The sequence below is a fragment of the Mesorhizobium robiniae genome, assembly GCF_040545535.1.
Taxonomy (GTDB): domain Bacteria; phylum Pseudomonadota; class Alphaproteobacteria; order Rhizobiales; family Rhizobiaceae; genus Mesorhizobium; species Mesorhizobium robiniae.
In genome coordinates this window covers 563,768-673,586 of record NZ_JBEPMC010000003.1, presented here as the reverse complement: position 1 = coordinate 673,586, position 109,819 = coordinate 563,768, and the positions used below count along the sequence as shown (strand labels likewise).

Here is a 109,819-nt window from a genome sequence, read left to right as displayed (position 1 = left end):
CTTGCCGTTCCGGTCATGACGACAGGTGCGGCATACGATCTGGCGCAGGCAGTTGGATGGAAGCACAGTCTCCATGCCAAGCCGCGTGAGGCGCCAAAGTTCTATATCGCGATCGGCGCCTTCACGCTGATCGCTGTTGGCCTGAATTTCCTGGGTTTCAACCCAATGAAGGCGCTCGTCTGGTCCGGCATCGTGCAGGGCTTTTCTACGCCGCCACTGCTTCTGCTTATCATGCTAATGACGAATAACCCGCGGATCATGGGAGACAAGGTCAACAGCCGCACGACCAACGCTCTGGGATGGGCTACTACGATTGCAATCTTTTCCGCCTCTGTGGGGCTGGTCGCGACCTGGTTTATTTAGGTCGCGGTGACGCCGTTGGAAAGTTGCCCGTCAGCGCGGGTCACTGCCGGTCTCGACCAGACGATGCCGGAAGCGACACATTTCGCCTTAAAGTGATTTGATGCGATCGAAGCGCTCGCTCATGCTCGGCGAGTTTGTTTGCCGAGGCAGCCGATGGATGAGATCAGGCGGATTGCTGTGGGGTGCATAGGGCGTGCCGTAATGTTCGGATCGCTTGCCATCGGCTGTGTCATGATCGGCTTCTCCTTCAACCCGGTGTCCGCCTTCCGCTCCGGCGCATTCCTCACGCTGACTATGGTTTTGGCACTGATGTGGAAAGCCACGACTGCCGGTACCAAGAACCCCAAACACACTGAAGTCTGGCTTTACCTCGATGAGAAGTCGCGCCCGGCCGATGGCCCGGCGCGACGGGTGTTCGGCACCATCATGAGCGACGTCTATAAGCTCTACGCCCGGATCGCGCTCGGCGTCGCCGTTGGGTTTTTCCTCGTCTCGGTCGTGCTGATGTTGTTCGGTCTGGAAGCTTACAGGCCGCCCAGCAAATAGCAGGCCGCTCGGCCTAGCTTGTTCAGCGGAGCGCCTTCTGGCCGCCGGCGGCGGTGATGACGCCGACTACGATCAGTCCGGTCAGCAGCAGACGGACGCCGGCGCTGGCGTCCCTGTTTTTTCTATTGTCAGACAAATGCAGATGGCTCGCTGGCCGCCAACGCAATCCGCGCAGCATTGGCGATCAACTTGCGGTGCAACGATTGAAAAGCCATCGGCTCATGGCTAGGGAAGGGACGGAGGCCAAATTCGGATGGCAGTGACGCCGACAGTTGCGCCGGGTGCGCCCGGCATTCCGGCGCGCTGGACATCAAGCGCCAAGAGCGGCGTCGGCACCGCGCTTTCGGCGGCCTGCCCTATCTGGTTCACGATCAGCCACGGTATCCTCAACGAGATCTATTATCCCAGCCTCGACAGCGCCTGCACGCGCGACATGGGGTTGGTCGTCACGGGGCCGGGCGCCTACTTCTCGGAAGAGAAGCGCGATGCCGACCACAGCATCAATCCGTTCGAAGACGGTGTGCCCGCCTACAGGCTTGTCAACACCGCCGCCGATGGCACCTACCGGATCGAAAAGCGGATCATTACGGATCCGGAACGTCCTGTTCTGCTGCAGGAAATCAGCTTCACCCTGTTGAGAGGCACGGTGGCCGACTACCGCGTCTACGCGCTGCTGGCGCCGCATCTGGTCAACGCCGGCATGGGCAACACCGCCTGGGTCGGCGACTACGAGGGCAAGCCTGTCCTGTTTGCATCGGGACGCGGCGTCTGCATGGCGCTCGCCTCGTCGCTGCCTTGGGGAGCCTGCTCGGCTGGCTATGTCGGTGTCTCCGACGGCTGGCAGCAACTCCATTATTACGGCCGGCTCGATCCGGCCTATCAAAGGGCAGAGAAGGGCAATGTAGCGCTGACCGGGGAGATTGGCTTTTCGGCCGAGAACCCAAAAGTCTTGCTGGCGCTGGGCTTTGGGGCAACGCCGCAAAAGGCGGCGGAGGTTGCTTCCGCCAGCTTGAAGCAAGGCTTCGACGCCGCTGCCGGGGTCTATGTCGAAAAATGGCGCAAATGGCAGAAAGGGTTGCTGCCGCTCGACCGGCATGCAGCGTCCGGGATCAGCACGTATCGCGTCAGCACGGCTGTTTTGGCAGCGCACCGGTCGTCCGCGAAATCCGGTGCAGCCGTCGCCAGCCTGTCGATCCCATGGGGCTTCAGCATGGGCGACGACGATCTTGGCGGCTATCATCTTGTCTGGCCGCGCGACCTGGTCGAAACCGCGGGCGGCTTCCTGGCCGCTGGCGATCCGGCGCAGGCGCTTGAGATTCTCGCCTATCTCCGCTCGATCCAGCAGTCGGACGGTCATTGGCCGCAGAACGCATGGCTCGACGGCGCTGCCTATTGGCCCGGTATCCAGATGGACGAATGCGCGTTCCCGCTGCTGCTGGCGGACGCACTGCGACGCGCCGGGCACCTGCCGCGCGCCAAACTGCTCGCCTTCTTGCCGATGATCGAGCGCGCCGCCTCCTATGTCGTGCGCAATGGTCCCGTCACCGGCGAAGACCGCTGGGAGGAGGACGCCGGCTACAGCCCGTTCACGCTTGCCGTCGAGATCGCCGCACTGCTTGCGGCGGCCGACATGTTCGACGTTTGCGGCAACGCAGAGCCGGCAAATTATCTGCGAGACACCGCCGATAGCTGGAATGACCAGATCGAGCGCTGGACCTATGTCACCGGAACTCCACTGTGCGAAGAGGTTGGCGTCGCGGGCTACTACGTCCGCATCGCGCCGCCCGACACCGCCGGTGCGGCGTCGCCGAAGCACGGCTATGTCCCGATCAAGAACCGACCGCCGGGCGATGCGGACCGGCCAGCCGAGGCGATCATCAGCCCGGATGCGCTGGCGCTCGTCCGCTTCGGCCTCAGGGCTGCCGACGATCCGCGCATCGTCGACACGGTCAAGGTCATCGACGCGCGGCTGCGCTGCGACCTGCCACAAGGGCCTGTCTGGTATCGTTATACCGGCGACGGCTATGGCGAACACGCCGACGGCGCCCCCTTCGATGGAACCGGCCAGGGTCGGCCGTGGCCGCTGCTGGTCGGCGAGCGCGCGCATTACGAACTTGCAGCGGGACGCAAGGACAGAGCGGCAAGCCTGCTCCTGACGTTCGAAGGCTCGGCCGGGCCCGGCGGCCTGCTGCCGGAGCAGGTGTGGGATAGTCCCGACATGCCGGAACGCGAACTGCGGCACGGTGGACCGTCGGGCAGCGCCATGCCGCTGGTCTGGGCGCATTCGGAGCATATCAAGCTGCTGCGTTCGCTCAGCGACGGCGCCGTCTTCGACCTACCACCGCAAGGCGTGAAGCGCTACATCGAGGACAGGACCGTGTCGCCGCGTCGGATATGGCGCTTCAACAACAAGATCCGCACCATGCCCGCAGGCAAGATGCTGCGCGTCGAACTGCTGACGCGAGCGATGATCCACTGGAGCAGCGACAATTGGGCGACCGCCTATGATGCCGAGACGACTGGGAATGCCTTCGGCATCCATTTCACGGACCTACCCGTTGCCGATACCCCGCCGGGCAATACGATCGTCTTTACTTTTTTCTGGTCCGATGCCGGCCGTTGGGAGAATGTCGACTTTTCCATTGGTATCGACAAGCTGGACTAGGGCATGATCCCGAACCGAAGGTCCGCGTTAGCGAAAAGTGGAAACCGGCTTTTTGAAAGATCATGCTCCAACGAAAGAGCAAGTAGGTCTTCTATCCCTCAAGAATCAGGACGAGACACATGCAGATCGGAATGATGGGACTGGGCAGGATGGGCGCCAACATGGTGCGGCGCCTGCTGCGCGATGGCCACGAATGCATCGTCTACGACATCAACCCGGCCAGCGTCGCAGCCCTTGTGACGGCTGGCGCGACCGGGACCGCGTCGCTGGAGGAGTTCGTCGGCAAGCTGACCAAGCCACGCAGCGCCTGGCTGATGCTGCCGGCGGCGATCACCAGCCGGATCGTCGACCAGGTGGCCGACCTGATGGAGCCGGGCGACATCATCATCGACGGCGGCAATTCCTACTATCATGAGGCTGTCGACCATTCGGCGCGCCTGGCCCTGAAGGGCCTGAGCTATGTCGATGTCGGCACCAGCGGCGGCGTCTGGGGCCTCGAGCGCGGTTATTGCCTGATGATCGGCGGCCCCGACAGCGCGGTCCAGCATCTCGATCCGGTCTTCGCGACGCTGGCGCCCGGCGCCGATGCCGGAGCACCTGCCCCCGCAAGGGATGCCGGAACCGCCCCCTTCGGCTATCTCCATTGCGGACCAAGCGGCGCCGGCCATTTCGTCAAGATGGTCCACAACGGCATCGAATACGGCGTCATGGCCGCTTATGCCGAGGGCATGAATATTCTGAAGTCGGCGAATGCGGGCAAGCGGCAGCGAACGGCCGATGCTGAAACCAGTCCATTGGAAAACCCCCAATATTACCAGTTCGACATCGATATCGCCGAGGTGGCCGAGGTCTGGCGGCATGGCAGCGTCATCGGCTCCTGGCTGCTCGATTTGACGGCGGGCGTGTTGAAGGCCGATTCGGGGCTGACGCAGTTCGGCGGACGGGTTTCCGATTCCGGCGAGGGCCGCTGGACCCTGAAGGCGGCGATCGACACCGGCGTTCCGGCGCCGGTGCTGTCCTCGGCGCTGTTCGACCGGTTCTCCTCGCAAGGCGAATCCGAATTTGCCGACAAGCTCCTGTCCGCCATGCGCTACGCTTTCGGCGGCCATGTCGAAAAGCCGAAGGCCGGCTCGTGACGGGAAAGACACATCCATGAGCCAGGAACGGTCCGACACGCTGGTGCTTTTCGGGGCGACCGGCGATCTCGCCCACAAGAAGATCTTCCCCGCACTTTATGCCATGGTCGCCAAGGGAACGCTCACCGAGCCGGTGATCGGCGTTGCTTTCGACGCCTGGGACGTGAAGCAGTTGCAGGCGCGCGCCCGCGACGGCATCGTCAAGGCGACCGGCAAGGTCGACGAAAAGATCTTCGCGAAACTTGCCTCCCTGCTCCGCTATGTCAGCGGCGACTACCGTAGCGCCGCGACATTCGAGAAGCTGAAAAGCGAGCTGGGAACCGCGCAGCATCCCCTTCACTATCTGGCGGTGCCGCCGACTATGTTCGAGACGGTCATTCAAGGCCTTGAGCAGTCGGGTGCGGCCCAGGGTGCACGCCTGATGGTGGAAAAGCCTTTTGGCCACGATTTGCAATCGGCGCGCTGGCTGAACCGGGTCCTGCATCTGGTGTTCGACGAACAGTCGATCTTCCGCATCGACCATTATCTCGGCAAGGAGGCGATCCAGAACCTGCTCTATTTTCGCTTCGCCAATTCTTTCCTCGAGCCGATCTGGAACCGCAATTTCGTCGAGAGCGTGCAGATCACCATGGCCGAGGATTTCGGCGTCGAAGGCCGCGGCCGCTTCTATGACGAGGTCGGCTGCATCCGCGACGTCATCGAGAACCACTTGCTCAACATCCTGCTGCTGCTTGCGATGGAGCCGCCCGTCGGCCGCTCCGCCGACGATCTGATCGATGAAAAGGTGCAGGTGCTGAGAGCCATCCGCACGCTGACCAAGGATGATGTCGTGCGCGGCCAGTTCAAAGGCTATCTGAGCGAACCGGGTGTCGCGCCGAATTCGCCGGTCGAGACCTTCGCGGCGGTGCGTTTCTTCGTCGACACATGGCGCTGGCAGGACGTGCCCTTCTTCATCCGCGCCGGCAAATCGATGCCGGTGCACGCCACCGAGGTCATTGTCCGGCTGAAGCGGCCGCCGCTCAACGTCTTCGACCCGATCAAGCCCGACGACGCCAACCACGTGCGCTTCCGCATCGATCCGCAGGTGGCGATCTCGATCGGCGCTCAGCGCAAGGCCGCGGGTGACGACATGATCGGCGAGCAGGTCGAACTGACCGCGCTCGACGACAGCAAGGACGACATGCCGCCCTATGAGCGGCTGATCGGCGACGCCATGAATGGCAACGGCCAGTTATTCACCCGCCAGGACGCCAGCGAACTCGCCTGGCGGATCGTCGGCCCGGTGCTTGGCGACACTAGGCCGCCCCCGCTTTATGAGCCGGGGACATGGGGTCCTGCCGATGCGATGGCCGGGTTTGGACCACCGAACGGCTGGATCAATCCGGCGAAATGATCTCGCGAGGCGACACAATGGCCAAGGCGGCGAAGAAGCCGGCACCGGAGAGCGAAAGGATCGTGCTTGCGATCGACATTGGCGGCTCCCATGTCAAGATCCTCACCAGCGACGGCGGCGAGGAGCGCAGAGCCGATTCCGGACCCGGCCTGACGCCGCAGCAGATGATCGCGGCCGTGCAGGCGCTCGCCGATGGCTTGCCCTACGACGTCGTCTCGATGGGTTATCCCGGCCCGGTGCATCACAACAGGCCGCTGACCGACCCCGCCAATCTCGGCAAGGGCTGGGTCGGATACGACTTTGCAACGCAGTTCGGCAAGCCGGTGAAGGTGGTCAATGACGCTCTGATGCAGGCCGTCGGCAGCTACGAAGGCGGGCGCATGCTGTTCCTGGGCCTGGGAACGGGCCTGGGTGCTGCGATGATCGTCGACAACGTCGCCCAGCCGATGGAGCTGGCGCATCTTCCTTACAAGAAAGGCCGCAGTTTCGAGGACTATGTCGGCGAACGCGGCCTGGAGAAGCGCGGCAAGAAGAAATGGCGCAAACACGTGTTCGACGTCATCGAGCGGCTTCGCGCCGCCATGCAGCCTGACTATGTGGTCATCGGCGGCGGCAATGTCGACAAACTCGACGAGTTGCCTGCCGGTTGCAGGCGCGGCGACAACACACGCGCCTTCGAAGGTGGCTTTCGACTGTGGCGCGACAAATCCCTGATTGTCTGATATTATGGCGGTTTGGGGTCAGACCTGTTGATCCGACCCCGCTGTTAGTATTGTTGTTCAAAATAATGTGCGACGTGGCTCGGCGTCATTGCGTTACGCAGATTTGCCGACTAGGAACTCTATGACCCCCACGGACGGAGAAAATAGTTTGACCGACGACAGCAACAAAGCCCGCAAGGACATCGACCTTCTCGAGCTGACCGCTCACATCGTGTCCGCCTACGTCGAGAAGAACCGCTTGCCCGCTTCCGGCCTCGGCGATCTCATCGCGAGCGTCAGCGCGTCGATAGGTGGCCTCGGGCAGCCCGCCGTTCCGGTCGCAGCGCCGCTGATCCCCGCGGTCAACCCGAAGAAATCCGTGACGCCGGACTACATCGTCTGCCTCGAAGACGGCAAGAAGTTCAAATCCCTGAAGCGTCATATCGGCGTGCATTTCGGACTGACGCCGGACGCCTATCGCGCCAAATGGGGCTTGCCGGCCGACTATCCGATGGTTGCCCCCAACTATGCGGCCTCGCGCTCGCAACTGGCGAAGGCAATCGGCCTGGGCCGCAAGGCCGCCCCGCCGGCACCCGTCAAGAAGGCCAGGAAGCCCAAGGCCACGGTCTGACACCTCGTTCGAAGTCCGACGAACGGAAGCCTCGAAGATTGGCGGGACAGAGCCTGTCCTGCCGGGACGCGAAGGAACGCGAACCTGCGCGCCCAATAACCTCTCCACCGAGCGTGTTTGCCATATGCAACGAGCATGGCAGCCCGAAAAATCCTTGATCCAGAGCCGATTTTTGCGCGCGCCCCGCATCGAACTGCGCTAAAAGCGCCGTGGTCGGACCAGCGCCCATCGTGGAAGAGCCCCGCCGGCCGATACACAATCTCGCCGGGGCCATTCACAAAGTGATAGCCGAACATCCATCACCCGACCAACGCTATGCCGCCTTCCGGCACAAGCCCTACCTAAGCTATTGGGCAGCGCGTTTCCTCTCCACATTCGCCACCCAGATCGTCTCTGTCGCCGTCGGCTGGCAGGTGTATGACCTGACCCGCGATCCGTTCGATCTCGGCCTTGTCGGCATTGTCCAGTTCCTGCCTTCGCTGCTGCTGGTGCTGGTCACCGGGGTGGTTGCAGACCGTTTCGGACGCCGTTTGATCATGGCGCTGACGGTCCTGCTGGAGGCGATCTGCGCGCTGGCGCTGTTGCTGCTGACGCTGCGCGGCCTTAGCGGACCGGCGTTGATCTTCGGCGTGCTCGCCATGTTCGGCATCGCGCGCGCCTTCTTCGGACCGGCCGCAGCGTCGCTGTTCGCCAATCTCGTGCCACCAGAGGATTTTGGCAATGCAATCGCCTGGAATTCGTCGGCCTGGCAGACGGCAACCATCATCGGACCGGTCGCCGGCGGCCTGCTCTACGGGCTTTCGGCGGAAGCAGCGTACGGCACCGCTGCCGTTTTGATGCTTGTCGCCGCGGTGCTGATCTTCACCATCCCGAAGCCTGCTCAGCGCAGTGAGACCGACAAGCCGACGATGCAGACCCTGTTCGCCGGCTTCGGCTATATCTGGAACGAGAAAATCGTGCTCGGCGCCATTTCGCTCGACCTGTTCGCCGTGCTCTTGTCCGGCGCCACGGCACTGCTGCCGGTCTATGCGCGCGACATCCTCGAACTCGGCCCATGGGGCCTGGGACTGTTGCGCTCGGCGCCGGGCATCGGCGCTATCTGCGTTGCCATCTGGCTGGCCGGACATCCAATCCGCAACCACGCTGGCCTGGTCATGCTCGGCTTCGTCGCGCTGTTCGGCACCTTTACCGTGGTGTTCGGCCTCTCCACCATCACCTGGCTGTCGATCGCAGCGCTCGCCTTGCTCGGCGCCACCGATATGTTCAGCGTCTACATCAGAGAGACGCTGATCCAGCTGTGGACGCCGGACCAGGTGCGCGGCCGCGTCAACGCCGTCAATCAGGTTTTCGTCGGCGCCTCCAATGAGCTCGGCGAATTCCGCGCCGGCACCATGGCGGCATTGATCGGCACTGTGCCCGCGGTGGTGATTGGCGGCGTCGGCGCAGTCGTTGTTGCCGGGCTGTGGGCGGTGCTGTTCCCGCAGCTGCGCAAGGTGCGCCACCTCAACGGACGAAACTGATCCAGGATGCACTGATCCGGGTCGTCCACGCGAGTTCAGCGAGGTGCTGGGAGGGCCGCCAGCCAAGCGACGAGAACCAACGGACAGCGCACCCGCGGTCGCGTAACGCGGCGGGCCTCCGCTAGCTTAAAATTTGTTCGGCGACAGCTTCTTCGATACCAGCTGCCGCTTGGGCGGCAAGACCGCGGGCCGCTGCCTGTGAATCGTAAAATTCCTCGAGTGCATAGACCCTGCCCCACCGCAGGGTGAACACGTGGAGACCACGGTTGACGTACGTCGCGTCGCCGTTGAGCAGCGTTGCGCTGCCGTCCCACTGGGCAAACACGGTGGTATGCCACGGCCAGCCCTTCACCCAGATGTGGTTGACCGTGAGATGGAGAGTGGGCAGGACACGGCCGAGGCGCTCAAACCAGCGGCGCAGAGCTTCTTTGTCGTGGCGCTCACCACCAAGCGCGTGGGCGCCTGAAACCCGGTGATGGACATGCGGCACGATTGCTTTCACCGCCGCGTCCCAACGGTGGTTGTTGACGTCGTCGAAGCTTTGTCGGATCGATTTCTCGACGAAATAGCTGTATAGCATTGACCTCTCCTCCAAGCTTAATGGGTGGCGTGATCGGGGCACCGTGTGGCGAGCAGCGCGACGCGAGAGCCCACGATCAGCAGCACGCCGGCTGCGGTCTGCACCTCGGGTCAGCGCGTTGCCGCGTCGGCTCGCAGATGCATGTCAGTCTCGGTCGAGACCATCACCTCCTCGCCCGACCTTGAGAACGCGTAAAGCGAGTCCTGGTGGCCCGGCAAGGAAAAGGCCACGGAGTCGCCGTCGGCGAGGCCCATGACGACGCGCAGCGGATCGCCTCCAATCTTCGGTGCGAAGGTGGCGGTGACCTCCAGGAGGCCGCGGTCGACCGGGACGTAGTAGACCACCATGTCGAGGTTTCCCTCGTGCAGGCTGCCGCCTTCGATCGGGCGTCCGAGGGTTGCTTCCTCGGCGAAAGCCGGGGTCGCAAGAAACATCGCTGCCAGGAGCGATGCGTTCAGGGTTTTGCGGATCATCTCATATCTCCTTCTTTTAGATTGCGTTCACCCTCTATATAGGGTATAGATTACGAATGCAATCTAAAAAAGGAGATGACGATGCGCGTAAGTCGCAGCCAGGCCGCGGAAAACCGCGAAACCGTGATCAATGTGGCAAGCCGCCTTTTTCGGGAGCGCGGCTTTGACGGTATCGGCCTCAAGGATCTTATGAAGGGTGCCGGACTGACCCAGGGCGCCTTCTACAAGCAGTTCGCATCGAAGGAAGACCTGGAGGCGCAGGCGTCCAGGCGGGCGATGGAGAGCGCCACCCACCGTTGGTCGGCCGCGACTGCGGCAAAGCCTGAGGATCCGCTTGGCGCAGTGGTCGCGTTCTACCTCAGCATGGACCATCGCGGAGAAAAGATGGACGGCTGCCCCGTCGTGGCACTCGGCTCGGATGCCGCCAGACAGGGTGCCGACGTGAAGGCGTCATTCGAGGCCGGGATCAGGGAATATCTCGAGATGCTCGGCAGTTGGGTTGGCGAGGCCGACGGCGAAGAGGCTGGCGGCAAGCCCATGGCCATTCTCTCGACAATGGTCGGCGCGGTGCTGCTCTCGCGCGTCGTCAACGACGCCGATCTCGCGCAGGCTTTTCTGGATGCAGCGACCGATCAGGTCCGCGAAGCAGTCGCCACTCGAACGGCGTGAGCAACGCTGGCGGCCCACCCAAATCGATAGGAGACCAGATGCGACGCATCGTTGTTACAGGCATGGGAGCGGTCACGCCCCTTGCTGCCAATGTCGAAGCGTCCTGGTCGCGCCTCCTGGCCGGTCGTTCGGGCATCCGTAGGCTTTCGGACGATGTCGTGGGAGATCTGCCGGCGAAGATCGGCGGCGTGGTTCCCTCCTTGGAAGAAGATCCGGACGCTGGTTTCGATCCCGATGCCATCCTGGCTGCGAAAGATCGGCGCAAGGTGGATCGGTTCATTCTCTTTGCTCTGGCGGCGGCAGAAGAGGCGCTTGCGCAGGCGAAATGGAAGCCTGCCTTGGAGACGGATCGCCTGCGCACGGCAACGATCATCGCTTCAGGGGTCGGCGGGTTCCCAGCCATAACCGAGGCGGTGCGCACGGTCGACCTACGTGGCGCCCGCCGTCTCTCGCCTTTTACGGTGCCATCCTTCCTGGTGAACCTCGCGGCGGGCCACATCTCGATCCGTCATGGCTTCAAAGGCCCATTGGGCGCGCCGGTGACGGCGTGCGCGGCCGGCATCCAGGCGATCGGCGATGCCGCTCGTCTCATCCGCGCAAACGAGGCCGACATCGCCGTGTGCGGTGGAACGGAAGCATGCATGAATATTGTCAGTCTCGGTGGGTTTGCTGCCGCACGCTCTCTTTCCACCGGCTTCAACTGGGCGCCGGCTCAGGCTTCACGGCCTTTCGACATGTCGCGGGACGGCTTCGTCATGGGCGAAGGGGCCGGCATCCTGATTATCGAGGAACTGAGCCACGCGCTTGCGCGCCGCGCGAAACCATTCGCCGAGCTCGTCGGCTACGGCACGACGTCGGATGCTCATCACGTCACCTCCGGTCCCGAGGACGGCAACGGCGCGCGCCGAGCCATGGAGATCGCGATTGCCCAAGCCGGCATTTCGCCGCGCGAGGTATCTCATCTCAACGCGCATGCGACCTCAACGCCGGTCGGCGACCTCGGCGAAATCGAAGCGATAAAGAGCGTGTTCGGACACGATTTGGCGATCGCTGTCAGCGCAACCAAATCGGCGACCGGACACCTGCTCGGAGCCGCCGGTGGGCTTGGAGCCATCTTCGCAATCTTGGCGCTGAGGGATCAAGTGGCGCCACCAACCCTTAATTTGAGCGCTCCGGATCCAGCCGGGGACGGGATCGACTTCGTCGCAAACCAAGCCCGCCCGATGGGAATGGACTACGCGATCTCCAACGGCTTCGGCTTCGGAGGCGTCAATGCCAGCGTGCTATTCCGGCGCTGGACGGACCAGCTGGCCGGCGCGAGCGCCAGAGGCAGTCATGACTGACGCCCTTTGCTCCGACCTTTCATGCTTCTCCCAATGCAAAGAAGGAAATGATTTCCCATGAACAAGACCACTCCTGGCGTCGCTCTCGTCACAGGGGCATCCTCCGGCATCGGGCGCGCAACCGCCAACACCCTACGGAACGCGGGCTTTCACGTATTCGGAACCAGCCGTCACACGGTCGCCGAACGATCCGACGGCGTTACCATGCTGACTTGCGACGTGACCGACGACGCGTCCGTTGCGAAAATGGTCGATGATGTTCTGGCCAAGGCCGGACGCATCGACCTGCTTGTCAACAACGCCGGCATGGGTCTGTTTGGCGGCGCGGAGGAGTCCTCGACCGCCCAAGCCCAGGCGCTGTTCGACGTGAACGTCTTCGGCGTTTTCCGCGTGACCAACGCGGTGTTGCCGGCAATGCGACGCCAAGGGAAGGGCAGAATCGTTAATTTGAGTTCGGTACAGGGGTTCATCCCCGCCCCTTATTTCGCGCTTTATTCGTCGACCAAACATGCCATCGAGGGTTATTCCGAATCGCTCGATCACGAATTGCGCCCGTTCGGCATTCGCGTTTCGTTGGTGGAGCCCGCCTATACCCGTACGTCATTCGAGGACAATCTCGCCGCCCCCGATCAGTTGCTTGATGTCTATGACTCCGCGCGCGCTGGCATGACTATAACCGTGCGGAAATCGATGGAAAAAGGCGATGCGCCCGAAGTGGTAGCCGAGACCGTTTTGGCCGCTGCGACCGATCCCACTCCGAAGAGGCGTTATGCGGCCGGAAAAATGGCACGCCAGGTCAGTTTTCTGCGCCGTTTCGTCCCCACATCCGCATTCGACAAGAGCCTGCGAAAGCAACTCGGGCTGCCGGTCTGACGTCGACATCAACGACTCCTGCTTCGGACGGAGCCGGCAGGAATTGTCAGCGCGAAGCCGCCATCTGCGGCCGCCTGCCGCGGCGGTCGGTGCCCTACGCGGTCATGCTGCCTCCGCGCCTCGCAGGGGTGCCTTGAAGAGATTGCCGCCGATGGCGCGCGCGGCGGCTAATTGAGAGGCCGGATCCTGCGTCTCCGAGCCGAGCAGGAGCTCGGATGTCACGACGGATGCGCCACAGTAATCGAAGATGCCATGATCGATCTGCGTCTTCATGGCTCCGAAATAGCCGTGCCGCGCATAGGTTCGCAAATTGGCGCCTCCGATGGCAACCAGATGAACCCGGAGGTGGCGAAGCCTCTTCACCAGTTTGGCGTCCGGGCCTTCATCGTAAGCCCAGCCATTTGCGAATACCCGATCGATCCATCCCTTGAGAAGCCCCGGCATCGACCACCAATAGACGGGATAGACCAGCACAAGCGCATCGGCGCGATCGATCCTCGCTTGCTCGGCGGCAACGTCGGCCGAGGGCGGCGTCTCCCTGCGATGGACGGCGAGATCAGTCGCGGTGAACCTCGGATCGAAGCCTTCCGCCCCAAGGTCGGCAATTTCGAAGGAATTGCCGGGATCGGACAGGGACACACCCTCGGCGACATGCCTGGCGACGCTATGGCTGAGCGACCTGGGATCGGGATGCGCGATAACGATGAGCGCGTGCATGTCGAAAACTCCTGCTGGTTGGTTGCGGCCGAACGGCCAAGTTTATATACTCTTAGTAAGTTACTTTTGGTACATAAGCATGTCAAGCGACGAAACAAGTGAACAGGCTTCCCATTCGCGACCGCGTCGCCGGCTGGCGCGGGAGGACCGGCATCGCCAGCTTCTGGATGTCGCATGGCGGCTGATCCGCGAAGAAGGAACGGAAGCCTTGACGCTCGGACGGCTGGCCGAGCAGTCGGCTGTTACAAAACCCGTGGTTTACGACCATTTCGGCACGCGGTCCGGGTTGCTGGCGGCGCTCTACCGGGAATTCGACGCGCGTCAGAATTCGCTCATGGACGCCGCGCTGCAGGCGAGCGAACCGACCTTGGCGGGCCGAGCCGCGGTCATCGCGTCTTCCTATGTCGACTGCGTGCTTCTCCAAGGCCGCGAGATACCCGGCGTCATCGCGGCGCTTGCCGGTTCGCCTGAGCTTGAAAGGATCAAGCGCGACTACGAGGCGGCGTTCATCGAGAAGTGCCGGATTGCGCTTGCCCCGTTCACCGGAACTGGTGCTGTCGCTTCAGCGGGCCTTTGGGCGATGCTCGGTGCAGCCGAGGCCCTGTCCTATGCTGCCGCGACCGGAGAAATCACGGCCGCGCAAGCGCGGGACGAACTCTTCGAAACAATCGTCGCAATGGTCGCCAGAAGCGCACGCCCGGCATACGCTAGGCCGTAGACACATAACCCTTTGATCCAGTAGCGAAGTGCAAAATCCCTCAGATCAACCAGCGACGCATCACAAGGCTACCTTCCAGAGCCCCTGAATGCTCACCTGGCAAGCAGTTTTATGAGTTTACGGCTTGGGGCGACACCTTGTAGATTGGACACATGGCACTCAAACGGATGGATAACGTAGGAATCGTCGCCGATGACCTCGAAGCGACGATTGATTTCTTTCGCGAGCTCGGCCTTGAGCTCGAAGGGCGAGGCACGGTCGAAGGAGAATGGGCCGGACGTGTCACTGGACTGGGCGATCAGCGCGTCGAGATTGCCATGATGCGCATGCCGGACGGCCTCGGTCGGCTCGAGCTGTCCCGCTTCCTCACGCCGCCTGCCGTCGCGGATCACCGCAACGCCCCGGTTAATTCCCTGGGCTACCTGCGCGTCATGTTCGCCGTGGACGACATCGACGAGACGCTTGAAAGGCTCCGCAATCGCGGCGCGCAGCTCGTAGGCGAAGTAGTCCAGTATAAAAATGTGTATCGGCTCTGCTACATCCGCGGGCCCGAAGGGCTTCTCATCGGACTCGCCCAGGAGCTCAGTTGAGCACAATACGACGACAATGACGAAGGGCGACCAATGTCAGCGTGCGCGTCTCACAAAGGGTCCGTTGTTGGACTGGATTAGGACAGCGCGGGCTTGCCGAAGATCGTCTGCAGGAATTCGCCGAGCCAGCGCTTCAGATGCATGTCCCAGATCAGCCGGCCACCTAGATGATCGCGGCCGGGCTGTGCGCCGGGCAACTCGAAGCGGTGCGCGCCGCGAACGACCCAGCGCTGCATCATCGCCCGGGTCAATTCGCCATGGAACTGAATGCCCCAGGCATTGTCGCCGTAACGAAAGGCCTGATTGGGATAAGTCTCGGCCGTAGCCAGCAGCGTCGCGCCACTCGGCAGCGAAAAGCCTTCGCGGTGAAACTGGTAGACCATCTCAGGCCAGTGCATCAGCTTCCGGCCCGCCTCTGTCGCCTGCAGCGGATACCAGCCGATCTCGACCAGCCCCTCGCCATGACCCTCGACCTTGCCGCCAAGATGATTGACCAGCATCTGCGCGCCGAGGCAGATGCCGAGCAACGGCCGGTTCTCCCTGAGCGGCACTTTCAGCCAGTCGGTCTCGCGGCGAACGAAGTCGTCCTCGTCATTGGCGCTCATCGGTCCGCCGAACACCACGGTCCCGGCATGACCGTCCAGTGTTTCCGGCAAGGCGTCGCCGAGCGGCGGGCAGCGGAGATCGAGGTCGAAGCCTTCTTCGATTAGCATGTGGCCGATGCGCCCGGGGCTTGAACTCTCCTGATGCAGCACGATCAGGATTTTTGGTCTCGGCCTCGGCGTGGATGGCATAGGGATCCCGTCTATTCGTCGCTCGACGTTCCAGTGGCGCCAGGCGCTTCGGCGGCCGCCTTGCGGCGTGCCTCGACGCGGTCACGGCGTTCGACACCGATCAGCTCGGCGACCCGCCAAACGATATTGTCCTCGAGTTCGTGCAATTCGCCATCGGCATAGACGATTTCCCACATCAGGCCGATGAAGGCTTTTCGCGCGTCTGGATCCAGCTGGCGCTTCAACACGCTGGTGAAGGCATAGAGGTCTACCGCCTCATTGTCGGCCCGCTCGCCGGCGGCCGCCAGCGCGTCGAGCTCATCGCCGCTGATCGAATAGCTTTCCGCCAGCACCGCCTTGAAGCGCTCCCATTCGGCATCCTGACGCACGCCGTCGGCATTCATCACGTGGTAGAGAAGGGCGGATGCGGCAACACGCGGATCATCGGCGTTGTTGCGGGCGCTGCCACCTGCCGGCAGGTCCTTCAGAAAGGACAGAACGCGTTCGAACATCTGATTCTTACTTTCCATCGGCCAAAACTATCAAGCTCAGCCAAATCAAAACAACCGAAACTTGCGTGGTGATTTTTGGTCTTCGTCGTCCGGATCGACGCCGGGATCATCGGGCAGCCGAGCCAGTTCCTCCGCCGGTTCGACAGATTCGGCATCCGGCGGCACCGCGGCAAAGGCCGCGGCGGTGACCGGCGCTACCTGGTCTTCGTCGCGTTCCGATGCCGCGGCGGCCGGTTTCTCGGCCGAAACAGCGGGGGTGAGCTCGATCACGTTTTCCTTTGCCGGCTTGATTGGCGCCGCGATGGTCGGCACCGCGGCATCCGGCGCATCCTCATGGCTGTCGATGAGCTGGCCGAGCCGCTCCATCGGCGCCCGCCATTCGAAGGCGTCGAGCTTGCCGGTGATCGGCGACACCGGCGCCCAGCGGTCGGAGACGACGCCGTCGGCGACCCAGGCCGGATCGCGCGGTGCACGCACTGCCTTGGACAAAAGCTGCCGCACCTTGCCCTGATCGCCGGTCTCGGCCTCCTCGATGTCGGCCAGAAGCAGATAGGCGCCTTCGCGGCGATCCATGCGAATGGCTGCCTCGGCCTCCTGGCGGGCGGTCTTGTAATCTTGCGCATCGAGCGCCGCGCGCGCCACCGTCAGCGACGATTCGGCGTGGTTCTTCTTCATCTCCTGCAGCTTTTTCGCCCGGTTCAGGCGGTCGAGGACGGCATCGGCAGGCCGGGCGTGGGTGTAAAGCTCGGCGATTTCCGGATGCGGCTCGGCTTTCCACGCCGCTTCGAGGATCTTCGCGCCCTTGCGCACATCGTTCTGCCTGAAGAGCAGTTTTGCTGCGACGACTGCCGCCGGCGCGAAGTCCGGCCGCAGCCGATTGGCCTCGATGGCAGCGGTTTTGGCGGCATTGGGATCGCTGTCGATCAGCGCCTGCGCCTTGGCGGTGAGCAGCACGGCACGGCGCCGGTTGGCGGCATCGCGCTCGATCTGGCGCGTCGATTTCTGCGCCTCGACCAGTTTCAGCGCGCCGTCCCAGTCGCCGCGTCCGGTCAGGTCTTCCAGCGTCGATTCGGCGGCCCAGGCCAGTTGCGGCGCCACCGCCGCGGCGCGGCCGGCATAATGCCGCGCCGCGTTGCGATCGCCGAGGCGCTCGGCCTCGAGATAAAGCCCGCGCAGGCCGAGCAGCCGCATTTCGGGATCGTCGAGCATGATCTCGAACTTTTCGCGGGCGCCTTCATGGTCGCCTTCGAGCAGCGAGGCTTGCGCCTCCAGCAGCTGGATCAGCGGCTCCTGGTCGGAACGGATCAGCTTTGCCGCTTCCTTTGTCTTCTTGCGGGCGAGCGCTCCATCACCGGCGCCGGCGGCGATCATGCCGGTCGACAGCGCCTGATAGCCACGGTCGCGGCGGCGAACGCGGAAATAACGCGAGATGGTATAGGGGCTGTTCCACAGCGACTTGATCAGCCACCAAACGATCATCACCGCGGCAACGACGGCAACGACCGCCACTGCCGCCACCATCAGGCTGACCTGGTACTGGTAGCCGCTGAAGGTGACGACCATCTCGCCCGGCCGGTCGGCCAGCCAGGCGAAACCGAGCCCAAGCGCGAAAACAACGGCAAGGAAAAGCAGAATGCGGATCATCAGGTTTTCCTCACGCCTTCATCGCACGTGATATCAGCGCGTCGACCTGCGTCTCGACCTCGATCCGCGCCTTCAGTTTGCCGGCAAAGTCGGCGCCGGCGGCCTTCACCGCTTCGGGCAGCGTATCGTATTCGCTGAGCGCCTTGGCGTAGTCGCCCTGGCTGACCGCCACCTCCATACGCGCGACGGTTTCCGGTGCTCCAGCGCCTTCGACGGCTCCTATCGGCCTGACCTTGACCAGTGATTCGGCGCTCGACAGCAGGTTTTGCAGGAAGCCGGCATTCTGGTCGACGGGCTCGGAGGCAGTAATCATAGCATTGGCCGCGGCGGGTACTTCGGCGGCTATCTGGGCACGGGTCGGAACGCCCTTTTCGGCGTAGGGACGCAAGGTCCCGATCTCCGGCGCGTTCGGCGAAATCGCCGCAAGAGTTTCGAGTTCGGCGGCGAACGGCGCACCACGGTCGAGCGCTGCCTTCAGCGCCGAAGCGGCAATGGCGAGCGCGACCTTCGGCTGCCCCGCCTGTGCCTCGACCTTGCCGGAAAGCTGCGACACCGCCTGTTCCAGCGCTGCAAGCCGGCCATCCTGCGCCGTTGCCGTCTCACCGGCGGATTTTACCGCCGCGTCGAGCCCGGTCAGCTTCTCATTGAGCGGACCGAGATCGATCGGCGCGCTGTTGCCGGCCTGGCCAAGGGCCGCAACCGCCGTCTCGATCTGCTTGACCCTGTCGCCAAGGGCAGCAAGCCCGGCAGTGTCACCGGCCCCGCCCCGCTCGACCGCCGATTTCAGCGCCGCGACATCCGTCTTGACCTGATCCAGCGCCGACGACAGACCGTCTACCTTGGCCGACGCATCATTGTTGCCGGCTGTGTCCTTGAGCCCGGCGATCTCGCTCTTCAGCGAAGCGATTTCGCCATTGATGCCGTCGAGCGATACGCCGCCGGCGCCTGGCGCGCCGAGCAGGCCGGCAAACTGCAGGCCTCCGGCGGCAGCGAGCGCGATGACGCCGCCGATAATGCCGGCAGCGATGCCGTTGATGCCGCCACGCTTCGGCTGCGCTGCCAGGTCTTCATTCCTCGGCTCCTTCGGCGCTTCCGCGGTCCCGCTGGCCCTCGTCTCACTGGTTTTGGCAGATGCGTCGTCGAAGCTGTAGTCGAAGGCCCGTTTCGCTGATGCGTCGGAGCCGGCCGGATAGGTCGGTTTGGGTCCTTCAGGACCTTTGACGCCGCCCTCTGCCGGCTCTTCCGGACCGGCCGGCGGGGCCGCATCGGCATGTTCCCACGGCTCGATGTCGGTCTGGTCGGCATGCATGGGTTCTTCGGGCGCGCCCGGCTGCGACGCGTTCGCCGCCTCCTCCGCCTTTGCCTCGTCGGTCCGCCCGTTCGCGGCATTCTCGTCGGCAACGCGCGAGACGGCCCCGGGTTCGAGCTCGATGGTCACAGGTTCGCGACGGCTTTTCGAATGCCGCATCTTCGGCGTCTTGACCATGCTTGGGCTCCGCAAAATTCGCTTCGGGATGGTTCAGAAAGGGTCTAGCACATCACCAAGCGGTGAAAAGGGGCGGCGTGATGGCACGGGTCAACGCCACATCTGCAAAAGCTGCAGCAGCGCCTCCTCGCTGGGCTCTGGCGCAACGCGAAGCTTTTCTGAGGCGACGGTCTCCAAGGCTGCGGCGATACGTCCGGACAGGGCGAAAAACCACGTCTCTTCAAAAAGCCCACGCAGCGCCGGCCGCCCGGTCAGGGCCTGCATTGCTGCCGCCGCCCTGGCCGAATAAAGAAGCACGGCTTCAACCGGCTGGCCGGACAAGCGCGCAAGGATAGCAGCGTCCGAATGGTCCAGGGTGACTGTGTCGTAGGTCTCGATGGCGCGGATCTGGACACCAGCGGCTTTCAGCCGCGCCTCGAACGCCGGGAACCGCACGCGTCCGCACAGATAGACGACCGTCCTTGCCGCGAGGTCGCCGGCGAGCGTGTCGGCCAACCCCTCCGCGTCACCCGGGCCTTCGCTGACGGACAGGAATCCCGCAGCGCGGGCCGCTTCCGCTGTCCTTTTGCCGACGGCATAGCAAGGCAAGGCGGCGAGCCCCGCGATGATTTCCTTCGGCGCATGGCGCACGGCATTGGCGCTGGTGACCGCAACCGCGGCGGCATTGGTTGTGACCCCGTCCACATCGACGGGCAGAGCCACCGTTTCGGTCAATGGCAGCAGGATCGGCTGAAAATCCTCGTCCTCAAGCCGCCGCATTGTGCGCGAGGCGCCCGGTTCCGGCCTCGTCACCAGGACGCGAACCATGTCAGGCCCAGCCGTCGAAGAATTTTTCGCCGGCCTTGGCCCGCACGGTCCTGGCGGCTTCGTCGCCGATGCGAGCGGCGTCCTGCGCCGGGCCTTGCGCCTTGACCTCGTGGGATTGCGTGCCGTCCGGAGAGATGATCAGCCCGGCGAAGGAGACCGTTCCGCCCGATATCGTCGCATGGCCGGCGATCGGCGTGCGGCACGACCCGTCGAGCGCCGCCAGAAAGGCGCGTTCGCAGGCCAGCGCCTGTCCGGTCGGCACATCATGGATTGCCGTCAGCATCTTTTCCACATTGAGGTCGCCGATGCGGCTTTCGATGCAGATCGCGCCTTGCCCCGGCGCCGGAGGAAAGGTGTCGAGCGGCATCAGATCGGTGATGACATCTTCGAGCCCGAGCCGCTTCAGCCCGGCAAAGGCGAGGATGGTGCCGTCGGCGACGCCCTCGTCGAGCTTGCGCAGCCGCGTCTGCACATTGCCGCGGAACATCACCACGTCGAGGTCCGGCCGCATGCGCCGGATCAATGCCTGGCGCCGCAGCGACGACGAGCCGACCTTCGCGCCTTGCGGCAGTCCGGCGATTGTCTTCGCCGCTTTGCCGATGAAAGCGTCGCGCGCATCCTCGCGCGGCAGAAAGGCGGACAGCTCCAGCCCGTCGGGCAAGACCGTCGGCATGTCCTTCGACGAATGCACGGCGATGTCGATACGGCGCGCCAGCAGCGCTTCCTCGATTTCCTTGGTGAACAGCCCCTTGCCGCCGGCTTCCGACAGCGGCCGGTCCTGGATGCGGTCGCCGCTGGTCGAGATGACGACCACCTCGAATGCCTCGACCGGCAAGCTGTGCGCGGCCATCAGCCGCGCCTGCGTTTCGTGCGCTTGGGCCAACGCCAGCGGGCTGCCGCGTGTTCCGATTTTCAAGGTTGTTTGCATGGCGCGCGGTCCGTGATAACCCGGCCAGAACATTTCCAGCGAGGGCTTTGCCGGGCCTTCTCCTAACGGGGAAAGGCCAGCTATACAATCTTCTAGGGACAGCGACGAATTGATCCGCGTTCTGGGCATTGAGACGAGTTGCGACGAGACCGCCGCCAGCGTGGTGACGCTGGATGGCGGCGCGCCCAAAATCCTGTCCGATATCGTGCTCAGCCAGATCGAGGAGCATGCCGCCTTCGGCGGCGTCGTGCCGGAAATCGCCGCGCGCGCCCATGTCGAGGCGCTGGACGGCATCATCGAAGCAGCGCTGGCCGATTCGGGCGTCGATCTCGCCGACATCGACGCGATCGCCGCGACCGCCGGGCCCGGCCTCGTCGGTGGGCTGATCGTCGGCCTGATGACGGCGAAAGCCATTGCCGCAGCAGCAAACAAGCCGCTGATCGCCATCAATCACCTCGAAGGCCATGCGCTGACCGCGCGGCTGACCGACGGGCTCGACTTTCCCTACCTTTTGCTGCTGGTGTCCGGTGGCCACACGCAGATCGTCGCCGTGCGTGGCGTTGGCGACTACCAGCGCTGGGCGACGACCATCGACGATGCGCTCGGCGAAGCTTTCGACAAAACCGCCAAAATGCTCGGACTGCCCTATCCCGGCGGGCCGAATGTCGAGAAGGCGGCGGCATCAGGCGACGCCGCACGCTTCGCCTTCCCGCGGCCGATGAAGGGCTCGGCGCAGCCCGACTTTTCCTTTTCGGGGCTGAAGACCGCCGTGCGCCAGGCAGCAACGGCCATCGCCCCGTTGAGCGACCTGGACGTCGCCGACATCTGCGCCTCGTTCCAGGCGGCGGTTGCGGATGCGCTGGATGATCGCGTTTCGAGAGCGCTGGCCCGTTTTCGCGAAACTTTTCCTGATAAGCAAAATCCTGCGCTGGTTGTTGCCGGCGGCGTCGCTGCCAACCGGACGATCAAGACGACACTGGAAGCCTTGTGCGAGAAAGCCGGCTTTGCTTTCGTCGCGCCGCCGCTCAAACTTTGCACCGACAATGCGGCGATGATCGCCTGGGCCGGCATCGAGCGGCTGCGCGCCGGCACATCAGGTGAGAACGCTGCCGATTTCGTGCCGCGCTCGCGCTGGCCACTGGACAGCATCTCTGCCCCGATGGTCGGCTCGGGCCGACGTGGGGCCAAGGCATGACTAGCGGCGGGCACAAGGCGCCAAGCGGCTGGCGCATTGCCGTGCTCGGCGGGGGTGCCTGGGGCACGGCACTGGCGCTGGCCATGTTGCGAGCCGGTCATTTCGTCCGCCTCTATGCGCGCGACCCGGAGACCGTCGCCGCGATCGACCGTGGCGAGAATTCGCGCTATCTGCCTGGTATCGCGCTCCAGGCCGGCATCGTGGCGACGAGCGACATCGAGGCCGCGCTCGACGGCGCCGACTGCGTGCTGGCGGCGGCGCCGGCGCAATCGCTGCGCGCCATGCTGGGGACCGCGAAGACCCATATGCCAAAAGACGTCCCGCTGGTCCTCTGCGCCAAGGGCATCGAGCGCGACACCGGCGCTTTGCTGTCGGCAATCGCCAGGGAGATCCTGCCCAACAATCCGGTCGCCGCCCTGTCCGGTCCGAGCTTCGCCACCGATGTCGCCAGAGGCCTGCCAACCGCCGTAGTCGTCGCCGCGCACGACGCGGATCTGGCCGCCGACCTTGCCGCCCGCTTTTCGGCCGAGAATTTGCGCTGCTATTCGAGCGACGACCTGATCGGCATCGAGATCGGCGGGGCGCTGAAGAACGTCTTCGCCATCGCTGCCGGTGCCGTCACCGGCGCCGGGCTCGGCGCCAGCGCCCAGGCCGCCATGGTGACGCGCGGCTTCGTCGAATTGCGCCGCATTGGCGCTGCCTTCGGCGCGAAACCGGAAACGCTGATGGGGCTTTCCGGTCTCGGCGACCTCTTGCTCACCTGCTCGTCCACGCAGTCGCGCAACTTCGCCTACGGGATGGCCTTGGGCCAAAGCAAGCCGCTTGCCGGCCTGCCGCTGGCCGAAGGCGTGCCGACGGCGGCGATCGCCGCCCGTATCGCCATCGAGCGCGGCATCGACACGCCGATCATCACCGCTGTATCAGCCATACTGGACGGCACGATCACCATCCATCAGGCTGTGTCGGCGCTGATGACACGACCGCTGAAGACCGAAACTGACGTGTAATCTCGAACAATCCGGAGATGGAAAGATGCTGTTTGCGTTGATGTGCAAGGACAAGCCTGGAAACCTACAGGTGCGGCTCGATACGCGGCCCGAGCATATTGCCTTTTTGGAAGGATTGAACGGCGAGAACAAGCTGGCCTTCGCCGGTCCGTTTCTCGATGCCGACGGCAAGCCGAACGGCAGCCTCGTCGTGGTCGAGGCGCCCGATCTGGCCGCGGCACAAGCCCTGTCGGCGGCAGACCCCTACGCCAAGGCCGGGCTGTTCGAAAGCGTCGAAATCAGGCAATGGAACTGGACCTTCAACAAACCTGCGAGCGCATGATCCCGAAAAGCGGAATCGATTTTCGGAAAGGATCATGCGCAAAATCAAAGTGCTACAGCGTCCTTTGCGCGTCTGAAAGACGTGCGGCGCTGTAGCTGATTTCCAGCCGTCAGGAGGAGCAAAACGATGAACTACTGGCTGTTCAAATCGGAACCCTCGGTCTTCTCCTTCGAAGCGCTGAAGGCAAAGGGCGAGGCCGGCACGCAATGGGACGGCGTGCGCAACTATGCGGCACGCAACAACATGAAGGCGATGCAGATCGGCGATCTCGGCTTCTTCTACCATTCCAACGACGGGCTCGACGTTGTCGGCATCGCCGAGGTCTGCGGGCTGGCCCATCAGGACAGCACCACTGACGATCCGCGCTGGGAATGCGTCGATATCCGCGCCGTCAAAGATGTGCCGAAGCCGGTGACGCTGGAACAGGTCAAGGCCAATCCCAAGCTTGCCGAGATGGCATTGGTCCGGCTCGGACGGCTTTCCGTGCAGCCGGTGACGCCGGCCGAATGGAAAGAGGTCTGCCGCATGGGCGGCCTGACGCCGGCTCCGTGACAGCGCTGACGCCAAACAGCGCGAAAAACTTCATCCTCGACAACACGGCGCTGATGGCGCCGCCGCATGTGCCGGAGATCCTGCTGCATCTGGCCGACGAAGCGCATGATCTGTGGGAGCGGACCGAGGACGAACTGGCCGAAATCGGCCTGCCGCCGCCCTTCTGGGCCTTCGCCTGGGCTGGCGGCCAGGGCCTTGCCCGCTACATCCTCGACAATCCGTCCGCTGTGCGCGGCAAGCGTGTGCTCGACTTCGCCTCCGGCTCCGGCCTTGTCGCCGTTGCCGCTGCAAAGGCCGGCGCGGCAGAGGTGATCGCCGCCGACATCGACCCGTTCTGCGCGACCGCGATCCGCCTCAATGCCGAGGCCAATGGCGTCGGGATAGAATTCTTCGGCAGCGACAGCATCGGAACCGATGCGGGCTGGGATGTGGTTCTGGCCGGCGACGTCTTCTACGACCAATCCTTCGCCGACAGGCTGATGCCATGGTTCGCGACGCTCAAGACGCGCGGCGCCGACATCCTCCTTGGCGATCCCGGCCGCTCCTATCTGCCGAAGACGGGGCTGGAACCGCTTGCCGTCTATGAGGTGGCGGTGACCCGGGCGCTGGAGGATTCCCTGGTCAAGCGCACGACCGTCTGGCGCTTTGCTTGACGGCACCGCCGAACGGGCGTTCCTTCACGCGTCGATTTTGAGACTATGCACGGCGTTGTCGCAAAACCGCTGGGACCCTCGGGTCATGCCCGAGGGCAGGCTTTGGGGGACATGCTTCCGGGAGGGGGAAATCATGGATTTTTCAGCAGTAAACTGGCTGGCGGTTATCGTCGCCGCCGTGGTGGCGTGGTTGTTCGGCGCCGCCTGGTACATGGGTTTGAGCAAGCCCTGGCTCAAAGCCGCCAAGCTTGATCCGGCGACCATGAGTAAATCGCCGCTGCCCTTCGTTATCAGCTTCGTCGCGGAAATTGTCATGGCGCTCGTCATGTCACTGATCATCGGAGCGATGACCGGCGGCCAACCGAACCTTGTCGCCGGGCTGGTCTTCGGCTTCGTGCTGTGGCTTGGTTTCGTTGCCACGACGCTCTCCGTCAACCATCGCTACGAAGGCTTCGGCTGGGATTTGACCCTCATCGACGCCGGCCACTGGTTGGTCGTGCTGCTGCTCATCGGCGCGGTGATCGGCTGGTTCGGCGTGCCGGAAGTCGCTGGTTGAGCGTTGCCGCTCAGAAAATGGGGCGACACTGGACCATGATCCCGAAAAGTGGATACCGGTTTTCGGAAAAGATCGTGATCAAACAATAAGTTAGAGCCCCATCCCGATTCTATCGGGATGGAACAGGCTCTAAAGCTCGTCCCAACTTTGGCGTGTCGGATCTGGCTGCGGCTTGTGGACTTCGTTTAGGAGCCAATCCCTGAACGCTACGATCCTGGCGTCATCAGCAGAGCCCCGCGGATAGACCAGGTGATAGGCGAAGTCGGGCGCAACCTTGATGCCCAGCGCGAATGGCCGCACCAGCCGGCCTTCGGAAAGATCGTTCGCCACCATGGCGAATTCGGCGAGCGCCACTGCATTGCCGTCGAGCGCGGCCTGCACCGCATCCGATGAGCTGCCGAAGACAATGGTCCGGCTGTCATCGAAATCGTCGACACCCGCGGCCGCCATCCACATGCGCCAGTTCGGCCAGGTCACACCCTGGCGCGACCACGCGATATGGGCGAGCGTGTGATGGAAGAGATCGCGCGGCTCCTTCAGCGGCGGTCCCGCCCTGAGCAGCGCCGGACTGCACACGGGAATGATCATGTTGTCGAACAGGCGATGGCTGCAAAGCCCCTGATATTTCCCGGTGCCGAAGCGGATACCGACATCGACGTCGTCAAGATCGAAGTCGCGCACTTCATAGGAGATGTCGAAGCGCAGGTCGATCTCAGGCTGATGCTTGCGAAAATCGTCGACGCGCCGCATCAGCCATTTTGTCGCGAACTGCGCGTCGAGCGTAATCTTCAGCAAAGCCGTGCCGCGCGTCATCTTGTGCGCTCGCGAAACCGCCCGGCCAAGCAGGTCGAGCGCATCGGCCGAGGCCTCGAACAGCACCGTACCCGCCTCGGTCAGCCTTATGGTGCGGCTCGTACGCGTGAACAGCACGAGGCCTAGCTGATCCTCGATTTCCTTGATCTGGTGGCTGACCGCCGCCGGCGTCAAGCCGAGCTCATCGGCGGCGCGGGTGAAATTGAGGTGCCGGGCCGCCGCCTCCAGCGTCCTCAGCGCACGGGTTCCAGGCAGCAGGCGCGCCATCACAGTGGAATGATTTTTGGCATAATCATGCCCTTGATCCACAAATTAAACTTGATGATCTGAAAAAAACTACTCGTTTCCCTGTTAGATTTCAATCCGGCATGATGTGACCATCGAGAAACTATCAAACCGGATTTGATGTCCGGATGGAACGGATCACGTCATGTCACACATTGCTTTGAAGTCTCCTTCTGCCAGACCAATCTGGCTGCGCGCGGCAATTGAGTGGTTCCACCACGCGAGAATCGCGATCAACCTCCCGCATGAGCCCAGCCTCCCGCGTGAAAATGTCGAGGACCTCTCGGACCGCCAACTGCGCGACATCGGCGCGGAGCGGAAGAATGTCGCCCGCGCCATGGACCAGGAACTAGGCCGGCTAGGCCTGCTCGACATCGGCTGGCAGAAGCCGAGGCACTAGAAAGGCAGTAGGCCGTAGGGAATAGGCAGTGGGAAAGAGAGAATACTGCTTTTCCCTACTGCCTACTGCCTACTGCCTTTCCCCTACCTCACCACCTTCACCACCGTGCGGTCCGACAGCAGCGGCAGCAATCGCGCCATGGTGCGCGCCGTCACCGCGACGCAGCCTTGCGTCGGCGTGAAGCCGGGACGCGCCAGATGAAAGAAGATGGCGCTGCCGCGCCCGCGGCGACGCGGCGCAATGTTCCAGTCGAGCACCAGGCAGGCATCATACAGCCGGTCGTCGCGCAGCATCCGCTCGTGGCTGGCGCCGTAGGGAATCTTGACCGGGCGGTTGTAGTTGCGGTCATCAGGCACCTCGCACCAGCCGAGATCGGGACCGATCGGCGCCATCGCCAGCCGGGTTTTGCGGCCCCCGGAAAAATGGTCGTTACGGAAATATCCCAACAGGATCCGCATCGAACCAAGCGGCGTGGCGCCGTCGCCCTCGCGCTTGCCGGCCGATATGCCGCCGCGTCCCAGCGCACATGAAAACACCAGTTTGCCAGCTTGCAGAAACCCCTGGCTGGGGTGGCCGGGTCTGGCGCGCACGGTGAGAACACGAAGCCCTTTTGGCAAAAATGCGCTCGCCTCATTGCACACGCGTTTTTTCTTGTATGATCGTGTCACGGAACAAATCATTGTGATCGGCTGTTGTGCCGGTCAGCTTCCGCATAAACAGGCAGCGGTCAACTGAATTTTCTTTTCAAAACAACGGATTGATCCATGACTTCACGCACCATTCTGATCGTCGATGACGATGACGACCTGCGCGGCACGCTCGTCGAGCAATTATCCCTTTACGAGGAATTCGACGTCCTGCAGGAATCGAACGCCGCCAAAGGCGTTGCCACGGCCCGCGGCGGACTCATCGATCTGCTCATCATGGATGTCGGCCTGCCCGACATGGATGGCCGGGAGGCGGTGAAGATATTGCGCAAGGGCGGCTACAAGTCGCCCATCATCATGCTGACTGGACACGATACCGATTCCGACACGATTCTCGGTCTCGAAGCCGGTGCCAACGACTATGTTACCAAGCCGTTCCGCTTCGCGGTTCTTTTGGCCCGCATCCGTGCGCAGCTTCGCCAGCATGAGCAGAGTGAAGACGCCACCTTCTCGGTCGGCCCCTACACTTTCAAGCCTAGCCAGAAGCTTCTGATCGATCAGCGCGGCGCCAAGGTGCGGCTGACCGAGAAGGAAGCCTCGATCATCAAATATCTCTATCGCGCCGACCAGAAGGTGGTGACGCGCGACGTGCTGCTCGAGGAAGTCTGGGGCTACAATTCCGGCGTCACCACGCACACGCTGGAAACCCATGTCTATCGGCTGCGCCAGAAGATCGAGCGTGATCCTTCCAATGCAGAAATTCTTGTGACAGAAAGCGGCGGCTACAAGCTGGTTCCTTAAACATTTCATCATCTATTGAGCGGTCGGGAGAGGGGCGCTTTTCGGGTACGGTCCTGAGGCTGGAGGCGGTTCTGGATCGAACGCGCTGACGCATCGCCCCAAAAATCGGAATCGATTTTTGGAAAGCACGATGCGCAGATTCAAATGTCAGAGCGTCCTTTGCGCGTCCGGGAGGGCGCGGCGCTCTGCTCTAAGGGAGGGACTGGACTGATCGTTCGGGGACATAGCTAGATGGCGTTGGATGACGACATTCGCATCCTGTCCGCCGTGAGGCTCTTCGAGGACTTCACGGAGGAACAGTTGCGTCTGCTCGCCTTTGGCGCAGAAACGACCAAGCTGCAGGCCGACCACAAGCTTTACCGCGAGGACGACGAGGCCGATTGCGCCTATATCGTGGTCAGCGGACGTATCGTGCTGTATCGCGAGCACAATGGCCAGCGCGTCCCGATAGGCACGGCCAGCCCCGGTACCATGTTGAGCGAACTAGCGCTGATCGCCGACACCAACCGGCTGACCAGCGCATCCGCCGAGATCGATTCGGAAGTGCTGCGGCTCAGTCGCAAGATGTTCCGCCGCATCCTGGAGGAGTACCCCGACATCGCAGTCCATCTGCACCAGCGCATCTCCGAGGATTTTCAGGCAATGATCCGTCGTATCGAGGCGTTGGCGTCGCGTTTCGAGAGCTGAGCGGGCAAAGGTGGTACGGGAACTTCTAAAACGCAGGCGGGACAGAGGGGACGCGCTACACGCGGCAGTCCGCGCTACTCTAAATCGAAGCGCGCGATCACCGGCACATGGTCCGAGGGCCGTTCCCAGCCGCGCGCCAGCCGCAGGATCTCGTAGCCGGCAAAGCTCGGCACCAGGTTCGGCGACGACCAGACGTGGTCGAGCCGCCGGCCGCGATCGGATGCTTCCCAATCCTGAGCGCGATAGCTCCACCACGTGTAGAGCTTCTGCTCGTAAGGCACGTTGAGCCGCATCAGGTCGACCCAGTTGCCGGCGAGCCGCATCGCTTCGAAACTTTCGGTCTCGACTGGTGTGTGGCTGACCACCTTCAAGAGCTGCTTGTGCGACCAGACATCGTGCTCCAATGGCGCGATGTTGAGGTCGCCGACCAGGATCGAGCCGGACACGTCGTCGTGCTCGGCGCGGATGGCGTTCATTTCGGCGACGAAATCCAGCTTGTGCCTGAACTTGCGGTTGATCTCCGGGTCGGGCTCGTCGCCGCCGGCTGGCACGTAGAAATTATGCAGCAGGATCGTCTTGCCACCGGCCCGCACGGTGACCGACAGATGCCGGCTGTCCTCGATCTCGCAGAAACGGCGCTTTTCGACGATCTCGATCGGCCGGCGCGCCACCGTCGCCACGCCGTGATAGCCCTTCTGGCCATGGAAGGCGATGTGCTCGTAGCCGAGCTTGCGGAAAGCCTTCTCGGGAAACAATTCGTCGGGAACTTTGGTTTCCTGCAGACAGAGCACGTCCGGTGCCTGTTCGACAAGCAGGCGTTCGACGATCGGCATGCGCAGGCGAACGGAATTGATGTTCCAGGTGGCGACGGAAAAGGGCATGCGAGAGGTCCGGACAGCACGGGACCGCAGGAACCGGGATAGTTCCGACGGGCTGTGCCTTTTTGGTGAGGCAGTTCCGGAAACTACTGCCAGCCATAGGCCGCAAAAACAAGCCGGGCGCAATCTTTGACGCTGGCGCCGCCCCTCATTGCCCTGCCGGGCATTTCTCCCCGTGAACGGGGAGAAAGAAGCTGGCTGCAGCCGCAGCGATTTCCTTTCAACCCTAGTGGATGGCGAAACCGTCGATGACAGCGTCCTTCTCCCCGTTTACGGGGAGAAGATGGCGGTAGCCAGATGAGGGGCAGCGCCGACGTCCGGAAGGCTTCCCACGACGGAGCGCGGGAAACCGCCGTTCACCTGAATATCACCATACCCTACCGCGACTTGGTGTTGAGTTCCCGGTTGGCCGTATAGTCGATGGCAAAAGTGTCGGGAGCGAAGTTCACGCCTTCCCTGACATTGAAGATCATCACCGTCGTGTCCTTGCCCTGCGCGTCGGTGATCGTCCACTGGCGCAATTCATAGGATTTCGGATCGAACATCATGGTGATCTTCGAACTGCCGAACACCGATTTGTCGGCGAGCTGGATGGTGGTGACGTCGTTTTCTTCCTTGACGCTTTTGACACGGCCGCCGGAGAGGTCGATCTTGTCGTCGAGCAGCAGCTTGAGCGGCGTCTTCGACAACGGGTAGAGATCGGACGTTTTCAGCCGCTTGTTGAGGATGACAACCGACCTGCCGTCGGAAATCACCCTGAAATTCGACGTCCCGTCATAGTTGAAGCGGATCTTGCCCGGCCGTTCCAGAAAGAACTTGCCGCCGGTCTGCTCACCCTTGGGTCCGAACTGCACGAACTCGCCGGTCATCGATTTGACCGAGGAAAAATGGTCGGCGATCTTCTGCGCGGTGGCTGGCACCGCCGCTTGCGCCGACGCCAGCAACTGGACTCCGGGTACGACATTGATGGCTGCAGCACCTGCCAGGACCAGGCCGAGACCAAGCAACTGGCGGCGGGTCGGGGCAAAATCGTTGTTCGTGGCGAAAGAAGAGTTTTTCATGCCGGTCACTCTCGTCTGGTTTATCTGTTGTCGCAGTGTTTGGCCCCCCAGTTGGGCTTAAGTTTGGCGGGCCGATAGCGCTTGGTCGTTGCAACGCGCCAAAAGGTTCAAAGTTGCCGTCGTCAGCGTTGCAGCCCGCACAATCCCAGCGGTTCTTGCCGCTCGGATCAGAACTTGTCGTCTTCCGTCGGCACCAGGATCTCGCGTTTTCCGGCATGGTTGGCTGGACCGACAATGCCTTCCTTTTCCATCTTCTCGATGATCGAGGCGGCGCGGTTGTAGCCGATGCCGAGCCGGCGCTGGATGTAGCTGGTCGAGGCCTTGCCGTCGCGCAGCACCACGGCAACTGCCTGATCGTAGGGATCGTCGGATTCCTCGAAATTCCCGCCGCCACCGCCGCCGGAGCTACCCTTGCCCGACGGCTCGTCGTCGTCCTCGCCTTCATCCTCGGTGATGGCGTCGAGATATTCCGGCACGCCCTGCAGCTTCAGATGCGCGACGATCTTCTCGACCTCGTCATCGGAAACGAAGGGACCGTGGACGCGCTGGATACGGCCGCCGCCGGCCATGTAGAGCATGTCGCCCATACCAAGCAGCTGTTCGGCGCCCTGCTCGCCCAGGATGGTACGGCTGTCGATCTTCGACGTCACCTGGAAGGAGATGCGGGTCGGGAAGTTGGCCTTGATCGTGCCGGTGATAACGTCGACCGACGGCCGCTGCGTCGCCATGATGACGTGGATGCCGGCGGCGCGCGCCATCTGCGCCAGGCGCTGCACCGCGCCTTCGATATCCTTGCCGGCGACCATCATCAGGTCGGCCATCTCGTCGATGATGACGACGATGTAGGGCATTGGTTCGAGATCGAGGTTTTCAGTCTCGTAGATCGCTTCGCCGGTCTGGCGGTCGAAACCGGTCTGCACGGTGCGCGAGATCTTCTCGCCTTTCTTCTCCGCTTGGCTGACGCGCGCGTTGAACCCGTCGATGTTGCGGACGCCGACCTTCGACATCTTGCGGTAGCGATCCTCCATCTCGCGCACGGTCCATTTCAGCGCCACCACTGCCTTCTTCGGGTCGGTGACGACAGGCGTCAGCAGATGCGGGATGCCGTCATAGACCGAGAGCTCCAGCATTTTCGGGTCGATCATGATCAGCCGGCAGTCCTGCGGCGTCAGCCGGTAGAGCAGCGACAGGATCATGGTGTTGATGGCGACCGACTTGCCCGAGCCGGTGGTGCCGGCGACCAGGACGTGCGGCATCTTGGCGATGTCGACGATGACCGCCTCGCCATTGATGGTCTTGCCCAGCGCCAGCGCCAGCTTGGCCTTGGTGGTCTCGAAATCGCGGCTGGCCATGATCTCCCTGAGATAGACGGTTTCGCGCTTGGCGTTCGGCAGCTCGATGCCGATGGCGTTGCGGCCGGGCACCACCGCGACGCGGCAGGCAATCGCGCTCATCGAGCGGGCGATGTCGTCCGACAGGCCGATGACCCGCGACGATTTGATGCCGGGCGCCGGCTCCAGCTCATAGAGCGTGACGACCGGACCGGGCCGGACATGAATAATCTCGCCCTTGACGCCGAAATCCTCCAGCACACCTTCGAGCAGGCGGGCATTCTGCTCCAGCGCGTCCTTGGACAAGCTAGCGTCGCGCACGACGTTCTTCGGTTCGGACAGGAAATGCAGCGACGGCATTTCGAATGTTTCGGAGCCGATCAGCGACGTCTGCGCTTCGCGCTGGACGCGAGCCCCCGGAACGGGCCGGGGCGCCGGCGCCTCGACACGGGTGGCCGCATCGGAGCGGAAATTCTGCACCTTCGCATTGGACGGCGCGCCGCGGCGCTGGCCTGCGGGCTCCGGCGCAAAGTCCATGTCATCGTCATCGTCGAAGACATCGGCATCGTCGGGATCGAGCGAGGCACTGCGGTCGTTGACCAGCGCGGCGAAGAATTCCGGCTCGACGCGGGCGCGGCCATCCGGGCTCATCCGCGCTTCGGCAAACTCGGCCGATTCGACCCTCTCGGCAGCGCGGCGCCAGGCGCTGGCGCGCGGTTCCATCTCCGGTTCGAAATCGTCGCGTTCCCGGCGGCGCGCGGCGCGGCGGCGCAGATAGGCGCGCAACGACAGCCACCAATGGGTGATCGCGCCAAGCGCCAGAATGCCCTCGTCGCCCTCGTCCTCGTCATTGTCGAAAAGCAGGTCGTCCTGATCCCTCGGATCAGGTGCGGCAGGTTGCTCGAGAACGGCGAAACCGTTCTTGCGTGCAATCAGCGCCGAGCCATAGGCAAACAGCCACAGCGCCGGCGCCGCCAGAAGCACGGCGAGCACGCCGGCGATGAGACCGGTCGGATAGCCGCCGAGGAAGAAACCGGGAACGTTGAGCACCATGTCGCCGAACACGCCGCCGAGACCGGTCGGCAGCGGCCAGGTCTTGGGCGGCACCACGCAGCCGGCGATGGCCGCGGCAAGCACGGCGTAGCCGAACCAGGCGAACCCGCGCTTCGGCAGCCTGTCGACGCCGCGCGCCGAAAACAGCAGAAATCCCCAGACCACCGCCGGCACCAGCGCCGCGACGGCCGCGAGGCCGAAGAACTGCATGGCTAGATCAGAGAAGACAGCGCCTACATAGCCCATGGCGTTGGTGACGATATTGTCGGTGGCGTGGGAGAAGCTTGGGTCGGCGACGTTCCAGGTGGCAAGGCTGGCGACACCGAAGGCAACCAGCGCAAACAGGCCGGCGCCGACCAGCCGGCCGACCTGCCGCCGCGCGAATGCCCGGATGCCCTGCCCCGTATCGGCCAGCGCGAGCGGTGCTGAAGCCCCTGAACGCATGCTCTTCCCCGTCTGTCATTGCCCGGCCGGGCGCGTGCGCGCAACTCGGCGGATTCGGGCACCAGACTATCGGCGGGAAGGTTAAGGTCGCATTAACTATAAGCGGTTGGAGGAAGTATCTTGCGGCAGGTATCCGCCACGGTCATTTCCACACAAAAAAAGGCCCGGAGCGATCCGGGCCTCAATGCGTGAGCCTTTTCTCGGGCGTCACGACGGGATGGGAGGATGCAGGGGCGGCCAAGCCGCCCCGACAAAGCTTACGGGTGATAGGCCGCTTCGCCATGCGAGGTGAGGTCGAGCCCTTCACGCTCTGCATCGGCTGTCGGACGCAGGCCTACGATCATATCGACGATCTTGTAGAGGATGGCGCTGCCGATACCCGACCACAGGACGGTCACCAGGACACCCTTGAACTGCGACCACAGCTGCGCGGCCGTGCCGGCGTAGCCGGCAGCGAAATCGGCTGTCGAATAGTCGACGATGCCAGCGCCGCCGAGAGCGGGATTGACCAGGATGCCGGTGCCGAGCGCGCCGATGATGCCGCCGATGCAATGGATGCCAAAGACATCGAGGCTGTCGTCGTAACCGAACTTGTTCTTCACCACCGAGACGAAGAAGTAGCAGACGCAGGTGGCGACGATGCCGAGCACGATAGCGCCCATCGGTCCGGCAAAACCGGCGGCGGGCGTCACGGCGACAAGGCCGGTAACAGCGCCCGAAACCGCACCGAGCATGGACGCTTTGCCGCGCAGCAGCGTTTCAAGCACGATCCAGGTCACGGCCGCCGCCGCTGTGGCGACGAAGGTGTTGACCATCGCCAGTACCGCATAGGCGTTGGCTTCGAGGTTCGAACCAGCGTTGAAGCCGAACCAGCCGACCCACAGCAGCGAAGCGCCGACCATGGTCAGCGTCATCGAGTGCGGCGCCATGATGTCCTTGTTGTAGCCGATGCGCTTGCCGACCATCAGCGCGCCGACGAGGCCCGCGATGCCCGCATTAATGTGAACGACGGTGCCGCCAGCGAAGTCGATGGCACCGAAGCTGAAGATGAGCCCTGACGGATCGCTATAAGCGCTCGGGCCACCCCAGAACCAGACCATATGCGCGATCGGGAAGTAGACGAATGTGACCCAGAGGATGGTGAAAAGGATCACGGCGGAGAACTTGATGCGTTCGGCGAAAGCGCCGACGATCAGGGCAGGCGTGATGCAGGCGAAACTCATCTGAAAGATGACGAACACCAGTTCGGGGATGGCGACGCCCTTGGTGAAGGTCTCTGACACAGTCGTCACGTCGACGCCGGCGAGAAACATCTTGGAAAGGCCGCCGATGAACGCATTGCCGGGGGTGAAGGCAAGGCTGTAGCCGTAGAAAACCCAGACGATCATGACCACGCTGGTGATGGTGAAGACCTGCATCAGCACCGACAGCATATTCTTGGCACGAACCAGGCCGCCGTAGAAAAGGGCAAGGCCGGGAATGGTCATCAACAGCACCAGTATGGTGGAGATCATCATCCACGTCGTGTCGCCCTTATCGACGGTAAAGGCCGGCGCCGCTGGCGCTGCCGCTTCGGCGGCCGGTGCCGCTTCCTGCGCGAACGCAGCAATCGTGCCCAAGGCTCCGAGCGTGAACGCGCCCAGCAGCGCGGTGCGCGCCACGGACTTCAAAGTAGAAGGAATATTCATTGAACTCTCCATTTGGAATACGTGTCCGCAGCTCAAAGCGCGTCGGTGTCTGTTTCGCCGGTGCGGATGCGCACCGCCTGGTCGATGCCGAAAACGAAGATCTTGCCGTCGCCGATCTGACCGGTCTTGGCCGCCGCAGTGATGGCTTCAACGGCCTTGTCGACCATGTCCAGGCCGACCGCGACTTCGATCTTGATCTTCGGCAGGAAGCTGACCGCGTATTCCGCCCCGCGATAGATTTCCGTATGCCCCTTCTGACGCCCGTAGCCTTTGACTTCGGTGACGGTCAGGCCCTGGATGCCGACTGCGGTGAGCGCTTCGCGCACCTCGTCGAGCTTGAACGGCTTGATGATTGCCATCACGATTTTCATAAGGTTTCACCCTTTGCTGTTGCGGGTCCCCCCGCGTTTGTACGACTTCGCCGATCCCCAAGAGAGCCGGAGAGTGCCCGCTAGGATTCAAGCTCCGTGCCAGTTGCCGAAGCAGGGTGTTAACCTGTTGTTAAATAAGGAATTGAGGAAGGTTTGTCGGCTGACTGTTCATAGTCGCGGCAGTGCCTCTGATCAAAAAATAGGCAATTTTTAAAAAATGCCTATTCGGCAGGCGGTCGCTTCAGCCGGATCAGCCCTTCCTGGGCGACAGAGGCGATCAACGTCCCGTCGCGGGCAAACAGCGACCCGCGGGTGAACCCCCGTGACCCTTGCGTCGACGGGCTGTCCTGCGTGTAGAGCATCCAGTCGTCGAGCGGATGGCTGCGGTGGAACCACATGGCGTGATCGAGGCTCGCCGCCTGGATATCGCTATCGAAAATGGCGCGACCGTGCGCAAAGGTCGAGGTATCGAGCAGCGTCATATCGGAAAGGTAGGCAAGCACCGCCGCCTGCGTGGCGCGATCGGCCGGAACCGGGCCGGTTGTGCGGATCCAGATGTTCTGCTTCGGCTCCAGCTTTTCCCGGCTGGTGTAGTGCTCCAGCATCACCGGTTTCATCTCGATCGGCCGGTCACGCTCCCAGTAGCGCCTGATGCCGTCGGGCACGGCCTCGCCGAACTTGCCGATCAACTCGCGCTGCGACAGCAATGTGTCGGGCGCCGGCACGTCCTGCGGCATCGGCACCTGATGCTCGAGCCCGACTTCGTCCTGCTGGAACGAGGCTTCCAGCGAAAAGATCGCATGGCCGTGCTGGACCGCCACGACACGGCGCGTGGTGAAGGAGCCGCCGTCACGGATGCGGTCGACCTGATAGATGATCGGCACCTTGGTGTCGCCGGGCCGCATGAAATAGCCATGCAGCGAATGTACGTGGCGTTCGGGTTCCACCGTTCGCTGGGCGGCGACCAGCGCCTGGGCGATGGTCTGGCCGCCGAAGATACGTTGCCAGTCGAGTTTGGGACTGCGACCACGGTACAGGTTGTGTTCCAGCTGCTCGAGGTCGAGAATGCTGAGAAGCTCGTCCATGGCCGCCGTCATGTTTTCGCGCCCTGTCGTTTTGATTTCGAACTTCGCCTAGCCGCAGAAGTGTTATGGCGGTTTCCGACAGGAATGACGGGCAGTCAAGGCCGGAAGGGAATTTGGCCGGAAAGGAATTTGCCATGGTTGACCGCAAGGCGGATGCAAAAAACCGAACCGCACTCGACATTCTGGTCGCCGGCGCCGGCTATGTCGGCCTTGCCGCCGCCGTATCGCTGAAACAGGCGCGGCCGAGCCTGGCAGTTGCTGTCGTCGACGCCGCGCCCGCCGGCGTCTGGCAAAGGGACGCCCGGGCCTCGGCCATCGCCGCTGCCGCTTGCCGCATGCTCGACCAGCTCGGTGTCTGGGCCGAAATCGCGCCCGAGGCGCAGGCGATCACCGAAATGGTCGTCACCGATTCGCGCACTTCCGATCCGGTGCGCCCGGTGTTTCTCACCTTCGATGGCGAAGTCGCGCCCGGCGAAGCCTTTGCGCATATGGTCGCCAACAGGGATTTGAACGGTGCCTTGCGCCGGCGCGCCGAAAAACTCGGCATCGACATCATCGAAGGCGTCGCCGTCAATGCCTTCGACGTGAACGGCGCCGGCATCACCGTGCATCTTGCCGACGGCGCGACGCTGAAGGCGCGGCTGCTGGTCGCCGCCGACGGCGTCAATTCGAAGCTGCGCGATATGGCCGGTATCAAGACGGTGAAATGGGAGTATGGCCAGTCCGGCATCGTCTGCACCGTCGCGCATGAACGGCCGCACCATGGCCGCGCCGAAGAGCATTTTCTGCCGGCCGGCCCCTTCGCCACGCTGCCGCTCAAGCCGGACAAGGACGGTACCAACCGCTCGTCGATCGTCTGGGTCGAGCGCTCTGAAGATGCCGAAAAACTGGTCGACGGCGACGACCTCGTTTTCGAGCATGAGCTGGAACAGCGCTTTGGCCTGAAACTCGGAGAGATCCGCGCCGCCGACAGGCCACGTGCCTGGCCGCTCGGCCTGACGCTCGCCCGCGCCTTCGTCGCGCCGCGTATCGCGCTCGCCGGCGACGCCGCCCACGGCATCCATCCGATCGCCGGCCAGGGCCTCAATCTCGGCTTCAAGGATGTGGCGGCATTGGCCGAAGTGGTGGTCGAGGCCGACCGGCTCGGCCAGGATATCGGCGCGCTCGACGTGCTCGAACGCTACCAGCAGTGGCGGCGCTTCGACACGCTGCAGATGGGCATCACCACCGATGTCCTGAACCGGCTGTTTTCCAATGACATCGGCCCGTTGCGCGCTGTTCGCGACGTCGGCCTCGGCCTGGTCGAACGCATGCCGCGGCTGAAGGACTTCTTCATCCGCCAGGCGTCCGGACTGTCCGGCGACACACCAAAGCTCTTGAAAGGAGAGGCGATATAACCGGCCTAACGACGGGCCAGGGTGTGTTGAGATTCAGGTCAGGCCGAGTCGAGAATGGCGGGTTCCGAGAACCGGAGCGGAGCGTACTTTTGGGTACGTGAGTACCGGAAGCGCAGGAAACCGCCATTCGCAGGCCGGCATCACCTGAATATCAGCACACCCTAGTTGACCTCGAAGCCCAGCTTCTGCCGCAGCCGCAGTATCCGCTGGTCGGAAATCTGCAGGGGTGGCTCACCAGCCTGCGCTGCGCGGTTCACCATCTGCAGCAAATCGTTTCGCTCGGTCACATCCAGGCGCTCGCGCAGAAACGGCGCCAGCTTGTCGATGACGATCGTGGCATCATCGATCTGTGACGCCGCCCATTTGGCATAGACCACAGCCTCGTCGGTCTTCTTCTCGTCAGCAATCTCCGAAATCACCGATCGAATGGCAGCTTCGCGCTGCGGCAGGACAGGCCCGTTCTCGGAGACGATGGCGGTAATCAGCGTCGCGGCGGCCACCACCGGATCGTCGATCGCCGTCAGCGGCGACAGGGCTGCCTGGTTGCGCAGCCTCTTGCGGCGAATGTTCCCTTGCACACGCCCGACGACGTCCGCGACCTCGCGCGCGGCATCGTTCATAGCCTTCATCCGGTACCACCAGAATGCCGCCGCTCCCAACAGCCCAATTGCAGCAATCAGTATATGCATGCCTGAGATCCCCAACCGCAGCGACGATAGGAGAAGTATTGCCGCGCTTCAACGCGTCCGCCGAAGAATTTGATCCCGCCGGACGCAAAACAGAATAGTCTTCAGGACTCCGGCACCTGATAGATCGCCCTGACCTCGATCGTGCCGATTTCGGCCAGCGGAATGCCGCCGGCAATCTCCAGCGCCTCGTCGATATCCCCGGCCTCGATCATGACGAAGCCGAGCAGTTGTTCCTTGGTCTCGGCGAAAGGGCCGTCGGTGACCAGACGCTTGCCCTTGCGCCGCCGCACCGTCTTCGAGGTCTTCACCGATTGCAGCGCCTGCGCGATGATCAGCTTGCCTTGCTGGTCCAATGACCTGTCATAGGCCAGCGAATCGGCGTCGAGCTTTGCCGATCCCTCCGGGGTGAGCGCGTAGAGGTCTCTTTCCTCGCCGTAGACCAGCAGGACATATTTCATTTCCATCTCCCTTGTGGTGAGGAACCATAGAATGCGGCCACCGCGGCGTCAGCGGCGCCTTTGCGTGCCGCCATGTGATCGAGAACGCTTGCCGCGACCCCAATGATGGCAACCGCCGCCAGAAGCCGGCCAAAACCGGAAGGCGGCGGATGCAGCCCGTAGTCTTCCCGTCGCTCGGGCTTGCGGCCCGAGCTCTTCCACAGGGCAAAAAACAAGCCATCCATGTGAACCTCCATTCGGCCGCGAGATCCGTGACCGCCCGCAGGACGGTCGAGGCCGATGGAAGTCGACATTTTTGCACGCACATTTTTTGAGAAAAATTCGGCCCCGCCGCCGCCAATTTTGCGCGACTGCGCAAAGAGCGCGGTGGCCTTCGCGCCAACCCGCGCTATAGTCGTGAGGAGCCCCGGCGCCGGGCCGGCGCAATCCGGACAATCAAGGAGAATTTCATGGACCGCACCGCAAACGCCTTCTGGCAAGGCAATCTGAAAGAGGGCAAGGGCACGCTCGACACCCAGAGCGGGACGCTCAAGAGCACGCCCTATTCGTTCAAGGCGCGCTTCGAGGATGAGAGCGGCAAGTCCGGCACCAATCCGGAGGAGCTGATCGCCGCGGCGCATGCCGGCTGCTATGCTATGCAGCTTTCGCATTTCCTGGCCGAGAACGGCACGCCCGCCACCGAACTCGATGCCAAGGCCGTGGTGACGCTAGTTCCGGGAACCGGCATCACCGGCAGCGCGATCACGCTGGTCGGCAAGGTGCCGGGCATCGATGCTGAAAAATTCAAGGAATTGGCCGAGAAGGCCAAGGCGGAATGCCCGGTTTCGAAGGCTCTCGGCGCCATCAAGGTATCGCTCGACGCTAAGCTCGGCTGAGCGGCGGCTCGCTACTGCCTTTCGCCGGCCAGCACGTCGATTCGTGCGCGCAGCGTCGCGATCTCTTCCTCGAGAGCTTGCACGCGCGCTTCGAGGTCCGAGGCCGGCGAAGGTGATTGCTGGGACGCTGCTGCCATCACCTGCATCTTCACTGGCCCGCTGAGCAGATGCACATAGCGGTCCTCGCGCTGACCGGGTCCACGATCGATCTGCTGAACGAGCGGCGGCTTGCGGCCGATCATCAGGTCGAGATTGCTGCGAAGCTCGTCGATGGAGGGTAGCCGCGCCATGCGCTCAGCTCGCGCCAGCAATTCATGGGCAGTCTGAGGACCACGCAGCAACAGCAGGCCGATGAGCGCGATCTGCGCCGAAGTCAGCGAAAAGCGCTGCGCGACGACATGTTCGTAGCGCTCGACGCGCGAGGCAAAGTCCTGCCTGACCAGACCTTTCTGTTCGAGTTGACCCAGCGCCCGCCTGACCTCGACCAGCTCGACAGACATCACCGGCTCGCGCGCCGTCTTCTGGTTGGCGGCGGCAAGTGCCGCATTGAGCGTCAGCGGGTAGATATCGGGCGTCAATTCCTTCTTTTCGATCAAGCAGCCGAGCACGCGCGCTTCGACGGGAGAAAGGATGAGCAGCTCAGAATCAGTCATAGGTCGGCTATCCTTGTGCGGCCGGCGGGACAGCGCTAAAGACGAGATTATCCCGGTGGCAGCCCACTGAGGTCAGACCCGTCTCTCCACCATCATCTTCTTGATCTCGGCGATGGCCTTGGCCGGGTTCAGACCCTTGGGGCAGGTCTGGGCGCAGTTCATGATGGTGTGGCAGCGATAGAGGCGGAACGGGTCTTCGAGATTGTCGAGCCGTTCGCCCGTGGCTTCATCGCGGGAATCGATCAGCCAGCGATAGGCCTGCAAGAGCGTCGCCGGGCCGAGATAGCGGTCGCCGTTCCACCAGTAGCTCGGGCAAGAGGTCGAGCAGCAGGCGCAAAGGATGCACTCGTAAAGCCCGTCGAGCTTTTCGCGGTCCTCATGGCTCTGCAGCCATTCCTTGGCCGGCTCGGGCGACACAGTCTTGAGCCACGGTTCGATCGAAGCGTGCTGGGCGTAGAAATTGGTGAGATCGGGCACCAGGTCCTTGACCACCTGCATATGCGGCAGCGGATAGACCTTGATCGCGCCGGAAATGTCGTCGCAGCCCTTGGTGCAGGCGAGCGTGTTGGAGCCGTCGATATTCATGGCGCAGGAGCCGCAAATGCCCTCGCGGCAGGAGCGGCGCAAGGTCAGCGTCGGGTCGATCTTGTTCTTGATCCAGAGCAGCGCGTCGAGCACCATCGGTCCGCAATCGTCCATGTCGACGAAATAAGTGTCCATGCGCGGGTTCTCGTCATCGTCCGGCGACCAGCGGTAGATGCGGTACTCGCGCAGATTGGTTGCGCCCTCCGGCTTCGGCCAGGTTTTTCCGACCTTGATCTTCGAATTCTTGGGAAGCGTTAGTTCGACCATTACCTAGATCCTTCGGATGACGAGCTTCAGCCCGGACCGGATCCCGTTATCGGCGGCGACCTTCACGATGAAGGCAGCCATCCAGTCCTTCGGGCCGAGCTTGGCCGGAAGGGGCGTCCCGGAATACCCTGCAACCGCGAACGCCATCGCTAATATACCCTGGCCTTCGGCGCGATCTTGGCCAGGTTGATGCCGCCGTCCTTTTCCGCCAGTAGCGGCTCGGTGTGCACCGGCCGGTAGTTCAGCGTGACCTTGCCGTCTTCGCTGAGTCGAGCCAGCGTATGCTTGCGCCAGACCAAATCATCGCGGGCCGAAAAATCTTCCCGCGCATGCGCGCCGCGGCTCTCCTTGCGCGCCTCGGCGCCGTAAACCGTGGTGATGGCGTTGGCCATCAGATTTTCCAGCTCCAGCGTCTCGACCAGGTCGGAGTTCCAGATCATCGAGCGGTCGAACACTTTTACGTCCTTGAGTTCGCTCCAGATCTGCGAAATGCGCTTGCAGCCGCTTTCGAGCGATTCCTGTGTACGGAACACCGCCGCATCGTCCTGCATCGCCTTCTGCATCTTTTCGCGCAAGACCGCCGTCGGCGTCGAGCCGTTGGCGTGACGCAGCCGGTCGAAGCGGTCCATGATCTTTTCGACCGAGGCTTCGTTGGGCGATGGGATCGCGGCGTTGCGGTCGATCACCTGGCCGGCCCGGATCGCCGCCGCGCGGCCGAACACCACCAGATCGATCAGCGAGTTCGAGCCCAGCCGGTTGGCGCCATGGACGGAGGCGCAGCCGGCCTCGCCGACCGCCATCAGCCCTGGCGATACCTGGTCCGGGTTCAGGGCAGTGGGGTTGAGCACCTCGCCCCAGTAGTTGGTCGGCACGCCGCCCATATTGTAGTGGACCGTCGGCAGCACCGGGATCGGTTCCTTGGTCAGGTCGACGCCGGCAAAGATTTTCGCTGACTCCGAAATACCAGGAAGTCTCTCATGCAAAACGGCCGGATCTAGATGGTCGAGGTGGAGAAAAATATGGTCCTTGTTCTTGCCGACGCCGCGCCCCTCGCGGATCTCCAGCGTCATGCAGCGCGAAACGACGTCGCGTGACGCAAGATCCTTGGCCGACGGTGCATAGCGCTCCATGAAGCGCTCGCCCTCGGAGTTGACGAGATAGCCGCCCTCGCCGCGCGCGCCTTCGGTGATCAGGCAGCCGGCGCCATAGATGCCTGTCGGATGAAATTGCACGAACTCCATGTCCTGTAGCGGCAGCCCGGCGCGTGCGGCCATGCCGCCGCCGTCGCCGGTGCAGGTGTGCGCCGAGGTCGCCGAGAAATAGGCGCGGCCATAGCCGCCTGTCGCCAGCACCACCATCTTTGCCGAAAAGCGGTGGATGGTGCCGTCGTCGAGGTTCCAGGCGACGACGCCGGTGCAGGTGCCGTCCGGCTCCATGATCAGGTCGAGCGCGAAATACTCGATGAAGAACTGCGCATTGTTCTTCAGCGACTGGCCGTAGAGCGTGTGCAGGATGGCGTGGCCGGTGCGGTCGGCGGCCGCGCAGGTCCGCTGTACCGGCGGGCCGTCGCCGAAATTCATCATGTGGCCGCCGAACGGCCGCTGGTAGATCTTGCCCTCTTCGGTGCGCGAGAACGGCACGCCGTAATGCTCAAGCTCGTAGACGGCGGCGGGCGCTTCGCGCACCAGATATTCCATGGCGTCGACATCGCCGAGCCAGTCCGAGCCTTTCACGGTGTCGTACATGTGCCACTGCCAGGAGTCGGGCCCCATATTGGACAGTGAAGCGGCGATGCCGCCCTGCGCCGCCACCGTATGCGACCGCGTCGGGAACACCTTGGTGATGCAGGCGGTGCGCAGCCCCTGTTCGGCCATGCCGAGCGTGGCGCGCAGGCCGGCGCCGCCGGCGCCGACGACCACCACATCGAATTTGTGGTCGACATAGGTATAGGCGGACGCCGTGTTGGCGTTTTTCGCGTCCTTGGCCAAAATGTCAGCCTCCAAATGCCAGTTTGAGCAGGGCGAAGATCGAGGCGACGCCGACCACTACTGGAAAAAATGTGTTGAGCGCGAGCAGCGCCAGCCTCATGCCCTCGCCATGGACGTAATCCTCGATGATCGCCTGCATGCCGAGCCGCATATGATAGAGCCCGGACAACAGCACCAGGGCCAGCACCAGCGCCACGAACGGGTTGGCAAGTGCGGCGCGCACTTCGCCATAGCCGGCGCCGTTCAACGCGATCAGGAATCCGACGAAGAACAGGATCAGCGGGATGTTGGCGATCGCCGTCAGGCGCTGGCGCCAGAAATGCTCCGTGCCTTCGCGGGCGGAGCCGAGGCCGCGGACCTTCGCCAGCGGCGTGCGCATGTCGGTGTTGCGGTGGCTCACGATCAGGCTCCCCGCGTCAGATAACCGGCGATCCAGATCAGCAGCGTCAGTACGATCGAGCCGGCCAGCGTCACCCAGGCGATCCTGGACGCCGTGCCCTTTTCGAGAGCTGCCCCGGTATCCCAGATCAGATGGCGCACGCCGCCCAGCATGTGGTGCATCAGCGCCCAGGTATAGCCGAACAGCACCAGCCGCCCCAGCCATGAGCCGAAGGCCCAGTTGACGGCATCGAAGGTGGCTTGCGAGCTCGCCGCCGCCATCAGCCACAGGGCGACCAGCAGCGTGCCGAAATAGAGCGCCCCGCCGGTGATGCGATGGATTATCGACATCGTCATCGTGATCGGCGGCCGATAGACGGTTAGATGCGGCGAAAGCGGCCGTTCACGTCTGGTAAATTCGCGGGTGGCTGGTGATTTGCTCATGGCTCCCCCAGTTCGGCGTCTCTGGAGCCCCAGGTGGAAATGCGGCGTTACCGCTTCCGGTTGCGACTTCGGACAGCCGGTTTCTAATGCTCTTTTTGCACCGCGTCAAAGCCAGAAAACCGTTTCGAAAACGTAATTTAGTCTGACAAAAGGGCGGGTCTTTGCTTCAATCGATTAGGGCGCGACCCAAAGCCGGCGCAATGTTTGCTGCAGTGCGGTAAACTGATTAACGCTTGCAGGTCAGTGGCGTTTTCCCGCCCTTCATCACCAGCGCATCGCGCCCGTCGATCACGATTGCGTCATGCGCCTCGCCGAAGCGGCTGCTTTGATTGGCGGGTGAGGCCGGCAGGTCCTCGCTGGCGCCGTCTGGGCCAAGCACGCGCACCGACGTGCCAAGGTTTTCGATGGTGATCCTGGTGCCATCGGCGCAATTGTAGGTCGCGGTGCGCGGCTGCGGTGCCGTCAAATCGGTCGTAGTGCCGGTCTTCGGCGCATTGGTCTGCGACACGCAGGCAGCGATGATCAGCAATGGAAAAAGGGCAAGCGTCGCCCGAAACGTTCGGCGTATGGCCACACGCTATCTCCCTACGCATCACTCCAGCCGCGATGCTTGCTGCCACCCCCGACGCCACACTCGGGCGCGATGGTGCGGGCAAGCATGGCCGAATGATGGCTGCAATCTGCAAGGCGCCGGGTATTAACCATGTTTGCCGAGACCTGGCAGCCAGCAGGACTAGCCTCTTAACAAAGGTTAAGAAAAGGTTAATTTCTGAGTCAGAGGAAGTTCGCCTCGGGCAAATGGAGGACGCCATGCGTTCGAATTCAGGCAGATCGCGCTTTCCGGCACCCTTTTTGGCGGCACCCATCTTGGCGGCGCCCGTCTTAACGGCGCTCGTTTTGGTGGCGGCCGCCACCGGCTTCGCAGCACCGGCACTCGCCGGGACGCACGACCGCGTCTACGCCGATTCCTTCGGAAATCTGGTCATCGAGAGCGCCGCCGGCTACAAGCGCATCCTCGTTGGTGAGGGCAAGCTGGCCAAGGAATTGTCGGACTACACCGGCGCCGGCCAGCCCGAAATCATCTATGAAAACGAAACAGACGACGTCAGCCGGCGCGACTGCTACAGGCCGCCGGTTTTCGTAAAAGGCCGCAGCTATATGTACGGGCTTTCCGACGGCGAGATGCCGGAACTCAGCCCCTGCCGTTAATTCTGTCAGGCGTCGCCACCGGCGTTTGCAGGGCTGGCCCTAACGAGATACGCACGCGATCACGCCCGCTGCGCTTGGCCTGGTAGAGCGCGTCGTCCGCACGCCGCATGAGATCGGTGAAACCCTCGCCCGGTTGAAGCTCGGCAACGCCAAAGCTCGCGGAGCACCGATGGTCCACCGGCAAACAGTCGATCGGCAAGGCACCGAAAGCGCTGCGCATCCCTTCGGCGAGGAGCCGCGCAGCGGCGAGATTGGTCCCCGGCAGGATGATCGCGAACTCTTCTCCGCCGACGCGACCGGCGACGTGATGATCGGCGGCCGCATCACGCAGAAACCCGGCAAAGGCCCCGATGACCCGGTCGCCGGATGCGTGGCCGAAACCGTCGTTGATGCTCTTGAAATGATCGAGGTCGGCGATGACCAGGGCGACCGGAATACCCTTGCGCACGGCGTCACGCATCGCGAGTTCGGCATGACGTTCGAAGCCGCCGCGGTTGAGCAGCCTCGATAGCGTGTCCATCTCCGACTTCGACGTCGCCTCGGCGAGCACGTCACGGACAAGGATGACCAGCATGAGGAGCGCGATTGCCATGCCGAACACCGTGCCAAGCGATTGCGACACCAGAGCATAATTGCTCTGCAGATAGGCCTGCGGATTGACGCCCCAGCCACCCAAGGCATGGGCGATAAACGGCTTGCTCACGAATTGCAGTGCGCTGGCCGCCAGAACGGCCATCAGCGCATGGTCGAGCCAGTCGCGTCTTTGCCGGGACGACCAGACGATGCCGACGCCTACGAACTGCATGGCGGCATAGGGAAGCTGGTAGGCCATCATGCGGGCAAGCGACTGGCGCGGCAGATCCTCCACGAAATATACGGCCGCGGTGGCAGCAAATAGGAAGACGAGCATCGGCACCCACGGCGGCGCCACGCCGTATTTATGGGCAAGTCCGCCATTGAAGGCGATAGTGGCGCCAAGGAAAACGGCGAAGCCCGCGACGACCGCTGGTCGCGCATTGTCGAAGGCCGGAACGCTGAACTCGATGGCGAAATAGGCCATCCCGAGCAGATAGCCGAGGACCAGCCAGCGTGCGGATACGCGCCCCACATCATAGAACGAGACTGTCATGAAGGCAGCCGCCAGCAGTCCGGCGACGAGCAGGTTAATTGCAAGGATGAACTCTGCGCCGCCCATGTGTTTCTCGCACTCTTTGCGAAGGCAAATCACGGACGGGCGAAAAAGACGTTAATGCGAATCCAAGCGCGAACGATCTGCCGCTGCGAGCGGTTCTACGACGAATACCGATTCCGGCCGTTCATAAGATAGCCGCACGCTGTCGCGGCCATTCCTTTTGGCTTTGTAGAGCGCCTCGTCGGCGCGGCGCATCAGCGGCTCCAGCCCTTCGTCGCCGGTACGGGCCGCCACACCGAAGCTCGCGGTTACTCTTGTGCCGGGCGGAAGCCCGTCGACGCTGCCCGCCGCATAGAGCGTGCGAATGGCTTCGGCAAACAGCCTTGCCGCGCCGAGGTCGCTCAGCGGCAAAAGCACGGCGAACTCCTCGCCGCCGATGCGGCCAGCGACGCCACGCGTGCCAGCGGCCGATAGAAGCTTGGCGGCGAAGTCGGCGATCACGCGATCGCCCGCCGCATGCCCGTGAAGGTCGTTGAGCGCCTTGAAATGATCGAGGTCGGCGACCACCAGCGCGACCGGCAGTTTAGCGGTGGCGCAGTGCTGCAGGAGAAGCCTGGCGCGCTCCTCGAAACCGCGACGGTTGAGCAGGCCCGACAGCGGATCGGTATACGCCTCGGCCTTCAGCGCCTTCATGACGTCGAGCGCCGCCGCGCAGAACAGACAAAGCGCGATGAGCAGCGACAGCAGCGCATGCGACAGCAGTGCCGTCGTCCAGTAGGATGAGGCGTAAAAGCCGTCATAGCTTGTGAAGGGTCCGTGCGCGATGATGACGGCCAGTGTTCGCACGAAGAAATTCAGGCCGGAAAGCAGCGACAGCACGAACAGGATCATTTCCGTCGGACCCCTGCCGCGCACCGGACGCAATTCGGCCGCTACAAGCAGGCTGAGGCCGCCGAAGCCGAAATTCATCGCCAGGATCCGCCAAGTGAGGTCTGGCTGAACGAACAGGAACCAGCAGAATGCGGTTAGGCCGCCGCCCGCTAGAACGCCGATCCCGACATAGGGCACGCTCCGCCCGTAGCGCGCCACGATCGCGCTGCAGAGGCAGCAGGCGGCAAAGGTGAAGCATGTGTTGGAAAGCAGCTTGGTCGGCGCCATGCCGACGGGCAGGGTGAAGTACTGGAACAGGAACCCGGCCGCCGAGAGCGAGTAGCTGGCGGCGAGCACGGCTAGATAGGGGCGGTGGCGCTGGTAGAACCACAGCACGAGAAACACCGCGCCGAGCGCAAGCGCGATCGTCGGATTGAGCAACGCTACCAGCAAACCGGTGTCCAAAGGACCGTGACCCCCCACGCTTCCGCCAGGGAAGACCATAGGGCGGAAGCCCAAACAAGCGGTTAAGCCCAAGCAGCAGTTAAGCAAAGTCGAATATGCGCGGGGTCGCCCATGAAGCTGCTGCGTGGAACTTGAAACCGCGATCGGCGTTTTCCAGCAGCAATCGATGGAGACGCTTTCATGGCCGATACGATCATGCTGACCGATCACGAAGCAATTCGCTCATGGGTCGCGGCGCGCGCCGGATTTCCGGCAATCGTCGACGTGTCGCCCGAAACGGGAACGCAAGCCATGCTGAGGCTGGTCTTCGGCCAGCACGCTTATCAAGACCAGGATCAGGGCGAACGTCCGGTCAATGCGGGCGGCTACGAACTGGTCGAATGGGACGAATGGTTCAAACTCTTCGACGAACGTCAGCTGGCGCTCATAGTCGCTGCGGAGCAGCCCGGCCGGCGTGAGCAATTCCATGAGTTCGTAAGGCGCCCGGCGTGAAGAAAACCCGAACCGCATCGCGGTTCGGGTTCTGGCATGCACTCATATACGAACTGTGGCGGGCCGAGTTATTTCCACTCACGCCTGAATCTATTTCCACTCACGCCAGATCTACTTCCACTCCCGAATGTCGACGAAGTGGCCGGCGATCGCCGCCGCCGCCGCCATGGCGGGCGACACCAGATGGGTGCGGCCCTTGAAGCCCTGACGGCCTTCGAAATTGCGGTTCGAGGTCGAGGCGCAGCGCTCATGCGGCTTCAGGCGATCGTCGTTCATGGCAAGGCACATCGAGCAGCCCGGCTCGCGCCAATCGAAGCCGGCCGCGACAAAGATCTTGTCGAGACCTTCGGCCTCCGCTTGCTCCTTGACCAGGCCGGAACCCGGCACGATCATCGCATCGACATGCGGGCTGACCTTTTTGCCCTCGACCACCTTGGCAACGGCGCGCAAATCCTCGATGCGACCGTTGGTGCAGGAGCCGATAAAGACGCGGTCGAGCGCAATGTCGGTGATCTTGGTGCCCGGCGTCAGGCCCATATAGTCGAGGGCGCGCTGCTTGGAAGTGCGCTTGTTCTCATCAGTGATATCGTCGGGGTTCGGCACGATCCCCTGGACCGAGACGACATCCTCGGGCGAGGAGCCCCAGGAGACGATCGGCGGCAGTTTCGCCGCGTCGAGCACGACCACCTTGTCGAAATGCGCGCCTTCGTCGGACTGCAGCGTCTTCCAGTAGGCGAGTGCTGCATCCCACGCCTCGCCCTTCGGCGCGCGCGGCTTATCCTTGACATAGGCGAAGGTCGTCTCGTCGGGCGCGATCAGGCCGGCCCGGGCGCCGCCCTCGATCGACATGTTGCAGATGGTCATGCGGCCTTCCATCGACAGCGCGCGGATCGCTTCGCCAGCATATTCGATGACATAGCCGGTGCCGCCGGCAGTGCCGATCTCGCCGATGATGGCGAGGATGATATCCTTGGCGGTCACGCCTTCGGGCAGCGCGCCGTCGACGCGCACCAGCATGTTCTTGGCCTTGCGCTGGATCAGCGTCTGCGTGGCCAGCACATGCTCGACTTCCGAGGTGCCGATGCCATGCGCCAAAGCGCCGAAGGCGCCGTGCGTCGAGGTGTGGCTATCGCCGCAGACGATGGTCATGCCGGGCAGCGTAAAGCCCTGCTCCGGACCGATGATGTGGACGATGCCCTGGCGGATATCTTTCTCGGAATAATATTCGACGCCAAAATCCTTGGCGTTCTTGGCCAGCGCCTCGACCTGAATGCGGCTTTCTTCGTTCTTGATGCCGAATTTGCGCTCGGGCGAGGTCGACACATTGTGGTCGACCACGGCCAGCGTCTTTTCCGGATGCCGGACCTTTCTGCCCGTCATGCGCAGGCCTTCGAAGGCTTGCGGACTGGTCACTTCATGGACGAGGTGACGATCGATATAGAGCAGGCAGGTGCCGTCGTCCTGGCGATCGACGACATGGTCGTCGAATATCTTATCGTAGAGGGTGCGCGGTGCGCTCATGTGCGTAAATCCGTCGATATGAAAATGGGAAGGGACAAGCGCCGGCTAGCCGGCGAACAAGGCCTAGCGAAGTCGGCTGGTCAGAGCGCCGGAAACGCGCGCGGAGAATCGCGACGGCAGGCGTTTTCTGTCCTGCAGCACGAAGCCCTTGTAGGCCGGATCGCCAAAAAGCTGTTCCATGGCGTGGCTCATATCAATGTTTTGGCTTTTCGGCAATTGGTCGGGTGTGGCGCGGCTTCCCCTTCTCCCCTTGTGGGAGAAGAGAAAGTGCCGCCCCTCAAAGCACCTCGAACACGAATGTCTTCACCAGCGCCTCAGGCTCGGCGATGGCATAGCAGCGGAACCATGGGCTTTCTTCGACCGGCCGCCATTTCTTCGCCTGCTCCAGCTCATTGAACACGGCCTGAAACCCGCCGCTCTCGAACACCTGGTCGCGAACGGTGAAGATGGCGTGGCCACCCTTCTTGGTGATGCGCACCAGTTCGTGCAGGCCGGAAGCCGGTGCATGGCTGATGGTGAACACGCCGGTCGAGAAGAAGGCGCGGAAATACCCGTCGGGCCAAGGCAGCGGACCGCCAAGCATCGCCTGTTTCAGCTCGCTGTAAGCCTGGCGGCTGCCGGCGATTTTCAGCATGTCCTCCGACAGGTCGAGCCCGGCGATGTCCTGATAGCCCAGCGCCTTGAGTGACGGTCCCGACAGGCCAGTGCCGCAGCCGGCGTCGAGCAGCGGCCCTTCGCCTGCCGGCACATGGCGCGCCACCCAGGCGGCGATCAGGAATGGCAGGAGATAGCCGAGCGAGGCGGTCTCGCTGTCATAGGTCATGGCCCATGCTGCATAGGCTTGCGCCAGCGCTTCCGGCGTATCGGCCGTATAGACCGCGTCCAGCGCCGCATTGGCTTTATCGATATTCATGGGGTCAATTCCTCCGCAACCGGACCACGTCGATCGTAGCGCCGTCTTCGCCTGCCTTCTATTGCTGATGCTGGCGCCGCAGCCGCTTCTCGAGCGCCCGCAAGGCCAGCGACAGGCCAACCGTCAGGATGAGATAGATATAGGCGACGATGGAATAGGTCTCGAAGAAGCGGAACGAGCCGGCCGCGTAGATCTTGCCCATCTGGGTGATGTCGGCGACACCGAGCACCGAGACCAGCGAGGAATCCTTGACCATGGCGACGAAATCATTACCGAGCGGCGGCAGGATGGTGCGGATCGCCTGCGGAAACACGATCAGCCGAAAGCGCTGCGTGCGCGTCAGTCCCAGCGCCTTCGCCGCCTCGATCTGGCCCTTCTCGACCGCCTGGATGCCGGCGCGGAAGACTTCCGAGATGAACGCCGAGTAGCCGATGGTCAGCGCCATGATGGCGCGCCACAACAGCGACACGTCGCGCACCAGTAGCTCACCGAGCAGGCCGGCGCTTTGCAACGGCGCGGTCAACGCGTTCCACGCCGCGACGAAGGCCGGCGCGCCGGCAAAAGCGATCCAGAACAACAGCACCAGCATCGGCACGCCGCGAATGATCTCGACATAGAAGCGGGCGATCTGGCGCAGCCAGCGCGACCCCGATAGTCCCATCAGCGCAATGCCGAGCCCGATTGCGGAGGCTAGCGCGAAGGCAACCATTGTGACGAAGACGGTGATGCCGATGCCCTTGGCGACGGTCGCGAAGACCTGGGCATAGAGGTCGCTTGCGGCGATGAAGAGGGCGGCTCCCACGGCGAGTGCCGCCGCCACCGCAAGCCACCAGGGGAAGTCGGATTTTGCGCGTGAGGTGGGGGGCATTAGGTGACGCCGGCTAGGCAGGCGTCACAGTGCAAGTTCCTGCGCATCACGCGTCCACGCCAAAAGGCCTACTGCCCCATCTTGTAATCAAGGAACCATTTCTTATTGAGCGCGTCGAACGTGCCGTCGGCCTTCAGTGCGGCGATCGCCGCATTGACCGGCTTCACCAGATCCGAGCCTTTCGGGAAAATAAAGCCGAAATCCTCGGTGCCGAGCGGTCCGCCGATCAGCTTCAGCCCGCCATTGGACGCCTCGACATAACCCTTGCCCGCGGTGCCGTCGGTCAAAACGACATCGACGTCGCCGGTCTTCAGCGCCTGCACCGTCGCGCCGAAGGTCTCGAACAGTTTGATGCGCGGGTTCTGCTCATTGCCGTCGAGCACGCTGTAGACGGCGGTATAGAAGGGCGTGGTGCCGGCCTGCGCGCCGATCAGCCCATCTTTGAAGGCGCCGAACGTCTTGGCGTCGGTGAAACGCTTCTCGTCGCCACGCACCAGCATGAACTGTTCCGAGCGCATATAGGGGTCGGAGAAGTCGACTTTCTGCTTACGGTCGTCCTTGATGGTGATGCCGGTCATGCCGATGTTGAACTGGTTGTCGGAAACCGCCTGGATCATCGCGTCCCAGGACGTGTTCTGGTACTCGATCTTGAAATTCAGCCGCTTTGCGATCTCATTCATCGCATCATATTCCCAGCCGATCTGCTTGCCGGTCTTGGCGTCGATGAACTGCAGCGGCGGATAGGCGTTCTCCGTCACCACCACCACCTTCTTGCCGCCGAGATCGGGCAGCGCCTGCGCCAGGGCAGCGACGGGCACGAGAATCAGAGCCAACAGGCCGGCCAACAGCAGTTTCGATTTGGTCATGACACACCCCGAGAACTTGAACGGCCTCGACATGGTCGAGGCTTGCAGGAAAATCCGGCGCCGACTTTAGCTTTCCGTTAGCGCCTTGCAAGCCGGTCCGATGCGCCGCGTCGTTCCAGAACGGATTCCCATGCTATACGCGAGCGCTTGCGCAACCATCCATGCCCGGGAGGTCTTCTCCTCCAAAACGAAAAAGGCGGCCGAAGCCGCCTTTCCGAAGTATGGTTGTTGAAAAAACTTATTCGGCGACAGCCGCTTCCGCAGCCTTGGCGGCCTCGTCGGCGGCCTTCTTCTCGGCGGCGTCCTGTGCTGCCTTCTCGGCAGCGAGCGCCTGGGCGGCGGCCACCTTCTCGGCCTCGATGCGGGCCTTTTCGGCGTTCAGCGCATCGCGCTCCTCATCATTCAGCTTGCGGGCGCGCACGCCGGTGTTTTCCGAAATACGGGCCGACTTGCCGCGACGATCGCGCAGGTAATAGAGCTTGGCGCGACGCACCTTGCCGCGGCGCACGATCTCGACGCCCTCGACCATCGGCGAATAGACCGGGAACACGCGCTCCACGCCTTCGCCGTAGGAAATCTTGCGAACGGTGAAGCTCTCCTGGAAACCGGCGCCGGCGCGGGCGATGACGACGCCCTCATAAGCCTGGACGCGGGTGCGGGTGCCTTCGGTCACGCGGACCTGGACGCGCACGGTGTCGCCGGGCTGGAATTCGGGAAGCTTGCGCTTGGCTTCGATCTTGGCGGCCTGTTCGGCCTCGAGCTGACGGAGGATGTCCATCTCTACAAATCCACTTCTTGTTCTTCCGACAGTCAGAGCGTCCGACACTCGCCTTGCAGTTCCATTGACCGCTTGGCTATGCCCTTTGCTCGAGAACATCTGGGTTCGAGAGCATCAGGCAGGGGCGACTACACCGCCATTGTTGACGGGCCAGAAGATCGCTCTTGGCAGATTTTTCTTCCGGTTCGGCGGGCACATACAGCTATTTCGACGCTTTGTCACGCCTTCGCCGTGTCTTTTTTGGTCGCTGGCCGACACTGCAATCTTTCAGCACGGGGGTTGCGTCGAAGGCCCAAGCTTTTTAAGCCGGGTAAAACGCGACTTTCCTCCGGCGGCAATATCCTCCATGCCAATTCTCGATGCGGCCCTGCTTTTTGTCGCGGGCTTTCTTTCAGGTGCCGTCAACGCGATAGCCGGCGGCGGCACGTTCATAACCTTCGGCGCCATGACGCTGGTCGGCTTGCCGCCGATCGTCGCCAACGCCACCTCGTCGGTGACACAGTTTCCCGGCTACATCACCTCGACACTCGCCTACTGGTCTGACATCAAGCATTTCTGGCGCACAGCGTTGCTGCTCGGCGTCATATCGGCTTTCGGCGCGCTAGCCGGTGCACTCATCCTTCTGGCGCTCGACAATCCATCGTTCCGCGTGCTGGTGCCATGGCTGCTGCTGGCGGCAACGGCGCTGTTCGCCGCCGGACCGTGGCTGAAACCGGCGCCCAAACCAGGGCATGAGGCCGCGGTAGGTACGCTGGTCGGTTCCTTGGCGCAATTCGCGACCGCGGTCTATGGCGGCTTCTTCGGCGCCGGCATGGGCGTCATGATGCTGGCGACGCTCGGCCTCACCCAGCCCGGCGACTACCACCGCCTGAACGCGCTGAAGAACATGTTGGCCGTGATCATCGCGGCGGTAGCCATCCTGGTTTTCGTCTCCGGCGGCGTCATCGCCTGGCCGCAGGCGATCATCATGATACCGGGCGGCGCGCTGGGCGGCTATGCCGGCGTCTGGATCGCCAAGCGCGTGCCGCAAATTGCCGTGCGCGGCTTCGTCGTTGGGGTCGGCGCGTTCCTGGCCTTTTACTATTTCACCAAGGGCTGAGCGGCTAACAAATCCGGCCGTCTTTCCCTAGTCAGCCTTTCCGACTCGGCGCGCCGCCATGCGGCGATCTTCTTGTGATTGCCCGAGGTGAGAACCTCGGGGATTTGCCGGCCCTCGAATTCCTGCGGCCGCGTGTAGTGCGGATGTTCGAGCAGGCCGTTTTCAAAGCTCTCTTCATCGCCTGACACCGCGTTCCCCATCACGCCGGGCAACAGCCGCACCACGGCGTCGAGCAGCACGAGCGCTGCCGGCTCGCCGCCGGACAGGATGAAGTCGCCGACCGAGACCTCCTCAAGCCCACGCGCGTCGATCACCCGCTGGTCGACGCCTTCAAAGCGTCCGCAGACGATGACGACGCCCGGCCCGGCGGCCAGTTCGCGCACGCGGGACTGCGTCAGCGGCTTGCCGCGCGGGCTCATCAGCAGCCGTGGCCGTGGATCACCCGGTGGCGAGATATGGTCGATCGCCTTGGCCAAAACATCGGCGCGCATCACCATGCCGGCGCCGCCGCCTGCCGGTGTGTCGTCGACGGTGCGATGGCGATCGCTGGCAAAATCGCGGATCTGGATTGCTTCCAGCGACCATGTGCCAGCCTCCAGCGCACGGCCGGCCAGCGACAGGCCGAGCGCGCCGGGAAACATCTCGGGATAGAGCGTCAGCACCGAGGCGGAAAAGCTCACCGGTTGCCCCCGGCATCCCTGGGCCCGCGTGGCCTGCCCTTGGGGTCGAAACCATCGCGGCCGGGAGCATCGCCGTCTTCGTCATCGATCAGGCCCGCCGCCGCCGGATCGATGCGAACGAAGCCCTCTTTGATAGACACGTCAGGCACGGCGGCCTGCGTGAACGGGATCAGCACGCCTTTGCGCTCGCCAAGCGTCACGTCGAGAATGTCGCCGCCGCCAAAATTATGCACGGCGACGACTTTGCCGATGTCAGCACCGGTATCGTCCCGCACCGTCAGCCCGACGAGATCGGCGTGATAGAATTCGTCCTCTTCGCCATCGTCGGGCAGCATCGAACGGTCGACGAACAATTCCGTGCCGGCAAGCGCCTCGGCGGCGTTGCGGTCGCTGATGCCCTTGAAGCGCACTACGACGACGGTGTTGGCCGGCCTTATGTCGACGATCTGAAAGGCGCGGCCGTCCCTGGCATAGAGCGGACCGTAGTCGGCCAGCGCCAGCGGGTCGCCGGTGAAGGTTTTCACGCGCAATTCGCCCTTGATGCCGTGGGCGGCGCCGATCACGGCCATCTGGACAGGGTTTTGCGGTTTGGTCATCGGCGGAAAAATCCTTTGCCTTGCTCTAGCTCCACCCTCTTGTCATTTCAATGACGCGGCTCTTCACCGCTTCCTAACCCGGCTGCCGGAAGATGGCCCAGAATTGGAAGAACGGATTGCAAGAACGGAATATCGGAAGAGCCCAATGCAGGAATTTCTTATTCCAGCCAAACCAGACCTACAGGCGGCCCGCGAAACCTGGCTGAAGATGCTGGCGCGCGAACGCCGGCTGTCGCCGGAAACCGTGGAAGCCTATGAGCGCGACACCCGCCAGTTCCTGCACTTCCTGACCGGCCATTGCGGCGGCTCGCCCGGCATTTCCGATATCGCCGATCTGCGCCCGGCCGATCTGCGCGGCTTTCTCGCCGCTCGCCGTGCCGGAGGTGCCGGTGCCCGCACGCTCGGGCGGGGGCTCGCCGGCATCCGTTCGCTGCTGCGTTTTTTGGAGCGGCGCGGTCTCGTCAACGCGGCGGGTGCTGCAGCACTGCGCGCGCCACGGCAGCCGAAGTCGCTGCCCAAGCCGCTGACGGCCAGCGATGCGAAACACGTCGTTTCGGTGGAAGGCCAGCTTGCGGAGGAGCCGTGGATCGCCGCCCGCAACGCTGCCGTGCTGACGCTGCTCTACGGCTCGGGCCTGCGCATTTCCGAGGCGCTCGGCCTGTCGGGCGCCGATCTGTCGGCACCTGGCGATACGGTGCTGCGCGTCACCGGCAAGGGCGGCAAGACGCGGCTGGTGCCGGTGCTGCCGGTGGCGCTGCGGGCGATTGCCGAATACCGCCGGCTCTGCCCCTGGCATCTCGACCCCAAGGGCCTGCTGTTTCGCGGTACCCGCGGCGGCCCGCTCAACCCGGCCATCGTCCAGCGCGACATGGCCAAGCTGCGCTCGGCACTCAATCTGCCCGACACCGCCACGCCCCATGCCTTGCGTCATTCCTTCGCCACGCATCTGCTTGGGCGCGGCGGCGACCTGCGCACCATCCAGGAACTTTTGGGCCACGCCAGCCTGTCGACGACGCAGATCTATACCGGCGTCGACACCGCCAGGCTGCTCGAAATCTATGAGGCGTCCCATCCCAGGGCGTAACCTGCGCATGATTTCTCAAGCTGCGGACAACGTACAAGCCGTGAGCCTGATCCGAGACAATTTTGCTCGACCGGTTAACCGTTTCACCGTCCTTTGAACCTAAAAGCGAGTCATGAAACGTGTCATTGCCATCGCCGACCGCACGGCCCTTGCGTCGCTGAAGCTGCTCGTGGCGGTCAACATCCTGTTTTTTCTCGGCTTCTTCATCATTGCGCTGCTCGCCGCCGGCAAGGCACGTGCCGAAACCCCGGTCTGCGCCGGCGCCGACATGCTGTTGGCATTGCAGAAGGACGACCCGGCCACCTACCGCAAGATCGAGACCGAAGCGGCCGCTATACCGAACGGCAAGGGCCTGTTGTGGAAGCTGGAAAGGGCGGGCGAAAAACCGTCCTTCCTGTTTGGCACCATGCACGTGACCGACCCGCGCGTGACCACGCTGCCGCCCGCCGCGCAAAGGGCGTTTGATGCCGCCGACACGGTCGTCATCGAGACTACCGAGGTGCTCGATCAGCAAAAGATGATGGCGGCGTTCCTGAAAGAGCCGGAGCTGATGATGTTCACCGACAGCACCACGCTGTCCTCGCTGCTGTCGCCGGACGATGCGGCGACCGTGAACAAGGCGCTCGACGCGCGCGGTATCCCGCCAGCGAGCGTTGCCAAGATGAAGCCGTGGATGCTGTCTACCATGGTCGCGCTCCCGGCCTGTGAACTGGCCCGCCAGTCCGGCGGTGCGCCGGTGCTCGACATCAAGCTCGCGGAGGACGCCAGAGCCTCGGGCAAGACCGTCGATGGTCTGGAGACCGTCGCCGACCAGCTTCGCGCGATGGCCTCGCTGCCACTCGCTTTTCACATGAAGGGCCTCGTCGAAACACTGAAGCTCGGCGACAGAATGAACGACGTCAACGAAACCATGATCGTGCTTTACCAGCACGGCGACATCGGCATGTTCTGGCCGCTGTTTCGTGCCGTCCTTCCCGGCGACGAAGACGATTCGGCGGGCTATGCCGCCTTCGAGAAAACCATGATCACCAGCCGCAACAAGGTGATGGTCGATCATGCCGGGCCGAGGCAACGCTTTCATGGCGGTCGGCGCCCTGCATCTTCCAGGGACGGAAGGCCTGGTCGAGGATTTCCGCAGGGCCGGCTACACCGTCACTGCCGTCGACTAGTTGCACGGTTGAGTTGCGGATCCCGCAAGACATGGTTTCGGTCGATGCCTTCCCGAATCATGCATGCCGCGTCTCCGCGCAAGAAGGTAGAAAAGGCTCGTTCTGGCTCGATCGCTGCCAGTTTGCGAAGAAAATGCGCGCGGATAAACGATTCCGGGTGTAAGATTGCCCTGTTTTCGGCGTTTTCGATTCCTAGCGTGAAACCTGTTCAACGATTGCGCGTTGATTTGTGTTGATTGATGCTTTTCATCCACGGAGGACACTTTTATGGCGAATCCAAACGACCCGTACACCACTCCGACTCCCCCTCCCAAGACGGGTGGCGGCGGCAGCGGCTGGCTGATTGCCCTGGTTGTCGTTATCTTGGCTATTGTCGCTTATTATATTTTTGGACGAAGCGGTGAACCGCCAGCGCCTGCTGAACCGCCGGCGGCCACCACGCCAGCCCCAGCGCCAGCAGAACCAGCGCCTGCTCCGGCACCCGCAGAGCCAGCTCCTGCGCCCGCACCGGCCCCCGCAGAGCCTGCTCCGGCGCCAGCACCTGCTCCGGCGCCTGCTGAGCCAGCGCCCGCTCCGGCGCCAGCACCAGCACCGCAGTGATCGGCTGCTGATTACAAATACGAACGGCCCGCTGCAAAGCGGGTCGTTTGCTTTGAGCCGTCAGATGGCCGCCGGAGGTGAAGGCCTACATATGAATCGGCTTGAAGAAGGTGGCCAGTGCCGCTTCCTTCACCGCTTCCGACATTGTCGGATGAGCGTGGCAGGTGCGGGCAAGATCTTCCGACGAACCACCGAACTCCATCAGCACCGCCGCCTCATGGATCATCTCGCCGGCGCCGAAGCCAACGATATGGACGCCGAGCACGCGGTCGCTCTGCTTGTCAGCCAGGATCTTCACGAAGCCGTCGGTATGCAACATGGCGCGCGCCCGGCCGTTGGCGCTGAACGGAAACTTGCCCGCCTTGTAGTCGATGCCGGCCGCCTTCAGCTCTTCCTCGGTCTTTCCCACTGAGGCAATTTCCGGACTGGTGTAGACGACGTTCGGGATCACCTCGTAATTCACGTGGCCGGCCTGGCCGGCAATGATCTCGGCCACCGCCACCCCCTCGTCCTCGGCCTTGTGGGCAAGCATCGGCCCGGCGATGACGTCGCCGATGGCGTAGACGCCCGGCACATTGGTCTTGAGGTGGCCATCCGTCTTGACCCGGCCGCGCTCGTCGACCTCGACGCCGGCCTCCTTCAGCCCGAGACTGTCCGAATAGGCCCGGCGTCCCGTCGCTATCAGCACCGCGTCTGCATCGATCGTTTCAGCCGTACCGCCCTTGACCGGTTCGAAGGTGACGGTGGCACCCTTCTTGGCTTTGGCGACACCGGTCACCTTGGCACCGAGCCTGAATTCGATGCCTTGCTTGGACAGCATGCGCTGGAACTGTTTGGCGACCTCGCCGTCCATGCCGCCCAGGATCGTGTCGAGGAACTCAACGACAGTCACCTTGGCGCCAAGCCGCGCCCATACCGAGCCGAGCTCCAGCCCGATGACGCCGCCGCCGACCACCACCAGATGGCCCGGCACCTTGTCCAGCGACAACGCGCCGGTCGAGGACATGATCACCTTCTCGTCGATGTCGACCTTGACCCCGGGAATGCCGGCGACGTCGGAGCCGGTGGCGATGACGATGTTCTTCGTCTCGATCTCCTCGACCTTGCCGTCCTCGCCGGTCACCGACACCTTGCCGGCGGACAGGACCTTACCGGTGCCGCGGAACGAGTCGATCTTGTTCTTCTTGAACAGGAACGCGACGCCGTTGACGTTGGACGCCACGGTCGCATCCTTATGCGCCATCATCTTCTTCAGATTGAGCTTCGGCGCGCCGATTTCGACGCCCAGCGTGTCGAAGGAATGGCCGGCCTCGGCGAACATCTCGGAGGCATGCAGCAGCGCCTTGGACGGGATGCAGCCGATATTGAGGCAGGTGCCGCCGAAGGTCGGGTTCTTCTCGACCACCGCCGTCTTCAGGCCGAGCTGCGCCGCCTTGATGGCGCAGACATAGCCGCCCGGTCCCGATCCGATGATAACGACGTCATAAGCCATGATACTGTCCTTCTGGTCTGGCACTCAGCCTTGGCTGGGATTAGCGGCCGCCGCCCACTTCTAGATTCGCGCCTGTCGTAAAGGACGCCCCGTCCGACAGGAGCCAGAGAATTGCTGCGGCGACCTCTTCGGTGGTCCCCGCCCTTTGCATGGGCACGACGTGACGCATCCTCTCGACCCGATCCGGCTGCCCACCGGAGGCATGAATTTCGGTATCGATGATGCCTGGACTGACTGCGTTGACGCGAATACCTTCGCCGGCCACTTCGCGCGCCAAGCCAATGGTGAAGGAATCGATCGCGCCCTTCGAGGCGGCGTAGTCGACATATTCGCCCGACCCGCCAATTCTCGCAGCAATCGAGGAGATATTCACGATGGCGCCGCCCTTGCCGCCATGGCTGGTCGACATGCGTTTCACCGCTTCGCGGGCACACAGCATCGAGCCAATGACGTTGATACGCATCATGCGCTCCAGCCTAGCCCCGCTCATTTCGTCGACGCGCGCCCTCCGGTCGACTACGCCGGCGTTGTTGACGAGCGCATCGAGCGGGCCGAAGACGTGATCAATCCTCTCGAACATCGCCTGAATATCGGTCTCGCTGCCGACGTCGCCCTTGATGGCCAGCGCTTCGCCGCCATCCTGCTCGATCGCCTCGACCAGCGCAGTGGCCGCGGCCTCATCGGAAGCATAGTTGACCGCGACACGGTATCCGGCCTTGGCGGCAAGCATGGACGTGGTCGCGCCGATGCCGCGGCTGCCGCCGGTCACCAGCAGCACTTTTTTGGTCGCGCTCATTCCTGACAGCCCTTCAACGAAAAAACATCCGACGGCACTTTCGAAAATCCATTGGTGCCATAGGCGGCCGACATCTGCAGGGACGGGCCGAGGTCGGGGAAGATAAGAGTCTTCGGCGCGTCCACGCCTTCGGCCGGCAGCAGGGCTATGTTGCCCTTATCGTCAGCACTGTAGATGATCCCCTCCCACAAAGTGCAGGCGGCGAGCTCGTCGCCGGAGACGTCGCCTGTCGGGCATTTGTACATCAGCGAACCGTGCGGCCGCGCCACGCCTTCCGTCCACATGACGATGCCGTCGAGCACGACACTGTTACCGAGCACCATCTTGAACGTGTTGGTGACAACGGCCGATTGCCCGGTCGGCCTGAAATCGATGCCGGCTTCGCTTTCGGCATCGCCATAGACGGCGAGCTCGAGCGGGCAGGCGGCAAAGGCAGCGACGGTCGAGAACAGAATGGCCAAAGACCCCGCTACACATCCGATCGTGGGCGACATGGCGCTTTGCATCAAGGCGGGCTACTTTTTCTCGCGGCCATCGGCGTTTTCCAGCACACCAAAGTCGGTCGTCAGCAGCAGCGGCTCGCCGGTCGCATCCAGGCCCCAGAACGATGGATAAAGCCCGTCGCCCCAGCCGCTCCAGAAAATTGCGATATTGAGGGGGTTGCCGGCAGCCGGGTGATGCATCGCGAACCTGTCCTGGTTGGGAGCAAATTCGGCGGCCAGCACCTCACCGTAGTAGTCGCCGTATTCCAGCTTGTCCTGCCGCGCGGCCAACAGTGCCATGGCTGTCTTGTCCATGAAAGAGCCAAGGCCGGCGTCGACTGGATAACCGAATATCTCGTCACCCTTCAATGTCGCGACATCCTGGTCGGGCAAAGTGGCGAGCTCCCAGCGGACCGGCGTGCCGGGCCGGAAACGCAGCACAGCGACGGCCACACGGCCTTGCGCCTCGAACAGTGAAACCGGGTAGTGCCCGGGTCTGACCTTGCGGCTCAAAGCCGGCCAGTCGGTTTCGGTGGTCAGCGGATCGCAGGCGACGATCTCGCCCGTCGGCAGTTCAAGCTCACCGATCGGGGTGACGATTATCTTGCGCTCGGCCATTTGCGCCTCGCTCAGGGCGAAAAGGCCGAGATTGCTGCTTGCCTGCGCAGGATCCCATTCGGCTGCCGTCGCCAGCGACGGGACGGCAGCCGCCACGCCAAGCCAGGCGATACCGCGCCAAAAAGACCGCAGCATGCCACCGGCTCGCCGACCCAGGTTGAAACCAAACCGCTCCAGCCAGCCGGTCACGGCGCGGTCTCGCTCACAGATCCAGCACCAACCGCTCCGGATCCTCCAGGCTTTCCTTGACGCGGACCAGGAAGGTCACCGCTTCCTTGCCGTCGACGATGCGGTGATCGTAGGAGAGCGCCAGGTACATCATCGGCCGGATCACGATCTGGCCGCCGACCACCACCGGCCGCTCCTGGATCTTGTGCATGCCCAGAATGCCCGACTGCGGCGCGTTGAGGATCGGCGTCGACATCAGCGAGCCGTAAACGCCACCGTTGGAAATCGTAAACGTGCCGCCTTGCATATCCGCCACCGAAAGCTTGCCGTCACGCGCGGCGATGCCCAGTCTGCCGATATCCTTCTCGATCTCGGCGATCGACATCTGGTCGGCATCGCGTACCACCGGCACGACGAGGCCTTTTTCGGTGCCAACGGCGACGCCGATATGAGCGTAGTTCTTGAAGATGATGTCGGTGCCGTCGATCTCGGCATTGACCGAAGGGATCTCCTTCAGCGCATGAGTGACGGCCTTGGTGAAGAAGCCCATGAAGCCCAGCTTCACGCCGTGCTTCTTCTCGAACACATCCTTGTATTTGGTCCTGAGCGCCATCACCGCGCTCATGTCCACCTCGTTGAAGGTGGTCAGCATAGCGGCGGTCGACTGTGCTTCCTTGAGGCGGCGCGCGATGGTCTGCCGCAGCTTGGTCATGCGCACGCGCTCTTCGCGCGAAGCGTCATCGGCCGAGGACGGCGCACGGGCAGCGACCGGTGCGGGCGCCTTCGGCGTCTCGGCCGGCTGCGACGGCGCGCCCTTGGCGATCGCGTCGAGCACGTCGCCCTTTAGCACCTGGCCGCGCTTGCCGGAACCCGAGACCTGGTCGACCGCGAGATTGCTCTCGGCCAGCAGCTTCGCCGCCGCTGGCGCCGGCGGCATCGTGCGCGCCTCGATCGGTCCGGCATCGCCGGCGATCTTCGCGGTCTCGGCCGCAGCTTGCTTGACGGTGGATGCGGCGGTCGGCGCCGAGGCCTGCGATACCGCGTCTTGCTTCGGTTCAGGAGTTGACGCCTTCGCGGCTTCAGGTGCTGCCGCTTGTGCCCCGTCGCCCGCCGAAATCATACCGAGCAAAGCGCCGACTTCGACCGTTTCGCCTTCCTTGACCGCGATCTCGCTGAGCGTTCCTGCCGCCGCGGCCGGTACTTCCACCGTCACCTTGTCGGTTTCGAGCTCGACCAGAGGTTCGTCGGTAGCGATCGCATCGCCAACCTTCTTGAACCATTTGCCGATCGTCGCCTCGGTGACGGATTCGCCAAGAGTGGGGACGCGGATTTCGGTAGCCATTGTGCCTGTCCGTTTTCTGTCGGTTCTGTTCTATTCGCCCAGCTCTGTTCTATTCGCCGAGCGCGTCTTCGAGCAAGGCGGCAAGCTGGGCGAGATGCTTCGACATCAACCCGGTCGCCGGCGACGCGGCGGCCGGCCGGCCGGTATAGCGTACCCGCTGATGTTTGGCGTCGATATGCGCCAGCACCCATTCCAGATAGGGATCGATAAACGACCAGGCGCCCATGTTCTTGGGCTCCTCCTGGCACCACACCATCTCGGCGTTGCGGAAGCGTGACAGTTCGGTGATCAGCGCCTTGGCCGGGAACGGATAGAGCTGTTCGACACGCAGCAGATAGATATCGTTGATGCCGCGCTTCTCGCGCTCCTCATAGAGGTCGTAGTAGACCTTGCCCGAGCAGAGCACGACGCGGCGGATCTTCGAATCCTTGGTGAGTTTGATCGCCTGGCCGGGGAGTTGCTGGGCATCGTCCCACAACAGCCGGTGGAACGCGCTTTCACCCGATATCTCCGGCAGCGTCGACACCGCCCGCTTGTGGCGCAGCAGCGACTTCGGCGTCATCAGGATCAGCGGCTTGCGGAAATCCCGCTTCAACTGCCGGCGCAGGATGTGGAAGTAGTTGGCCGGCGTCGTGCAGTACGCCACTTGCATATTGTCTTCGGCGCAAAGCTGCAGAAAGCGCTCAAGCCTGGCCGACGAATGCTCCGGCCCCTGCCCTTCATAGCCATGCGGCAGCAGGCAGACGAGGCCCGACATTCTCAGCCACTTGCGCTCTCCGCTAGAGATGAACTGATCGAACACCACCTGAGCGCCGTTGGCGAAATCGCCGAACTGGGCTTCCCAAAGCGTCAGCGCCTTCGGCTCGGCCAGGCTGTAGCCGTATTCGAAGCCGAGCACGGCCTCTTCCGACAGCATCGAGTTGATCACCTCGAAGCCGGCTTGCGCCGCCGATAAGTTGTTGAGCGGGATGTAGCGTGTCTCGTCGCGCTGGTCGTAGAGCACGGAGTGGCGTTGCGAGAACGTGCCGCGCTCCGAATCCTGTCCGGACAGCCGGACCGGATTGCCGTCGAGCAGGATGGCGCCGAAGGCCAGCGCCTCGGCCGTCGACCAGTCGATGCCTTCGCCGGACTCGATCGCCTGGCGGCGATTCTCGAGAAACCGCAGGATCGTCTTGTGCGCCTCGAAATCCTTCGGCACCTCGGTCAGCTTCTTGCCGATCTCCTTCAGCGTCTTGACCGGCACGGCGGTCTTGCCACGCCGCTGTTCATCCTGGTTGTCTGCGGTGCGCAGGCCCGACCAGGCGCCGTCCAGCCAGTCGGCCTTATTAGGCTTGTAGTGCTGGCCGACCTCCCATTCGGACTCGAGATGCGCCCGCCAGTCGGCTTTCATCTTGTCGAATTCGGCCTGGGTGATGTGGCCTTCGGCCATCAGCCGGTCGGCATAGATCTGCACCGTCGTCTTGTGACGGCGGATGTTGCTGTACATGATCGGCTGCGTGAAGGCCGGCTCGTCGCCCTCATTGTGGCCGAAGCGGCGGTAGCAGAACATGTCGACCACGACGGGCTTGTGGAACTTCATGCGGAATTCGATCGCCACCTTGGTGGCATGGACCACGGCTTCCGGATCGTCGCCATTGACGTGGAAGATCGGCGCCTCGATCATCTTGGCCACATCCGACGGATAGGGCGACGAGCGCGAGAAGCGCGGATTGGTGGTGAAGCCGATCTGGTTGTTGATGATGAAATGCAGCGTGCCGGCGACGCGATGGCCGCGCAGGCCCGACAGGCCGAGGATTTCGGCAATCACGCCCTGGCCGGCAAAGGCGGCGTCGCCATGCAGGAGCAGCGGCAGCACCTTGGCGCGCTCTTCCAGCGGCACGATCTCCTCGCGGCTGCGGCCGAACAGAGAATCCTGCTTGGCCCGCGCCTTGCCCATCACCACCGGATCGACGATTTCCAGATGCGAGGGATTGGCGGTCAGCGAAAGGTGCACCTTGTTGCCGTCGAATTCGCGGTCCGACGAAGCACCGAGATGGTACTTTACGTCGCCCGAGCCTTCGACCTCGTCGGGGGCGGCGGAGCCGCCCTTGAATTCGTGGAAGATGGCGCGGTGCGGCTTGGCCATCACCTGGGAGAGCACGTTCAGCCGGCCGCGATGCGCCATGCCGAGCACGATCTCCTTCATGCCGAGCTGGCCGCCGCGCTTGACGATCTGTTCCAGCGCCGGGATCAGCGCCTCTGCGCCGTCGAGACCGAAGCGCTTGGTGCCCTTGTACTTGACGTCGATGAACTGCTCGAAGCCTTCGGCCTCGACCAGCTTCTGCAGGATCGCCTTCTTGCCGGCGGCGGTGAAGGATATCTCCTTGTCGGCACCCTCGATGCGCGCCTGGATCCAGGCCTTTTCCTCGGGATCGGAAATATGCATGAATTCGACGCCGAGCGTCGAGCAATAGGTACGGGTCAGGATGTCCAGCATCTGCCGGATCGTGCCGAATTCGAGCCCGAGTACATTGTCGAGGAAAATCGGCCGATCGTAATCGGCTGATGTGAATCCGTAATTTTCCGGCGACAGCTCGTTATAGTCCTCAAGCGGCTTGGCGATGCCGAGCGGATCGAGATCGGCGTGCAAATGGCCACGCATGCGGTAGGCGCGGATCATCATGATGGCGCGCACGGAATCGCGCGTCGCCTGATGCACGTCGGCGTCGGAAAGCGCGACGCCGTTCATCACCGCCTTGTCCTGGACCTTCTTCTCGATATGCTTTTCGACGATGCCCCAATTGCCGTCGAGCGCCGACACCAATTCGCCGTTGGCCTGCAGCGGCCACGAGGGCTTGGCCCATGAGGCGCCCTTGGCGTTCTTGCGAACATCGCCGGCGTCGTCCTTCAGCGCCGCGAAGAAATCCTGCCATTCGGGGTCGACCGAAGACGGATCGTCCTCATAGGCGGCATAGAGAGCGTCGATATAATCGGCATTGCCGCCATAGAGGAAAGAGGTAAGCGAAAACTGGTCGTTGGCCTGATCTTGTCGTGCCATTTTTTTCAGCGGAGGCTGCGCTCCGTCTCCTTTTCAGAGCGAATAGGGAGTAGCGAATAGCGAGTAGGGATTTTCCCTGGTTCGCGCCGTTACTCTGTTCTTCCCTATTCGCTATTCACTACTCGCTACTCACTACTCACTAACCTTTGATCGCCTCGACCAACGTCGTGCCGAGCCTTGCAGGCGACGGCGAAACCTTGATCCCGGCCGATTCCATCGCCGCAATCTTGTCCTCGGCGCCGCCCTTGCCGCCGGAGATGACGGCGCCCGCATGGCCCATGGTGCGGCCGGCCGGCGCCGTGCGCCCGGCGATGAAACCGGCCATCGGCTTCTTGCGGCCACGCTTGGCTTCGTCCTTGAGGAACTGCGCAGCGTCTTCCTCGGCCGAGCCGCCGATCTCGCCGATCATGATGATCGATTGGGTTTCGTCGTCGGCCAGGAACATCTCCAGCACGTCGATGAACTCGGTGCCTTTGACGGGATCGCCGCCGATGCCGACGGCGGTGGTCTGGCCGAGGCCAACATTGGTGGTCTGGAACACTGCCTCATAGGTAAGCGTTCCCGAGCGGGAAACAACGCCGACCGAGCCCTTGCGGAAGATGTTGCCGGGCATGATGCCTATCTTGCATTCGTTGGGGGTCAGGACGCCTGGGCAGTTGGGGCCGATCAGCCGCGATGTCGAGCGGTCGAGCCGCGCCTTGACCCTGATCATGTCGATCACCGGGATGCCCTCTGTGATGCAGATGATCAGCGGGATCTCGGCTTCAATCGCTTCCAGGATCGCCTCGGCGGCGCCAGCCGGCGGCACATAGACGACGGATGCATTGGCGCCGGTCTTCGCCTTGCCTTCGGCAACGGTGGAAAAGATCGGCAGGCTCTCGCCCTTGGCGCCGGTCCACGTTTCGCCACCCTTCTTGGGGTGGATACCGCCGACCATTTTGGTCCCGTGATAGGCCAGCGCCTGCTCCGTATGGAACGTGCCGGTCTTGCCGGTCAGGCCCTGCACGAGCACCTTGGTGTTCTTGTCGACGAGAATGGACATTTTTTGCGACCTGGTCAGTGAGTGCGGAAGGGATTGATGGCAACCACGGAGCCGTAAGCCTGCCCGTGGTTGAGGTCTTCGGTGTAAAGCGTCTTGACGCCAAGGCGCTCGGCGGCGGCGATGATTGCGCCATCCCAATACGAAATCTGGTAGCGCTGCGAGTTCTCGATGCCCCGCATGACGACCGCGCTGTCCAAATCCTGGCAGGGTTTCATGGAGATCGCGGCGACCCATTCGGCCGCCTTCCCCGGTCCCAGCGTGACATCCGCACGTTTGGTCACGTTCACATAGAACTCCTGCAGCACCTGTGCGGAAGTCGAATAGTCTTCCTTGGCGATCAACTCCACGGCGCGCTCGTACTTGGCGCGCTCGGACTTGTGTCCGATGGCGGCATAGACAAGGACGTTCGTGTCGAGGAAGCACTCAGCGATCATAGAGAGCTTCCCGGTTCCACTTCTTGCCGCCCATGTCGCCTGCAGCCTCGCGGGCAAGCTTCAGCAGTGCTTGCCGTGCGTCATCCTTGGCACGCCGCTTCGTTGCCACTGTCGCGAAAAACTCGCGCACCATGGCATTGACGGTCGTTCGCTGCTCGGCGGCCACCAGTTTGACCTGCTCCAGAACCTCGTCTTCAACCGCCAGAGTAATATTTTTCATTTCTCGTTCTCCTGCAAAGGCCACACAGTATATGTGTAACTGTGTGGCAGTCGCAAGTCGTCGGCCGACACCTCTTCCTCGTCGCGCCACGCACCGATCAGCGCCTGCAGGCGCTGGTAGTCGGGCGAAAGCGAGAAGGAAGGCGCTGGGTTCATGATCAGAGCCGCTTCAGGTCGGCGACGGTAAGGTCGCTTTTTGCGTTGCCGGTGTTGAGCGTCGTCGCCGGTTCGAACATCAGCACCACCGGCTCCTCGCTCAGCGAGCGTGGCCGGTGCTCGACGGACCGCGGCACGACGATGAACTCGCCGCTGCCAAGCTCCACCGTGCCGTCGCGGAAATCGATGGCGATGCGGCCGCGCAGCACGAGGAACGCTTCGTCCTCATTGTCATGCGCGTGCCATTCGAACACATCGCCGAACTTGGCGATCTTGACCTGGGCATCGTTGACGTCGCCGGCGATATGCGGATCGAAGACCTTTTTGATCTTCTGATCCGCCGCCTCGACCAGATTTATCTTGTGCGGAGGCACCAGATCACCCCTTCACCGCCGCCACGATCTTCTTGGCCGCGTCGTCGAGATCGTCGGCCGAGACGACGTTGAGCCCGCTGTCGTTGATGATCTTCTTGCCGAGTTCGGCGTTGGTGCCTTCCAGGCGGACCACCAGCGGCACTTTCAGGCCGACTTCCTTGACCGCCGCGATGACGCCTTCGGCAATGATATCGCACTTCATGATGCCGCCGAAGATGTTGATCAGGATGCCCTTGACCGCCGGATCCTTGGTGATGATCTTGAATGCCGCCGTCACCTTCTCCTTTGATGCGCCGCCGCCGACATCGAGGAAGTTGGCGGGTTCGGCGCCATAGAGCTTGATGATGTCCATCGTCGCCATGGCGAGGCCGGCGCCATTGACCATGCAGCCGATATTGCCATCGAGCGCGACATAGGCGAGGTCGTATTTCGACGCCTCGATCTCCTTCTCGTCCTCTTCGGTGATGTCGCGCAGCTCCATCACGTCGGGATGGCGGAACAGCGCGTTGTTGTCGAACGACACCTTGGCGTCGAGCACGCGCAGCCGGCCGTTCTTCATGACGATCAGCGGGTTGACCTCGAGCAGGCTCATGTCCTTCTCGACAAAGGCCTTGTAGAGGATCGGGAACAGCGTCTCGCTGTCCTTGGCGGCGTCGCCGTCGAGCCTCAGCGCAGCGTTGAGTTCTTTCAAATTATCCGCCGTCACGCCCTTTTCCGGGTCGATGGCGACGGTGATGATCTTTTCCGGCGTGTCATGGGCGACCGCCTCGATGTCCATGCCGCCTTCGGTCGAAACGACGAAGGCGATGCGGCCAACCGAACGGTCCACCAGTAGCGACAGATAGAGCTCGCGGTCGATGTCGGCGCCGTCCTCGATGTAGAGGCGGTTGACCTGCTTGCCCGCCGGGCCGGTCTGCTTGGTGACCAGCGTGTGGCCGAGCATCTCCTTGGCGTTGGCGACGACGTCGGCCACCGACTTCGACAGTCGAACGCCACCCTTGGCGTCGGGGCCAAGCTCCTTGAACTTGCCCTTGCCGCGGCCGCCGGCATGGATCTGGCTCTTCACCACATAAAGCGGGCCGGGCAACGCCTTGGCGGCGGCTTCCGCCTCGCTTGCCTCGAACACCGGCACGCCTTCGGCCACCGGTGCGCCGAAGCCCTTCAGCAGCGCCTTGCCCTGATATTCATGGATGTTCATGCTAGATATCTCCGGGTTACCTGGCGGCGGGTCACTTGGCTGCGAGATGCGGAGCGATCTTGACGCAGGCCTCGCACAGGCCCTGCACCGCCGCCACCGAACTGTCGAACATCTTCTGCTCGGGCTTGCTGAGCTCGATCTCGATGATGCGCTCGACGCCGCCGGCACCGATCACCACCGGCACGCCGACATAGGTGTTCTTGACGCCATACTGGCCGGAGAGATGCGCGGCACAGGGCAGCACGCGCTTCTTGTCCTTGAGGTAGGCTTCCGCCATCGAGATCGCCGAGGCTGCCGGTGCGTAGAAGGCCGAGCCGGTCTTAAGCAGGCCGACGATCTCGGCGCCGCCGTCGCGGGTGCGCTGCACGATCTGATCGAGCTTTTCCTTCGAGGTCCAGCCCATCTTGATGAGGTCGGGCAGCGGAATGCCGGCGACCGTCGAATAGCGGATCATCGGCACCATGGAATCGCCATGACCGCCGAGCACGAAGGCGGTGACATCCTCGACCGACACCTTGAATTCCTCGGCCAGGAAATAGCGGAAGCGCGAACTGTCCAGCACGCCGGCCATGCCGACGACATGGGTCTTCGGCAATCCGGAAAACTTCTGCAGCGCCCAGACCATGGCGTCGAGCGGGTTGGTGATGCAGATGACGAAGGCTTTCGGCGCGTATTTCTTGAGACCCGCGCCAACCTGCTCCATGACCTTCAGGTTGATGCCGAGAAGGTCGTCGCGGCTCATGCCCGGCTTGCGCGGCACGCCGGCGGTGACGATGCAGACGTCGGCGCCCTCGATGCCGGCATAATCGTTGACGCCGGTCAGCCTGGAGTCGAACCCATCGACCGGCGACGACTGCGCGATATCCAGGCCCTTGCCTTGCGGGATGCCCTCGGCGATATCGAACAGCACAACGTCGCCGAGATCCTTGAGGCCGATCATGTGGGCGAGGGTGCCGCCGATCATGCCCGAGCCGATAAGCGCTATCTTGTTGCGTGCCATGTCAGGATGTTTTCCCTTTAGACTGTGACGGCGCCCAAATCCTGAACGAATTGGATGACGGCGTCGAGGAAGGAGGCCGAATGCTGCGGGAAGCCGCGGGATTTCGCCGCACCCAATAGCCCCGGCGCGAAGAAAATTCAAACGATTATTTTGAGGTGAATGATTTCAATCGGTTAGAAACAACGGGAATTACGTAAGCGTCAAAAGAATTAAGCCGACTTGGGAAATCTACACAATGAAGATGGAAATAAGAAGGCTGCTCCCCGGCGATGACGCCCTTGTGATGCGGGTCGCCGACGACGTGTTCGACGAAGCTGTGAGGCCCGATCGCCTTGCCGCCTACCTCGCCTCACCAGGTCATTTCATGATCGTGGCGCTCGCCGACGGCGTGGTCGTCGGCCAGTGCGCTGCCGTCATCCACCGCCATCCGGACAAGGTGAGCGAACTCTATATCGACGAAGTCGGCGTGGCGCCGGCCTTCCAGCGTCAGGGCATCGCGACAAGACTCTAGGCCTGAGCTTGTTGCGCTTCCGGCGACGGCGGCGGCGCACTCTGTCGTTTCGCCCAGTCTTCCAGCCATTCGTGGCTCTGCATCTCGATCAGCCGCGACGCCGTGCGCTCGAATTCGAAGACCTCGATGCCTCGCTTCGCCGTATAAAGTTCAGCCGGCGCCGCCGCGGCGCTTACCACCAGCCGGACATGATGGTCGTAGAGCGTATCGATCAGCAGGATGAAGCGCTTGGCCTCGTTGCGGCTGCCTTCGCCAAGCACAGGCACATGATCGATGAAGATGGTCGAGAAGCGACCGGCAATTGCCAGGAAGTCGCGGGCGCCGAGCGGTTTTTCGCAGAGATCGGCAAAGGAAAACCGCGCCGCTTCGCCGGCGGCGCGCGGCACCACGACTTGCCGGCCCTTCACGGTCAGCACCGCCTCGGCCGTCGGCCTGCCATGCGTCATCACATCCCAGGCCTCGTCGAGGACAGCATCGGCGGCGGCATCCGCGGGAGTGACATAGACTGGCAGGCGGTTGAGCTTTTCCAGCCGGTAGTCCTTGTCGGCGTCGAGCGCCAGCACATGGGCGTGCCGTTCCAGTATGCCGATGAAGGGCAGGAAAAGCTGGCGGTTCAGGCCGTCGCGGTAGAGATCCTCCGGCGCGACATTGGATGTGGCGACCAGCACGACGCCATTGGCAAACAGCGCCGAGAACAGCCGGGACAGGATCATCGCATCGGCGATATCGGTGACGGAAAACTCGTCGAAACACAGCACCCAGGCTTCTTCGGCCAGCGCCCGGGCCACCGGCGCGATCGGGTCGTCTTCCCTGACGGTGCCATTCTTGCGCTCCAGCCGATGCTTCTGGATGCGGTCCTGCACATCGGCCATGAAGTCGTTGAAATGCACACGGCGCTTGCGCCTGACCGGCACCAGCTCGAAGAACATGTCCATCAGCATGGTCTTGCCGCGGCCGACGCCGCCATGGATGTAGAGGCCCTTGACGGCCTCGCGCGTCTCGCGCTTGCGGGCGAACAGCCAGCCCAGTGCGCTCGATTTGTGCGCCAGCCGCTTTGCCGAAATCTCGTCGATCAGCCGGTCGAGTGCTGCGACGATCCCTTCCTGCGCCGGATCGCGCTCGATCAGGCCTGACACAACCATATGGTCGTAGCGCTGCCGGACGGTCGCATGGGTCTGAAGGCCGTCACGCAGATGCATCGGTCACGTCGTTCTGGAGTATGATCCCGAAAAGTTGCAGACTTTTCGGACAAAGTCATACGCAAAAAAGACCTAGAGCAGGATGACCGACTCAATTTGAATTCATCCCGCTCTAGAGCAATTCCAAGGAAAAGTGCGGGGCGGGTCAGCCTCTTGTAAGCGAGATCGGCAGACCGTTGGAAGTCTGGCCGTCAAATTTCTCTCCGCCCGAGGAATAGAGCCGTGCCAGCGTGCCGCCATTCTCGTCGTACAGCGTCAGCTGCTTGCCGGCGACGTTCCACGATTTGATGCCGTCGATCGGCGCCGGGCAATGCAGCGGCCCGGCCCGGTAGCCGGCGCCGAACTTGGTCTGTGGCGTCGCCACCTGGCAGCTCTGGCCGGACACGCTTGCCTTCCACACGCCGGCGACGCTGCCTGCGGTAAGATCCGGGGCTCCGGCCGGAGCCGTCCCGTCCGGCGGTAGCGAGGCGACCTGGGGATTTTGCGTGCCTTGCGGCGCCGTCGGAAATTTCGACGGGTCGGCCGTGCCGGGCGAAGCCGGCGGCGGCAGCTGATTTGTCGTCACCTTGCCGGAGGGCGCGGCTTGCAGCGGCGCCGGCTGCTCCTGGTCCATCGGCGAGAACCGTGACGTTGAACAGCCGCTCGCAACGAGCGCGGCAAGTGATACGGCCAGCAGACCGGTTTTCGAAAAATCCATTTTAAACCTCCGTCGGATCCGGCTGGGGCTGCCGTCCGCACAATATCTCCTTCACCAAGATGGAGAAGGTGGCAGAATTTCAACCCGATATGGTTAAAATACCATTTGTGGCAGCATCTGTTGCATCTTTACCACAAAATGCATGCCGCCTAAAAGCCTGTCCTTGGGGGCCCCTCTGAGGCCTCGCAGCGGTTTTTCCTGACAGGCATGCCCCTCGGCATTCGGCCGCCAAATTCTTGCGCCAGCGGGCTTCGGTCCTATCTCTGATGAAACCAAATCCTGCCGGAGGCGAAATCTTGGCTGCGAGAAAAAGAGCCGCCAATCGCTACTACAGCGGCCCACCCAGCGATCACTTTGACGGCACCTTGTTCTTCAATCCCAACGGCAAGCTGCCTGCCCGTTTTTCCGATCTCTTGAAGTGGCAGCTGAGCGGCGAACGCTCGAAATGGCCGGCGGCGGATCCAAGCCCGTTTCACCAGGCCACACCAGCGGAGCGGATCGACGGCTCCGGGCTGAGATTGACCATGGTCGGCCATTCCACGCTGCTAATCCAGACAGCCGGCTTGAACGTCCTCACCGACCCGGTCTGGTCGCGGCGCGTCTCGCCGCTCTCCTTTGCCGGGCCGAAACGGGTCAATCTGCCGGGCATCGCATTTTCCAGCCTGCCGCCGATCGACCTCGTATTGGTCAGCCACAACCACTACGACCATCTCGACCTCGCCACGCTGAAGCGGCTGAAGACACAGCACGACCCGCTGGTGCTGACGCCGCTCGGCAACGACGCCATCATCGAAGCCGGCGTTCCCGGCATGCGGCTCTCCGTGCATGATTGGGGCGAGCGGGTCGACATCGGCAAGGATCTCGCCGTCCATGTCGAGCCGGTGCATCACTGGTCGGCGCGCGGCGCTCGAGACCGGCGCATGGCGCTGTGGGCGGGTTTTGTGGTCGAGACGCCGGGCGGAAAGGTCTATTTCGCCGGCGACACCGGTTTCCACGATGGCATCAACTACCGGCTGATGGCCGAAAGGCACGGCGGCTTCCGCCTCGCCATCCTGCCGATCGGCGCCTACGAGCCGCGCTGGTTCATGGCGCCACACCACCAGAACCCGGAGGAGGCGGTGCAAGGCATGCTTTTGTGCAACGCCGCCTATGCTGCCGGCTGCCACTGGGGCACGTTCCGGCTCACCAACGAGCCGATCGACGAGCCGGCCAGAAAGCTTGCCGAGGCCCTGGATGGCCAGGGTGTCCCGCGCGAACGCTTTCGCGCCTTGCGTCCCGGCGAGGTCTGGGACGTGCCGACGGCCTAGGCTAGGCGACCCAGCTTCGCGGTGCAGGGGAACCCAAACTATCGCAGACGCGTTTGTAGGCAGTTCCACAACCGTCGGCTGCGAGGTTTTTTCTCATGATCAAATGGATCATCATTCTTCTGATCATCGCGGCCGCGGCAAGCTTGCTCGGCATGCCGGCGTTGGCCGGAGCCGCCGCCACCGGCGCCCGTATCCTTATCGGCGTTGTCCTGATCATCTTCCTGCTGGTCGTGCTTGGCGTCTTCGCGGTGACGTAGACGCGCGCGCACTGGTAATTTCGGCCGGTATCCGCCATATAGGCGCCAAACCGGCATGAGACTTTTCGATCCATGGCAAGCACTGCCCCCTTCGCCAAGATGAACGGCATCGGCAACGAGATCATCGTTGCCGACATGCGCGGTCGCGCCGATCGGGTGACGCCCGCTGCCGCCCTTGCACTCAACGCCGGTGCGGCGACGAAATTCGACCAGATCATGGCGATCCACGACGCCAGGACGCCGGGCACCGCTTATTTCATCGACATCTTGAACTCCGACGGAACCGGCGCGCAAGCCTGCGGCAACGGCATGCGCTGCGTGGTGCAGGCGCTTGCCGCCGAGACCGGCCAGAAGACATTCGCCTTCGAGACCGTCGCCGGTATCCTCAACGCCGAGGAACATGCCGACGGGCTGATCTCGGTCGACATGGGGAAGCCGCGTTTTGACTGGCAGGATATTCCACTGGCCGAGGAATTCCGTGACACCCGCATGATCGAGTTGCAGATCGGCCCGATCGACGCGCCTGTGCTGCACTCGCCCTCGGTCGTCTCGATGGGCAATCCGCACGCCATCTTCTGGGTCGACCGCGATGTCTGGTCTTACGAGCTCGACCGTTTCGGTCCGCTGCTCGAAAGCCACCCGATCTTCCCCGAACGCGCCAACATCACCATTGCACGGGTGACCTCGCCCGAAACGATGGTCATCCGCACCTGGGAACGCGGCGCCGGCCTGACCAAGGCCTGCGGCTCGGCCGCTTGCGCCGCCGTGGTCGCCGCCGCTCGCACCAAGCGGACCGGACGCAGCGTCTCCTTGGTGACGCCCGGCGGCGGCTCCCTGCATGTCGAATGGCGTGGAGACGACCACGTCGTCCTCACCGGTGCCGCCGAATGCGAGTTTTCCGGCAGCTTCGATCCGTCGACCGGCGTGTGGGCCCGCGACACCGAAAGCGCCGCCTGATGCCGGCTCTTCCCAAGGGTCCCGCTCTTTCCGGGGATCCCGTTCTCTCCAAGGGCCCCGTTCTCTCCAAGGGAATTGACGTCGTCACCTTCGGTTGCCGGCTGAACACCTACGAATCCGAGGTGATGCGGCGCGAGGCGGAAAGTGCTGGCCTTGGCGCGCTGGAAGGCGGCGCCATCATCTTCAACACCTGCGCCGTCACCGGCGAGGCGGTGCGCCAGGCAAAGCAGTCGATTCGCAAGGCCCGCCGCGAGAACCCGGCCGCCCGCATCATCGTCACCGGTTGCGCCGCGCAGACCGAGCCGCAGAATTTCGTCGCGATGGACGAGGTCGATCTCGTCCTCGGCAATGAAGAGAAGCTGAAGGCGCATTCCTATCGCGCGCTGCCGGATTTCGGCGTCAATGACACCGAAAAGGCCCGCGTCAACGATATTTTTTCGGTACGCGAGACGGCCGGCCACATGGTCGACGCCATCGAAGGCCGGGCGCGGGCCTTCGTCCAGGTGCAGAACGGCTGCGACCATCGCTGCACCTTCTGCATCATCCCCTATGGCCGCGGCAATTCGCGCTCTGTGCCGATGGGCGCAGTGGTCGAGCAGGTCAAGCGGCTGAGCGGCAATGGTTATGCCGAGATCGTGCTGACCGGCGTCGACATGACCAGCTTCGGCGCCGACCTGCCGGGCAGCCCGAAACTCGGCAAATTGGTCAAGACAATCCTGAAGCAAGTGCCTGACGTGAAACGCCTGCGCCTCTCCTCCATAGATTCGATCGAGGCTGACGACGATCTGCTCGACGCCATCGCCACCGAACCGCGGCTGATGCCGCATCTGCACCTGTCGCTGCAGGCGGGCGACGACATGATCCTGAAGCGCATGAAGCGCCGACACAGCCGGGATCAATCGATCCGTTTTTGCGAGGATTTGCGCAAATTGCGTCCCGGCATCGTCTTCGGCGCCGACATCATCGCCGGCTTCCCGACCGAGACGGACGCCATGTTCGAAAAATCGCTGGAGATCGTCGAGGAATGCGGCCTGACGCATCTCCACGTTTTTCCATTTTCACCGCGCGAAGGCACCCCCGCGGCGCGCATGCCGCAGCTTCGCCGCGAGGTGGTCAAGCAGCGTGCTGCACGGCTGCGCGCCGCCGGTGACGCCGCCTATGTCAGCCACCTTTCCTCGCTCGCCGGAACACGCCAGTCGATCCTGATCGAGCGCGACGGGCTCGGCCGCACCGAAGGCTTCACGCTTGCAACGGTGTCCGCCGGCACGCCGGGCGAAATCGTCGACGCTAATATCGCCGGTCATGACGGCGCGCGCCTGATCGCGGCGCCGCTCGCCGCCCGCGCCGCCTGAGACGCAAAACATGGCTGGTTTTTTCAAGAAGATATTTTCGTTCGGCAAGAAGGAAGTGGTCGAGGAGCGGATCGACGAGTCAGCACCGCTGCCGCCGATCAAATGGGATGCACTGGAGGCGCTGAAACCGGCGGCCGAACAGGCCGTTCCGGAATTTCTGAAACGCGAAGAGCGCCGGCCCGAGGCAGAAGCCGCGCCTCCGCCGCCGGTCGAGGCGGAAGCAGCGCCCGCGCCGCAGCCGGCGCCTGTCGAAGAGGCCGAGCCCGCGCCGACCATTGCGCCCGAGCCAGAGATCCAGCTGGAACCCGCACCGATCGAGGAGCCGGAGACGCCTGTTGAGGAGCCGGCGCCAGAGCCTGAAATCCAGCCGGAACCTGCTCCGGTCGAGGAGTTGCAGCCACCGAAACCGGAGCCGGAAGCGCCTGCTGAACAGCTAGCGCCCGAGGAAATCCCGCTCGCTCCGGTCACCCCTGAGCCGGTTCCTGCACCAGAGCCGCAGGAAATTCCTGAGCCCGAGCCGCCGCCGGCCGAAATCCCGCCCCCCATTCGCCAGCCGGCGCCGGTCGAGGCGAAGCCGATCCTTGCCGAGATCGCGCCCGAGCCTGAAGCCATGCCAACGCCTCACCCTCCCCTCGATGGGGAGGGTCGCCGCGAAGCGGCGGGGTGGGGTGACAGCGCCGGCGCCAGTCACCCCCACCCCCGAGCTTCGCTCGGGACCTCCCCCATCGAGGGGGAGGTAAAGCGCGAGGCCGTTCCTCAACCGCCGCCGGAGCCAAGGCCCGCCCCCGGCAAGGTGACCGTAACCAAGAAGGTCGAGCAGAAAGCCGAGCCGCAGAAGGCGCCGGAACCGGCACCGAAGCGCTCGTGGTTCCAGCGCATGAAGGAGGGGCTTGCCCGCTCTTCTCGGGAACTGTCCGGCAACATCGCCGGCGTCTTCACCAAGCGCAAGCTCGACGAGGACACCCTGCAGGATCTGGAGGACGTGCTGATCCGCGCCGATCTCGGCATGGAGACCGCCTTGCGCGTCACCGACACGCTGGCCGCCAGCCGCTACGGCAAGGACGTCTCCGAGACGGAAGTCCGCGCCATCATGGCGGCCGAGGTGGAGAAGGTGCTGACCCACGTCGCCATGCCGCTGGAGCTCGACCTCAGCCACAAGCCGCATGTCATCCTTGTCGTCGGCGTCAACGGCACCGGCAAGACCACAACCATCGGCAAGCTGGCGGCAAAGCTGACCGACGGCGGCCTGTCGGTGATGCTCGCCGCCGGCGACACATTCCGCGCCGCGGCAATAGAGCAGTTGAAAATCTGGGGCGAGCGCACCAAATCGCCGGTCATCGCCTCCAAACTCGGCGCCGATGCGGCGGGGCTTGCCTACGACGCGTTCGAACAGGCCAAGCAGGCCGGCTCCGACGTGCTGATCATCGACACCGCCGGGCGGCTGCAGAACAAGACCGAGCTGATGGCGGAATTGGAAAAGATCGTCCGGGTGCTAGGCAAGCTCGATCCGGAGGCGCCGCACACCGTGCTACAGACGGTCGACGCCACCACCGGCCAGAACGCGCTCAACCAGGTCGAGATCTTCCGCAATGTCGCCGGCGTCAACGGTCTGGTGATGACCAAGCTGGACGGCACGGCACGCGGCGGTATTCTGGTGGCGATCGCGGCAAAGCACAAATTGCCGGTCTATTTCATCGGCGTCGGCGAACAGGTCGACGACCTCGAACCTTTCTCCGCAAGCGAGTTCGCCAGGGCGATCGCTGGCGTGGCGTAACAAGCATGATCCCAAAAAGTCGCAGACTTTTTGGACAGAATCATGCGCAAGAAGGAAGCCTATGAACCCGCCCATCCTCGAACGCGACCCATCCGACCCGCAGAAACAGAAGAAGGAAGGCGTCAACCCGCTGCTCAAGCTGGTGCTGGAGCTCGGCCCGTTGATGGTGTTCTTCTTCGCCAACGCGCGTAGCGCATGGCTGGTGCAGAAATTTCCGGTCCTGGCCGAGTTCGGCGGGCCGATCTTCGTCGCCACCGGCCTGTTCATGGCTGCGACCGCGATCGCGCTGATCGCTTCCTGGCTGCTCACCCGCACGTTGCCGATCATGCCGATGGTATCGGGCGTCGTCGTGTTCGTCTTCGGCGCGCTGACGCTCTATCTGCAGGACGACATCTTCATCAAGATGAAGCCGACCATCGTCAACATGCTGTTCGGCGGCGTGCTGCTCGGCGGCCTGTTCTTCGGCAAGTCGCTGCTCGGCTATGTCTTCGATTCGGCCTTCAGCCTCGATGCCGAGGGCTGGAAGAAACTCACCTTCCGCTGGGGCCTGTTTTTCCTGTTTCTGGCCCTTGTCAACGAAGTGGTCTGGCGGAATTTTTCCACCGACGCATGGGTTACCTTCAAGGTTTGGGGGATCATGCCGATCACGCTTCTTTTCACCTTCAGCCAGATGCCGCTGATCATGCGTCATTCGCTTGAAGGCAAGACCGGGAATGAAGAGAAGGCCGGCAAGTAACAGGTAAGGAGAGGGTATGGAATTCGTCACCACGAGCGAAGAGCTGAGAACCATCTACAAGACGCCTCGGCCGACCGACGGCTCGATCCGCAAGGAACTGAAGGCGCTGGATGGTCACAGCCGTTCCTTCATCGGCAAAAGCCCCTTCGTGCTGATCGGCTCCTCCGACGGCGCCGGCAATGCCGATGTGACGCCGAAGGGCGACAAACCTGGGTTTGCCGCCGTGCTTGACGAGAAAACCATCGCCATTCCCGATCGGCCGGGCAACAATCGGCTCGACACGCTGGAGAACATCCTTGTTAATCCGTCGGTCGGGCTGCTCTTTCTCATTCCAGGTATGAACGAGACGCTGCGCGTCAACGGCGATGCCCGCATCACCGTCGATGCGACCTTACGCGAGCGGCTCGCCGTTGACGGCAAGGAGCCGCAAAGCATCGTCCTGGTGACGGTCAAGGCCGCCTACATGCATTGCGCCAAGGCTTTCATGCGCTCCGATCTGTGGAAGCCGGAAACCTGGTACGACCGGGCGACGCTGCCGACGCTCGGCCAGATCCTGCGCGACCAGCTGGCGCTCGCCGATTCGGCCGAGGCGACCGACCGCTGGCTGGACGATGAATACAAACACTCCATGTGGTAGATTTTTTCGGAGATGATCCGTCCGAAACACCTCTTGGCCTTTGCCACCTGCTGACCAGGCGGATGTTCACGAATGGCATGGTGCCTCCTGGATATGCTTGGGCCGCTCAAAATGTCTTTGCGCCGTTGACCATCAGCCGGACCATGTAGAGCGAGGTCGTGCCGGCGATGTAGAGGCAGTTCAGCTTGTTGCCGCCGAATACGCAATTGGCGACGACTTCCGGCACCTTGATCCTGCCGATCAGCGTCCCGTCAGGGTCGTAGCAATGAATGCCGTCGGCGGCACTGGTCCAGATGCGCCCTTGGTCGTCGAGCCTGAAGCCATCGAACAGGCCGGCCGTGCAGTCGGCGAAGACCTTTCCGCCGGAGACCTTCTTGCCACCATCGTCGACATTGAACACCCGCATATGCGCCGGATTCTGCGCGCCATGCGTGCGGCCGGTATCGACGACATAGAGCTTGCTCTCGTCGAGCGAGAAGGCGAGCCCGTTAGGCCTGACCATGTCGGTGATGACAGCTTCGATCTCGCCGGTACCGGGATCGGCCCGGTAGACATGGCAAGCGCCGATCTCGCTCTCGGCCTTGTCGCCCTCATAATCCGTGTCGATGCCGTAGGTCGGATCGGTGAACCAGATCGACCCGTCGGACTTGACCACCGCATCGTTGGGGGAGTTTAGCCGCTTGCCGCGCCATTTGTCGGCGATGGTGGTAATCGAGCCGTCATGCTCGGTGCGGCTGACACGGCGGCCGGAATGTTCGCAGGTGACCAGCCGGCCCTGCCGGTCGACGGTATTGCCGTTGGAATTGCCCGACGGTTGCCGGAACACGCTGACGCTGCCGTCGGTCTCGTCATAGCGCAGCATGCGGTTGTTGGGGATGTCGGACCAGACCACATAGCGGCCGGCCGCGAACCAGGCCGGCCCCTCCGCCCACCGGCATCCGGTGAACAGCTTTTCCACCTGCGCATTGCCGTTGAACAGCCGCGCAAAACGCGGATCGAGAATCTCGTAGTCTTCGGCGGCCATGGTTTTCCTCCCAGTCATGCAAATCGGTGCCGGCGCGATCAAGCCAGCCTGCGATCGATATGGCAAGATCTACGACGATCGCTTCACCCGCATCTTGAGGCGAACGCCGCATGGCCACAGCAGGTCACGCGCCGTTAACCGGCTATGCGTCCAGTGCAATGGTGCATTGCAGCATCTTCTTTTTGCAACGCACCATAACTATGTCATGTTCCGTATCGCAAGGGAGGAACAACCTGCCGCAACAATGCGGCGCAGAAGGAACCTTGCTATGATCCTCGACAGCCTCGTGAGCCGCGCTCGCACCAGCATCGCCAAGCGCCGGCAATACAACCGCCTCGTCGCCGAAATCGACTCCTTTTCCGGCCGCGATCTCGCCGACATGCGCGCCGACCGCAGCGAAATGCTGTACCAGGTCCACAAGCAGATCTACGGCTGAGTGAATGGGATCGGTTAGCCGATCCATTCGATCCAGCGGCCGTGGTAGTCGCAATTGGCCAGGCGGCGCGTCTCGCCGCTCGGCCATAGAGTAAGGCTGAGTACCGCCCAACTGTTTGCGGGATCGCGCGGCTCCATCCGCAGCCTTGCGATTGGCGCAGCGGCCGTGGCCTGTCTGCCCGCCTGCTCCAGCGTGGCGATGATGGCATCCTTGGTCGCCCGCGGCAGGTATTGCCACATGATCGAATGATAGAGCACGAAGGCGCGGCCATGCTGCCGCGCAGCCAGTGCCTTCTCGACAAAATCCGCCGCGTCCGCCTTGACAAGCATCGGTGGAAACTTTTCGGCAAGTGACAGCGCGGCGTCGAGCCGGGCCAGCCGCGCTGCCTGATCGGCCCAGACATAAGACCGAAGCCGTAATCGCGCCGCTGCGTCGGCGATATAGATCGGCGCGGTGTCGCAGCCGGCGCGATGGCGGACGTCGATCGCTCCACCAAGCGGAACAGCGAGGCCGCGCATCTCCGGCGCCAACCGCACGGGGGAGGTCAGGTCGCCCCACTCGGCATCGCCGTAGCGATAGTGAAAGCTGTCGAACAGGAGATTGAGCCCGGCGCTGGCGCCGATCTCGCACAGATCCAGCGGCAGGCCGGTTTCCCGCGCGACCGTCAGAAATCCGGGCAACAGCATTGCCGACCGGGCAATTTCATTGGTCTGCGGCGCACCGGAGAGGCCAGCGACGATCCGCTCGTCGGACCGCGCAATTGCCTCCGGCAGCACCGCGGCGATCTCGAATTCGTTTGCTTGGTTGGGCGGATAGATCAGTGCCAGTCGCTCATCGGCACCCGTCAGGACCAACGCATGCAGCGCGCCGCAGAGCCGCAGTGAGAGGGCGTCGGCGCGCGCGTCCCCCGGCCAGCCGAGCACCACCTGCCCAGCCCTGGTGTTTGCGTCGAGAACCTTGGCCAATGCACGGCATAATTTCGCGGTGAACGGCGAACCAAGTCCATCGCAGCCCTTCGCCTGCGCCAGAAAATGATCTCGCATGTCTTGTTCGTCCATCGCGTTTCCGCTGTCTCAGCCTGGCGCGGCCAGCGCCTTCTCGATCTCCGGCAAAAGCAGCGTCTGCGCCGAGCCTGGCGTCAGCGGGCCGACATGCTTGTAGGCGATCTTGCCGTCCTTGCCGATGACGAAGGTTTCCGGCACGCCGTAGACACCCCAATCGATCGCCGCGCGCCCCGCCGCGTCGACGCCGATCGCCTGGAACGGATTGCCGAGTTCGCCGAGGAACCGGCGGGCGTTCTCCGGCTGGTCCTTGTAGTTGAGCGCGGCGATGACGAAGCGCTTGTCCTGCGACAGTGCTAGCAGCACCGGATGTTCGTCACGGCATGGCCCGCACCAGGACGCGAAGACGTTGACCAGCGTGACCTTGCCGGCGAACTGCCTGGAATCGAGCCCCGGCAGATTCATGCCTTCCAGCGCTGGCAGATTGGTCTGCGGCGCCGGCAGGCCGATCAGCGCCGATGGCACCTCCGAACTGTCGCGACCGGACAATAGCTGCGTCAGGAACAACCCAGCCAGCCCGAGGAAAATCAGCAGCGGCAAAAGCACGATCAGGCGCCGCCCGCGCGCCGGCGTTTTTGCCTCCATGCTCATCGCTTCGTTGTCCCCGCCTTGTCGGAGCGACGCCGCACGCCGGACGCTTCCAGCTCGGCGAGGTCTCGTCTGCGTGCCCGCTGGTCGAGAAGGATCCAGCCGATCAGCCCAGCCAGAACCACGGCCGTGATGGCATAGGCGGCGGTCACATAAAGCGCATGCGCGCTCATATGGATCGCTCCGCCGGCGCAAAACCTTTCAGCCGGGCCATTTCGCTTCGCTCGAACATGCCTTTCCTTAACCTTGCGCCATCGGCTTCGCAATCGACAGCAGCGCCGCGGCCTTTGACGCCAAGCGGCCGTCTAATTTAGTCCGCCCCATGACGCAGCGCCAGCGCCGCCGCAACCGGCCCAAGCACGGCAAGAAACAAGGTCAGCGCGGCGAGAATGAGGAAAGGCTGCAGGAACGGATCGGGGTCCGCCACCGCGCCATAGCTTGCCGAGACGCCAAAGATCAGTACCGGAATGGTCAGCGGCAGCACCAGCACCGAGATCAGCAGCCCGCCGCGCGGCAGCGCCACCGCCACCGCCGCACCGGCAGCGCCGATGAAGGTGATCGCCGGCGTGCCGACCAAAAGGGTCAGCGCAGTGGCGCCGATGCCGATCGGCTCCATGTTCATGAACAGGCCAAGCAAAGGTGCCGCGATGACCAGCGGCAGCACGCTTCCCACCCAATGCGCCAGGCATTTCATAAGCACGGTCAGCGCCAGCATGTGCCTGTTGTCGCCGAGCACCAGCAGATCGAGCGAGCCGTCTTCCCGGTCGGCCTGGAACAATCGGTCGAGACCAAGCAGGCAAGCAAGCAAGGCACCGATCCACAGGATTGCCGGGCCGATGCGGGCGAGCAGGTTGAGATCCGGCCCGACGCCGAAGGGGATCGTCGCGATCACCGCGAGAAAGAAGATCACGCCGGTCAGCGCACCGCCGCCGGCGCGGATACTGAGGCGGATGTCGCGCAGGAAGAGGGCTAGCATGGCTTGAGATGCCTTTGCCCAGGGGCGCCGTGGAGCACCGACATCAAACGGCCTCCCCCATCCTCAACGCCTTCGCCCCCTCAATTCCCAGCGGCAGATGCGTGGCCGCCACAACGATCCCCCCATCTCCAAGATGCTTCCGCATCAGCACCGCGAATCGCTCTTCCGAAGCTTTGTCCAGCCCGGCCGTCGGCTCATCGAGCAGCCACAATGGCCGCCGGCTGACCAGCAGTTTTGCGATCGCCGCGCGCCGCCTCTGCCCGGTCGAGAGATAGCCGAACGGCAGATGGCCGATACCATCAAGCCCGACCGTTTCCAGCGCCTGTTCAGCGCTCAAGAAATCCGCACCCGAAAAATCGCGCCAGAAGCGCAGATTTTCCATCACGGTCAACGCCGTCTTCATCGCGTTCTGGTGGCCGAGATAGTGGCAGGCCGAGGCAACCGATGGAAAATCCTCGCCGCCGCCTTCGATGAGCACGCGGCCTGCCGCCACCGGCAGCAGCCCGGCGACGACCCTGAGCAGCGTCGATTTCCCCACACCGTTCGGCCCGGTGACGATGAGCGCCTGGCCTTTCTCGAGGGCAAAGTCGATGCCGGAAAAGACCGTCTCGCCGCCACGTTCGCCGCCCAGTTTTTCGGCGATCAGCCGCATTCGTTCCCCTTCGCCGGAAGTCCTGGCGCGGCTTCGGTGCGCCGCAACAAAAATGGCGATTCCGTGTCTAGAACTATTCCAGGAAATTCTCTATATGCGGGTCATCCGTGCCAGCGGTCGGCGCGGGAACAGAATTAGCGCCGAACCAGCGCACGCGCCGCCTTGAACGGCTCGGGTTGGCTGGGAACGGACAGCGGAAATGGCCGTACCCGCACCTTTGCGCGTGATTGCATGCCATCGGCGTCCGTTCCCTTTCAGGCTGAACAGACAAGGACGGATCGCACGTGTCAAAATCCCTCGATAGCTTCAATTGCCGCCGCACGCTGACCGCAGGCGGCGCCGACTATGTCTATTACGACCTCATCGAGGCCGAGAAGAACGGCCTCACCGGCATCGCCCAGTTGCCCTATTCGATGAAGGTGCTGCTGGAGAACCTGCTGCGTAACGAGGACGGCCGTTCCGTCACCAAGGAGAGCATCCAGGCTGTCGCCGGCTGGCTGACCGACCGGGGCACCGCCGGCGTCGAGATTGCCTATCGTCCGGCTCGCGTGCTGATGCAGGATTTCACCGGCGTTCCGGCCGTGGTCGACTTGGCCGCCATGCGCGACGCCATGGCCTCGCTCGGCGGCGACCCGCAGAAAATCAATCCGCTGGTGCCGGTCGATCTGGTCATCGACCACTCGGTCATCGTCGATGAATTCGGCACGCCGCTGGCTTTCGCCAGGAATGTCGAGCTTGAGTACGAGCGCAACGAAGAGCGCTACAAGTTCCTGAAGTGGGGCCAGCAGGCCTTCCGCAATTTCCGCGTCGTGCCGCCCGGCACCGGCATCTGCCACCAGGTCAATCTCGAATATCTCGGCCAGGTCGTGTGGACCAACACTGAAGGCGGCGAAACCACCGCCTATCCCGACACCTGCGTCGGTACCGATTCGCACACCACCATGATCAACGGCCTTGGCGTTCTCGGCTGGGGCGTTGGCGGCATCGAGGCCGAGGCCGCAATGCTTGGCCAGCCCGTCTCCATGCTGTTGCCCGAAGTCATCGGCTTCCGTCTCACCGGCAGACTGAGGGAAGGCGTCACCGCCACCGACCTGGTGCTCACCGTCACCCAGATGCTGCGCAAGAAGGGGGTCGTCGGCAAGTTCGTCGAATTCTTCGGCCCGGGTCTGTCCAACATGACGCTGGCCGACCGCGCCACCATCGGCAACATGGCGCCCGAATATGGCGCCACCTGCGGCTTCTTCCCGGTCGACGGCGAAACCATCCGCTACCTCACCATGTCCGGCCGCGAGGAAAACCGTATCGCTCTGGTCGAGGCGTACGCGAAGGCGCAAGGCATGTGGCGCGATACCGGCTCGGCCGACCCGGTCTTCACCGATCTGCTCGAGCTCGATCTCGGCGACGTCGTGCCGTCGATGGCCGGCCCCAAGCGTCCGGAAGGCCGCGTCGCACTGGAAGGCATTCCAGCCGGCTTCGCCAAGGCGATGGAGACCGAGTACAAGAAGGCCGCCGAAATCGACAAGCGCTACGCCGTCGAAGGCACCAATCATGATCTCGGCCATGGCGACGTCGTCATCGCCGCCATCACCTCCTGCACCAACACCTCGAACCCGAGCGTGCTGATCGGCGCCGGGCTGCTGGCGCGCAACGCCAACCGGCTCGGGCTTAAGCAGAAGCCGTGGGTCAAGACATCGCTGGCGCCGGGCAGCCAGGTCGTCGCCGAATATCTGGAAAAATCCGGCCTGCAGAAGGAGCTCGACCAGATCGGCTTCAATCTGGTCGGCTTCGGCTGCACCACCTGCATCGGCAATTCCGGCCCGCTGCCGACGCCGATCTCCAAGACCATTAACGACAAGGGTCTGATTGCTGCCGCGGTCTTGTCCGGCAACCGCAATTTCGAAGGCCGCGTCTCGCCCGACGTGCAGGCGAACTACCTCGCTTCGCCGCCGCTGGTCGTCGCCCACGCGCTGGCCGGGACCGTGACCATGGACCTGACGTCAGAGCCGCTCGGCGAGGATCGTAACGGCAACCCGGTCTACCTCAAGGATATCTGGCCGAGCTCGGTCGAGATCCAGGAGTTCATTGAGAAGAACGTGACGCGCGAACTGTTCGCCCGCAAATATGCCGACGTCTTCAAGGGCGACGAGTACTGGCAGAACGTCAAGGCGCCGGAAGGCCAGACCTACGCCTGGGACGACAACTCGACCTACGTACAGAACCCGCCCTATTTCGCCGGCATGACATCAGGCTTCGGCACGATCGGCGACATCAAGGGCGCCCGCGTGCTCGGCCTGTTCGGCGACAAGATCACCACCGACCACATCTCGCCGGCCGGCTCCATCAAGGCGGCTTCGCCTGCCGGCAAATATCTCACCGACCATGGCGTCGGCGTCGCCGATTTCAACCAGTACGGCACGCGGCGCGGCAATCATGAGGTGATGATGCGCGGCACCTTCGCCAACATCCGCATCCGCAACCACATGCTGGGCGAGAACGGCCGCGAGGGCGGCTACACCATCCACTATCCCTCCAAGGAAGAGACATCGATCTACGATGCCGCCATGGAGTACAAGAAGGAAGGCGTGCCGCTGGTCATCTTCGCCGGTGTCGAATACGGCAACGGCTCGTCGCGCGACTGGGCGGCCAAGGGCACCAACCTCTTGGGCGTTCGCGCCGTCATCGCCCAGTCCTTCGAGCGCATCCACCGCTCGAACCTGGTCGGTATGGGTGTCATCCCCTTCGTCTTCGAGGAAGGCACCTCGTGGGCCTCGCTCAACCTCAAGGGCGACGAACTGGTCGAGATCGACGGGCTGAGCGCCATTAAGCCGCGCCAGAAGATGACCGCCAAAATCACTTATGGCGACGGCACGGTGAAGGAAGTTCCGATCATCTGCCGCATCGATACGCTCGACGAACTCGACTACTTCAAGAACGGCGGCATCCTGCAGTACGTGCTGCGCGATCTGGCTGCTTAAAGCAGCAAGGGAATAGGGCTTAGGCAGTAGGGAATAGGCTACTGCCTACTGCCTACTGCCTTCCCAAACCGTGCCGTCGCTGCCAGCAGCACGCCGAGCATCAGCCCGTTGAGAATGTGCCACAGGAAATGCGTGCCGAGCGGAAAGCTGCCGCAGACCAGCGGATCGATCATCCGGCAGATGACCGACACGACGAAGATCGCCGAGCCAGCCAGATTGTACCAGCCGGCGCGGTTGCCGCTCGCCGCCACCAAGGCGCCGAAGAAGGCGAGCGCCAGGAAGGGCGCCAGATAGCCGGTGGTGCCGTTCGACGCTTGGCGCAGCCAGTCCGGCACGGCCCAAGTCAATAACCCGGCAATGGCATAGAAGGCGACGAAGATAGCGATCGCCTTGCCCCATCTCATGCCGAGGAAGCGGCGCAGGTTGAACAGCGTGTAGGCCAGCGTGAAGCCGGCGATCGGCAGGATATCGGCCCAGATCGTGGCGTGGTTGGCGAAGGTGTGGAACAGCGCCGAGCCGATGCCGATCGCCACCACCCACCAGGCCAGCGCTTCGGCAAAGATGCCGGTGCCGCGCCGGCGCACTTCCCGGACACCCCACAGCCCGGCGGCAAGAAAAGCCAGATTGGTCAGTGCGTTGACCGGTTCGGCCCAGATCTCCGGCCCGACCCGCTCACAATAGAGGTCGACCGGCGTCAGAAGAGTTTGCCACATGCTGATTGTTGCCCGAATCGGTTTCTACCCTGAAGTGTAACCCCTGCTGTTGCGCTCTTGCAGTCGACTGCGACGATAAAATTTCACCGCAACGTGACTTCCCGTTGACTGCCGCTTCTGCCACATATTTCGCCAATCAGAACAAAGCCGGCATCACCGGCGGGAGTCGAAACGGGCCATGACATCTCGAAGACCATTGCGGCTTGCGGCATTTGCGCTGGCCCTTTCGGTGTTTGCCGGCGCCACGCTTGCCGGTAATGCGCTTGCCGGCGAAGCCGGCGGCCCCCAGACCGACAAATCCTCGACCGGACAAACGTTGGGCGTGGTCGAGCTCTTCACCAGTCAAGGCTGCAATTCCTGCTTGCCGGCCGATGAATTCTTCGCCGAACTTGCCGCCAGGGAAAACATCGTCGCGCTCGCCTACCACGTCGACTACTGGGATTACCTCGGTTGGAAGGACACGCTAAGCCGCAAGGAAAACACCGAGCGGCAATACGAATATATGCGCACCTTTGGCAGCCGCTCTGTCTATACGCCGCAGGCCGTTATCAATGGCCGCAGCCATGTCAACGGCGCCAGCCGCAAGGAAGTCGACGGCGCGCTCGCCCGCATGGAGAAATCAGGCGAAGGGATGCGGGTCAGCATCAAGGTCAGCCGGACCAGCGACCGCGTCATCATCGATGCCGGCGAGGCCGGGGCCGGCCCCAGCGATGCTCATGTCGTCATCGTCTATTTCGACCCGCCGCAGACGATCAAAATCGGCAAAGGCGAAAACACCGGCCGCAGCATGACCTACTGGAACGCTGTCTCCGGCATCCAGACTGCCGGCATGTGGCAAGGCAAGGCGCAGCGCTACGAACTGCCTATGAGCGTGATTTCCAAGAAAGGCGGCTGCGCCGTGCTGCTGCAATCGGTGGGCAAGGACGGCCTGCCAGGCCCTATTCTGGGCGCCGCCTTGATCCACAAGCCGTAAGTGGAAACCTCTCCTTCTCCCTTGCGGGGAGAAAGGGAAGCCGCACGCATCCCACTCCATCCAGCAATAAAAAACCGACGTCAGCTTGCTTCTGACGCCGGTCATTTAGGTTTGGGATCGTCGCACCCGATTTTTCCGAGGGAAAAACCGAGGTTGGTTCGATCCGACGCAGACCCGTGGGCGGGGGGCTTGGGGTTTACGAGCCAGTGCCGGACCGAACCGTCTCAGGCAACAGCCGTAAATTCGTCGGACATTGGGGCATGAGCGCGGATAAAAGAAGGCAGAATTGTGGCGAAGCATCACCAATTCCAACGGACGTTTTATAAACGTGACTGGACACTGCGGAAACGGTGCGGGCGCTGCCTTTGCCCGGTTGGGCTTGCAATTCCACGGCGAAAGCGCCAACTTTGGCTGGCATAAGATTCATTCGAAGGGATCGAGGCATGACTGATCACGGCAGTGGGACGGAGGATGGAGACGCATCCGCAATACTGATCCCGCTGCATGAGGCAAGACGCGAACGCCTCGACCAGCCGGTGCGGTTCGACCGGCGCGAACTGGACCAGATCCTGAGGCTTTACGGGCGCATGGTCGCTGCCAATGAATGGCGCGACTACGCCATCGACCATCTCACCGACCGCGCCGTCTTTTCCGTGTTCCGTCGCACCAGCGAGGTGCCGCTGTTCCAGATCGTCAAGGATCCGAAGCTGGCGCGCCGGCAAGGCGCATTCGCCGTTATTGCCGCCGGCGGTCGCATCCTCAAGCGTGGCCAGGAACTTGGCCGCGTGCTTGGCGTCTTCGACCGCACGCTGAAGCTGGTCGAGGCCTAACTCGTTATTTTACTTACGGAACTTCCGTTCGGGCAGCGATTGCGGATCGGGCGCGATAGACGCGCCACCGTTGATCGGCAGCTGCATGAACACCGTGTCCAGCCAGCGTCCGTGCTTATAGCCGGAGCCTTCGAGGCGACCCGAATGGCGAAAGCCTAGCTTTTCATGTAGCCGCACCGAGGCACTGTCCGGCCGGCCGTCACCGATCACTGCGATGATCTGGCGAAAGCCCGCCGCCTCGGCCGCCTCGATCAGGCCTCGCATCAGCTTGAGCCCAACGCCCTGCCCCTTGGCCTCGGGCGCGACATAGACGGAATCCTCGACGACAAAGCGGTACGCAGGGCGCGGCCGAAAGGCACCGGCATAGGCATAGCCGAGCACGATGCCGTCTTTTTCCGCGACCAGATACGGAAAGCCGCCAGCTATCAAACTGTCGAATCGCTGCCCCATCTCGGCACGATCAGGCGGCTCCAGTTCGTAGCTCGCCGTACCACGGATAACCGCATCGGCATAGATGCCGGTGATCCGGTCAAGATCGGCCGAAGTCGCGGCCCGTATCGTGACGCTGCTCATAATTTATGCAAGTCGTTCATCTGCCTTCCATCACAGCAAAGGCCGGCACAAAAAGAAAGGGCGGCTGTTGGGCCGCCCTTTCCAAAATCGCTGGTCCACAGAAGCAGGATCGCCTTAGCGGCGGTCGCCCATGAACTGCAGCAGGAACATGAACAGGTTGATGAAGTCGAGATAGAGCGTCAGCGCGCCCATGATCGCCTTGCGGCCGGCAACGTCGGTGGCGTCGCCCTCGAAATACATCTCCTTGATCTTCTGCGTGTCATAGGCGGTGAGGCCCGAAAAGATCAGCACGCCGAGCGCCGAAACGGCGAAGGACAGGGCCGACGATTGCAGGAAGATGTTGATCACCATCGCGATGATCAGCCCGAATACGCCCATCACCAGGAACGAGCCGAATGCGGTCAGATCGCGCTTGGTCGTATAGCCATACAGCGACAGCGCACCGAAAGCCGCTGCGGTGGCGAAGAAGGTCTGCGAAATGCTGGCGGTCGTGTAGACGAGGAAGATCGACGACAGCGACAGGCCGACCAGGCCGGCATAGACCCAGAACGTCGTCTGCGCGGCAGAAACGCTCATCGACTGGACACGGAACGACAGGAACAGCACGGCGGCGAGCGGAGCCAGCATCACCACCCAGCGCAGCGGCGACCCGAAGATCGCGTAGCCGAAGGAGGTCAGCATTTCGCCGCTCGGCAGCGTGGCGACCGCCGAAGCCGGATCGGTGGTGGTGGCCAGCATAATCGTGCCGACCGCGGCAAGGCCGGTGATGAGGAGGCCAAGCCCCATCAGATTGTAGACCTTAATCATATAGGCGCGCAGGCCCTGGTCGATGGCAGCATCGACGCCGGCGCCGGGCACGGCGCGCGTCTGATAGTTGCGAAGCGGTTCAGCCATGGAAATCCTCATATTGCTTCTGCCCCGTCCGGTGTCAGGTCCATTTGAACTCAGGTCCATTTGAACCCAGGCGCCGCTGGCGGGGCTCCAGCATGCCTGCGGCGAAATATGATGGTTATTGGCGTCGAGAACAAGACCGTAACGGAGCGTAATGCTTCGTGAAGTCGCGGAAATCCGGTTTTTCGGCTTTTAAAGCCCTCAACATTACGCAGAATTAATCAAAAACCAGCCTCGTCCAGCCTCGCAGATCAGAGATTGCGCAGCACCGGGGCTGCCTTGTGGCCCAGCACCCGCCAGGTGCCGGCGAGGCCAATGCCGACCGTGACCACCAGCGCAAAGACGATGGTTGCCACCGCTACATCGGGCATAAAATGCGATGGCAGCGTCATGACGCGGGCGACAACGAACCACGCCGCTATCCCGCCTGCCGCCAGCGCGAAGATCGCGGTGGCGAGGCCGATCAGCATATATTCCAGCGAAAAGGCCGCGATCAGCGTTTTCCTGGTGGCGCCCAGCGTCTTCAGCACCACTGCGTCATGGATGCGGGCCCGGTTGCCGGCGGCCAGCGCGCCGGCCAGCACCAGCACCGAGGCGATCAGCGCCACGCCGGCCGCCGCCCTGATCGCGGTGCCGAGTTGCGCCACCAGCCGGTTGACGATGTCGAGCGCGTCCTTGACCCTGACTGTCGTCACCGCGGGAAAGGCACGGGTGACGGCATTGAGAAGCCGGGCATCGTCGGCCGCCGACGCGCCCTTCTCGGTCAGCGTCGCCAGCCAGCTATGCGGCGCGCCGGCAAATGTGTTGGGCGAGAACACCATGACGAAGTTGATGCCCATCGTCTCCCACTCGACCTGGCGGAAATTGGCGATCGTCGCCGTTACGTTACGGCCAAGCACGTTGACGGTGACGGTGTCGCCGAGCTTCAGTCCGATCTCTTTGCCTTCCTCGGCCGAAAACGACACCAGCGGCTCGCCGGCATAATTGTCCGGCCACCACGTGCCTTCGGTCAGCGTCGCATTCGCGGGAATTCTGGCCTCGTAGGTCAACCCGCGATCGCCGCGCAGCACCCAGGCCCCCTCCGCCGGGACCTTGACCTTGTCGACGTCGACGCCGTTCAGCGCCATCACCCGGCCGCGCAGCATCGGCACCTTGACCAGCGTACCCTGCGGCGCTTGCCTGACGACCAGCGCCGAGAACGCGTCGACATCGCTGCTCTGGATATCGACGAAGAAGAAGTTCGGCGCCCGTTCCGGCAGGCTGCCGGAAATCTGACGCCTGAGATTGCCGTCGATCAGTGCCAGCGTCACCAGAAGCGTCAGCCCCAGTCCCAGCGACAGCACCACCGACGGTGTCAAGGCGCCTGGCCGATGGATGTTGCCGATGGCGAGCCTGAATACCGTCGAACCAACGCGCGGGCTCTTTCTGGCGGCCCACTGCACCAGCGCGCCGACAAAGCGCAGCACCAGGAAGGCAAAAATGGTAGCGCCGACGAAGATCGAGGCGATGCGGCGGTCGCCGGAAAACAGAATGGCCAGCGCCGCCAGCAGCAGTGCGATGCCGAGCGCCGCCGCGAGGTAGAGCGGGCGTGGAAAACCGCGGCCCTCAAAACCCATTTCGCGAAACAGCGCCGTCGCCGGGACGTCGCGCGCACGGCCGAGCGGCAGCAACGCGAAAGCCAGCGTCACCAGCAGGCCGAACAGCGCCGCCATGCCGAGCGCGCCGGGATAGAACCCGCCTTCCGCCGGCACCGGAATGACCGACTGGAGTGCCGCGCTCGCTGCGAACGGCATCAGTGCGCCAAGCACGAGGCCGAGCACGATACCGAGGGCGGCGATCATCAGGATCTGCACCAGGTAGACGGCAAAGACGAAACCGCCCGAAGCGCCCAGGCTCTTGAAAGTGGCGATGACGCCGCGCTTACCATCGAGATAAGCGCGCACCGCATTGGCCACCCCGACGCCGCCGACCACCAGCGCCGTCAGCCCGACCAGCGTCAGGAACTGCGAGAACCGTTCGATGTTGGAGGATAACGCCGGCGCCGCATTGCTGCGCGTGCGGATCGACCAGCCAGACTGCGGAAACTCCTCTGCGGCCTGCTCCTGAATGGCTTTTATGCGCGCCTCGCCGGTGCCGCCGGGCAAGCGGACCTTGTAGGCGTTCTCGACCAGGCTGCCGGGCTGGATCAGGCCAGAAGCGGCAAGCCCGTCCGTCGAGATCATCAGCCGTGGCGCAAAGCCGAAGCCGTCCGACACCGCGTCCGGCTCGCTGACGAGCCTAGCGCGCAGTTCGACTGTCGCGCTGCCAAGCTTCAGCCGATCGCCGATCCCAAGGTTCAGCCGCTCGAACAGAAGGTCGGGTGCGGCGGCGCCGAAAACACCGGATTTTTCGCCGAACAAGTCCTGCTTCGACAGCGCTGGCTCGGTCTCCAGCGCGCCATAGAGCGGATATGCCCCGTCGACTGCCTTGGCCTCGACCAGCGCCTGGTCGGAACCATCCTCGAGTCGCGCCATCGAGCGCATGTTGGCGCTGTGCGAGACCGTGCCCAGGTCGTCGAGAAAGATTTGCTCGGCATGCGTCGCGGCGCGCTGGTTGAGCTGGAAACGAAGATCGCCGCCGAGCAGCGACTGGCCTTCGTTGGCGACACCGGCGGTAATCGCCCGGGCCACCGAATTGACGCCGCCGATCGCCGCGACGCCAAGCGCGATGCAGGCAAGGAAGATCAGAAAGCCGGATAGCCCGCCGCGCATCTCGCGCAGCGAAAAGCGGAAGGCGAGCGTCAGCGTGCGCGACAGCGGCATCAGGCCGGCACCTTACCAGGCTTTGCGGCTGGTTCTGGCGCGTCCCCGATCCGGCCCGATCGCATCGATACCTGCCGGGAGCAGCGGGCGGCGAGCGCCGGATCATGAGTGACCAGCACCAGCGTCATGCCACGCTCGGCCGCCTTGGCGAACAGAAGATCGGCGACCTGCCGCCCCGTCGTCTGGTCCAGATTGCCGGTCGGCTCGTCGGCGATCAGAATGCGGGGAGAGGGCGCCAGTGCCCGGGCGATCGCCACACGCTGCTGTTCGCCGCCGGACAATTCGCCGGGATAATGGGTGACGCGGTCGCGCAAACCCACCGCCTCCAGCTCCCGCGCCGCCACGCCGAACGGATCGACATGGCCGGCAAGTTCCAGCGGCACTGCGACATTTTCAAGCGCCGTCATATTGGGGATGAGGTGAAAGGATTGGAAGACGATGCCAATGTTTCGCCCACGAAACGATGCGATCTGGTCTTCGCTCTTGCCGTTCAGCAACTCGCCGGCAATTCGTACCGTGCCCGAATCGACCCTTTCCAGGCCGGCTAAAACCATCAATAGCGTCGACTTTCCCGAGCCCGACGGCCCGACGATGCCGGTCGCCTCTCCATCGGTCACCTCGAGGCTGACACCTTTCAGCACATGGACGGAAGACGCTCCTTCCCCGAGCGTCAGCGATACGTCTTTCAGCGCGATGACGGCTTCTGTCAAAATAAAATCGTCCTATATGGGAGAGAGGAGGCCAGAATTCGGCCTGCCGCCAACACAATGTTCTCGATCATATGGGGCCTGCCGCATGGCTTTCAAACACACTCTTGCCGCAGCCTTCACCCTTTTTCTCGGAATTTGCGGCGCCATTTCGTCGGCGCGCGCCGAACCCGTAGAGATCGTCGGCTTCGGCGACAGCCTGATGGCGGGCTTCGGTCTCGGACCGGACGAAGGCTTCACCCAAAAACTCGAGGCAGCGCTTCGCGCCAAGGGCCATGATGTGACGGTCGCCAATGCCGGTGTTTCGGGCGATACGTCGAGTGGCGGCCTGTCGCGGCTCGACTGGTCGGTGCCGGACGGCACCCAGCTTGTCATCCTCGAGCTCGGCGCCAACGACATGCTGCGCGGCGTTTCTCCCGATATCACGCAAAAGAATCTGGATGCCATGCTGGCGAAGCTGAAGCAGCGCAAGATCGCCGTGCTGCTGGCCGGCATGCGTGCGGCACCCAATCTCGGCGCCGACTACCAGAACGGCTTTGACGCGATCTTTCCGAAGCTGGCGGCAAAATACGGCGTTCCGCTCTATCCGTTCTTTCTCGACGGCGTCGCCGGCGAGCCGGCTTTGCAACTCGAGGACGGCCTGCACCCGAATGCCAAGGGCGTCGACCGCATGGTCGAAGGCATACTGCCGGATGTCGAAAAAGCCATTGCCCTGGTTCAGGACAGCTCTTGAGGGACGATATCGCGATGGGTCATGCCTTCCCCGGGAAGATTTTAGGCGGGCCTGCGACCAACAAACCACTTGCCCCGCTCGATCATCGATGATTCGCTAGGGACGAGAGTTCGATTCGAGGACAGGAGGCTTGCCATGCCGCGTCTTTTCACCGCCCTCGAAATACCGCGTGATGCCGCCCTTTCGCTGTCCCTGCTCCGGGGCGGCCTGCCCGGGGCCCGCTGGATCGACGTCGAAAACTATCACATGACGCTGCGCTTCATCGGGGATGTCGAGGGCCATGTCGCCGACGAGATCGCCAACGCGCTCGACCGTGTCCACCGCCCGTCCTTCTCGCTGACGCTGTCCGGCGTCGGCGCCTTCGGCCAGAAAAAACCGCATGCGGTGTGGGCCGGCGTATCCGCCTCGCCCGATCTTTCGGCCCTGCAGGCCGAGATCGAGCGCATTTGCCAGCGCCTCGGCATCCCCGCCGATCCGCGTAAGTTCATGCCGCACGTAACGCTGGCCCGCCTACGCAATTCGAGCCCGCTCGACGTCGCCCAATATCTGTCGGCGCGCGGCAATTTTTCGACGCTGCCGTTCCGCGTCGGCCGGTTCGTCCTGATGTCATCGCGCGATTCGGTCGGCGGCGGACCCTACATCGTCGAGGAGGCCTGGCCGCTGTCGGGCGTCGATGCCCGCGCTTCGAGCCGCGTCGCCAGCGCCTCCGACGTTTCGCGGATCATGCGGTAGACCGAGGCAAACGCTTCCGGCCCCTCGCGATAAGGGTCCGGCACGTCGCTCACCCTTCCCTGCGCGAACTCCAGGAACAGATGAACACGGTCGCGCATGGCGGCAGGCACCAGCGCTTTCAGATCCCGGAGATTCGATCGGTCCATGGCGAGAATGAGGTCGAAGCGCGAAAAATCGTCCAGCGTCAGCTTGCGCGCCCGCTGCGTGGAAATATCGATGCCGTGCCGCTCTGCGATCGATACCGAGCGCGGGTCGGGTGCCGAGCCGGCTTCCCAGTCGCTTGTTCCGGCCGAATCGAGCAGGATCTCCCGATCGAGACCGCGCTCCGCCAGGACGGCGCGCAACACGCCCTCTGCCAACGGCGAGCGGCAGATATTGCCGAGACAGACGAAAAGAATGGATTTTATCGGCTTCGCGCTCATCGATCCGGCATTATGCTGAAGACTGCGAACTCCAGATAGCACGGGAACCGAACATGGCGAGAGAGAAACTAAGCCGGGACGCAGTCGCCGAGGCGCTGGCCGGCCTCGATGGCTGGTCGCTGGCCAGCGATGGCGGCTCGATCGCGCGCACCTTCACCTTCGAGAACTTCTCCGAAGCCTTCGCCTTCATGACCCGCGTCGCCCTGGCGGCGGAGAAGATGGACCATCACCCCGACTGGTCGAATGTCTACAAGACCGTGAACGTTACGCTCAATACCCATGATGCCGGCGGCCTGACCGCGCTCGATTTCGAACTGGCCAGGAAGATGAACCGCTATTTCGATTAGAGCGCCGGAGATCTGTCGACGCCGTAGCCCCTTGCTACCCATTTAAGGCCAGCATCACCTGAACCGTGGGTTAGCGCGGCAAAGACCAATCCGATTTTCAGTCCGGAGAACGGCCGAGCTCTTGTAGTGGACTGGCGCTTTTACCACATTTGCCGCTGGCAGGCGCGCGTGTAACGACATGCGCAGGCTCGTTTAGGAGACACTGATGGCGCAAAAATCCGGTTTTGATTTCTTCGGCTTTGGCGGCAAGCCAAGCGACGAGAGCGAAGTGCGCGCGAAATTTTGGCACACGGCCAAGAGGGCTGCCCGGCAGATCCCATTCATGGAAGAGTTGGTCGCCGCCTACTACTGCGCCATGGACAAGAACACACCGCTGCGCGCCAAGGGCATCCTGGTGGCCGCGCTCGGTTACTTCGTGCTGCCTACCGACGTCATCCCCGACTTCGTCTTCGGGCTGGGCTTTACCGACGACATCGCCGTGCTGACCGCCGCTATCACCACCGTCAAAGCCCACATCACACCAGCGCACCGGCTCGCCGCCAGGCAGGCGATTGCCGACAACAGCTGAGCCGGCGATAAGGCAGAAAAGTCAAACTCTTGCCGCTTTCGTGGCCTCCAAGTCGCGAAAGGGACGTTGCAACTGCCGCTTTTCGAGCGACGGGAGCAAGGATGGCGGCGGTTTCCGGGGTGGAAGTCCTTTTCCCAAGGGAAGTTCACCGTTTGGTAACCCAGATTAAATCAAAATGAAGCGACGGGCAGGACGCCGAGCCGGCCTGCTTCCGCACCATTTGGAATATACGGGAAAAGCGATGCGCGGATTGATTGCTACAATTTCGAGCCTGGTCCTGGTGGCCATGACAGCGCCGGCACTGGCGCAGTCGGCGACCAAGATCGGCCAGCACAATGCCTGGGGCACCTACAGCTACCAGGCGTCGGGCGGCAAGGTCTGCTATGTGTTGACCGTGCCGACCGACAAGCAGCCGCCGACGCTCGACCATGGCGACATGTTCTTCTTCGTCAGCCAGCGACCGGGGCAGCAAGTATCTTACGAGCCGCAATTCATCGCCGGCTACAATTTCCAGGAAAACTCCAAGGCCACCGTCACCATCGACGGCAAAAGCTTCTCGATGTTTACCCGCGGCAAGTCGGCCTGGGTCGAGAACGCCGCCGAGGAGCCGGTGCTCATCGCCGCGATGAAGTCCGGCAGCGACATGAAGGTGCAGGCGAAGTCCGGCCGCGGCAACACCACCACCTATGTTTTTTCGCTGAAAGGCATTTCGGCGGCGCTGTCGTCGATCGCCAGGTGCAAATAGCCATAGGTAGAGTTTGAGTAAGGGCCGGGCCGCAAGCCCGGCTTTTTGCTTTTGAAGCGCCGCCGGCCGGCACATTGCGGCGAGCCTTGCCGCGCCGCGGCCCATGACTCCGCCATCAACCTGTGCTATGCGCCGCGCTTCATTTCGGGCACGATGCTGTAATCGGCCGCAAATCGCTTATATCAGTGCAACAATGACCCTTTCATTCGATCTTACCACTGACGGCGCCCGTGACGCGTTGCGCGCCCGCGCCATGCCGGCCGAAAAGCCGTCGCTGATCGGCCTGACGCGTGCCGAGCTTGGTGCGGCCCTCGTTGCATCGGGCATCGTGCCGGAGCGCCAGGCCAAGATGCGCGCCCAGCAACTCTGGCACTGGATGTATGTGCGCGGCGTCTCCAACTTTGCCGGCATGTTCAACATCTCCAAGGATCTGCGGGCGGAACTCGACAGGCATTTCACCGTCGCCAGGCCCGAGATCGTCGAGGAGCAGATTTCCTCCGATGGCACGCGCAAATGGCTGTTCCGCTTTCCGCCGCGCGGCGCCGGCCGGCCGGTCGAGATCGAGACCGTCTACATTCCCGAAGAAGGCCGCGGCACGCTTTGCATCTCATCGCAGGTCGGCTGCACGCTGACCTGCTCCTTCTGCCACACCGGCACGCAAAAGCTGGTGCGCAACCTCACCGCCGAGGAAATCCTGGCTCAACTCCTGACCGCCCGCGATCGGCTCGGCGATTTCCCAGATCGCGACACGCCGGACGGCGCCATCGTGCCGGCCGAGGGTCGCAAAGTCTCCAACATTGTCATGATGGGCATGGGCGAGCCGCTCTACAATTTCGAGGCGGTGAAGAAGGCACTGCTGATCGCTTCGGACGGTGACGGGCTTTCCTTGTCAAAGCGCCGCATCACGCTGTCGACCTCCGGCGTCGTGCCGGAGATCTTCCGCACCGGCGAGGAGATCGGCGTCATGCTGGCGATCTCGCTGCATGCCACCAATGACGATCTGCGCGACCTTTTGGTGCCGATCAACAAGAAGTATCCGTTGAAGGAGCTGATCGCCGCCTGCCGCGCCTATCCCGGCCTGTCGAACGCCCGCCGGATCACCTTCGAATATGTGATGCTGAAGGACGTCAACGATTCGATCGAGGACGCCAGGGGGCTGATCAAGCTGCTCAAAGGCATTCCGGCCAAGATCAACCTGATCCCGTTCAACCCATGGCCGGGCACCAACTATCAGTGCTCGGACTGGGAGACGATCGAGAAATTCGCCGACTACATCAACAATGCCGGCTATGCTTCGCCGATCCGCACGCCGCGCGGCCGCGACATCCTCGCCGCCTGCGGCCAGCTCAAGTCGGAATCCGAGCGGATGCGCAAGGTCGACCGGCTGGCGCTGGAAGCGATGATGATCGCGGGGCATGGCGAGGCGTGAACCGCCTTGTCGCTTATCTCATCCGCTTTGCCGTCATCCTGATCGGCTATGGCGTCGCCTCGCTGGCGGCAAGCGCCTTCCTCAACATCATGTTCCTGGCGTCGCTTGGGCTGATGACGGACGAGACGCAACCGGCGGCGCAGGCCTCGCTGTGGTTTTCCGTCCCCTTCGTTGCTTTGTTCGTCGCCTATTTCGCCTTTATGCCGGCGGCCATCGCCATCCTCGTTTCCGAGATCCTCGGACGGCGCGACTGGCTGTTCTATGCACTGGCGGGTGCGGCGGTCGCAGCGGTCTTCCTCGGCTTTGCCTTCCAGACCGCCGATGCCAATTTCGAGATCACTGATCCACGCGTCGCCGCTGCCGTGATCGGCTGCGGCATGGTCGGCGGCATTTTCTACTGGCTGAGCGCCGGGCGCTCAGCCGGAAGCTGGCGGCAAGCCGGCAGGTCCGCGCCTACTTCGCCTGGGCGGTCAGGATCTTGAGCGCAAAGGCCGAGAACACCCCGGCGAACAGATAGTCGACGACGCGCGTCACGCGCGGGCTGGTCTTCATAGCCGCCGAGAATTTTTCTGCTGCAAACACCATCGGCGCCGTCACCGGGATCGACAGCACCACGAACATCGCGCCGAGGAAGAACAGCTTTCCGGGCGCGTTCGGATCATGCGCGGAGACGAATTGCGGCAGGAAGGTCATGAAGAACAGGATGATCTTCGGGTTGAGCAGATTGACGCCGAGCCCGGCCGCCCAGCTGCGAAACAACGAAATCTGCGGGCCGCTTTTCTTCTCCGGCGAAAACGCCGACCCCTTGGTGATTGCCTGCCACGCCAGGAAGACGAGATAGCCGGCGCCAAACAGCTTGAGCACGAGGAAGGCCATCGGCGAGGCGACGATCAGCGCCGAGATGCCGACCACCACCAGCGTCGTGTGGATCAGCGTGCCGCACAGCGCGCCGGCCATCGAGGCAAAACCGGCGGCGCGCCCTTGGCTCAGCGTGCGCGAGACGAACAATGTCATGTCAGGCCCCGGCGTGATCGCCAGGATGAAGGTGGCGATGGCGAACTGGATCAGCGTGGTGGTATCGGGAATGAAGGACATGGTCGGCCCCTGGATAAGGAGTTGAAGCCTATAGCGCAGGTGCCAAGCCGGCGCCAGCTTACGGCCAGCGCAGGGTCTGGTCCAGTATGCCAGCAGCGACCGGGGGACTGTTCGTCCCTTGCGCTAGCCGGAACCGGCGTGATACCTCGCCCGCGAAGAACCCCGTCGCGGAACCGCCGAAAATGTCAAAAGCAAAAGCCGTCAAGAAAGTCGTGCTCGCCTATTCCGGCGGCCTCGACACCTCCATCATCCTGAAATGGCTGCAGACCGAACTCGGCGCCGAAGTCGTCACCTTCACCGCCGACCTCGGCCAGGGCGGCGAGTTGGAGCCGGCGCGGCGCAAGGCCGAAATGATGGGCATCAAGGACATCCGCATTGTGGATGTGCGCGAGGAGTTCGTTTCCGACTTCGTCTTCCCGATGTTTCGCGCCAACGCCGTCTATGAAGGCACCTACTTGCTCGGCACGTCGATCGCCCGGCCGCTGATCTCGAAGCACCTCGTCGAGATCGCCAAAGAGACCGGCGCCGATGCGATTGCCCACGGCGCCACCGGCAAAGGCAACGACCAGGTCCGTTTCGAGCTTTCGGCCTATGCGTTAAACCCCGACATCAAGGTCATCGCGCCATGGCGCGACTGGTCGTTCAAGTCGCGCACCGACCTGATCAACTTCGCCGAGCAGCACCAGATACCGGTGCCGAAGGACAAAAAGGGTGAGGCGCCGTTCTCGGTCGATGCCAATCTTCTGCATTCTTCCTCGGAAGGCAAAGTGCTGGAGGACCCCTGGAGCGAGCCGCCGGAATTCGTCCACCAGCGCACCGTCTCGCCGATGGACGCGCCTGATAAGGTCACCGAGATCGAAATCGAATTCCTGAGGGGTGATCCAATCGCGCTCGATGGCAAGAAGCTGTCACCAGCGACGATGCTGGCTGCGCTCAACGATCTCGGCCGCGACAATGGCATCGGCCGGCTCGACCTCGTCGAGAACCGTTTCGTCGGCATGAAATCGCGCGGCGTCTACGAGACCCCCGGCGGCACGATCCTTATATCAGCCCACCGGGCGATCGAATCGATCACGCTCGACCGTGGCGCCGCCCACCTCAAGGACGAGTTCATGCCGCGCTACGCCGAGCTGATCTACAACGGCTTCTGGTTTGCGCCCGAGCGCCTGATGCTGCAGGCGATGATCGACAAGAGCCAGGAAGATGTCGAAGGCACGGTGCGGCTAAAACTCTACAAGGGCAACGTCATCGTCACCGGCCGCAAATCGAAGAAGACGCTCTATTCCGATGCGCTGGTCACCTTCGAGGACGACCGCGGCGCCTACGACCAAAAGGACGCCGAAGGCTTCATCCGCCTCAACGCGCTAAGGTTGCGGACGCTGGCAGCGCGTAGTCGAAAAGGCTAGCCAGTCTCTGCGCAGAGGGATTTGGCTCTTTGGCTGAGCTCGAAAGGACTGTGGGCAGTCGTTGGCGGCCCACATCCGCCAGTCTCCAACATTTGCGATTAGCCACCCATACCTTCGTCATCCTAGGGCGGAGCAGGAGCGAAGCGACGTCGCGGAGACCCTGGGATGACGAAGTGGATTGGATGTTTCTGCCAATCTCGAAAGTTTGCGACCTGCCACTGAAATTCGCCGCTGAACTATCGACGTTCGCTGCCGGTCGGCTTCCAATCTGTTAGAAGCCAATGTGTTGGGAACTAGTGCTTTATGGACTTGGGACGGAGACCACGCTGCGTTGGCCGATGCCTGTTCCGCTGGCGTTTCTGGTTGGCCTTGCGGAGGAATTCGATCCCGCCTCGCTCGTCTTCGCTACGCTGATCAAATGCCGGGCTAGCGGGCCGGCCTATAACGGTTTTGCACTGTCGATCCACCCCTTCTGGCCCATGGCCGAAAGGCTCATCTTCAGCTCACTATCGCCTGAGGAATACGCGAGGAAATCCATGCGAAAACTGATCTCCACCGGTTCGCCGTTCGAGAAGGCTGCCGGTTATTCGCGCGCCGTGGTGCAAGGCGACTGGTGTTTCGTTTCCGGAACGACCGGCTACGACTATGCGACGATGTCGATGCCGGAGACGGTCGAGGCGCAGACGCGCAATTGCCTGGCGACGATCGCCAAGGCGCTGCAGGACGGCGGCTTCGAGATGGCCGATGTGGTGCGTGCGCATTACTACATCACCGACGCGGCTTTCGTGGACATCGTCTTTCCGATCCTCGGTGAAGCCTTTGGCGACATCAGGCCGGCGGCAACAATGATCATCTGCCAGCTCAACAAGCCGGAAATGAAGATCGAGATCGAAGTGACGGCGCTCAGGCGCACGACCTGAGCGCGGCGACGGTACGGGGCGCCAAGGGTCCCCAAAGATGCTCTGAACCAAAAGCTTGCGCATAGCCCGCTTGGCGTTTAGCAAGGCCGCGGCTCACGACAGCGCCGCGCGTCCTTTTGGACGCGCAAAGGACGCTGTAGAATTTTGGTTCTGCGCATGATCCTTTCCGAAATCGATTCCGATTTCGGGGTCATGCGCCACGATTAGGACGGCTCTGATGGCTTCGAAAAATCTTCTCCTGCTCGCCGGCGACGGCATCGGCCCCGAGGCCATGGCCGAGGTGAAGAAGCTGATATCAGCCATGAACGACAAGCTCGGCAGTGGTTTCGTCACCGATGAGGGGCTGGTCGGTGGCTGTGCCTATGACGCACATGGCGCGGCGATTTCCGATGCCGACATTGACAAGGCGATGGCTGCCGACGCGGTGCTGTTCGGCGCCGTCGGCGGGCCGAAATGGGATGCCGTGCCGTATGAAGTGCGCCCGGAGGCGGGACTGCTGCGGCTGCGCAAGGACATGGAGCTGTTCGCCAATCTCAGACCGGCCATCTGCTATCCGGCGCTGGCGGCGTCCTCCTCGCTCAAGCAGGACGTGGTCGAAGGGCTCGATATTCTGATCGTGCGCGAGCTCACCGGCGGCGTCTATTTCGGCGAGCCCAAGCAGATCATCGATCTCGGCAACGGCCAGAAGCGCGGCATCGACACACAGGTCTACGACACGTTCGAGATCGAGCGTATTTCGGGCGTTGCCTTCGAACTGGCACGGACACGCAAGAACCACGTCACCTCGATGGAAAAGCGCAATGTGATGAAGTCAGGCGTGTTGTGGAACGAGGTCGTCACCCAGACCCACAAGGCCAGATATGCCGACGTCAAGCTCGATCACATGCTGGCCGACGCCGGCGGCATGCAATTGGTGCGCTGGCCCAAGCAGTTCGACGTCATCGTCACCGACAATCTGTTCGGCGACATGCTGTCGGACATCGCCGCCATGCTGACCGGCTCGATCGGCATGCTGCCTTCGGCGTCGCTCGGCGCGCCGGATGCCAAGACGAAGAAGCGCAAGGCGCTCTACGAGCCGGTGCATGGCTCGGCGCCCGACATTGCTGGCAAAGGCATCGCCAACCCGATCGCCATGATCGCCTCCTTCGCCATGTGCCTGCGCTATTCCTTCGGAATGGTGGCTGAAGCCGACCGCCTGGAAAGCGCGATCGCCGCCGTGCTAGACGACGGCCTTCGTACCAAGGACATCTTGTCCGAGGGCATGACCGAGGTCGGCACCACTCAGATGGGCGATGCGATCATCGCCAAGTTCCTGGGCTGAGCCTGTGGCGGTCGACGTTCGCTGGGCGACGACCGAAGAAGCGACGGCGCTTGCCGTCATGCTGTGCGAGGTGGCGGTGCATTACCAGCAGCCGCCGCTCGATGCCGACCGGGCGCTGTCGGCGGCGCAGAAATGGCTCGGCCAGGAAAGCCCGGCCTATCCGCATTTCGCGCTCGCCTTCGTCGACGGAGAAGTTTGCGGGCTGGCCTCGGTTGCCATAGCGCATCCTGGCATTGATCTTGAGCGGCTGCTGTTTCTCAAGGACCTGTTCGTGCGCGAGAATGCCCGCAACGCGGGTATCGGTCGGGCGCTAATCGGCTTTCTCGCCGGCCATTGCCTGCGTGAAGGCATCGGCCGCATCGACCTGACCACTGAGGACTGGAACGAAGGTGCGCTGCGCTTCTATGACGGGCTGGGTGCCGAGCGGCACGGCCAGAAGATCTTTCTCAGGCTGTCGGGCGAGACGCTGAAGGCGATCGCGACTAAATCCTGACACCCGCCGGCACCGGCCCCCAAGGGTTTTCGCCGACCTTGGATGGGATAAGCCCAAGGGCCAACACGCCAGCGTGTTGAAGCCAGGAACGAAGTACAGCAAAACGAACCAGCCGCTCAGGCCGATGTCGTGCAGGCGTCGTACCATAAGGGCAAACCACGGCAGGACAGTCAGAAGCAGGAACACGAAGGCTGGCGCATAACCCAAAGCTCCAAACTCCAGGTCGCCTCCGATAGCTGTGATCGCTGCATTGATGAGAACGCCGAACGCAACAAGGGCGAAGAACACGATCAGCGTGAACAGAAAAAAGCCCCAAAATTCCTTGCGGCGGGCGCGGCCGGTGAAGCTGACATGTCTCACTTTGAATGCGCGCCAGAAATACGTCCATAATCCGGTGGTGGATTGGGCCGGTCCAACGCCACGGGGAACGAGGCTGCTGGATTCGGCAGCGCTTGGCCTTCCTGCAATGACGGCGCGCGCAGTCCCATCGTCCGGCTGAAACTCGACGGGCGCGCCTCTGACCAACCCCACGCCGGGACTCAGATCCTCATGCCCGACGATGTAACGCTTGCCGTCGGCCCCATTGATGTATCCAAAACCCTGATCCTGGTCATAATGATAAACCGTGCCGCGCATTGCCTTGCCCCCAAATACTGTGCCGCCTTGATACTACCAAGAGTTGCGTGACGTTGCAAGATACACGCATTAGGCTAGATGCCCGCCGGCACCGAGCCCCACTGGTTTTCACGCGCCTGCGACGGGACCAGCGCGAAGACCAGGACGATCAGCCCGCCAATGGTCGGGATGAACACCACCAGAAAAAGCCAGCCGGTCAAGCCGATGTCATGCAGGCGCCGCACGTTCAGTCCGATCCATGGCAGGATTGTCGCCAGCACAAACACGCCGCAAAGGCCGATCGTCACTGCCGGCAACTCGTCGATATTGCCCATGGAGTCGTCGATGAGGAGGCCAATGCCGACGACCACTATCAGCGCGATCGTCCAGAACAGGAGATAACCCCAATATTCCTTGCGGCGGGCGCGGCCGGCGAAGTTGAAGTAATTTTCGGTCATGCCCCGCCAGAAGTAGCTCCACAGGCTGGTGGCGGGACCATTTTCAGCGAAACGGCCGAAACGTTGCGGCGCCCAGGGCGCTTTGCCGGCCTGAGATGAGGCAGCGGTTACGGCGTCGGCAGGCGGGTTGGCGGTTTCGGCGCGGACCGAAAAAACGACGCGGGCCCGTCCGCCAGCCGACTGGAATTCGACGGCCGTGCCCCTGACCATCGACGCCTCTTGGCGCAGATCCTCGCGCGCGAAAGTGTAGCGGTTGCCGTCGGCCCCGGTGATGAAACCAAAGCCCTGGTCCTCGTCATAGTGAAGCACTTCGCCGCGCATGCCCTGCCCCCCATTCGCGTCCCGCCAGACTGTTCAAAGTTCCGGCAGATCGCAAGGGGTGTGCGAAAGACAGTGCGTCGGCTACGAGCAGGCCGCCGCGCTTTTCGTGATTCCAGGGCGGAGCGCAGACCTTGGGAAAACGAAGCGAGGGATGTTCCGGTCAATCGTAGAGGTTTGCGATTGCCACGGAAACCACCGATCGAGCTGTCAGGATCGCCGTGTAGAGGAACTAAGCCGGCCGCTTCTTCGATTTCTTGTTCTTGGCGGGTCCGGCCTTGTCGAATTTCGGCTTGGCCTGTTTCCCGGCCCAGGGCTTTGCCTCGAACGCGGCGGGGCGCTGGTCGGCTGACGGTGCGCGCTTCTCGAATTTGGGCGCGTTCTGGTCGAACGTCCGCTTGCCACGATGCGGCTTCTTGTCCGGCCGTGGTTCCTGATAGCCGGCCCGCGACAGGTCGGGCGTGCCGTCCAGCCGCTTCACTGTGATATTGTTCTGCAGCTTGCGGTCCGGGCCGATCGCCTGGACAAACCGGTCGGCCCAATCGGCGGCGATCTGCACGAAGGTTTCTTCCGGCTGCATCTTGATGGCGCCGATCTCGCGCTTGCTGATGCCGCCTGTCCGGCACAGCATCGGGATCAGCCAGCGCGGCTCGGCATTCTGCCGGCGCCCCACCGACAGCGAAAACCAGACGCTGCCGCCGAAATCGTCGCGCCGGCTTGGCGCCTCGTCCCTGCGCGCAAACTTGTCGCCCGACGGCGTGAACGGAGCGACGTCTAGAAGATCCTCGGGCGCCGAGCGGCTGGAGCGGCAGAGACGCACGAAGGCCGCCGCCACCAGTTCGGCGCCACGTTGGTCGAGAAGCGTGCTGACGAACCCGCGCTCATCGTCCGTCACAGGTTCGCTGAAGACCGGGTCGGCGAGGATGCGCTCGTCGTCGCGGCGCAGAACGTCGTCGGCCGAAGGCGGGCTCGCCCACGTCGCCGCAAGGCCGGCGCTTTGCAGCAGCCGTTCGGTGCGCCTGCGGGCATTGTTGGGCACGATCAGCGCGCTGACGCCCTTGCGTCCCGCCCGTCCGGTCCGCCCGCTTCGGTGCAGGAGCGTCTCCGGATTGGTCGGCAGGTCGGCGTGGATCACCAGTTCGAGGTTGGGCAGGTCGATGCCGCGCGCCGCCACGTCGGTGGCGATGCAGACCTTGGCGCGGCCGTCGCGCATCGCCTGCAGCGCGTGGCTGCGCTCGTTCTGGCTTAGTTCGCCCGAAAGCGCGACGACGGAAAAGTTGCGGTTGTTGAAGCGCGCGGTCAGGTGATTGACGGCAGCGCGCGTGTTGCAGAACACCAGTGCGTTCTTCGCCTCGTAATAGCGCAGCACGTTGATGATGGCGTTTTCCCGGTCGGCCTGAGCTACGCTCAGCGCCCGGTATTCGATGTCGAGATGCTGCTTCTCCTCGCCGCCAGCCGAGATGCGCACCGCATCGCGCTGGTAGCCCTTGGCCAGCGTGGCGATGGAGCGCGGCACGGTGGCCGAAAACATCAGCGTGCGGCGCTCGGCGGGGGCAGCGTCGAGGATGAATTCCAGATCCTCGCGAAAGCCGAGATCGAGCATCTCGTCGGCTTCATCGAGCACCACGGCCTTGAGCGCCGACATGTCGAGCGAATTGCGGGTAATATGGTCGCGCAGCCGGCCGGGTGTGCCGACGACGATGTGGGCGCCGCGTTCCAGCGCGCGCCGCTCGGTGCGCATGTCCATACCGCCGACGCAGGACGCGATCGCTGCGCCGGTCAGTTCGTAGAGCCATTCCAGTTCGCGCGTCACTTGCAGGGCGAGTTCGCGCGTCGGCGCCACGGCCAGCGCCAGCGGTGCTGCGGCGTGGGGGAAGCGTTCCGCGCCGTCGAGAAGCGTCGGCGCCAGAGCCAGCCCGAAAGCGACGGTCTTACCGGAGCCGGTCTGTGCCGAAACCAGCGCATCGGCCTGCCCGAGCTCGAGAACCGCCTTCTGCACCGGCGTCAGCTCGACATAACCGCGTTTTTCCAGCGCCTTTGCCAACGCTGGGACGATAGCTTCGAAATTGGACATATGCTTCTTTCGGAATTCGGATTCTTTTATGCCCGGCAATGGGTCATCCGTCGGCAAGCGCTGGGAGCGCCACGAGCCAAACGATCCAATCGTTCGTACTTCGCGCCGCCGCCATTGTACAGGGCAAGCCGCCTCGCTCGTCGCGATTGACTCTTTACGCAAACCGCGTAAAAGCCGGCACCGAA

Annotated in this window: 118 protein-coding genes and 2 pseudogenes (1 of these 120 only partly in view); 52 read left to right on the top strand and 68 right to left on the bottom strand. The window is 63.1% G+C overall.

Going from position 1 to position 109,819, the window contains the following annotated elements; translation table 11 throughout:
* From ABID19_RS11465 to ABID19_RS11430, 8 genes are all read left to right on the top strand, one after another.
* Positions 1-363, top strand: partial view of an Nramp family divalent metal transporter gene (locus ABID19_RS11465; RefSeq protein ID WP_354490527.1) — the 3' portion only. The gene continues 930 nt to the left of window position 1, outside the view; 363 of the gene's 1,293 nt are visible here — the last part of the coding sequence; the start codon falls outside the window, past its left edge; the stop codon is at positions 361-363.
* A 201-nt stretch (positions 364-564) separates the two neighbouring features.
* Complete coding sequence (locus ABID19_RS11460; protein WP_353018202.1) at positions 565-909, top strand: hypothetical protein; 345 nt, start codon at positions 565-567, stop codon at positions 907-909.
* A gap of 253 nt (positions 910-1,162) precedes the next feature.
* Complete coding sequence (locus ABID19_RS11455; RefSeq protein ID WP_354490524.1) at positions 1,163-3,574, top strand: glucan 1,4-alpha-glucosidase; 2,412 nt, start codon at positions 1,163-1,165, stop codon at positions 3,572-3,574.
* Between the two features lie 119 nt (positions 3,575-3,693).
* Positions 3,694-4,710 carry a phosphogluconate dehydrogenase (NAD(+)-dependent, decarboxylating) gene (gene gnd / locus ABID19_RS11450; RefSeq protein ID WP_352928641.1) on the top strand — a complete coding sequence of 339 codons (1,017 nt, stop codon included), beginning with the start codon at positions 3,694-3,696 and terminating at the stop codon, positions 4,708-4,710.
* Positions 4,711-4,726: 16 nt separating this feature from the next.
* Complete coding sequence (gene zwf, locus ABID19_RS11445) at positions 4,727-6,103, top strand: glucose-6-phosphate dehydrogenase (protein ID WP_354490522.1); 1,377 nt, start codon at positions 4,727-4,729, stop codon at positions 6,101-6,103.
* A 17-nt stretch (positions 6,104-6,120) separates the two neighbouring features.
* The gene (locus tag ABID19_RS11440) at positions 6,121-6,825 is read left to right on the top strand and encodes an ROK family protein (protein WP_354490520.1); all 705 of its coding nucleotides are present in this window, start codon (positions 6,121-6,123) and stop codon (positions 6,823-6,825) included.
* A 148-nt stretch (positions 6,826-6,973) separates the two neighbouring features.
* Positions 6,974-7,435: a Ros/MucR family transcriptional regulator gene (locus tag ABID19_RS11435; protein ID WP_354490518.1), complete on the top strand. Its 462-nt coding sequence runs from the start codon at positions 6,974-6,976 to the stop codon at positions 7,433-7,435.
* 281 nt (positions 7,436-7,716) lie between these two features.
* Positions 7,717-8,955, top strand: a complete 1,239-nt coding sequence (locus ABID19_RS11430; RefSeq protein WP_354490675.1) for an MFS transporter — start codon at positions 7,717-7,719, stop codon at positions 8,953-8,955.
* A gap of 121 nt (positions 8,956-9,076) precedes the next feature.
* On the opposite strand, the gene ABID19_RS11425 is transcribed toward ABID19_RS11430, so the two are convergent.
* Both ABID19_RS11425 and ABID19_RS11420 read right to left on the bottom strand, forming a co-directional pair.
* Positions 9,077-9,535 carry a nuclear transport factor 2 family protein gene (locus ABID19_RS11425; RefSeq protein ID WP_354490516.1) on the bottom strand — a complete coding sequence of 153 codons (459 nt, stop codon included), beginning with the start codon at positions 9,533-9,535 and terminating at the stop codon, positions 9,077-9,079.
* A 110-nt stretch (positions 9,536-9,645) separates the two neighbouring features.
* Positions 9,646-10,008, bottom strand: a complete 363-nt coding sequence (locus tag ABID19_RS11420) for a hypothetical protein (RefSeq protein ID WP_354490514.1) — start codon at positions 10,006-10,008, stop codon at positions 9,646-9,648.
* Positions 10,009-10,089: 81 nt separating this feature from the next.
* Between ABID19_RS11420 and ABID19_RS11415 the strand changes: the two genes are divergently transcribed.
* From ABID19_RS11415 to ABID19_RS11405, 3 genes are read left to right on the top strand one after another with little or no spacing between them, the layout of a single operon-like run.
* Positions 10,090-10,677, top strand: a complete 588-nt coding sequence (locus ABID19_RS11415; protein WP_354490512.1) for a TetR/AcrR family transcriptional regulator — start codon at positions 10,090-10,092, stop codon at positions 10,675-10,677.
* Positions 10,678-10,715: 38 nt separating this feature from the next.
* A complete protein-coding gene (fabF, locus tag ABID19_RS11410; RefSeq protein WP_354490510.1) occupies positions 10,716-12,020 on the top strand; it encodes a beta-ketoacyl-ACP synthase II in 1,305 nt (434 codons plus the stop codon).
* A 57-nt stretch (positions 12,021-12,077) separates the two neighbouring features.
* Entirely contained in the window at positions 12,078-12,893 is an 816-nt protein-coding gene (locus tag ABID19_RS11405) for an oxidoreductase (protein ID WP_354490509.1), read from the top strand.
* Between the two features lie 102 nt (positions 12,894-12,995).
* On the opposite strand, the gene ABID19_RS11400 is transcribed toward ABID19_RS11405, so the two are convergent.
* A complete protein-coding gene (locus tag ABID19_RS11400) occupies positions 12,996-13,610 on the bottom strand; it encodes an NAD(P)H-dependent oxidoreductase (protein WP_354490507.1) in 615 nt (204 codons plus the stop codon).
* 79 nt (positions 13,611-13,689) lie between these two features.
* Here ABID19_RS11400 and ABID19_RS11395 point away from each other — a divergent pair, with 79 nt between their 5' ends.
* Both ABID19_RS11395 and ABID19_RS11390 read left to right on the top strand, forming a co-directional pair.
* Positions 13,690-14,328 carry a TetR/AcrR family transcriptional regulator gene (locus ABID19_RS11395; protein WP_354490505.1) on the top strand — a complete coding sequence of 213 codons (639 nt, stop codon included), beginning with the start codon at positions 13,690-13,692 and terminating at the stop codon, positions 14,326-14,328.
* Between the two features lie 152 nt (positions 14,329-14,480).
* The gene (locus ABID19_RS11390; protein WP_354490503.1) at positions 14,481-14,918 is read left to right on the top strand and encodes a VOC family protein; all 438 of its coding nucleotides are present in this window, start codon (positions 14,481-14,483) and stop codon (positions 14,916-14,918) included.
* Positions 14,919-14,995: 77 nt separating this feature from the next.
* Here the strand turns inward: ABID19_RS11390 and ABID19_RS11385 are convergent, their stop codons facing one another.
* The 6 genes from ABID19_RS11385 to hemC all read right to left on the bottom strand — a co-directional run bounded on the left by ABID19_RS11385 (position 14,996) and on the right by hemC (position 21,068).
* Positions 14,996-15,712, bottom strand: coding sequence for a glutamine amidotransferase (locus ABID19_RS11385; RefSeq protein WP_354490501.1), 717 nt, complete (start codon positions 15,710-15,712; stop codon positions 14,996-14,998).
* An 11-nt stretch (positions 15,713-15,723) separates the two neighbouring features.
* Positions 15,724-16,203, bottom strand: coding sequence for a tellurite resistance TerB family protein (locus ABID19_RS11380; RefSeq protein WP_354490500.1), 480 nt, complete (start codon positions 16,201-16,203; stop codon positions 15,724-15,726).
* A gap of 45 nt (positions 16,204-16,248) precedes the next feature.
* The gene (locus ABID19_RS11375) at positions 16,249-17,847 is read right to left on the bottom strand and encodes a heme biosynthesis protein HemY (protein WP_354490498.1); all 1,599 of its coding nucleotides are present in this window, start codon (positions 17,845-17,847) and stop codon (positions 16,249-16,251) included.
* 10 nt (positions 17,848-17,857) lie between these two features.
* Positions 17,858-19,333 carry a COG4223 family protein gene (locus ABID19_RS11370; protein ID WP_354490496.1) on the bottom strand — a complete coding sequence of 492 codons (1,476 nt, stop codon included), beginning with the start codon at positions 19,331-19,333 and terminating at the stop codon, positions 17,858-17,860.
* Positions 19,334-19,423: 90 nt separating this feature from the next.
* On the bottom strand, positions 19,424-20,140 hold the full coding sequence (locus tag ABID19_RS11365; RefSeq protein ID WP_354490494.1) for a uroporphyrinogen-III synthase: 717 nt from the start codon (positions 20,138-20,140) through the stop codon (positions 19,424-19,426).
* A 1-nt stretch (position 20,141) separates the two neighbouring features.
* The gene (gene hemC / locus ABID19_RS11360) at positions 20,142-21,068 is read right to left on the bottom strand and encodes a hydroxymethylbilane synthase (RefSeq protein ID WP_354490492.1); all 927 of its coding nucleotides are present in this window, start codon (positions 21,066-21,068) and stop codon (positions 20,142-20,144) included.
* A gap of 112 nt (positions 21,069-21,180) precedes the next feature.
* On the opposite strand from hemC, the gene tsaD reads away from it, so the two are divergent.
* The 6 genes from tsaD to ABID19_RS11330 all read left to right on the top strand — a co-directional run bounded on the left by tsaD (position 21,181) and on the right by ABID19_RS11330 (position 25,353).
* Positions 21,181-22,263 carry a tRNA (adenosine(37)-N6)-threonylcarbamoyltransferase complex transferase subunit TsaD gene (gene tsaD, locus ABID19_RS11355; RefSeq protein WP_354490674.1) on the top strand — a complete coding sequence of 361 codons (1,083 nt, stop codon included), beginning with the start codon at positions 21,181-21,183 and terminating at the stop codon, positions 22,261-22,263.
* Positions 22,260-23,270 (top strand): NAD(P)H-dependent glycerol-3-phosphate dehydrogenase, encoded by a 1,011-nt coding sequence (locus ABID19_RS11350; RefSeq protein WP_354490490.1) that lies wholly within the window; start codon positions 22,260-22,262, stop codon positions 23,268-23,270. The genes tsaD and ABID19_RS11350 overlap by 4 nt, the downstream gene beginning before the upstream one ends.
* Positions 23,271-23,295: 25 nt before the next feature.
* Positions 23,296-23,592, top strand: coding sequence for a YciI-like protein (locus ABID19_RS11345; RefSeq protein ID WP_354490488.1), 297 nt, complete (start codon positions 23,296-23,298; stop codon positions 23,590-23,592).
* A 126-nt stretch (positions 23,593-23,718) separates the two neighbouring features.
* Positions 23,719-24,144: an EVE domain-containing protein gene (locus ABID19_RS11340; protein ID WP_354490487.1), complete on the top strand. Its 426-nt coding sequence runs from the start codon at positions 23,719-23,721 to the stop codon at positions 24,142-24,144.
* Entirely contained in the window at positions 24,099-24,797 is a 699-nt protein-coding gene (locus tag ABID19_RS11335) for a class I SAM-dependent methyltransferase (RefSeq protein ID WP_354490485.1), read from the top strand. The genes ABID19_RS11340 and ABID19_RS11335 overlap by 46 nt, the downstream gene beginning before the upstream one ends.
* 133 nt (positions 24,798-24,930) lie before the next feature.
* Positions 24,931-25,353: a DUF1761 domain-containing protein gene (locus tag ABID19_RS11330; protein WP_354490673.1), complete on the top strand. Its 423-nt coding sequence runs from the start codon at positions 24,931-24,933 to the stop codon at positions 25,351-25,353.
* Positions 25,354-25,482: 129 nt separating this feature from the next.
* Here the strand turns inward: ABID19_RS11330 and gcvA are convergent, their stop codons facing one another.
* Positions 25,483-26,433: a transcriptional regulator GcvA gene (gene gcvA / locus ABID19_RS11325; protein WP_354490483.1), complete on the bottom strand. Its 951-nt coding sequence runs from the start codon at positions 26,431-26,433 to the stop codon at positions 25,483-25,485.
* A 163-nt stretch (positions 26,434-26,596) separates the two neighbouring features.
* On the opposite strand from gcvA, the gene ABID19_RS11320 reads away from it, so the two are divergent.
* The gene (locus ABID19_RS11320; protein WP_354490482.1) at positions 26,597-26,851 is read left to right on the top strand and encodes a hypothetical protein; all 255 of its coding nucleotides are present in this window, start codon (positions 26,597-26,599) and stop codon (positions 26,849-26,851) included.
* A gap of 83 nt (positions 26,852-26,934) precedes the next feature.
* Here the strand turns inward: ABID19_RS11320 and ABID19_RS11315 are convergent, their stop codons facing one another.
* A complete protein-coding gene (locus ABID19_RS11315) occupies positions 26,935-27,531 on the bottom strand; it encodes a L,D-transpeptidase family protein (RefSeq protein ID WP_352928687.1) in 597 nt (198 codons plus the stop codon).
* Positions 27,532-27,615: 84 nt separating this feature from the next.
* On the opposite strand from ABID19_RS11315, the gene ABID19_RS11310 reads away from it, so the two are divergent.
* A complete protein-coding gene (locus ABID19_RS11310; protein WP_352928689.1) occupies positions 27,616-28,299 on the top strand; it encodes a response regulator transcription factor in 684 nt (227 codons plus the stop codon).
* A 231-nt stretch (positions 28,300-28,530) separates the two neighbouring features.
* Complete coding sequence (locus ABID19_RS11305; RefSeq protein WP_354490479.1) at positions 28,531-28,986, top strand: cyclic nucleotide-binding domain-containing protein; 456 nt, start codon at positions 28,531-28,533, stop codon at positions 28,984-28,986.
* A gap of 74 nt (positions 28,987-29,060) precedes the next feature.
* Here the strand turns inward: ABID19_RS11305 and ABID19_RS11300 are convergent, their stop codons facing one another.
* The 6 genes from ABID19_RS11300 to tesB all read right to left on the bottom strand — a co-directional run bounded on the left by ABID19_RS11300 (position 29,061) and on the right by tesB (position 36,909).
* On the bottom strand, positions 29,061-29,867 hold the full coding sequence (locus ABID19_RS11300; RefSeq protein ID WP_354490478.1) for an exodeoxyribonuclease III: 807 nt from the start codon (positions 29,865-29,867) through the stop codon (positions 29,061-29,063).
* 374 nt (positions 29,868-30,241) lie between these two features.
* Positions 30,242-30,925: an outer membrane lipoprotein carrier protein LolA gene (locus ABID19_RS11295; protein ID WP_354490477.1), complete on the bottom strand. Its 684-nt coding sequence runs from the start codon at positions 30,923-30,925 to the stop codon at positions 30,242-30,244.
* A 167-nt stretch (positions 30,926-31,092) separates the two neighbouring features.
* Positions 31,093-33,753, bottom strand: a complete 2,661-nt coding sequence (locus ABID19_RS11290; protein ID WP_354490476.1) for an FtsK/SpoIIIE family DNA translocase — start codon at positions 33,751-33,753, stop codon at positions 31,093-31,095.
* A 257-nt stretch (positions 33,754-34,010) separates the two neighbouring features.
* On the bottom strand, positions 34,011-35,441 hold the full coding sequence (locus tag ABID19_RS11285) for an ammonium transporter (protein ID WP_354490474.1): 1,431 nt from the start codon (positions 35,439-35,441) through the stop codon (positions 34,011-34,013).
* A gap of 32 nt (positions 35,442-35,473) precedes the next feature.
* A complete protein-coding gene (locus ABID19_RS11280; protein WP_023800571.1) occupies positions 35,474-35,812 on the bottom strand; it encodes a P-II family nitrogen regulator in 339 nt (112 codons plus the stop codon).
* A gap of 221 nt (positions 35,813-36,033) precedes the next feature.
* Complete coding sequence (gene tesB / locus ABID19_RS11275; RefSeq protein WP_352928702.1) at positions 36,034-36,909, bottom strand: acyl-CoA thioesterase II; 876 nt, start codon at positions 36,907-36,909, stop codon at positions 36,034-36,036.
* A gap of 122 nt (positions 36,910-37,031) precedes the next feature.
* Between tesB and ABID19_RS11270 the strand changes: the two genes are divergently transcribed.
* Positions 37,032-38,294: a ubiquinone biosynthesis hydroxylase gene (locus ABID19_RS11270; protein WP_354490470.1), complete on the top strand. Its 1,263-nt coding sequence runs from the start codon at positions 37,032-37,034 to the stop codon at positions 38,292-38,294.
* A gap of 161 nt (positions 38,295-38,455) precedes the next feature.
* Here the strand turns inward: ABID19_RS11270 and ABID19_RS11265 are convergent, their stop codons facing one another.
* From ABID19_RS11265 to ABID19_RS11255, 3 genes are all read right to left on the bottom strand, one after another.
* On the bottom strand, positions 38,456-38,983 hold the full coding sequence (locus ABID19_RS11265; protein ID WP_354490468.1) for a hypothetical protein: 528 nt from the start codon (positions 38,981-38,983) through the stop codon (positions 38,456-38,458).
* Positions 38,984-39,084: 101 nt separating this feature from the next.
* On the bottom strand, positions 39,085-39,441 hold the full coding sequence (locus ABID19_RS11260) for a YciI family protein (protein ID WP_354490467.1): 357 nt from the start codon (positions 39,439-39,441) through the stop codon (positions 39,085-39,087).
* A complete protein-coding gene (locus ABID19_RS11255; RefSeq protein ID WP_354490465.1) occupies positions 39,438-39,665 on the bottom strand; it encodes a hypothetical protein in 228 nt (75 codons plus the stop codon). The genes ABID19_RS11260 and ABID19_RS11255 overlap by 4 nt, the downstream gene beginning before the upstream one ends.
* Before the next feature lie 225 nt (positions 39,666-39,890).
* On the opposite strand from ABID19_RS11255, the gene ABID19_RS11250 reads away from it, so the two are divergent.
* Entirely contained in the window at positions 39,891-40,316 is a 426-nt protein-coding gene (locus tag ABID19_RS11250) for an OsmC family protein (protein WP_354490463.1), read from the top strand.
* An 11-nt stretch (positions 40,317-40,327) separates the two neighbouring features.
* Here ABID19_RS11250 and ABID19_RS11245 read toward each other — a convergent pair whose 3' ends face one another.
* From ABID19_RS11245 to ABID19_RS11215, 7 genes are all read right to left on the bottom strand, one after another.
* Positions 40,328-40,969, bottom strand: a complete 642-nt coding sequence (locus ABID19_RS11245) for a YceH family protein (protein ID WP_354490461.1) — start codon at positions 40,967-40,969, stop codon at positions 40,328-40,330.
* A gap of 72 nt (positions 40,970-41,041) precedes the next feature.
* On the bottom strand, positions 41,042-41,821 hold the full coding sequence (locus ABID19_RS11240) for a succinate dehydrogenase iron-sulfur subunit (protein ID WP_292394396.1): 780 nt from the start codon (positions 41,819-41,821) through the stop codon (positions 41,042-41,044).
* Positions 41,822-41,824: 3 nt separating this feature from the next.
* Positions 41,825-41,968, bottom strand: a complete 144-nt coding sequence (locus ABID19_RS11235) for a hypothetical protein (RefSeq protein WP_354490459.1) — start codon at positions 41,966-41,968, stop codon at positions 41,825-41,827.
* A 2-nt stretch (positions 41,969-41,970) separates the two neighbouring features.
* The gene (gene sdhA, locus ABID19_RS11230) at positions 41,971-43,809 is read right to left on the bottom strand and encodes a succinate dehydrogenase flavoprotein subunit (protein WP_354490457.1); all 1,839 of its coding nucleotides are present in this window, start codon (positions 43,807-43,809) and stop codon (positions 41,971-41,973) included.
* Positions 43,810-43,813: 4 nt separating this feature from the next.
* Complete coding sequence (gene sdhD / locus ABID19_RS11225) at positions 43,814-44,188, bottom strand: succinate dehydrogenase, hydrophobic membrane anchor protein (protein ID WP_435528714.1); 375 nt, start codon at positions 44,186-44,188, stop codon at positions 43,814-43,816.
* A 23-nt stretch (positions 44,189-44,211) separates the two neighbouring features.
* On the bottom strand, positions 44,212-44,631 hold the full coding sequence (gene sdhC / locus ABID19_RS11220) for a succinate dehydrogenase, cytochrome b556 subunit (RefSeq protein ID WP_354490453.1): 420 nt from the start codon (positions 44,629-44,631) through the stop codon (positions 44,212-44,214).
* 226 nt (positions 44,632-44,857) lie between these two features.
* Positions 44,858-45,205 (bottom strand): hypothetical protein, encoded by a 348-nt coding sequence (locus tag ABID19_RS11215; protein ID WP_354490451.1) that lies wholly within the window; start codon positions 45,203-45,205, stop codon positions 44,858-44,860.
* A 236-nt stretch (positions 45,206-45,441) separates the two neighbouring features.
* On the opposite strand from ABID19_RS11215, the gene ABID19_RS11210 reads away from it, so the two are divergent.
* Complete coding sequence (locus tag ABID19_RS11210; RefSeq protein WP_354490449.1) at positions 45,442-45,840, top strand: hypothetical protein; 399 nt, start codon at positions 45,442-45,444, stop codon at positions 45,838-45,840.
* Here ABID19_RS11210 and ABID19_RS11205 read toward each other — a convergent pair.
* Both ABID19_RS11205 and ABID19_RS11200 read right to left on the bottom strand, forming a co-directional pair.
* On the bottom strand, positions 45,824-47,035 hold the full coding sequence (locus tag ABID19_RS11205; protein ID WP_354490447.1) for a GGDEF domain-containing protein: 1,212 nt from the start codon (positions 47,033-47,035) through the stop codon (positions 45,824-45,826). The two genes, ABID19_RS11210 and ABID19_RS11205, sit on opposite strands and share 17 nt — an antisense overlap.
* A gap of 51 nt (positions 47,036-47,086) precedes the next feature.
* Positions 47,087-48,307, bottom strand: coding sequence for a GGDEF domain-containing protein (locus tag ABID19_RS11200; RefSeq protein WP_354490445.1), 1,221 nt, complete (start codon positions 48,305-48,307; stop codon positions 47,087-47,089).
* A 180-nt stretch (positions 48,308-48,487) separates the two neighbouring features.
* Between ABID19_RS11200 and ABID19_RS11195 the strand changes: the two genes are divergently transcribed.
* On the top strand, positions 48,488-48,799 hold the full coding sequence (locus ABID19_RS11195) for a hypothetical protein (RefSeq protein ID WP_354490444.1): 312 nt from the start codon (positions 48,488-48,490) through the stop codon (positions 48,797-48,799).
* 111 nt (positions 48,800-48,910) lie between these two features.
* Here the strand turns inward: ABID19_RS11195 and leuC are convergent, their stop codons facing one another.
* The 5 genes from leuC to rplS all read right to left on the bottom strand — a co-directional run bounded on the left by leuC (position 48,911) and on the right by rplS (position 53,745).
* The gene (gene leuC / locus ABID19_RS11190; RefSeq protein ID WP_352928732.1) at positions 48,911-50,320 is read right to left on the bottom strand and encodes a 3-isopropylmalate dehydratase large subunit; all 1,410 of its coding nucleotides are present in this window, start codon (positions 50,318-50,320) and stop codon (positions 48,911-48,913) included.
* Between the two features lie 277 nt (positions 50,321-50,597).
* Positions 50,598-51,233 carry a class I SAM-dependent DNA methyltransferase gene (locus tag ABID19_RS11185; RefSeq protein ID WP_354490442.1) on the bottom strand — a complete coding sequence of 212 codons (636 nt, stop codon included), beginning with the start codon at positions 51,231-51,233 and terminating at the stop codon, positions 50,598-50,600.
* A gap of 58 nt (positions 51,234-51,291) precedes the next feature.
* A complete protein-coding gene (locus ABID19_RS11180) occupies positions 51,292-52,101 on the bottom strand; it encodes an amino acid ABC transporter permease (protein WP_354490440.1) in 810 nt (269 codons plus the stop codon).
* Between the two features lie 68 nt (positions 52,102-52,169).
* Entirely contained in the window at positions 52,170-52,967 is a 798-nt protein-coding gene (locus ABID19_RS11175) for a transporter substrate-binding domain-containing protein (RefSeq protein WP_354490438.1), read from the bottom strand.
* A 238-nt stretch (positions 52,968-53,205) separates the two neighbouring features.
* Complete coding sequence (gene rplS, locus ABID19_RS11170) at positions 53,206-53,745, bottom strand: 50S ribosomal protein L19 (protein WP_095484904.1); 540 nt, start codon at positions 53,743-53,745, stop codon at positions 53,206-53,208.
* Between the two features lie 346 nt (positions 53,746-54,091).
* Here rplS and ABID19_RS11165 point away from each other — a divergent pair, with 346 nt between their 5' ends.
* Positions 54,092-54,844 (top strand): sulfite exporter TauE/SafE family protein, encoded by a 753-nt coding sequence (locus ABID19_RS11165; protein ID WP_354490436.1) that lies wholly within the window; start codon positions 54,092-54,094, stop codon positions 54,842-54,844.
* Here the strand turns inward: ABID19_RS11165 and trmD are convergent.
* Both trmD and rimM read right to left on the bottom strand, forming a co-directional pair.
* On the bottom strand, positions 54,826-55,524 hold the full coding sequence (gene trmD / locus ABID19_RS11160; RefSeq protein ID WP_354490434.1) for a tRNA (guanosine(37)-N1)-methyltransferase TrmD: 699 nt from the start codon (positions 55,522-55,524) through the stop codon (positions 54,826-54,828). The two genes, ABID19_RS11165 and trmD, sit on opposite strands and share 19 nt — an antisense overlap.
* Positions 55,521-56,120, bottom strand: a complete 600-nt coding sequence (gene rimM / locus ABID19_RS11155; protein ID WP_354490432.1) for a ribosome maturation factor RimM — start codon at positions 56,118-56,120, stop codon at positions 55,521-55,523. The genes trmD and rimM overlap by 4 nt, the downstream gene beginning before the upstream one ends.
* Before the next feature lie 145 nt (positions 56,121-56,265).
* Here rimM and ABID19_RS11150 point away from each other — a divergent pair, with 145 nt between their 5' ends.
* Positions 56,266-57,204 (top strand): tyrosine recombinase XerC, encoded by a 939-nt coding sequence (locus tag ABID19_RS11150; RefSeq protein WP_352928745.1) that lies wholly within the window; start codon positions 56,266-56,268, stop codon positions 57,202-57,204.
* A gap of 112 nt (positions 57,205-57,316) precedes the next feature.
* Positions 57,317-58,373, top strand: a pseudogene (locus ABID19_RS11145) (TraB/GumN family protein).
* A 367-nt stretch (positions 58,374-58,740) separates the two neighbouring features.
* On the opposite strand, the gene ABID19_RS11140 reads toward ABID19_RS11145, so the two are convergent.
* The 14 genes from ABID19_RS11140 to mdh form a co-directional block, all read right to left on the bottom strand.
* Complete coding sequence (locus tag ABID19_RS11140) at positions 58,741-59,010, bottom strand: hypothetical protein (RefSeq protein WP_354490430.1); 270 nt, start codon at positions 59,008-59,010, stop codon at positions 58,741-58,743.
* A 48-nt stretch (positions 59,011-59,058) separates the two neighbouring features.
* The gene (lpdA, locus tag ABID19_RS11135) at positions 59,059-60,465 is read right to left on the bottom strand and encodes a dihydrolipoyl dehydrogenase (RefSeq protein WP_354490428.1); all 1,407 of its coding nucleotides are present in this window, start codon (positions 60,463-60,465) and stop codon (positions 59,059-59,061) included.
* Between the two features lie 40 nt (positions 60,466-60,505).
* Positions 60,506-61,261 carry an SDR family oxidoreductase gene (locus ABID19_RS11130; RefSeq protein ID WP_354490426.1) on the bottom strand — a complete coding sequence of 252 codons (756 nt, stop codon included), beginning with the start codon at positions 61,259-61,261 and terminating at the stop codon, positions 60,506-60,508.
* On the bottom strand, positions 61,258-61,755 hold the full coding sequence (locus tag ABID19_RS11125) for a hypothetical protein (protein WP_435528710.1): 498 nt from the start codon (positions 61,753-61,755) through the stop codon (positions 61,258-61,260). The genes ABID19_RS11130 and ABID19_RS11125 overlap by 4 nt, the downstream gene beginning before the upstream one ends.
* A 21-nt stretch (positions 61,756-61,776) precedes the next feature.
* Positions 61,777-62,496: a DUF4241 domain-containing protein gene (locus ABID19_RS11120; protein ID WP_354490424.1), complete on the bottom strand. Its 720-nt coding sequence runs from the start codon at positions 62,494-62,496 to the stop codon at positions 61,777-61,779.
* 67 nt (positions 62,497-62,563) lie between these two features.
* Positions 62,564-63,871 (bottom strand): 2-oxoglutarate dehydrogenase complex dihydrolipoyllysine-residue succinyltransferase, encoded by a 1,308-nt coding sequence (gene odhB / locus ABID19_RS11115; RefSeq protein ID WP_354490422.1) that lies wholly within the window; start codon positions 63,869-63,871, stop codon positions 62,564-62,566.
* Positions 63,872-63,920: 49 nt separating this feature from the next.
* Positions 63,921-66,908 carry a 2-oxoglutarate dehydrogenase E1 component gene (locus ABID19_RS11110; protein WP_354490420.1) on the bottom strand — a complete coding sequence of 996 codons (2,988 nt, stop codon included), beginning with the start codon at positions 66,906-66,908 and terminating at the stop codon, positions 63,921-63,923.
* Between the two features lie 139 nt (positions 66,909-67,047).
* A complete protein-coding gene (gene sucD / locus ABID19_RS11105) occupies positions 67,048-67,950 on the bottom strand; it encodes a succinate--CoA ligase subunit alpha (RefSeq protein ID WP_354490418.1) in 903 nt (300 codons plus the stop codon).
* A gap of 14 nt (positions 67,951-67,964) precedes the next feature.
* On the bottom strand, positions 67,965-68,384 hold the full coding sequence (locus tag ABID19_RS11100; RefSeq protein ID WP_354490416.1) for a PIN domain-containing protein: 420 nt from the start codon (positions 68,382-68,384) through the stop codon (positions 67,965-67,967).
* The gene (locus ABID19_RS11095) at positions 68,374-68,604 is read right to left on the bottom strand and encodes a hypothetical protein (protein ID WP_354490414.1); all 231 of its coding nucleotides are present in this window, start codon (positions 68,602-68,604) and stop codon (positions 68,374-68,376) included. Before ABID19_RS11095 ends, ABID19_RS11100 begins: the two co-directional genes overlap by 11 nt.
* Positions 68,601-68,759, bottom strand: a complete 159-nt coding sequence (locus ABID19_RS11090) for a hypothetical protein (RefSeq protein ID WP_354490412.1) — start codon at positions 68,757-68,759, stop codon at positions 68,601-68,603. Before ABID19_RS11090 ends, ABID19_RS11095 begins: the two co-directional genes overlap by 4 nt.
* A gap of 2 nt (positions 68,760-68,761) precedes the next feature.
* Positions 68,762-69,133, bottom strand: a complete 372-nt coding sequence (locus ABID19_RS11085) for a cupin domain-containing protein (RefSeq protein WP_354490410.1) — start codon at positions 69,131-69,133, stop codon at positions 68,762-68,764.
* Positions 69,134-69,137: 4 nt separating this feature from the next.
* Positions 69,138-70,331, bottom strand: a complete 1,194-nt coding sequence (gene sucC / locus ABID19_RS11080; RefSeq protein WP_354490408.1) for an ADP-forming succinate--CoA ligase subunit beta — start codon at positions 70,329-70,331, stop codon at positions 69,138-69,140.
* Between the two features lie 31 nt (positions 70,332-70,362).
* Positions 70,363-71,331, bottom strand: coding sequence for a malate dehydrogenase (mdh, locus tag ABID19_RS11075; RefSeq protein WP_354490406.1), 969 nt, complete (start codon positions 71,329-71,331; stop codon positions 70,363-70,365).
* 235 nt (positions 71,332-71,566) lie between these two features.
* On the opposite strand from mdh, the gene ABID19_RS11070 reads away from it, so the two are divergent.
* Positions 71,567-71,842: a GNAT family N-acetyltransferase gene (locus tag ABID19_RS11070; protein WP_354490404.1), complete on the top strand. Its 276-nt coding sequence runs from the start codon at positions 71,567-71,569 to the stop codon at positions 71,840-71,842.
* Here ABID19_RS11070 and zapE read toward each other — a convergent pair.
* Together zapE and ABID19_RS11060 are read right to left on the bottom strand one after the other, a co-directional pair.
* Complete coding sequence (gene zapE / locus ABID19_RS11065; RefSeq protein WP_354490402.1) at positions 71,839-73,041, bottom strand: cell division protein ZapE; 1,203 nt, start codon at positions 73,039-73,041, stop codon at positions 71,839-71,841. The two genes, ABID19_RS11070 and zapE, sit on opposite strands and share 4 nt — an antisense overlap.
* Before the next feature lie 145 nt (positions 73,042-73,186).
* A complete protein-coding gene (locus ABID19_RS11060) occupies positions 73,187-73,738 on the bottom strand; it encodes an AprI/Inh family metalloprotease inhibitor (RefSeq protein WP_354490400.1) in 552 nt (183 codons plus the stop codon).
* A gap of 296 nt (positions 73,739-74,034) precedes the next feature.
* Between ABID19_RS11060 and ABID19_RS11055 the strand changes: the two genes are divergently transcribed.
* The 7 genes from ABID19_RS11055 to ABID19_RS11025 all read left to right on the top strand — a co-directional run bounded on the left by ABID19_RS11055 (position 74,035) and on the right by ABID19_RS11025 (position 80,758).
* Positions 74,035-75,045, top strand: a complete 1,011-nt coding sequence (locus tag ABID19_RS11055; RefSeq protein WP_435528709.1) for an MBL fold metallo-hydrolase — start codon at positions 74,035-74,037, stop codon at positions 75,043-75,045.
* Between the two features lie 95 nt (positions 75,046-75,140).
* Positions 75,141-75,302 carry a DUF1328 domain-containing protein gene (locus tag ABID19_RS11050; protein ID WP_354490396.1) on the top strand — a complete coding sequence of 54 codons (162 nt, stop codon included), beginning with the start codon at positions 75,141-75,143 and terminating at the stop codon, positions 75,300-75,302.
* Between the two features lie 72 nt (positions 75,303-75,374).
* The gene (gene dapF / locus ABID19_RS11045) at positions 75,375-76,259 is read left to right on the top strand and encodes a diaminopimelate epimerase (protein ID WP_354490394.1); all 885 of its coding nucleotides are present in this window, start codon (positions 75,375-75,377) and stop codon (positions 76,257-76,259) included.
* Positions 76,256-77,611: a tRNA (N(6)-L-threonylcarbamoyladenosine(37)-C(2))-methylthiotransferase MtaB gene (gene mtaB, locus ABID19_RS11040; RefSeq protein ID WP_354490670.1), complete on the top strand. Its 1,356-nt coding sequence runs from the start codon at positions 76,256-76,258 to the stop codon at positions 77,609-77,611. Before dapF ends, mtaB begins: the two co-directional genes overlap by 4 nt.
* A gap of 10 nt (positions 77,612-77,621) precedes the next feature.
* On the top strand, positions 77,622-79,385 hold the full coding sequence (ftsY, locus tag ABID19_RS11035) for a signal recognition particle-docking protein FtsY (RefSeq protein ID WP_354490392.1): 1,764 nt from the start codon (positions 77,622-77,624) through the stop codon (positions 79,383-79,385).
* Positions 79,386-79,446: 61 nt separating this feature from the next.
* Positions 79,447-80,121, top strand: a complete 675-nt coding sequence (locus tag ABID19_RS11030; RefSeq protein WP_354490390.1) for a septation protein A — start codon at positions 79,447-79,449, stop codon at positions 80,119-80,121.
* Positions 80,122-80,137: 16 nt separating this feature from the next.
* Positions 80,138-80,758: a pyridoxamine 5'-phosphate oxidase family protein gene (locus ABID19_RS11025; RefSeq protein WP_354490387.1), complete on the top strand. Its 621-nt coding sequence runs from the start codon at positions 80,138-80,140 to the stop codon at positions 80,756-80,758.
* A 106-nt stretch (positions 80,759-80,864) separates the two neighbouring features.
* Here the strand turns inward: ABID19_RS11025 and ABID19_RS11020 are convergent, their stop codons facing one another.
* On the bottom strand, positions 80,865-81,782 hold the full coding sequence (locus ABID19_RS11020) for an SMP-30/gluconolactonase/LRE family protein (protein WP_354490386.1): 918 nt from the start codon (positions 81,780-81,782) through the stop codon (positions 80,865-80,867).
* A gap of 268 nt (positions 81,783-82,050) precedes the next feature.
* Between ABID19_RS11020 and ABID19_RS11015 the strand changes: the two genes are divergently transcribed.
* Entirely contained in the window at positions 82,051-82,218 is a 168-nt protein-coding gene (locus ABID19_RS11015) for a hypothetical protein (protein ID WP_354490384.1), read from the top strand.
* 14 nt (positions 82,219-82,232) lie between these two features.
* On the opposite strand, the gene ABID19_RS11010 is transcribed toward ABID19_RS11015, so the two are convergent.
* From ABID19_RS11010 to ccmA, 5 genes are all read right to left on the bottom strand, one after another.
* Positions 82,233-83,276: a DUF2332 domain-containing protein gene (locus tag ABID19_RS11010; RefSeq protein WP_354490382.1), complete on the bottom strand. Its 1,044-nt coding sequence runs from the start codon at positions 83,274-83,276 to the stop codon at positions 82,233-82,235.
* A 15-nt stretch (positions 83,277-83,291) separates the two neighbouring features.
* Complete coding sequence (locus ABID19_RS11005) at positions 83,292-83,870, bottom strand: DsbE family thiol:disulfide interchange protein (protein ID WP_354490380.1); 579 nt, start codon at positions 83,868-83,870, stop codon at positions 83,292-83,294.
* A complete protein-coding gene (gene ccmD, locus ABID19_RS11000; RefSeq protein WP_354490378.1) occupies positions 83,867-84,040 on the bottom strand; it encodes a heme exporter protein CcmD in 174 nt (57 codons plus the stop codon). The genes ABID19_RS11005 and ccmD overlap by 4 nt, the downstream gene beginning before the upstream one ends.
* A 137-nt stretch (positions 84,041-84,177) precedes the next feature.
* Positions 84,178-84,843, bottom strand: coding sequence for a heme exporter protein CcmB (gene ccmB / locus ABID19_RS10995; protein WP_354490376.1), 666 nt, complete (start codon positions 84,841-84,843; stop codon positions 84,178-84,180).
* 43 nt (positions 84,844-84,886) lie between these two features.
* The gene (gene ccmA / locus ABID19_RS10990; RefSeq protein WP_354490374.1) at positions 84,887-85,495 is read right to left on the bottom strand and encodes a heme ABC exporter ATP-binding protein CcmA; all 609 of its coding nucleotides are present in this window, start codon (positions 85,493-85,495) and stop codon (positions 84,887-84,889) included.
* Between the two features lie 284 nt (positions 85,496-85,779).
* Between ccmA and acnA the strand changes: the two genes are divergently transcribed.
* Positions 85,780-88,470, top strand: coding sequence for an aconitate hydratase AcnA (gene acnA / locus ABID19_RS10985; RefSeq protein ID WP_354490373.1), 2,691 nt, complete (start codon positions 85,780-85,782; stop codon positions 88,468-88,470).
* Positions 88,471-88,508: 38 nt separating this feature from the next.
* Here the strand turns inward: acnA and ABID19_RS10980 are convergent, their stop codons facing one another.
* Positions 88,509-89,183 (bottom strand): ceramidase domain-containing protein, encoded by a 675-nt coding sequence (locus ABID19_RS10980; protein ID WP_354490371.1) that lies wholly within the window; start codon positions 89,181-89,183, stop codon positions 88,509-88,511.
* Positions 89,184-89,361: 178 nt separating this feature from the next.
* On the opposite strand from ABID19_RS10980, the gene ABID19_RS10975 reads away from it, so the two are divergent.
* Positions 89,362-90,156 (top strand): DUF1223 domain-containing protein, encoded by a 795-nt coding sequence (locus ABID19_RS10975; RefSeq protein WP_354490369.1) that lies wholly within the window; start codon positions 89,362-89,364, stop codon positions 90,154-90,156.
* Positions 90,157-90,599: 443 nt separating this feature from the next.
* Positions 90,600-90,986, top strand: a complete 387-nt coding sequence (locus ABID19_RS10970; protein WP_095484870.1) for a DUF2794 domain-containing protein — start codon at positions 90,600-90,602, stop codon at positions 90,984-90,986.
* A gap of 9 nt (positions 90,987-90,995) precedes the next feature.
* Here ABID19_RS10970 and ABID19_RS10965 read toward each other — a convergent pair whose 3' ends face one another.
* The 4 genes from ABID19_RS10965 to ABID19_RS10950 all read right to left on the bottom strand — a co-directional run bounded on the left by ABID19_RS10965 (position 90,996) and on the right by ABID19_RS10950 (position 95,961).
* The gene (locus ABID19_RS10965; protein WP_354490367.1) at positions 90,996-91,559 is read right to left on the bottom strand and encodes a GNAT family N-acetyltransferase; all 564 of its coding nucleotides are present in this window, start codon (positions 91,557-91,559) and stop codon (positions 90,996-90,998) included.
* Positions 91,560-91,673: 114 nt separating this feature from the next.
* Positions 91,674-92,453: a Bax inhibitor-1/YccA family protein gene (locus ABID19_RS10960; protein ID WP_354490365.1), complete on the bottom strand. Its 780-nt coding sequence runs from the start codon at positions 92,451-92,453 to the stop codon at positions 91,674-91,676.
* Between the two features lie 248 nt (positions 92,454-92,701).
* The gene (locus ABID19_RS10955; RefSeq protein ID WP_354490363.1) at positions 92,702-95,251 is read right to left on the bottom strand and encodes an ABC transporter permease; all 2,550 of its coding nucleotides are present in this window, start codon (positions 95,249-95,251) and stop codon (positions 92,702-92,704) included.
* Positions 95,251-95,961, bottom strand: coding sequence for an ABC transporter ATP-binding protein (locus tag ABID19_RS10950; RefSeq protein ID WP_354490362.1), 711 nt, complete (start codon positions 95,959-95,961; stop codon positions 95,251-95,253). Before ABID19_RS10950 ends, ABID19_RS10955 begins: the two co-directional genes overlap by 1 nt.
* 85 nt (positions 95,962-96,046) lie before the next feature.
* Here ABID19_RS10950 and ABID19_RS10945 point away from each other — a divergent pair, with 85 nt between their 5' ends.
* Together ABID19_RS10945 and thpR are read left to right on the top strand one after the other, a co-directional pair.
* Positions 96,047-96,691: an arylesterase gene (locus ABID19_RS10945; protein ID WP_354490360.1), complete on the top strand. Its 645-nt coding sequence runs from the start codon at positions 96,047-96,049 to the stop codon at positions 96,689-96,691.
* Positions 96,692-96,826: 135 nt separating this feature from the next.
* Positions 96,827-97,423 (top strand): RNA 2',3'-cyclic phosphodiesterase, encoded by a 597-nt coding sequence (thpR, locus tag ABID19_RS10940; protein ID WP_354490358.1) that lies wholly within the window; start codon positions 96,827-96,829, stop codon positions 97,421-97,423.
* Here the strand turns inward: thpR and ABID19_RS10935 are convergent.
* The gene (locus tag ABID19_RS10935) at positions 97,327-97,845 is read right to left on the bottom strand and encodes a low molecular weight protein-tyrosine-phosphatase (protein ID WP_354490356.1); all 519 of its coding nucleotides are present in this window, start codon (positions 97,843-97,845) and stop codon (positions 97,327-97,329) included. The genes thpR and ABID19_RS10935 overlap by 97 nt on opposite strands.
* Before the next feature lie 53 nt (positions 97,846-97,898).
* On the opposite strand from ABID19_RS10935, the gene ABID19_RS10930 reads away from it, so the two are divergent.
* From ABID19_RS10930 to ABID19_RS10910, 5 genes are all read left to right on the top strand, one after another.
* Positions 97,899-98,192, top strand: a complete 294-nt coding sequence (locus ABID19_RS10930; protein ID WP_354490354.1) for a 4a-hydroxytetrahydrobiopterin dehydratase — start codon at positions 97,899-97,901, stop codon at positions 98,190-98,192.
* 205 nt (positions 98,193-98,397) lie between these two features.
* Complete coding sequence (locus ABID19_RS10925) at positions 98,398-98,760, top strand: YkvA family protein (protein WP_354490352.1); 363 nt, start codon at positions 98,398-98,400, stop codon at positions 98,758-98,760.
* Positions 98,761-99,001: 241 nt separating this feature from the next.
* Positions 99,002-99,505 carry an invasion associated locus B family protein gene (locus ABID19_RS10920; RefSeq protein WP_354490351.1) on the top strand — a complete coding sequence of 168 codons (504 nt, stop codon included), beginning with the start codon at positions 99,002-99,004 and terminating at the stop codon, positions 99,503-99,505.
* A 193-nt stretch (positions 99,506-99,698) separates the two neighbouring features.
* Positions 99,699-100,934 carry a dual-specificity RNA methyltransferase RlmN gene (gene rlmN / locus ABID19_RS10915; RefSeq protein WP_354490349.1) on the top strand — a complete coding sequence of 412 codons (1,236 nt, stop codon included), beginning with the start codon at positions 99,699-99,701 and terminating at the stop codon, positions 100,932-100,934.
* Positions 100,931-101,416, top strand: coding sequence for a hypothetical protein (locus ABID19_RS10910; RefSeq protein WP_354490347.1), 486 nt, complete (start codon positions 100,931-100,933; stop codon positions 101,414-101,416). The genes rlmN and ABID19_RS10910 overlap by 4 nt, the downstream gene beginning before the upstream one ends.
* On the opposite strand, the gene ABID19_RS10905 is transcribed toward ABID19_RS10910, so the two are convergent.
* Entirely contained in the window at positions 101,388-102,029 is a 642-nt protein-coding gene (locus ABID19_RS10905) for a LysE family translocator (protein WP_352936681.1), read from the bottom strand. The two genes, ABID19_RS10910 and ABID19_RS10905, sit on opposite strands and share 29 nt — an antisense overlap.
* A 182-nt stretch (positions 102,030-102,211) precedes the next feature.
* Here ABID19_RS10905 and ABID19_RS10900 point away from each other — a divergent pair, with 182 nt between their 5' ends.
* From ABID19_RS10900 to ABID19_RS10885, 4 genes are all read left to right on the top strand, one after another.
* Positions 102,212-103,435 (top strand): argininosuccinate synthase, encoded by a 1,224-nt coding sequence (locus tag ABID19_RS10900; RefSeq protein ID WP_354490345.1) that lies wholly within the window; start codon positions 102,212-102,214, stop codon positions 103,433-103,435.
* Positions 103,436-103,971: 536 nt separating this feature from the next.
* Positions 103,972-104,355, top strand: a complete 384-nt coding sequence (locus ABID19_RS10895; RefSeq protein ID WP_354490669.1) for a RidA family protein — start codon at positions 103,972-103,974, stop codon at positions 104,353-104,355.
* Between the two features lie 217 nt (positions 104,356-104,572).
* Positions 104,573-105,676 (top strand): 3-isopropylmalate dehydrogenase, encoded by a 1,104-nt coding sequence (gene leuB / locus ABID19_RS10890; RefSeq protein WP_354490343.1) that lies wholly within the window; start codon positions 104,573-104,575, stop codon positions 105,674-105,676.
* A 4-nt stretch (positions 105,677-105,680) separates the two neighbouring features.
* A complete protein-coding gene (locus ABID19_RS10885) occupies positions 105,681-106,169 on the top strand; it encodes a GNAT family N-acetyltransferase (RefSeq protein WP_354490341.1) in 489 nt (162 codons plus the stop codon).
* A gap of 129 nt (positions 106,170-106,298) precedes the next feature.
* Here the strand turns inward: ABID19_RS10885 and ABID19_RS10880 are convergent.
* The 3 genes and pseudogenes from ABID19_RS10880 to ABID19_RS10870 all read right to left on the bottom strand — a co-directional run.
* Positions 106,299-106,805: pseudogene (locus ABID19_RS10880) on the bottom strand (DUF805 domain-containing protein); the annotation flags it as partial.
* A 74-nt stretch (positions 106,806-106,879) separates the two neighbouring features.
* The gene (locus ABID19_RS10875; RefSeq protein WP_354490339.1) at positions 106,880-107,563 is read right to left on the bottom strand and encodes a DUF805 domain-containing protein; all 684 of its coding nucleotides are present in this window, start codon (positions 107,561-107,563) and stop codon (positions 106,880-106,882) included.
* A 229-nt stretch (positions 107,564-107,792) separates the two neighbouring features.
* Positions 107,793-109,634: a DEAD/DEAH box helicase gene (locus ABID19_RS10870; protein ID WP_354490337.1), complete on the bottom strand. Its 1,842-nt coding sequence runs from the start codon at positions 109,632-109,634 to the stop codon at positions 107,793-107,795.
* Between the last annotated feature and the right edge of the window lie 185 nt (positions 109,635-109,819).

Excerpts from the sequence above, each read along its gene's own strand:
- ABID19_RS11460 (WP_353018202.1), top strand. The coding sequence starts at position 565 with ATGTTCGGATCGCTTGCCATCGGCTGTGTCATGATCGGCTTCTCCTTC.
- ABID19_RS11455 (WP_354490524.1), top strand. The coding sequence starts at position 1,163 with ATGGCAGTGACGCCGACAGTTGCGCCGGGTGCGCCCGGCATTCCGGCG.
- gnd (WP_352928641.1), top strand. The coding sequence starts at position 3,694 with ATGCAGATCGGAATGATGGGACTGGGCAGGATGGGCGCCAACATGGTG.
- zwf (WP_354490522.1), top strand. The coding sequence starts at position 4,727 with ATGAGCCAGGAACGGTCCGACACGCTGGTGCTTTTCGGGGCGACCGGC.
- ABID19_RS11440 (WP_354490520.1), top strand. The coding sequence starts at position 6,121 with ATGGCCAAGGCGGCGAAGAAGCCGGCACCGGAGAGCGAAAGGATCGTG.
- ABID19_RS11425 (WP_354490516.1), bottom strand. The coding sequence starts at position 9,535 with ATGCTATACAGCTATTTCGTCGAGAAATCGATCCGACAAAGCTTCGAC.
- ABID19_RS11420 (WP_354490514.1), bottom strand. The coding sequence starts at position 10,008 with ATGATCCGCAAAACCCTGAACGCATCGCTCCTGGCAGCGATGTTTCTT.
- ABID19_RS11415 (WP_354490512.1), top strand. The coding sequence starts at position 10,090 with ATGCGCGTAAGTCGCAGCCAGGCCGCGGAAAACCGCGAAACCGTGATC.
- fabF (WP_354490510.1), top strand. The coding sequence starts at position 10,716 with ATGCGACGCATCGTTGTTACAGGCATGGGAGCGGTCACGCCCCTTGCT.
- ABID19_RS11405 (WP_354490509.1), top strand. The coding sequence starts at position 12,078 with ATGAACAAGACCACTCCTGGCGTCGCTCTCGTCACAGGGGCATCCTCC.
- ABID19_RS11400 (WP_354490507.1), bottom strand. The coding sequence starts at position 13,610 with ATGCACGCGCTCATCGTTATCGCGCATCCCGATCCCAGGTCGCTCAGC.
- ABID19_RS11395 (WP_354490505.1), top strand. The coding sequence starts at position 13,690 with ATGTCAAGCGACGAAACAAGTGAACAGGCTTCCCATTCGCGACCGCGT.
- ABID19_RS11390 (WP_354490503.1), top strand. The coding sequence starts at position 14,481 with ATGGCACTCAAACGGATGGATAACGTAGGAATCGTCGCCGATGACCTC.
- ABID19_RS11385 (WP_354490501.1), bottom strand. The coding sequence starts at position 15,712 with ATGCCATCCACGCCGAGGCCGAGACCAAAAATCCTGATCGTGCTGCAT.
- ABID19_RS11380 (WP_354490500.1), bottom strand. The coding sequence starts at position 16,203 with ATGTTCGAACGCGTTCTGTCCTTTCTGAAGGACCTGCCGGCAGGTGGC.
- ABID19_RS11375 (WP_354490498.1), bottom strand. The coding sequence starts at position 17,847 with ATGATCCGCATTCTGCTTTTCCTTGCCGTTGTTTTCGCGCTTGGGCTC.
- ABID19_RS11370 (WP_354490496.1), bottom strand. The coding sequence starts at position 19,333 with ATGGTCAAGACGCCGAAGATGCGGCATTCGAAAAGCCGTCGCGAACCT.
- ABID19_RS11365 (WP_354490494.1), bottom strand. The coding sequence starts at position 20,140 with ATGGTTCGCGTCCTGGTGACGAGGCCGGAACCGGGCGCCTCGCGCACA.
- hemC (WP_354490492.1), bottom strand. The coding sequence starts at position 21,068 with ATGCAAACAACCTTGAAAATCGGAACACGCGGCAGCCCGCTGGCGTTG.
- ABID19_RS11350 (WP_354490490.1), top strand. The coding sequence starts at position 22,260 with ATGACTAGCGGCGGGCACAAGGCGCCAAGCGGCTGGCGCATTGCCGTG.
- ABID19_RS11345 (WP_354490488.1), top strand. The coding sequence starts at position 23,296 with ATGCTGTTTGCGTTGATGTGCAAGGACAAGCCTGGAAACCTACAGGTG.
- ABID19_RS11340 (WP_354490487.1), top strand. The coding sequence starts at position 23,719 with ATGAACTACTGGCTGTTCAAATCGGAACCCTCGGTCTTCTCCTTCGAA.
- ABID19_RS11335 (WP_354490485.1), top strand. The coding sequence starts at position 24,099 with ATGGAAAGAGGTCTGCCGCATGGGCGGCCTGACGCCGGCTCCGTGACA.
- ABID19_RS11330 (WP_354490673.1), top strand. The coding sequence starts at position 24,931 with ATGGATTTTTCAGCAGTAAACTGGCTGGCGGTTATCGTCGCCGCCGTG.
- gcvA (WP_354490483.1), bottom strand. The coding sequence starts at position 26,433 with ATGGCGCGCCTGCTGCCTGGAACCCGTGCGCTGAGGACGCTGGAGGCG.
- ABID19_RS11320 (WP_354490482.1), top strand. The coding sequence starts at position 26,597 with ATGTCACACATTGCTTTGAAGTCTCCTTCTGCCAGACCAATCTGGCTG.
- ABID19_RS11315 (WP_352928687.1), bottom strand. The coding sequence starts at position 27,531 with ATGATTTGTTCCGTGACACGATCATACAAGAAAAAACGCGTGTGCAAT.
- ABID19_RS11310 (WP_352928689.1), top strand. The coding sequence starts at position 27,616 with ATGACTTCACGCACCATTCTGATCGTCGATGACGATGACGACCTGCGC.
- ABID19_RS11305 (WP_354490479.1), top strand. The coding sequence starts at position 28,531 with ATGGCGTTGGATGACGACATTCGCATCCTGTCCGCCGTGAGGCTCTTC.
- ABID19_RS11300 (WP_354490478.1), bottom strand. The coding sequence starts at position 29,867 with ATGCCCTTTTCCGTCGCCACCTGGAACATCAATTCCGTTCGCCTGCGC.
- ABID19_RS11295 (WP_354490477.1), bottom strand. The coding sequence starts at position 30,925 with ATGAAAAACTCTTCTTTCGCCACGAACAACGATTTTGCCCCGACCCGC.
- ABID19_RS11290 (WP_354490476.1), bottom strand. The coding sequence starts at position 33,753 with ATGCGTTCAGGGGCTTCAGCACCGCTCGCGCTGGCCGATACGGGGCAG.
- ABID19_RS11285 (WP_354490474.1), bottom strand. The coding sequence starts at position 35,441 with ATGAATATTCCTTCTACTTTGAAGTCCGTGGCGCGCACCGCGCTGCTG.
- ABID19_RS11280 (WP_023800571.1), bottom strand. The coding sequence starts at position 35,812 with ATGAAAATCGTGATGGCAATCATCAAGCCGTTCAAGCTCGACGAGGTG.
- tesB (WP_352928702.1), bottom strand. The coding sequence starts at position 36,909 with ATGACGGCGGCCATGGACGAGCTTCTCAGCATTCTCGACCTCGAGCAG.
- ABID19_RS11270 (WP_354490470.1), top strand. The coding sequence starts at position 37,032 with ATGGTTGACCGCAAGGCGGATGCAAAAAACCGAACCGCACTCGACATT.
- ABID19_RS11265 (WP_354490468.1), bottom strand. The coding sequence starts at position 38,983 with ATGCATATACTGATTGCTGCAATTGGGCTGTTGGGAGCGGCGGCATTC.
- ABID19_RS11260 (WP_354490467.1), bottom strand. The coding sequence starts at position 39,441 with ATGAAATATGTCCTGCTGGTCTACGGCGAGGAAAGAGACCTCTACGCG.
- ABID19_RS11255 (WP_354490465.1), bottom strand. The coding sequence starts at position 39,665 with ATGGATGGCTTGTTTTTTGCCCTGTGGAAGAGCTCGGGCCGCAAGCCC.
- ABID19_RS11250 (WP_354490463.1), top strand. The coding sequence starts at position 39,891 with ATGGACCGCACCGCAAACGCCTTCTGGCAAGGCAATCTGAAAGAGGGC.
- ABID19_RS11245 (WP_354490461.1), bottom strand. The coding sequence starts at position 40,969 with ATGACTGATTCTGAGCTGCTCATCCTTTCTCCCGTCGAAGCGCGCGTG.
- ABID19_RS11240 (WP_292394396.1), bottom strand. The coding sequence starts at position 41,821 with ATGGTCGAACTAACGCTTCCCAAGAATTCGAAGATCAAGGTCGGAAAA.
- ABID19_RS11235 (WP_354490459.1), bottom strand. The coding sequence starts at position 41,968 with ATGGCGTTCGCGGTTGCAGGGTATTCCGGGACGCCCCTTCCGGCCAAG.
- sdhD (WP_435528714.1), bottom strand. The coding sequence starts at position 44,188 with ATGCGCACGCCGCTGGCGAAGGTCCGCGGCCTCGGCTCCGCCCGCGAA.
- sdhC (WP_354490453.1), bottom strand. The coding sequence starts at position 44,631 with ATGAGCAAATCACCAGCCACCCGCGAATTTACCAGACGTGAACGGCCG.
- ABID19_RS11210 (WP_354490449.1), top strand. The coding sequence starts at position 45,442 with ATGCGTTCGAATTCAGGCAGATCGCGCTTTCCGGCACCCTTTTTGGCG.
- ABID19_RS11205 (WP_354490447.1), bottom strand. The coding sequence starts at position 47,035 with ATGGGCGGCGCAGAGTTCATCCTTGCAATTAACCTGCTCGTCGCCGGA.
- ABID19_RS11195 (WP_354490444.1), top strand. The coding sequence starts at position 48,488 with ATGGCCGATACGATCATGCTGACCGATCACGAAGCAATTCGCTCATGG.
- leuC (WP_352928732.1), bottom strand. The coding sequence starts at position 50,320 with ATGAGCGCACCGCGCACCCTCTACGATAAGATATTCGACGACCATGTC.
- ABID19_RS11185 (WP_354490442.1), bottom strand. The coding sequence starts at position 51,233 with ATGAATATCGATAAAGCCAATGCGGCGCTGGACGCGGTCTATACGGCC.
- ABID19_RS11180 (WP_354490440.1), bottom strand. The coding sequence starts at position 52,101 with ATGCCCCCCACCTCACGCGCAAAATCCGACTTCCCCTGGTGGCTTGCG.
- ABID19_RS11175 (WP_354490438.1), bottom strand. The coding sequence starts at position 52,967 with ATGACCAAATCGAAACTGCTGTTGGCCGGCCTGTTGGCTCTGATTCTC.
- rplS (WP_095484904.1), bottom strand. The coding sequence starts at position 53,745 with ATGGACATCCTCCGTCAGCTCGAGGCCGAACAGGCCGCCAAGATCGAA.
- ABID19_RS11165 (WP_354490436.1), top strand. The coding sequence starts at position 54,092 with ATGCCAATTCTCGATGCGGCCCTGCTTTTTGTCGCGGGCTTTCTTTCA.
- rimM (WP_354490432.1), bottom strand. The coding sequence starts at position 56,120 with ATGACCAAACCGCAAAACCCTGTCCAGATGGCCGTGATCGGCGCCGCC.
- ABID19_RS11150 (WP_352928745.1), top strand. The coding sequence starts at position 56,266 with ATGCAGGAATTTCTTATTCCAGCCAAACCAGACCTACAGGCGGCCCGC.
- lpdA (WP_354490428.1), bottom strand. The coding sequence starts at position 60,465 with ATGGCTTATGACGTCGTTATCATCGGATCGGGACCGGGCGGCTATGTC.
- ABID19_RS11130 (WP_354490426.1), bottom strand. The coding sequence starts at position 61,261 with ATGAGCGCGACCAAAAAAGTGCTGCTGGTGACCGGCGGCAGCCGCGGC.
- ABID19_RS11125 (WP_435528710.1), bottom strand. The coding sequence starts at position 61,755 with ATGTCGCCCACGATCGGATGTGTAGCGGGGTCTTTGGCCATTCTGTTC.
- ABID19_RS11120 (WP_354490424.1), bottom strand. The coding sequence starts at position 62,496 with ATGCTGCGGTCTTTTTGGCGCGGTATCGCCTGGCTTGGCGTGGCGGCT.
- odhB (WP_354490422.1), bottom strand. The coding sequence starts at position 63,871 with ATGGCTACCGAAATCCGCGTCCCCACTCTTGGCGAATCCGTCACCGAG.
- ABID19_RS11110 (WP_354490420.1), bottom strand. The coding sequence starts at position 66,908 with ATGGCACGACAAGATCAGGCCAACGACCAGTTTTCGCTTACCTCTTTC.
- sucD (WP_354490418.1), bottom strand. The coding sequence starts at position 67,950 with ATGTCCATTCTCGTCGACAAGAACACCAAGGTGCTCGTGCAGGGCCTG.
- ABID19_RS11100 (WP_354490416.1), bottom strand. The coding sequence starts at position 68,384 with ATGATCGCTGAGTGCTTCCTCGACACGAACGTCCTTGTCTATGCCGCC.
- ABID19_RS11095 (WP_354490414.1), bottom strand. The coding sequence starts at position 68,604 with ATGAAAAATATTACTCTGGCGGTTGAAGACGAGGTTCTGGAGCAGGTC.
- ABID19_RS11090 (WP_354490412.1), bottom strand. The coding sequence starts at position 68,759 with ATGAACCCAGCGCCTTCCTTCTCGCTTTCGCCCGACTACCAGCGCCTG.
- sucC (WP_354490408.1), bottom strand. The coding sequence starts at position 70,331 with ATGAACATCCATGAATATCAGGGCAAGGCGCTGCTGAAGGGCTTCGGC.
- mdh (WP_354490406.1), bottom strand. The coding sequence starts at position 71,331 with ATGGCACGCAACAAGATAGCGCTTATCGGCTCGGGCATGATCGGCGGC.
- ABID19_RS11070 (WP_354490404.1), top strand. The coding sequence starts at position 71,567 with ATGAAGATGGAAATAAGAAGGCTGCTCCCCGGCGATGACGCCCTTGTG.
- zapE (WP_354490402.1), bottom strand. The coding sequence starts at position 73,041 with ATGCATCTGCGTGACGGCCTTCAGACCCATGCGACCGTCCGGCAGCGC.
- ABID19_RS11060 (WP_354490400.1), bottom strand. The coding sequence starts at position 73,738 with ATGGATTTTTCGAAAACCGGTCTGCTGGCCGTATCACTTGCCGCGCTC.
- ABID19_RS11050 (WP_354490396.1), top strand. The coding sequence starts at position 75,141 with ATGATCAAATGGATCATCATTCTTCTGATCATCGCGGCCGCGGCAAGC.
- dapF (WP_354490394.1), top strand. The coding sequence starts at position 75,375 with ATGGCAAGCACTGCCCCCTTCGCCAAGATGAACGGCATCGGCAACGAG.
- ftsY (WP_354490392.1), top strand. The coding sequence starts at position 77,622 with ATGGCTGGTTTTTTCAAGAAGATATTTTCGTTCGGCAAGAAGGAAGTG.
- ABID19_RS11030 (WP_354490390.1), top strand. The coding sequence starts at position 79,447 with ATGAACCCGCCCATCCTCGAACGCGACCCATCCGACCCGCAGAAACAG.
- ABID19_RS11025 (WP_354490387.1), top strand. The coding sequence starts at position 80,138 with ATGGAATTCGTCACCACGAGCGAAGAGCTGAGAACCATCTACAAGACG.
- ABID19_RS11020 (WP_354490386.1), bottom strand. The coding sequence starts at position 81,782 with ATGGCCGCCGAAGACTACGAGATTCTCGATCCGCGTTTTGCGCGGCTG.
- ABID19_RS11015 (WP_354490384.1), top strand. The coding sequence starts at position 82,051 with ATGATCCTCGACAGCCTCGTGAGCCGCGCTCGCACCAGCATCGCCAAG.
- ABID19_RS11010 (WP_354490382.1), bottom strand. The coding sequence starts at position 83,276 with ATGGACGAACAAGACATGCGAGATCATTTTCTGGCGCAGGCGAAGGGC.
- ABID19_RS11005 (WP_354490380.1), bottom strand. The coding sequence starts at position 83,870 with ATGAGCATGGAGGCAAAAACGCCGGCGCGCGGGCGGCGCCTGATCGTG.
- ccmD (WP_354490378.1), bottom strand. The coding sequence starts at position 84,040 with ATGAGCGCGCATGCGCTTTATGTGACCGCCGCCTATGCCATCACGGCC.
- ccmB (WP_354490376.1), bottom strand. The coding sequence starts at position 84,843 with ATGCTAGCCCTCTTCCTGCGCGACATCCGCCTCAGTATCCGCGCCGGC.
- ccmA (WP_354490374.1), bottom strand. The coding sequence starts at position 85,495 with ATGCGGCTGATCGCCGAAAAACTGGGCGGCGAACGTGGCGGCGAGACG.
- ABID19_RS10980 (WP_354490371.1), bottom strand. The coding sequence starts at position 89,183 with ATGTGGCAAACTCTTCTGACGCCGGTCGACCTCTATTGTGAGCGGGTC.
- ABID19_RS10975 (WP_354490369.1), top strand. The coding sequence starts at position 89,362 with ATGACATCTCGAAGACCATTGCGGCTTGCGGCATTTGCGCTGGCCCTT.
- ABID19_RS10970 (WP_095484870.1), top strand. The coding sequence starts at position 90,600 with ATGACTGATCACGGCAGTGGGACGGAGGATGGAGACGCATCCGCAATA.
- ABID19_RS10965 (WP_354490367.1), bottom strand. The coding sequence starts at position 91,559 with ATGAGCAGCGTCACGATACGGGCCGCGACTTCGGCCGATCTTGACCGG.
- ABID19_RS10960 (WP_354490365.1), bottom strand. The coding sequence starts at position 92,453 with ATGGCTGAACCGCTTCGCAACTATCAGACGCGCGCCGTGCCCGGCGCC.
- ABID19_RS10955 (WP_354490363.1), bottom strand. The coding sequence starts at position 95,251 with ATGCCGCTGTCGCGCACGCTGACGCTCGCCTTCCGCTTTTCGCTGCGC.
- ABID19_RS10945 (WP_354490360.1), top strand. The coding sequence starts at position 96,047 with ATGGCTTTCAAACACACTCTTGCCGCAGCCTTCACCCTTTTTCTCGGA.
- thpR (WP_354490358.1), top strand. The coding sequence starts at position 96,827 with ATGCCGCGTCTTTTCACCGCCCTCGAAATACCGCGTGATGCCGCCCTT.
- ABID19_RS10935 (WP_354490356.1), bottom strand. The coding sequence starts at position 97,845 with ATGAGCGCGAAGCCGATAAAATCCATTCTTTTCGTCTGTCTCGGCAAT.
- ABID19_RS10930 (WP_354490354.1), top strand. The coding sequence starts at position 97,899 with ATGGCGAGAGAGAAACTAAGCCGGGACGCAGTCGCCGAGGCGCTGGCC.
- ABID19_RS10925 (WP_354490352.1), top strand. The coding sequence starts at position 98,398 with ATGGCGCAAAAATCCGGTTTTGATTTCTTCGGCTTTGGCGGCAAGCCA.
- ABID19_RS10920 (WP_354490351.1), top strand. The coding sequence starts at position 99,002 with ATGCGCGGATTGATTGCTACAATTTCGAGCCTGGTCCTGGTGGCCATG.
- rlmN (WP_354490349.1), top strand. The coding sequence starts at position 99,699 with ATGACCCTTTCATTCGATCTTACCACTGACGGCGCCCGTGACGCGTTG.
- ABID19_RS10905 (WP_352936681.1), bottom strand. The coding sequence starts at position 102,029 with ATGTCCTTCATTCCCGATACCACCACGCTGATCCAGTTCGCCATCGCC.
- ABID19_RS10900 (WP_354490345.1), top strand. The coding sequence starts at position 102,212 with ATGTCAAAAGCAAAAGCCGTCAAGAAAGTCGTGCTCGCCTATTCCGGC.
- ABID19_RS10895 (WP_354490669.1), top strand. The coding sequence starts at position 103,972 with ATGCGAAAACTGATCTCCACCGGTTCGCCGTTCGAGAAGGCTGCCGGT.
- leuB (WP_354490343.1), top strand. The coding sequence starts at position 104,573 with ATGGCTTCGAAAAATCTTCTCCTGCTCGCCGGCGACGGCATCGGCCCC.
- ABID19_RS10875 (WP_354490339.1), bottom strand. The coding sequence starts at position 107,563 with ATGCGCGGCGAAGTGCTTCACTATGACGAGGACCAGGGCTTTGGTTTC.
- ABID19_RS10870 (WP_354490337.1), bottom strand. The coding sequence starts at position 109,634 with ATGTCCAATTTCGAAGCTATCGTCCCAGCGTTGGCAAAGGCGCTGGAA.